The organism is Bacteroidales bacterium, from assembly GCA_031276035.1.
Lineage (GTDB): Bacteria > Bacteroidota > Bacteroidia > Bacteroidales > BM520 > RGIG7150.
In genome coordinates this window covers 1-113,978 of record JAISNV010000023.1, presented here as the reverse complement: position 1 = coordinate 113,978, position 113,978 = coordinate 1, and the positions used below count along the sequence as shown (strand labels likewise).

At 34.3% G+C, this 113,978-nt stretch carries 98 protein-coding genes, 1 tRNA gene, 1 pseudogene and 1 riboswitch; of the genes and pseudogenes, 51 read left to right on the top strand and 49 right to left on the bottom strand.

Translation table 11 applies throughout. From position 1 onward, the window contains the following. Positions 1–575: 575 nt before the first annotated feature. The 5 genes from LBP67_05850 (at position 576) to LBP67_05830 (ending at position 4,002) form a co-directional block, all read left to right on the top strand. The gene (locus tag LBP67_05850) at positions 576–1,400 is read left to right on the top strand and encodes an endonuclease VIII (protein ID MDR2084499.1); all 825 of its coding nucleotides are present in this window, start codon (positions 576–578) and stop codon (positions 1,398–1,400) included. Between the two features lie 74 nt (positions 1,401–1,474). Continuing rightward, positions 1,475–1,873 (top strand): bleomycin resistance family protein, encoded by a 399-nt coding sequence (locus tag LBP67_05845; protein MDR2084498.1) that lies wholly within the window; start codon positions 1,475–1,477, stop codon positions 1,871–1,873. Positions 1,874–1,916: 43 nt separating this feature from the next. Continuing rightward, positions 1,917–2,201: a zinc ribbon domain-containing protein gene (locus LBP67_05840; GenBank protein ID MDR2084497.1), complete on the top strand. Its 285-nt coding sequence runs from the start codon at positions 1,917–1,919 to the stop codon at positions 2,199–2,201. Between the two features lie 74 nt (positions 2,202–2,275). Further along, a complete protein-coding gene (locus LBP67_05835) occupies positions 2,276–3,490 on the top strand; it encodes a CotH kinase family protein (protein ID MDR2084496.1) in 1,215 nt (404 codons plus the stop codon). 29 nt (positions 3,491–3,519) lie between these two features. Next, the gene (locus tag LBP67_05830; protein MDR2084495.1) at positions 3,520–4,002 is read left to right on the top strand and encodes a DUF6265 family protein; all 483 of its coding nucleotides are present in this window, start codon (positions 3,520–3,522) and stop codon (positions 4,000–4,002) included. 6 nt (positions 4,003–4,008) lie between these two features. On the opposite strand, the gene LBP67_05825 is transcribed toward LBP67_05830, so the two are convergent. Beyond that, a complete protein-coding gene (locus LBP67_05825; GenBank protein ID MDR2084494.1) occupies positions 4,009–4,359 on the bottom strand; it encodes a hypothetical protein in 351 nt (116 codons plus the stop codon). 133 nt (positions 4,360–4,492) lie between these two features. Between LBP67_05825 and LBP67_05820 the strand changes: the two genes are divergently transcribed. The 6 genes from LBP67_05820 (at position 4,493) to LBP67_05795 (ending at position 9,856) form a co-directional block, all read left to right on the top strand. After that, positions 4,493–5,041, top strand: coding sequence for an NAD(P)H-dependent oxidoreductase (locus tag LBP67_05820; protein MDR2084493.1), 549 nt, complete (start codon positions 4,493–4,495; stop codon positions 5,039–5,041). A gap of 44 nt (positions 5,042–5,085) precedes the next feature. Further along, the gene (locus LBP67_05815; GenBank protein ID MDR2084492.1) at positions 5,086–6,474 is read left to right on the top strand and encodes an aldo/keto reductase; all 1,389 of its coding nucleotides are present in this window, start codon (positions 5,086–5,088) and stop codon (positions 6,472–6,474) included. A 4-nt stretch (positions 6,475–6,478) separates the two neighbouring features. Next, entirely contained in the window at positions 6,479–7,957 is a 1,479-nt protein-coding gene (locus tag LBP67_05810) for a 4Fe-4S binding protein (protein ID MDR2084491.1), read from the top strand. 21 nt (positions 7,958–7,978) lie between these two features. Then, positions 7,979–8,779 carry a hypothetical protein gene (locus tag LBP67_05805; protein MDR2084490.1) on the top strand — a complete coding sequence of 267 codons (801 nt, stop codon included), beginning with the start codon at positions 7,979–7,981 and terminating at the stop codon, positions 8,777–8,779. A gap of 142 nt (positions 8,780–8,921) precedes the next feature. Continuing rightward, entirely contained in the window at positions 8,922–9,428 is a 507-nt protein-coding gene (locus LBP67_05800; protein ID MDR2084489.1) for a flavodoxin, read from the top strand. A gap of 47 nt (positions 9,429–9,475) precedes the next feature. Beyond that, entirely contained in the window at positions 9,476–9,856 is a 381-nt protein-coding gene (locus LBP67_05795; GenBank protein ID MDR2084488.1) for a DUF2023 family protein, read from the top strand. Positions 9,857–9,971: 115 nt separating this feature from the next. On the opposite strand, the gene LBP67_05790 is transcribed toward LBP67_05795, so the two are convergent. Then, the gene (locus LBP67_05790; GenBank protein ID MDR2084487.1) at positions 9,972–11,963 is read right to left on the bottom strand and encodes a T9SS type A sorting domain-containing protein; all 1,992 of its coding nucleotides are present in this window, start codon (positions 11,961–11,963) and stop codon (positions 9,972–9,974) included. Between the two features lie 194 nt (positions 11,964–12,157). Next, positions 12,158–12,353, top strand: a riboswitch (cobalamin riboswitch). Between the two features lie 116 nt (positions 12,354–12,469). On the opposite strand from LBP67_05790, the gene nrdD reads away from it, so the two are divergent. From nrdD to LBP67_05725, 13 genes and pseudogenes are all read left to right on the top strand, one after another. Continuing rightward, complete coding sequence (nrdD, locus tag LBP67_05785; protein MDR2084486.1) at positions 12,470–14,560, top strand: anaerobic ribonucleoside-triphosphate reductase; 2,091 nt, start codon at positions 12,470–12,472, stop codon at positions 14,558–14,560. Next, complete coding sequence (gene nrdG, locus LBP67_05780; GenBank protein ID MDR2084485.1) at positions 14,538–15,005, top strand: anaerobic ribonucleoside-triphosphate reductase activating protein; 468 nt, start codon at positions 14,538–14,540, stop codon at positions 15,003–15,005. The genes nrdD and nrdG overlap by 23 nt, the downstream gene beginning before the upstream one ends. Before the next feature lie 10 nt (positions 15,006–15,015). Next, positions 15,016–15,567 carry a GNAT family N-acetyltransferase gene (locus LBP67_05775; protein ID MDR2084484.1) on the top strand — a complete coding sequence of 184 codons (552 nt, stop codon included), beginning with the start codon at positions 15,016–15,018 and terminating at the stop codon, positions 15,565–15,567. Beyond that, the gene (locus LBP67_05770) at positions 15,548–16,351 is read left to right on the top strand and encodes a class I SAM-dependent methyltransferase (GenBank protein MDR2084483.1); all 804 of its coding nucleotides are present in this window, start codon (positions 15,548–15,550) and stop codon (positions 16,349–16,351) included. The genes LBP67_05775 and LBP67_05770 overlap by 20 nt, the downstream gene beginning before the upstream one ends. A 76-nt stretch (positions 16,352–16,427) precedes the next feature. Beyond that, positions 16,428–17,129, top strand: coding sequence for a 4Fe-4S dicluster domain-containing protein (locus LBP67_05765; protein MDR2084482.1), 702 nt, complete (start codon positions 16,428–16,430; stop codon positions 17,127–17,129). Continuing rightward, the gene (locus LBP67_05760; protein MDR2084481.1) at positions 17,122–17,823 is read left to right on the top strand and encodes an alpha/beta hydrolase; all 702 of its coding nucleotides are present in this window, start codon (positions 17,122–17,124) and stop codon (positions 17,821–17,823) included. The genes LBP67_05765 and LBP67_05760 overlap by 8 nt, the downstream gene beginning before the upstream one ends. A 7-nt stretch (positions 17,824–17,830) precedes the next feature. After that, positions 17,831–18,430, top strand: coding sequence for a glutamine amidotransferase (locus LBP67_05755; protein MDR2084480.1), 600 nt, complete (start codon positions 17,831–17,833; stop codon positions 18,428–18,430). A 26-nt stretch (positions 18,431–18,456) separates the two neighbouring features. After that, positions 18,457–18,909, top strand: coding sequence for a GNAT family N-acetyltransferase (locus LBP67_05750; protein MDR2084479.1), 453 nt, complete (start codon positions 18,457–18,459; stop codon positions 18,907–18,909). A 29-nt stretch (positions 18,910–18,938) separates the two neighbouring features. Beyond that, on the top strand, positions 18,939–19,340 hold the full coding sequence (locus tag LBP67_05745) for a VOC family protein (GenBank protein ID MDR2084478.1): 402 nt from the start codon (positions 18,939–18,941) through the stop codon (positions 19,338–19,340). A gap of 5 nt (positions 19,341–19,345) precedes the next feature. Beyond that, on the top strand, positions 19,346–19,870 hold the full coding sequence (locus tag LBP67_05740; GenBank protein MDR2084477.1) for a GNAT family N-acetyltransferase: 525 nt from the start codon (positions 19,346–19,348) through the stop codon (positions 19,868–19,870). Between the two features lie 15 nt (positions 19,871–19,885). Continuing rightward, the gene (locus LBP67_05735) at positions 19,886–20,413 is read left to right on the top strand and encodes a GNAT family N-acetyltransferase (protein ID MDR2084476.1); all 528 of its coding nucleotides are present in this window, start codon (positions 19,886–19,888) and stop codon (positions 20,411–20,413) included. Between the two features lie 17 nt (positions 20,414–20,430). Next, a complete protein-coding gene (locus LBP67_05730) occupies positions 20,431–20,931 on the top strand; it encodes an ATP-binding protein (protein MDR2084475.1) in 501 nt (166 codons plus the stop codon). Positions 20,932–20,962: 31 nt separating this feature from the next. Then, a pseudogene (locus LBP67_05725) lies at positions 20,963–21,697 on the top strand (phage Gp37/Gp68 family protein). A 116-nt stretch (positions 21,698–21,813) separates the two neighbouring features. Here the strand turns inward: LBP67_05725 and LBP67_05720 are convergent. The 3 genes from LBP67_05720 to LBP67_05710 form a co-directional block, all read right to left on the bottom strand. After that, entirely contained in the window at positions 21,814–22,440 is a 627-nt protein-coding gene (locus LBP67_05720; protein ID MDR2084474.1) for a CatB-related O-acetyltransferase, read from the bottom strand. A 186-nt stretch (positions 22,441–22,626) separates the two neighbouring features. Continuing rightward, positions 22,627–23,292, bottom strand: coding sequence for a hypothetical protein (locus LBP67_05715; GenBank protein MDR2084473.1), 666 nt, complete (start codon positions 23,290–23,292; stop codon positions 22,627–22,629). Next, positions 23,289–26,306: an SAM-dependent methyltransferase gene (locus tag LBP67_05710; protein ID MDR2084472.1), complete on the bottom strand. Its 3,018-nt coding sequence runs from the start codon at positions 26,304–26,306 to the stop codon at positions 23,289–23,291. Before LBP67_05710 ends, LBP67_05715 begins: the two co-directional genes overlap by 4 nt. A 315-nt stretch (positions 26,307–26,621) precedes the next feature. On the opposite strand from LBP67_05710, the gene LBP67_05705 reads away from it, so the two are divergent. The 3 genes from LBP67_05705 to LBP67_05695 are packed head-to-tail and all read left to right on the top strand — an operon-like array spanning position 26,622 to position 28,896. Next, the gene (locus tag LBP67_05705; GenBank protein MDR2084471.1) at positions 26,622–27,413 is read left to right on the top strand and encodes a class I SAM-dependent methyltransferase; all 792 of its coding nucleotides are present in this window, start codon (positions 26,622–26,624) and stop codon (positions 27,411–27,413) included. Next, entirely contained in the window at positions 27,410–27,928 is a 519-nt protein-coding gene (locus LBP67_05700) for a GNAT family N-acetyltransferase (protein MDR2084470.1), read from the top strand. Before LBP67_05705 ends, LBP67_05700 begins: the two co-directional genes overlap by 4 nt. Positions 27,929–27,948: 20 nt before the next feature. Then, on the top strand, positions 27,949–28,896 hold the full coding sequence (locus LBP67_05695; protein ID MDR2084469.1) for an AraC family transcriptional regulator: 948 nt from the start codon (positions 27,949–27,951) through the stop codon (positions 28,894–28,896). A gap of 410 nt (positions 28,897–29,306) precedes the next feature. On the opposite strand, the gene LBP67_05690 is transcribed toward LBP67_05695, so the two are convergent. Together LBP67_05690 and LBP67_05685 are read right to left on the bottom strand one after the other, a co-directional pair. Beyond that, positions 29,307–30,443: an AraC family transcriptional regulator gene (locus tag LBP67_05690; protein ID MDR2084468.1), complete on the bottom strand. Its 1,137-nt coding sequence runs from the start codon at positions 30,441–30,443 to the stop codon at positions 29,307–29,309. Then, on the bottom strand, positions 30,440–31,630 hold the full coding sequence (locus LBP67_05685) for an AraC family transcriptional regulator (GenBank protein MDR2084467.1): 1,191 nt from the start codon (positions 31,628–31,630) through the stop codon (positions 30,440–30,442). Before LBP67_05685 ends, LBP67_05690 begins: the two co-directional genes overlap by 4 nt. 267 nt (positions 31,631–31,897) lie before the next feature. Between LBP67_05685 and LBP67_05680 the strand changes: the two genes are divergently transcribed. From LBP67_05680 to LBP67_05650, 7 genes are all read left to right on the top strand, one after another. Further along, positions 31,898–32,674 carry a hypothetical protein gene (locus tag LBP67_05680; GenBank protein ID MDR2084466.1) on the top strand — a complete coding sequence of 259 codons (777 nt, stop codon included), beginning with the start codon at positions 31,898–31,900 and terminating at the stop codon, positions 32,672–32,674. A gap of 243 nt (positions 32,675–32,917) precedes the next feature. Then, complete coding sequence (locus tag LBP67_05675; GenBank protein MDR2084465.1) at positions 32,918–34,132, top strand: DUF1254 domain-containing protein; 1,215 nt, start codon at positions 32,918–32,920, stop codon at positions 34,130–34,132. A gap of 54 nt (positions 34,133–34,186) precedes the next feature. Then, on the top strand, positions 34,187–35,560 hold the full coding sequence (locus LBP67_05670) for a DUF1214 domain-containing protein (GenBank protein ID MDR2084464.1): 1,374 nt from the start codon (positions 34,187–34,189) through the stop codon (positions 35,558–35,560). 31 nt (positions 35,561–35,591) lie between these two features. Continuing rightward, on the top strand, positions 35,592–36,878 hold the full coding sequence (locus LBP67_05665; protein ID MDR2084463.1) for an anaerobic sulfatase maturase: 1,287 nt from the start codon (positions 35,592–35,594) through the stop codon (positions 36,876–36,878). Between the two features lie 144 nt (positions 36,879–37,022). Then, a complete protein-coding gene (locus tag LBP67_05660; GenBank protein MDR2084462.1) occupies positions 37,023–37,775 on the top strand; it encodes a hypothetical protein in 753 nt (250 codons plus the stop codon). Positions 37,776–37,832: 57 nt separating this feature from the next. Next, positions 37,833–39,572 (top strand): arylsulfatase, encoded by a 1,740-nt coding sequence (locus LBP67_05655; protein ID MDR2084461.1) that lies wholly within the window; start codon positions 37,833–37,835, stop codon positions 39,570–39,572. Positions 39,573–39,703: 131 nt separating this feature from the next. Continuing rightward, a complete protein-coding gene (locus LBP67_05650) occupies positions 39,704–40,702 on the top strand; it encodes a haloacid dehalogenase-like hydrolase (GenBank protein MDR2084460.1) in 999 nt (332 codons plus the stop codon). 239 nt (positions 40,703–40,941) lie between these two features. On the opposite strand, the gene LBP67_05645 is transcribed toward LBP67_05650, so the two are convergent. From LBP67_05645 to LBP67_05630, 4 genes are all read right to left on the bottom strand, one after another. Beyond that, positions 40,942–41,406: a hypothetical protein gene (locus tag LBP67_05645; GenBank protein MDR2084459.1), complete on the bottom strand. Its 465-nt coding sequence runs from the start codon at positions 41,404–41,406 to the stop codon at positions 40,942–40,944. A 272-nt stretch (positions 41,407–41,678) separates the two neighbouring features. Then, positions 41,679–41,888 carry a hypothetical protein gene (locus LBP67_05640; protein ID MDR2084458.1) on the bottom strand — a complete coding sequence of 70 codons (210 nt, stop codon included), beginning with the start codon at positions 41,886–41,888 and terminating at the stop codon, positions 41,679–41,681. A gap of 243 nt (positions 41,889–42,131) precedes the next feature. Beyond that, positions 42,132–42,962, bottom strand: a complete 831-nt coding sequence (locus tag LBP67_05635) for a PorT family protein (GenBank protein MDR2084457.1) — start codon at positions 42,960–42,962, stop codon at positions 42,132–42,134. Beyond that, positions 42,931–44,418 (bottom strand): PKD domain-containing protein, encoded by a 1,488-nt coding sequence (locus LBP67_05630; GenBank protein MDR2084456.1) that lies wholly within the window; start codon positions 44,416–44,418, stop codon positions 42,931–42,933. The genes LBP67_05635 and LBP67_05630 overlap by 32 nt, the downstream gene beginning before the upstream one ends. A 699-nt stretch (positions 44,419–45,117) precedes the next feature. On the opposite strand from LBP67_05630, the gene LBP67_05625 reads away from it, so the two are divergent. After that, positions 45,118–46,356, top strand: coding sequence for a LytTR family transcriptional regulator DNA-binding domain-containing protein (locus tag LBP67_05625; GenBank protein ID MDR2084455.1), 1,239 nt, complete (start codon positions 45,118–45,120; stop codon positions 46,354–46,356). Positions 46,357–46,493: 137 nt separating this feature from the next. Here the strand turns inward: LBP67_05625 and LBP67_05620 are convergent. From LBP67_05620 to LBP67_05595, 6 genes are all read right to left on the bottom strand, one after another. Then, positions 46,494–46,580: transfer RNA gene (locus LBP67_05620), tRNA-Ser, on the bottom strand. A gap of 226 nt (positions 46,581–46,806) precedes the next feature. Next, entirely contained in the window at positions 46,807–47,367 is a 561-nt protein-coding gene (locus tag LBP67_05615; protein MDR2084454.1) for a DUF3109 family protein, read from the bottom strand. An 11-nt stretch (positions 47,368–47,378) separates the two neighbouring features. Beyond that, positions 47,379–48,647, bottom strand: coding sequence for an amidohydrolase (locus LBP67_05610; GenBank protein ID MDR2084453.1), 1,269 nt, complete (start codon positions 48,645–48,647; stop codon positions 47,379–47,381). Then, positions 48,647–49,393 (bottom strand): isoprenylcysteine carboxylmethyltransferase family protein, encoded by a 747-nt coding sequence (locus tag LBP67_05605; protein MDR2084452.1) that lies wholly within the window; start codon positions 49,391–49,393, stop codon positions 48,647–48,649. The genes LBP67_05610 and LBP67_05605 overlap by 1 nt, the downstream gene beginning before the upstream one ends. Position 49,394: 1 nt before the next feature. Further along, positions 49,395–51,863 (bottom strand): TonB-dependent receptor, encoded by a 2,469-nt coding sequence (locus LBP67_05600; protein ID MDR2084451.1) that lies wholly within the window; start codon positions 51,861–51,863, stop codon positions 49,395–49,397. After that, complete coding sequence (locus LBP67_05595) at positions 51,838–52,572, bottom strand: carboxypeptidase-like regulatory domain-containing protein (GenBank protein MDR2084450.1); 735 nt, start codon at positions 52,570–52,572, stop codon at positions 51,838–51,840. Before LBP67_05595 ends, LBP67_05600 begins: the two co-directional genes overlap by 26 nt. Positions 52,573–52,764: 192 nt before the next feature. Here LBP67_05595 and cysS point away from each other — a divergent pair, with 192 nt between their 5' ends. Beyond that, complete coding sequence (cysS, locus tag LBP67_05590; GenBank protein MDR2084449.1) at positions 52,765–54,234, top strand: cysteine--tRNA ligase; 1,470 nt, start codon at positions 52,765–52,767, stop codon at positions 54,232–54,234. A 1-nt stretch (position 54,235) separates the two neighbouring features. Next, positions 54,236–55,768 carry a (E)-4-hydroxy-3-methylbut-2-enyl-diphosphate synthase gene (gene ispG / locus LBP67_05585; protein ID MDR2084448.1) on the top strand — a complete coding sequence of 511 codons (1,533 nt, stop codon included), beginning with the start codon at positions 54,236–54,238 and terminating at the stop codon, positions 55,766–55,768. Between the two features lie 32 nt (positions 55,769–55,800). Here the strand turns inward: ispG and LBP67_05580 are convergent, their stop codons facing one another. The 14 genes from LBP67_05580 to LBP67_05515 all read right to left on the bottom strand — a co-directional run bounded on the left by LBP67_05580 (position 55,801) and on the right by LBP67_05515 (position 74,320). Beyond that, complete coding sequence (locus LBP67_05580) at positions 55,801–56,172, bottom strand: YraN family protein (protein MDR2084447.1); 372 nt, start codon at positions 56,170–56,172, stop codon at positions 55,801–55,803. A gap of 70 nt (positions 56,173–56,242) precedes the next feature. Continuing rightward, positions 56,243–59,128, bottom strand: a complete 2,886-nt coding sequence (locus LBP67_05575; GenBank protein MDR2084446.1) for a T9SS type A sorting domain-containing protein — start codon at positions 59,126–59,128, stop codon at positions 56,243–56,245. Positions 59,129–59,321: 193 nt separating this feature from the next. Further along, positions 59,322–61,067, bottom strand: a complete 1,746-nt coding sequence (locus LBP67_05570; protein ID MDR2084445.1) for a hypothetical protein — start codon at positions 61,065–61,067, stop codon at positions 59,322–59,324. A gap of 116 nt (positions 61,068–61,183) precedes the next feature. Then, positions 61,184–61,672, bottom strand: coding sequence for a heavy-metal-associated domain-containing protein (locus LBP67_05565; GenBank protein MDR2084444.1), 489 nt, complete (start codon positions 61,670–61,672; stop codon positions 61,184–61,186). Positions 61,673–61,760: 88 nt separating this feature from the next. Then, a complete protein-coding gene (locus LBP67_05560; GenBank protein MDR2084443.1) occupies positions 61,761–64,040 on the bottom strand; it encodes a TonB-dependent receptor in 2,280 nt (759 codons plus the stop codon). 184 nt (positions 64,041–64,224) lie between these two features. Further along, positions 64,225–64,779 carry a hypothetical protein gene (locus LBP67_05555; protein MDR2084442.1) on the bottom strand — a complete coding sequence of 185 codons (555 nt, stop codon included), beginning with the start codon at positions 64,777–64,779 and terminating at the stop codon, positions 64,225–64,227. Positions 64,780–64,872: 93 nt separating this feature from the next. Beyond that, a complete protein-coding gene (locus LBP67_05550) occupies positions 64,873–65,643 on the bottom strand; it encodes a hypothetical protein (GenBank protein MDR2084441.1) in 771 nt (256 codons plus the stop codon). A gap of 28 nt (positions 65,644–65,671) precedes the next feature. Next, positions 65,672–66,373, bottom strand: a complete 702-nt coding sequence (locus LBP67_05545) for a DNA alkylation repair protein (GenBank protein ID MDR2084440.1) — start codon at positions 66,371–66,373, stop codon at positions 65,672–65,674. Between the two features lie 173 nt (positions 66,374–66,546). Further along, a complete protein-coding gene (locus tag LBP67_05540) occupies positions 66,547–67,995 on the bottom strand; it encodes a DUF4097 domain-containing protein (protein MDR2084439.1) in 1,449 nt (482 codons plus the stop codon). A 61-nt stretch (positions 67,996–68,056) separates the two neighbouring features. Continuing rightward, positions 68,057–68,542: a hypothetical protein gene (locus LBP67_05535; GenBank protein MDR2084438.1), complete on the bottom strand. Its 486-nt coding sequence runs from the start codon at positions 68,540–68,542 to the stop codon at positions 68,057–68,059. Beyond that, entirely contained in the window at positions 68,539–69,087 is a 549-nt protein-coding gene (locus tag LBP67_05530) for a sigma-70 family RNA polymerase sigma factor (GenBank protein MDR2084437.1), read from the bottom strand. The genes LBP67_05535 and LBP67_05530 overlap by 4 nt, the downstream gene beginning before the upstream one ends. A gap of 271 nt (positions 69,088–69,358) precedes the next feature. Next, the gene (locus tag LBP67_05525; protein ID MDR2084436.1) at positions 69,359–69,979 is read right to left on the bottom strand and encodes a hypothetical protein; all 621 of its coding nucleotides are present in this window, start codon (positions 69,977–69,979) and stop codon (positions 69,359–69,361) included. Between the two features lie 45 nt (positions 69,980–70,024). Next, positions 70,025–72,631: a transglutaminase domain-containing protein gene (locus LBP67_05520; GenBank protein ID MDR2084435.1), complete on the bottom strand. Its 2,607-nt coding sequence runs from the start codon at positions 72,629–72,631 to the stop codon at positions 70,025–70,027. A gap of 87 nt (positions 72,632–72,718) precedes the next feature. After that, positions 72,719–74,320 carry an ATP-binding cassette domain-containing protein gene (locus LBP67_05515; GenBank protein ID MDR2084434.1) on the bottom strand — a complete coding sequence of 534 codons (1,602 nt, stop codon included), beginning with the start codon at positions 74,318–74,320 and terminating at the stop codon, positions 72,719–72,721. A gap of 386 nt (positions 74,321–74,706) precedes the next feature. On the opposite strand from LBP67_05515, the gene efp reads away from it, so the two are divergent. Then, positions 74,707–75,273 carry an elongation factor P gene (gene efp / locus LBP67_05510; protein ID MDR2084433.1) on the top strand — a complete coding sequence of 189 codons (567 nt, stop codon included), beginning with the start codon at positions 74,707–74,709 and terminating at the stop codon, positions 75,271–75,273. Positions 75,274–75,339: 66 nt separating this feature from the next. Continuing rightward, positions 75,340–76,275, top strand: a complete 936-nt coding sequence (locus LBP67_05505; protein ID MDR2084432.1) for a UDP-3-O-(3-hydroxymyristoyl)glucosamine N-acyltransferase — start codon at positions 75,340–75,342, stop codon at positions 76,273–76,275. 34 nt (positions 76,276–76,309) lie between these two features. On the opposite strand, the gene LBP67_05500 is transcribed toward LBP67_05505, so the two are convergent. Continuing rightward, complete coding sequence (locus LBP67_05500) at positions 76,310–76,867, bottom strand: 1-acyl-sn-glycerol-3-phosphate acyltransferase (GenBank protein ID MDR2084431.1); 558 nt, start codon at positions 76,865–76,867, stop codon at positions 76,310–76,312. Between the two features lie 237 nt (positions 76,868–77,104). Beyond that, the gene (locus LBP67_05495) at positions 77,105–78,238 is read right to left on the bottom strand and encodes a GNAT family N-acetyltransferase (protein ID MDR2084430.1); all 1,134 of its coding nucleotides are present in this window, start codon (positions 78,236–78,238) and stop codon (positions 77,105–77,107) included. Positions 78,239–78,630: 392 nt separating this feature from the next. Here LBP67_05495 and LBP67_05490 point away from each other — a divergent pair, with 392 nt between their 5' ends. Beyond that, positions 78,631–80,115: a T9SS type A sorting domain-containing protein gene (locus LBP67_05490; protein MDR2084429.1), complete on the top strand. Its 1,485-nt coding sequence runs from the start codon at positions 78,631–78,633 to the stop codon at positions 80,113–80,115. 84 nt (positions 80,116–80,199) lie between these two features. Here LBP67_05490 and LBP67_05485 read toward each other — a convergent pair whose 3' ends face one another. The 3 genes from LBP67_05485 to LBP67_05475 are packed head-to-tail and all read right to left on the bottom strand — an operon-like array spanning position 80,200 to position 83,753. Further along, entirely contained in the window at positions 80,200–81,588 is a 1,389-nt protein-coding gene (locus LBP67_05485; protein ID MDR2084428.1) for an aminopeptidase P family protein, read from the bottom strand. Positions 81,589–81,606: 18 nt separating this feature from the next. Then, positions 81,607–82,305, bottom strand: a complete 699-nt coding sequence (locus LBP67_05480; protein MDR2084427.1) for a response regulator transcription factor — start codon at positions 82,303–82,305, stop codon at positions 81,607–81,609. Positions 82,306–82,325: 20 nt separating this feature from the next. After that, positions 82,326–83,753: a HAMP domain-containing histidine kinase gene (locus LBP67_05475; protein ID MDR2084426.1), complete on the bottom strand. Its 1,428-nt coding sequence runs from the start codon at positions 83,751–83,753 to the stop codon at positions 82,326–82,328. Between the two features lie 237 nt (positions 83,754–83,990). Between LBP67_05475 and LBP67_05470 the strand changes: the two genes are divergently transcribed. From LBP67_05470 to LBP67_05430, 9 genes are all read left to right on the top strand, one after another. Continuing rightward, positions 83,991–84,830: a peptidylprolyl isomerase gene (locus LBP67_05470; GenBank protein ID MDR2084425.1), complete on the top strand. Its 840-nt coding sequence runs from the start codon at positions 83,991–83,993 to the stop codon at positions 84,828–84,830. A gap of 90 nt (positions 84,831–84,920) precedes the next feature. Further along, positions 84,921–85,748, top strand: a complete 828-nt coding sequence (locus LBP67_05465) for a peptidylprolyl isomerase (GenBank protein ID MDR2084424.1) — start codon at positions 84,921–84,923, stop codon at positions 85,746–85,748. 6 nt (positions 85,749–85,754) lie between these two features. Next, complete coding sequence (gene pheS / locus LBP67_05460; protein MDR2084423.1) at positions 85,755–86,783, top strand: phenylalanine--tRNA ligase subunit alpha; 1,029 nt, start codon at positions 85,755–85,757, stop codon at positions 86,781–86,783. 160 nt (positions 86,784–86,943) lie between these two features. Beyond that, positions 86,944–89,493: a glycoside hydrolase family 2 protein gene (locus LBP67_05455; GenBank protein MDR2084422.1), complete on the top strand. Its 2,550-nt coding sequence runs from the start codon at positions 86,944–86,946 to the stop codon at positions 89,491–89,493. Further along, positions 89,483–90,616 carry a hypothetical protein gene (locus LBP67_05450; GenBank protein ID MDR2084421.1) on the top strand — a complete coding sequence of 378 codons (1,134 nt, stop codon included), beginning with the start codon at positions 89,483–89,485 and terminating at the stop codon, positions 90,614–90,616. Before LBP67_05455 ends, LBP67_05450 begins: the two co-directional genes overlap by 11 nt. A 4-nt stretch (positions 90,617–90,620) precedes the next feature. Then, on the top strand, positions 90,621–91,727 hold the full coding sequence (locus LBP67_05445; protein MDR2084420.1) for a hypothetical protein: 1,107 nt from the start codon (positions 90,621–90,623) through the stop codon (positions 91,725–91,727). Between the two features lie 13 nt (positions 91,728–91,740). Continuing rightward, positions 91,741–92,205 carry a gliding motility lipoprotein GldH gene (locus LBP67_05440; protein ID MDR2084419.1) on the top strand — a complete coding sequence of 155 codons (465 nt, stop codon included), beginning with the start codon at positions 91,741–91,743 and terminating at the stop codon, positions 92,203–92,205. Positions 92,206–92,211: 6 nt separating this feature from the next. Next, positions 92,212–94,494: a transglycosylase domain-containing protein gene (locus LBP67_05435; GenBank protein MDR2084418.1), complete on the top strand. Its 2,283-nt coding sequence runs from the start codon at positions 92,212–92,214 to the stop codon at positions 94,492–94,494. Beyond that, a complete protein-coding gene (locus tag LBP67_05430; GenBank protein MDR2084417.1) occupies positions 94,481–96,466 on the top strand; it encodes an alpha amylase C-terminal domain-containing protein in 1,986 nt (661 codons plus the stop codon). The genes LBP67_05435 and LBP67_05430 overlap by 14 nt, the downstream gene beginning before the upstream one ends. Positions 96,467–96,505: 39 nt before the next feature. Here LBP67_05430 and LBP67_05425 read toward each other — a convergent pair whose 3' ends face one another. The 12 genes from LBP67_05425 to LBP67_05370 all read right to left on the bottom strand — a co-directional run bounded on the left by LBP67_05425 (position 96,506) and on the right by LBP67_05370 (position 111,866). Then, complete coding sequence (locus tag LBP67_05425) at positions 96,506–97,225, bottom strand: DUF2846 domain-containing protein (GenBank protein ID MDR2084416.1); 720 nt, start codon at positions 97,223–97,225, stop codon at positions 96,506–96,508. Between the two features lie 298 nt (positions 97,226–97,523). Then, positions 97,524–99,884 (bottom strand): cytochrome c biogenesis protein CcsA, encoded by a 2,361-nt coding sequence (gene ccsA, locus LBP67_05420; protein ID MDR2084415.1) that lies wholly within the window; start codon positions 99,882–99,884, stop codon positions 97,524–97,526. A gap of 114 nt (positions 99,885–99,998) precedes the next feature. Continuing rightward, entirely contained in the window at positions 99,999–101,402 is a 1,404-nt protein-coding gene (locus LBP67_05415; protein ID MDR2084414.1) for a hypothetical protein, read from the bottom strand. Between the two features lie 59 nt (positions 101,403–101,461). Continuing rightward, positions 101,462–102,583 (bottom strand): peptidase M75, encoded by a 1,122-nt coding sequence (locus LBP67_05410; GenBank protein ID MDR2084413.1) that lies wholly within the window; start codon positions 102,581–102,583, stop codon positions 101,462–101,464. Between the two features lie 155 nt (positions 102,584–102,738). Continuing rightward, positions 102,739–104,079, bottom strand: coding sequence for a hypothetical protein (locus LBP67_05405; protein ID MDR2084412.1), 1,341 nt, complete (start codon positions 104,077–104,079; stop codon positions 102,739–102,741). Between the two features lie 291 nt (positions 104,080–104,370). Next, the gene (locus LBP67_05400; protein ID MDR2084411.1) at positions 104,371–105,129 is read right to left on the bottom strand and encodes a TdeIII family type II restriction endonuclease; all 759 of its coding nucleotides are present in this window, start codon (positions 105,127–105,129) and stop codon (positions 104,371–104,373) included. A 30-nt stretch (positions 105,130–105,159) separates the two neighbouring features. Beyond that, entirely contained in the window at positions 105,160–106,752 is a 1,593-nt protein-coding gene (locus LBP67_05395) for a site-specific DNA-methyltransferase (GenBank protein ID MDR2084410.1), read from the bottom strand. A 223-nt stretch (positions 106,753–106,975) separates the two neighbouring features. Beyond that, on the bottom strand, positions 106,976–107,476 hold the full coding sequence (locus tag LBP67_05390; GenBank protein MDR2084409.1) for a GNAT family N-acetyltransferase: 501 nt from the start codon (positions 107,474–107,476) through the stop codon (positions 106,976–106,978). A gap of 313 nt (positions 107,477–107,789) precedes the next feature. Next, on the bottom strand, positions 107,790–108,359 hold the full coding sequence (locus LBP67_05385; protein ID MDR2084408.1) for a Crp/Fnr family transcriptional regulator: 570 nt from the start codon (positions 108,357–108,359) through the stop codon (positions 107,790–107,792). After that, positions 108,340–109,704 (bottom strand): MATE family efflux transporter, encoded by a 1,365-nt coding sequence (locus LBP67_05380; protein ID MDR2084407.1) that lies wholly within the window; start codon positions 109,702–109,704, stop codon positions 108,340–108,342. Before LBP67_05380 ends, LBP67_05385 begins: the two co-directional genes overlap by 20 nt. A 657-nt stretch (positions 109,705–110,361) precedes the next feature. After that, on the bottom strand, positions 110,362–111,078 hold the full coding sequence (locus LBP67_05375) for a hypothetical protein (protein ID MDR2084406.1): 717 nt from the start codon (positions 111,076–111,078) through the stop codon (positions 110,362–110,364). 293 nt (positions 111,079–111,371) lie between these two features. Then, positions 111,372–111,866 carry a hypothetical protein gene (locus LBP67_05370; protein ID MDR2084405.1) on the bottom strand — a complete coding sequence of 165 codons (495 nt, stop codon included), beginning with the start codon at positions 111,864–111,866 and terminating at the stop codon, positions 111,372–111,374. Positions 111,867–111,922: 56 nt separating this feature from the next. On the opposite strand from LBP67_05370, the gene LBP67_05365 reads away from it, so the two are divergent. Both LBP67_05365 and LBP67_05360 read left to right on the top strand, forming a co-directional pair. Continuing rightward, entirely contained in the window at positions 111,923–112,483 is a 561-nt protein-coding gene (locus LBP67_05365) for a hypothetical protein (GenBank protein MDR2084404.1), read from the top strand. Positions 112,484–112,501: 18 nt separating this feature from the next. After that, positions 112,502–112,645 (top strand): helix-turn-helix domain-containing protein, encoded by a 144-nt coding sequence (locus LBP67_05360; protein ID MDR2084403.1) that lies wholly within the window; start codon positions 112,502–112,504, stop codon positions 112,643–112,645. A 293-nt stretch (positions 112,646–112,938) separates the two neighbouring features. Here LBP67_05360 and LBP67_05355 read toward each other — a convergent pair whose 3' ends face one another. Further along, positions 112,939–113,559, bottom strand: coding sequence for a hypothetical protein (locus tag LBP67_05355; protein ID MDR2084402.1), 621 nt, complete (start codon positions 113,557–113,559; stop codon positions 112,939–112,941). Between the last annotated feature and the right edge of the window lie 419 nt (positions 113,560–113,978).

The window sequence follows — 113,978 nt, the reverse complement described above, 5'->3', positions numbered from 1 at the left end:
ACCATGTAAGGAATTTGCAGCAGGAGAATTCGGATTTGATTTATATAATTAAGAATCAGATTAAGGCTGCCAAGGATGATGGTGAGGAATAGGTCCGTGAGGGAATGTAACGGGAATCAATTTTACTGACTGATTTTACTTAAATAAACACATCGGTTTTTATTAATTAGGAATTTATATCGAAAATATTATTGGGAACAGGAATTTTAACAATTGATTTATTAAATCTTGATTATATTCTTGAGTGAATTATAATTATGTCCGCATTACTTGTTGTTATTAAAAAATATGTTATTATAATTTATGTACGGTTTTTTCAATTTGTAAAATAGTTGATGTTGATTTAGATAATATAAGTATTACCCCTAATCCAAATCAATGAAATAGCTTCGATACAGAGAATTACAACTAATTAAATATTATCCCCAAATATATTTTCTAAAAAATTAAATAAGTCTTTCAAAGTTTCTTGTACAAAAATTACTTAGTGAATATATAAATTACTTTTACTATCATTTCGAAAGAAGACAATTTCAATATATTTTAAATTCTTACCTTTGTAAAAATTTAAAAAGATGATAGAATTACCCGAAGCAATTAATTTATCAAGACAAATAAACGAAACTTTAGCAGGAAAAAGGATAGATCATGTTTTTAATGCTACCAAACCTCATAAGTTTGCTTTTTATAATGGCGATCCTTTGGAATACAATAAATTATTGGAAAAAAGGATTATTAAATCTGCAAAAGCTTTTGGAATGTTCGTAGATATATTTCTTGACGATAATACTATTCTTAATATAGGTGATGGAACTAATATAAAGTATGGTAGTCAAAAAGATGAAATTCCACCTAATTATCAGCTATTGATCGGTTTTAGTGATGATACTTTCTTAATTTTTACAATTGCTATGTACGGTTTTATAGGAGTTTATCCTGATGGAATCATTAATAATAAATATCATAAATTAAGTTTTGATAGTATTTCTCCTTTGGATGAATCATACGATATTAATATTTTTAATGAATTATTTCTTGAAGCAAAGAAAGATTATAGCGTAAAGGCACTGCTTGCTACAGAACAAAGAATTCCCGGTGTTGGAAATGGTGTTTTACAAGATATTTTATTCAATTCCAAAATCAATCCTAAAAGAAAAATATCTACTCTTACCGAGAATCAGAAGAACGATTTATTCAATTCATTAAAATCAACTTTAAAAGAGATGACTATAAAAGGAGGCCGTGACACTCAGACAGATCTTTTCGGAAAAAACGGAGGATACAAAACAATTCTGTCTTCTAAGACTTATAAAGAACCCTGTAAAGTTTGCGGGGTAAATATTGTCAAGGAATCTTATATGGGCGGAACAGTTTATTACTGTCCTGTCTGTCAGATTTAGTATAAAATGATTATTAAATCACAAAATTTAAACAAATTATCTATTTTTGTATATTAAATTTAAATGAAAATATTATGAATAAAACTTTAGAATATGAATCATTAACAGCAAATTTAGGAGTTGAAAACCTAGATGAAACCGTAAGATTTTATACCGAAATTTTAGAATTTAATCTTGTAATGAAAGCTCCTGAAACCGGAGAATTGCAGTGGGTTATGCTTTCAAACGGAAATGCGGTTATTATGTTTCAAGATATGGACAGTTTGAAGGTTGAATTTCCGAACATGTCATATAATCCTTCTAAATCTGCAATTACTTTTTATGTGAAAGTAAAAAATATGCATACACTTTATGAAAAACTAAAAGGTTCGGTTTATCTTCTTGGCGAATTACAAAGAACTTTTTACGGAGCGGATGAGTTTACAATTATGGACAATAACGGATATATTTTAACTATCACGGAAGATAAGTAGTGAAAGATTAAATGATTATGCCATAAACAAAAAAAATAATTATATGAATGAACATGTTTGTCAAAGTTGTGGAATGCCGATGAAAACGGAAGAAGATTTCGGCACTAATGCAGATCTTAGTATTAATGAAGATTATTGCCATTATTGCTTCAAAGATGGTAATTTTACCCATGATCTTACTATGGATGAAGTAATTGAACTTAATCTTCAATATTTGAATGAGTTTAATAAGGATTCTCCGAAAGAATTTACGGTTGAAGAAGCAAGAGGGGTAATGAAAGAATATTTTCCGACTTTAAAACGATGGAATAATTATTCTAAATCTTAAACTAAGATTATGTGTTTTATAAAAATCAATTAACGACTATTAATCAGACTAATAATGTTAATTAAAATAAAATAATGAAATCATTTAAAGCTATTCCTATTATTATTTTCGTTTCTCTTTTTACATCTTGTAAAGAACCTGTTAATAAAGAAATAAATCTTCCTGTAATGGAAATTGCCACTGAAAACGGAGCTCCGATTAATTCAAAAGAAACTTATATCAACGGATTTGTTGAAATAAGTATATTTAATAATGATAATGAGGAAATTATTGCTTCCGGAGATATGGAAATTAAAGGGAGAGGAAATAGTACTTGGACACAACCAAAAAAACCGTATAGAATAAAATTTAAAGATAAAAAATCCTTTTTTGGATTTCCAGAGAGTAAGCATTGGGTCTTATTAGCTAATTATATGGATAAAAGTATGTTAAGAAATGAAGTGGCTTTTGAGATGGGAAGAATAAGTGTTTTGGACTGGACCCCGAGAACACAATTTCTTGAAATTTATTTAAATGAGGAATATCAAGGAACATATCAGCTTACCGAGCAAATCAGAATAGATGAAAATAGAGTTAATATCACAGATGACGGATTTATTATTGAGGTTGATGTTATTGATAAAATAGGACAGGATGATGTTACATTTGAAACCGATAGAGTATTATTTTCAATTAAAGCTCCGGATGTGGAAGAAAATGATGAACGGTACAACTGGATAAAAAATCATATTATTTTTATAGAAAATATTCTATATAGTAATAATTTTCTTGATCCTGAAACAGGATATAAAAAATATATAGATATTGAATCTTTTGTCGATTGGTATTTGATTAATGAAATAGCCAAAAATCCCGATGCTGTTTTTACGTCGAGTTGTTATATGAATATTGTAGCTCCTGACGGTAAATTAAAAATGGGACCACTGTGGGATTTCGATACCGGATTCGGATGCGGATATTTTGATTATTATGATGCTACCCCAAATGATTTTTGGGTAAAAGGTTCCAAATGGATTAGTATTATGTTCCTCGACCCGGAGTTCGTTAATATGGTAAAAACCAGATTTGATTATTTTAAATCTAATAAAAATTTAATAATTAATTCATTATTAAGTAATGCTCTAACTATTCAGAGATCGGCGATATATAATGAACAAAAATGGAAGTATTTACAAGATAGTGAAGATTTTGAAATTATTTTATCCAAATATAATGACGAAGTAAAATATCTTGAGAATTGGATCAACCAAAGGTTCGACTGGTTGGAAAATGCATATAATGAGTTGTAATTTAAAATTATTCTTTGAGTATAAGTAATATGAAAAAATTTATTCTGAGTATTATTATAGTTTCCTTACTTGTTTGTTTCACTTCTTGTGGTAGCAAACAAAAAAATTCTGTTTCAAAAGTAGAATGGCTTATCGGAACCTGGATGTTTGAAGATGGTTTCGGCGGGGTTTCTTATGAATCATGGGAAAAAATCTCAAACAATGAATTGAAAGGCCGGAGTTATGTGCTGGCAGGAAATGATACTGTGGTTTTTGAAAACATAAATATAAAACAAGAAAATAATAATCTGTTTTATACGGCAAAAGTTACCGGACATAATGATGATATGCCAATAACTTTTCCTTTAAAATCAATTACTGAAGAAAAAATGGAATTCGAAAATCTGCAACACGATTTTCCGCAAATGATATCTTATCGCAAAATTAATAATGATTCGTTAGTTGCGGAAGTCTCAGGCATTCAGAATGGTGAGATAAGTGTTTTTGAATTACCGATGAGAAAAAGTAAATAAAGAAATTTATTCTTTCTTTTCCCAAATAACTTTTACAAAGCTGGAGTTTTCTTCAAAATTTACTCCTTCCAACTCTACATTTCCGGAAATTCCGGCAAGAGAACCTAATAGGTTACCGTCTTTGTCGTAAACATCAATAAGTTCATCTGTAATACATGCGGTTTTATCAAATAAATAAACATCTTTCTCTTGGAATAAATATTCACTTACTTTTGCACCGACGCAAGCATCCTTGCTAAACTCCTTAATTTTTTTCTCAATAGCTTTAGGCGTGCCGTCGGGAAATTCAACCTTTTCACAACTTGAAAATGTAAATAAAGCAGCTAATACAGTAAAAACAAAAATTAAATTTTTCATAATTATATATTTTAATTAATAACTATGAAACGATTTTGTATGAAAAAATATTTTTAAAATCACTTTCTATTTGTATATTTGCAAGGCTAATTTTAAATTTTATTAAACATATAAATAAGTTAAATAATTAATTATGAAAATAAAAACATTTTTATTGTTGTTAATAACAACGTGTTTAATTACTTATGCTAATGCACAAGAATCTAAAAAAGTTTTAATAGTGTACTTCTCTCATTCGGGAAATACAGAAGCGGTTGCTAATCATATTCAAAGAGTAACAAATGCAGATATTTTTGAGATTCAAACAGTTGAAGCTTATCCGCAGGAATATAAAAAATGTACGGAGCAAGCAAAAAAGGAAATTAACGAAGGTTATAAACCGGAGCTTAAAACAAAGATTGACAACATTGCGAGTTATGATATAATATTTGTAGGTTCTCCTAATTGGTGGAGTACAATCGCACCTCCGGTTTCTTCTTTTTTATCCGAATATGATTTATCCGGAAAAATTGTTGTTCCTTTCGTAACTCATGGAGGCGGGGATAAGGCAAATTGTTTTGATGATATGGAAAAACTTTGTTCGAAATCTACATTTAAAGAAGGAATTGCAATTCTCGGAACAAGAGTTGCCGGTATGCAAAAGGATGTTGAAGTATGGGCGAAAAAGATTATGACTGAATAGGGTCTAATAAGTGAATATGTTTATTTAAATCGGGAATAAAAAAAATGAAAAGTGATAAGAAAGGCATAAATCGACGGGAATTTCTAAAGGTTTTCGGCGGTGGAATTGCTACAACTGCGGCTTTAACTGCCTGCAACTTTAAGGATAAAAAATCTCAGAATAAAATTTACGATAAGACGGAAGTTCCTAAAGGACAAATGACTTATCGAACTAATCACAATTCAGGGGATAGAGTTTCTCTTCTGGGTTACGGCTGTATGCGCTGGCCTCTGATCACAAACGAAACCGGCGAAAGTGTTATAGATCAGGAAGCTGTAAATCAATTGGTAGATTATGCTATCGAACATGGTGTTAATTATTTTGATACAGCCCCGCGGTATGTAAGAGGAATGTCGGAAAAAGTTACAGGAATAGCACTTAGCCGTCATCCCCGTGATCAATATTTCCTGGCTACAAAAATGTCTAACCAGTCTAATGATGCTTATACACGTTCGCGTGAAGGTTCTATAGCAATTTATAGAAAATCTATGGAAGATTTGAGAACCGATTATTTTGATTATTATTTACTTCACTCTGTTGGTGGTGGCGGTATTGAAAATTTAAAAAGTCGGTTTTACGATAACGGAGTTTTAGATTTTCTTCTTGAAGAACGTGAAAAGGGAAAAATTCGTAATCTCGGCTGGTCATTCCATGGAGATATTGAAGTCTTTGATCACATGCTTACCTGTGGTGTGAAATGGGATTTTGCAATGATTCAGCTAAATTACTATGATTGGGGAAATCCGGCGGGTCAGAATTTCAATGCCGAACACCTCTATAGTGAACTTACAAAGCATAATATTCCGGTTATTGTTATGGAACCGTTACTTGGTGGCCGGCTTGCAAGATTAGGGTATCACCAATTGGAAACATTTAAGCAAATTCGTCCGGATGATTCTCCTGCAACTTGGGCTTTCAGATTTGCAGGTTCTCCGGAAAATATTTTGACGGTATTGAGCGGAATGGCTTATATGGAACACTTACAAGAAAATATCAGAACTTATTCTCCTTTAGAACCGCTTAACCCGCAGGAAGCGCAGGCTGTTTCACACGTAACTGAACTTATGCGGAATTCCGATTACATCCCGTGTACCGAATGTCAATATTGTATGCCTTGTCCTTACGGAATTGATATTCCGGCAACATTTACTCATTATAATAAATGTCTGACTGAAGGAAAAATTCCGAGAAACTCTGAGGATGAAAATTATCGCAAAGCTCGCCGTGCCTTTTTGATAGGCTACGACAGAAGTGTCCCTAAACTTAGACAAGCAAGTCATTGTATCGGCTGCCAGAAATGTCTTTCAGATTGTCCGCAACGAATTAAAATTCACGAAGAAATGTTTAGAATTGATCAATTTGTTGAGAAATTAAAAATTAACGGTAAAATTTAAAGTTATGTTAAGAAAGATAAGAATAATCGCGGCAATCATTTGCTTTGCACTGATAACATTATTATTTCTGGATTTTACTGGTACCCTGCATGCTTGGTTCGGTTGGCTTGCAAAAATCCAACTTGTTCCTGCTATCTTGGCGGTAAACATTGGAATTATAATCTTTTTGTTGTTATTTACTTTGCTTTTCGGTAGAGTTTATTGCTCGGTACTTTGCCCAATGGGCGTATTTCAAGATATTGTTTCTCGCGTCACAAATCGTAAAAAATATCGTTTCAAATATTTGCGCTCTATTAATTGGTTACGTTACGGGGTTCTCGCTTTATTTTGTATCGCCTTGATAGCAGGAGTAAGTGTAATCGTTTCGATTCTTGAACCATACAGCGCTTACGGACGCATTGCTTCAAATCTTTTTGCGCCGATTTACCTGGGAATAAACAATTTACTTGCATTTATTGCAAAAAGAATTAATAGTTATGCATTTTATTCAACAGATGTTTGGATAAAAAGTATTTCAACATTTATTGTTGCAATACTCACTTTTGTAATAATTGCTGTTTTAGCATGGAAAAACGGTAGGATTTATTGTAATACGATTTGCCCTGTAGGAACTTTCTTAGGATTGATCTCAAGATTTTCATTGTTCAAACCTCGTTTTAGTGAGTCGACCTGCAATAATTGCGGATTATGTGAAAGGACATGCAAAGCATCTTGTATAAATTCAAAAGACAGAAAAATAGATTATAGCAGGTGCGTTTCCTGTATGAATTGCATTGATAGCTGCAATAAAAAGTCATTAAAATATTCATTAAGGTTAAAAACCGAAAAAGTTTCTTCTACAGCAGCTAAAGAAACAGATAGCTCTCGTCGTAATTTTCTTTTCTGGACTGCGGCTTTTGCGGCAACATCGGCAATAAAAGCCCAAAGTACGAAGGTTGACGGCGGTTTGGCCATTATCGAAGATAAGAAAGTTCCTAACAGACTTACACAAGTTTGTCCGCCGGGAGCATCAAGTATAAAAAATTTATCCCAACATTGCACTGCTTGTCAATTGTGTGTTTCGGTTTGTCCGAATCAGATTTTACATCCTTCAAATGATTTGTCGAGATTTATGCAGCCTGAGATGAGATTCGAAAGAGGATTCTGCCGTCCGGAGTGTACGAAATGTTCGGAAGTTTGTCCTTCAGGAGCAATAAAACAAATTGATGTTTTTGAGAAATCTTCAACACAGATCGGGCATGCGGTATTTATCAAAGAAAATTGTGTTGTCCTGAGAGATAATTCGAGTTGTGGAAATTGTGCCCGACATTGTCCTGCAGGCGCAATATTTATGGTTACAATTAATGAAGAAGGCTATTCTTATGAATTGCCCGTTGTTGATACGGAAATTTGTATCGGTTGCGGTGCCTGCGAATATCATTGTCCGGCGCGCCCATTCAGTGCTATTTATGTTGAAGGCCATGAAAGACACAGAATAATATAAAAAGATTGAAGGAATTAAATTATGAAGTTTAAAAACATAATTTACTTACTATCAATATTCTTTGTTTCGTGTGATTCTATCCAAGAAACATATTATTTTATTTATTTCGATTCTTTTATTGCACACGGCGGCGGCGCAATAGAAGAGTTTACTTTGACCAATTCGCTGGAAGCAATGAACCTCTCTTATGAGAAAGGATGTAGGTTTCTTGAATTGGATATTATAACAACTTCCGACGGAAAATTTGTAGCAGCTCATGGTTGGGGGGATTTTAAAAACATGACAAATTATTATGAATTATCCGGAACTCCTTTGAGCGAAGATGTTTTTATGGCTCAAATCATTTATGATGGATTCTCCCCAATGAATATGGATATGATTAATAAATGGTTTGAAGATCATCCCGATGCAATATTGGTAACTGATAAAATAAATAATCCGAAACTTTTTGCAGAAGAATTTCTTTTTAAGGATAGATTAATTATGGAACTTTTTTCTTGGGAAGCCGTTGATATTGCAATAGAGGAAGGTATTAAACCGATGCTTAGCGAAAATTTGGTAATTTCCGTACCTGATATTTTAGATGATATACTTCAAAAAGAAATTGAATATGTAGCAATATCAAAAACATTTTTATTGGAGAATAGAGTGCTTTTGAAATCATTAAAAGATTGTGGAATAATGGTATATGTATATGGTCTGACAGAAAGATATGATGAAGTATATTTTTTAGAAAACGAAATGGACTATATTTATGGAATGTATATAGATGAAACAGATATTTTATATCATATCGATAGAATAATTGTAAAAAGAATCTGATAGATAGTTGGCCTCATAACTAATTGTGATTATTATTTATTTAAAATACCTACTTATTGGGATTGTTTGCCGTGAGTCAGGAACCGAACTTTGCAATAACAATTTAAATCAATAATTATTAATAATCATAATAAGAATTAGTATGAAAAAAATAGCGATTATCTACGGATCTTCAACCGGTAATACAGAAACCATAGCTCTTAATATTGCAGAGAAACTTTCCGGCGAGGATATTAAATTAATTGAGGTGTCAAAATTAAAAGCGAGTGATTTGGACGAATTTTCAAATCTGATTTTGGGAACATCTACTTGGGGTCTTGGCGAATTACAGGACGATTGGGATGTTGCAATTTCTTTACTTGAAAAAAGTAATCTTAATGGAAAAGTTATTGCCCTTTACGGATTAGGCGATGCGAGCTCTTATTCGGATACTTTTGTTGATGGTATGGGAATTATTTATGATACTATTAAAGACAAAGGTTGTAATGTTATTGGTGAAACTTCTACAGATGGTTACCAATTTGATTCTTCTAAAGCTGTTGTTGACGGCAAATTTATCGGTTTGGCTTTAGATGAAGATACTGAAAGTAATTTGACGGGAGCCAGGCTTGATAAATGGATTGCAAATATTCTTCCCTTATTCAAATAGTTAAAGTTAATATTAATTTAAATTGATTTTCGGGGAAATATTTTATAATGAAAGTTTTAGCCCATCATATCTACGAATATAAAAAAGGTTTGCGTAACTTGGTTCTACATACGTTGGACGCTTCTTTAAAACCGCTTGCAGAGCTTAAGTTGCAACAGCAAAACATTGATTATATAATAAGATATGTTACTCCCTCGAAAATCAATTTATTTTTTGGAAAACCCGAATGTGTTCGGGTTATTGATAAGATTGGAGATAAAAATTTGAATAAATTTACTCCTGAAGAAGATTTTATCCTCGGTACAATGCTGGGCTACGATAGATTACAGCAATGCCATCGATATCTTAAAAAGAAAGAACAAGAAAATGTTAAGATTGAGGAAGTTAATAATTTTGAAAATTTGAAGTTTAGAAATCCAGGTAAATAAGAACTAAAAAAAGGTTATATACTATCAATCCGAAATAAGAAGAGAGACCTTACAATTAAATTTGTTAAGATCTCTCTTTTTATATAAAAAACACTAATTAAATTCTATATAAAATTTAATTATTTGATTTTATTATCTTTCTTACAAAAACATTTGCTTCATTATGCACGGATAAGAAATATGTACCGGTTGGCATATTACCAATATTTATTGTGCAAGAATCATCGGAAGTTTTAATATTTTGTATAATCTTTCCATTCAAATCGGAGATGAAAATATCCTTTTCACCTTGCAATGCTGCATCAAATTTAATGTTAATAATCTTTGATGCCGGATTTGGATATATGATGATATTTTTATCATTATTAAAATCTTCTATGCCTACCGGATTAAAAATAAGTGTTGCTGTTGCCAACAACCAAAAATTAGGATCGAAATTTATTGATAAAATTGTCTTACCGTCAGGAATGCTATATACAAATTGCTGATTATTTTCATCTTGAAGAAATGGTACAATCTCATTTGAACCATCGCTATAATTAATTCTTAACTCGTATGTTACTTTAAATAAAGGAGTAATATTTGAAGCTGTAGTTGTTTGAGTGCTATTCAAAGTTAATTGACCTCCCGATTGATGCCATAAAATATTGAAAGTAGGATAACCTTCTCCATAAAACCATTGATCGAAGAAAGTTGTAAAATCCATATCCGAAAGTTCTTCAACAACGCCAATAAAATCGTCAATTACAGTGGCTTTGTCCTTAAAGCGTTCCTGGTAAGTTTGTAGAATATTGAAAAACAAATCATCATCATCGCCTAAATCATATCTTAACATATGTACAAGAATAGCACCCTTGTCATAAGTTAATGTAGCGTGGAAAATTCGGTTTTCATCATCAATCTGTTCAATAGGTACATAAACACTTCCTGTTTTTCCATAATTTATAACAGAATTAATTACATATTGTTTAAATTGTGTAAAAGCAGCTTGTCTTCCGTATTTATATTCATACCATAAATATTCGCCGTAAGAAGCAAATCCTTCATTAAGCCAAATATGTTGCCAAGAAGCACAAGTCACATTATCTCCAAACCATTGATGTACTAATTCATGAGCAATAATTCCGTCATAAAAATAACCTGTTGTCGTCATAGTTTGATGCTCCATTGCTCCGCCCATATATGCCAACGAGTGTCCGTATTTCTCGGAACTGAAAGGATATTCTCCAAAAATTTCAGAAAAATATTCAATCATTTCCGCTGTTTCATCAATTTCCGCTTTATTCTGATCCAGGCATTGAGTAGAATTATAAATATAATTTTGAATTAAGAGTTGCTCGCCCGTTTGAGGAATTTCCGCATAAATAGAATAATCCTGATATTCAGCTATTGCAATGGAAATTAGATAATAAGCTATCGGATAATTTGATTTCCATTCATAACGAGCTTTATTATTCGGTAAATCGACAACATCCGTCAGCAAACCGTTAGAAGCTACCATATTAGGTTTTGTAGTTGTAATAAAAACCCAACAAGAATCAGCCTTATCAGAAAGGACTTGCTTAACCGGAAACCAATGATAAGCATTGTTTGCCTCGGATAAAGTCCATGTGACATCAAAATTACCGTAGCGTTGATCTCTTTCTGTACTGATTCCGGAGAAAAAACCGCCAGAGCCGGTATATGCTCCGTGGTAAAATACTTGTACGTCGAATAAAGTATTTTGTGGCATATCAAGATCGATTACCATGCGTTTATAACTTTCATTTATAAAGCTTTTCTTGACGCCATCAATTAAAATACTATCAATAGTGTAGTCTTGATGGAGATACAGACATAAAGTATCCATAATAGGCCAAACAACTTCGGCTTTGATTGTAACATCGCCGGATAAAGCAACAGTATTATTTTCGGCATTGAGATTTAAAAAATACCATTTCACGTCATAAGCATTTTGATTATCAACCGGAAGAACATCAGGTGAAAGGTTCTCGCTTTTTTGTTTGGTTTCAAGATAATATCTGTATGGTTTTAATTCTTGTGCGAAAATAAAATTTGATATTAAAAAGGAAAAAGCTAATAAAATAATTGTAGATTTTGTTTTCATGTCGTATGAATTTATATGTTATCAAATATTTCTTTAATTATGATGACAAAATTAAATTTTTTTCTAAGAGTATGCAATTATATTCAATTATTTTTGAAAACTTCTTTTATTTATCTATTAAACAGATGAGTATAAAAAGATATTTTGTTAATAATTTATCAATTTAAAAACATTTTTAGGAAAGAATTATATATAATTTTGCGATTGATATCGGTTTCCTTAAATTGTTTTTAAGACAACCGGAATTAAAAGGGAATCCTGTGAGAATCAGGAGCTATTCCCGTAGCTGTAAGTTTTATTATGAATCTGCAAAATACCACTGATGTTTAATCGGGAAGGAGCAGAACTCAGAAACAAGTCAGAAGACCTGCCGATATCAAAAATCTGTAGCTTTCGGGTGAAAAAGCGTAAGATTATTTACTACTTCCAGAAGGTAAATTAGTAAATTCTATCCGGCTTCTCCTTGAGCTACATCATTTAAAAAAGAAAAAATAATCAATATATCTATGGAAACATATATCGTTAAAAGAGACGGCAAAAAAGAATTGTTCTCAATCGAAAAAATTCAAAATGCAATAGCTAAAGCATTTCTGTCTGTCGGAAGCTTTGCCACCCAAGATGTCATTACAAACATTTTAAGCAGAGTAAGTATAAAAGACGGTGTTACGGTTGAGGAAATTCAGAATCAGGTAGAAATTGCCCTGATGGCTGAAAGATATTACGCCGTTGCAAAATCATATATGCTTTATCGGCAAAAACATACGGAAGACCGTGAAGTAATGGATAAACTTAATTTCCTGATGGAGTATTGTGATGCTTCTAATGCAGCCTCAGGAAGTAAATATGATTCCAATGCGAATGTAGAAAATAAAAATATGGCAACATTAATCGGCGAACTTCCTAAGTCTAATTTTATTCGTTTGAATCGCCGGATGCTTACGGACAAGATTAAAGAAATGTATGGTAAAGAATTGTCCGACAAATATATTGATTTATTAAACAGACATTTTATTTATAAGAATGATGAAACAAGTTTGGCAAATTATTGCGCCAGCATAACAATGTATCCTTGGCTTATCGGCGGCACAACTTCAATAGGAGGAAATTCAAAAGCACCAACAAATCTGAAATCTTTTTGCGGCGGATTTGTTAATATGGTTTTTATGGTTTCCAGCATGTTGAGCGGTGCCTGCGCAACTCCAGAGTTTCTGATGTACATGAATTATTTTATAGGATTAGAATACGGAAAAAATTATTATTTGGATGTGGATAAGGTTGTCGATTTATCTGTAAAGCAGCGAACTTTGGATAAGATAATAACTGATTGTTTCGAACAAATAGTTTATTCTATCAACCAACCAACCGGTGCGCGTAACTTTCAGGCTGTATTCTGGAATATTTCTTATTACGACAGGTATTATTTCGAAAGTCTTTTTGAACATTTTGTCTTTCCGGATGACAGTAAACCTGATTGGGATTCGCTCAGCTGGTTGCAAAAACGTTTTATGAAATGGTTCAATAGAGAACGTACCCGTGCCGTTCTTACTTTCCCCGTTGAAACAATGGCTCTTCTTACCGAAAACGGTGATGTCAAGGATAAGGAATATGGAGATTTCACTGCTGAAATGTATTCCGAAGGCCATTCTTTCTTTACATACATGAGCGATAGTGCCGACTCACTAAGTAGTTGTTGCCGTTTGAGAAATGAAATCAGCGACAACGGGTTCAGTTATACTCTCGGTGCAGGCGGTGTTTCCACAGGATCTAAAAGTGTTCTTACAATCAATCTGAATCGTTGTATTCAATATGCTTCAAAAAGGGAAATGCACTATCAATTCTTTTTGGAAGAAGTTATTGATTTGGTACATAAAGTTCAGACAGCCTATAATGAGAATTTAAAGGAAATGTATAAAAAAGGAATGTTGCCTTTGTTTGATGCCGGTTATATCAATATAGGCCGTCAATATTTAACTATTGGTGTAAACGGACTTGTTGAAGCGGCTGAATTTCTCGGAATTGAAATCAATGATAATCCGGAATATGAACGGTTTACGGAAGAAATTCTCAGTACTGTTGAAAGATACAATAAGAAATACAGAGATAAAGATTTGATGTTTAATTGTGAGATGATTCCTGCCGAGAATGTAGGTGTTAAACATGCAAAATGGGATAAAAAAGACGGATATAAAGTGAATAGGGATTGTTATAACAGTTATTTTTATATTGTTGAGGATGAGAAATTAAATATTATTGATAAATTTCGTTTACATGGCGAGAAATATATCAAACATTTAACAGGCGGTTCGGCTTTGCATCTTAATCTACATGAACATTTATCTAAAGAACAATATAGACAATTATTGAAAGTTGCGGCAAAAGAAGGCTGTAATTATTTTACTTTCAATATTCCTAATACAGTTTGCAACGATTGCGGTCATATTACAAAACACAATTTGGAAGAATGTCCGGCCTGCGGTAGTCATAATTTAGATTACCTGACAAGAATTATCGGCTATTTGAAGCGCGTAAGCAATTTCTCACAATGCAGGCAGAAGGAAGCCTCTCGTCGTCATTATGCTACGGTTCATCAGTTATGATATAGTTTTCCAGGAAATTCCTGGTGAAGTCTCACTTGCGATAAATATTTCCAATTGTCCCAATATATGCGTCGGCTGCCATAGCCCGCATTTACAAGATGACATAGGAGAAGTATTAAATGAGCATGTTATCACCGAATTGATTCATCGGTACGGAAGTGCAGTAACTTGCGTATGTTTTATGGGTGGTGACGGAAATCCTGGTGAGATTGAACAACTCGCTCATTTTGTAAAACATTTCACAAACGGACAATTAAAAACCGCCTGGTATTCCGGAAAAATCTGTTTTCCGCCCGAATGTAATTATAACAATTTCGATTACATCAAATTAGGCCCTTACATTAAAGAATACGGCGCCTTGAATATCCCTACAACCAATCAAAAGTTTTATCAAATAGTTGATGAATGTATGGTTGATGTTACGGAAAGGTTTTGGAAGAATTGAGAATAAAAGAATGACATACATAGAAACAGAACGTTTATTATTACGGGATTGGAAAGAAAGTGATATACCTTCTTTTGCCGAAATGAATCGAAATCCCAAAGTAATGGAGTATTTCTTAAAACAGTTAACAAAAGAAGAATCCTTGGATTTTTACAATAGGATACAAGATGAATTTTACGAATATGGTTACGGCTTATATGCTGTTGAAAAGAAAGAAGACGGCTCATTTCTCGGATATACCGGATTCCATAATATCTTGTTTGACTTTGATTTTGCTCCGGGCATTGAAATCGGATGGCGACTAAGATATAAAGATTGGAATAATGGTTATGCTACTGAAGCGGCTAAAGCTTGTCTTTTGTACGCACGACATCTATCCTTTGATACGATATGGTCTTTTACATCATTGCTAAACAAAGCTTCTGAACAAGTGATGCAAAAGATAGGAATGAAAAAAGTAAAGGAATTTTTCCATCCGGTTGTGCCGAATGATCATCCTTTAAAACAGCATATTTTATATAAAATACAATTGAAAAACCAATATGATGATAAAAGATACTAAACCCTTATTATTCGAAAAAACTGATTGCAATATTTGGACTGACCCTTACATTCGGCAGCAGATGCTCAAAGAACATTTGAAGCCAACGTCTGACGGGGCCAGTCGAAAGCAGGAATCTATATTAAAAATCACAGATTTTGTGCTCAGTCAGTCTAAACCGGAAAACCGCCTCCTTGATCTGGGATGCGGTCCCGGGTTATATACCTCTTTATTCAAAGATAAAGGTTATGAAGTAACAGGAATTGATTTCAATAAGGCATCTATTGAGTATGCGATTGCTGAAAGGAAAGATATTCATTACATTCTGGGTGATTACATCAATGAGTATCCTTATGGGAAATTCGATACGGTAATCATGATTTACTGCGACTTGGGAACTCATTCCGATAATGACAGAGACAAACTGCTGAAAAACATCTATCAATCTTTGGAAGAAGGAGGAAGTTTTATATTCGATGTCTTTACTGACGATTTGATAAAAGATAAGCAGGAAGAACGGAATTGGGAGTATGCTTCTGCAGGCGGATTTTGGAATAAAGATGAATACTTGCTGCTAAGTCAAACATTTCATTATCATGGAAACAAAACATTTGCCTATCAATATAATCTGCTGTCGGAACTCGAAACCAAGCATTTTATTGTTTGGGACAGATATTACTCGGAAGAAGAAATTACTTTGGTCTTGAAGAATGCGGGTTTTCGAAAAGTAACTATACATAAGAATATCTTAAAAGATAATAATTTCACATCTAATAGCGAGATGTTTGTTGTTGCCCGAAAGTAAAATTTAAGGATAGGAAAACAGAAATCCATACTCCTGTGGAATAAATCCTTATCTTTGTATATCCAATAGCAGATATATGAGTTTACTTAACGAAACAGTTACTAACGAATTAAAACAACACGGAATAGAATTTATTTATTTTGTAGATATCTCCGGTTTGGCGGAAAAGCAGAATCGGGGATTTTCGTCTGCCGTATTATTTAGTGTTAAATGCACTCCCGAATACCTAAAAAGGGTCAATGATAATCCCAATTATGTGCCCGATATGGTTGCCCGTAACTATTTCGATGATGATGAACATTATTGCAAAGAAATGGAAATGTATCGCATATCCGACCTCTTATCCGAATTTATTGAGAAGAAAGGATATAGAGTTTATTCACTTTCGGAAGATAACCAGATAGCAACAAACAATTTTGAAGGCAATAAATCAATGCTCCCGTTAAAAACATTGGCTACTCATGCCGGACTGGGATGGATTGGAAAGAACAATCTTTTAGTAAATAAAGAATACGGTTGTTGTCTGAACTGGGGAGCAGTATTAACCGATATTCCGCTGGATACAACTTTAAGCGGCCTGCCGGTTGTTCAATGCGGCAATTGCAGTATTTGCTTAGATGTTTGCGAACCTAATGCTTTGAAAGGTACTGTTTGGAAATCAGGTATGGAACGCGAAGAAATGATAGAGGTGGAGAAATGCACAACCTGTTTGAAGTGTATGGTACATTGCCCATGGACGCAGCGATATATGAAGAAAGGACTGAATGCCAATGAATAGGCAAAATAAAATTAAAATAAACAATATTTCTGCTATACTGTATGGCTTCGCTTCGGATAAGTTATACTTGTATGTACACGGTAAACATTCCGGAAAAGAAGAAGCCGAACATTTTGCATACATAGCAGAAAAATCAGGTTATCAAGTTCTGAGCTTTGATTTACCTGAGCATGGAGAACGATTAAATGAATCATATCCGTGTACGGTTCAAAATGCCGTTTCCGACTTGAACGGAATTTATTCATTCGTTCAAGATAAATATAAAAGTATTTCGCTGTATGCTTGTAGTTTGGGAGCTTATTTCAGTTTGTCGGCTTATCAAAATATCATTTTAGACAAATGCCTTTTCCTTTCTCCTATTTTAGATATGGAGCAATTGATTCGGAATATGATGAAATGGGCAAATGTTTCAGAAGATGAATTGAAAGACAAAAGGGAAATTGCAACTTCTTTTGGCGAAACACTGTCTTGGGATTATTACCAATATGTTAGAAACCATCCGGTTAAAAAATGGAATAGTAAAACATTCATTTTATATGGAGAAAATGATAATCTGACAGATAAAAGTATTTTGGATTCGTTTGCAATTACGCATAATTGTGAAGTTGATATTATGGAAAATGGCGAACATTATTTCCACACAAAAGAACAATTGGATTATTTGAGAAATTGGTTAGAAAAAGTAATAAAATAAAAATAAGATGAATAAAAAAGAAGTAATTTTCGTACTCTTAAACGAGTTTGCCGATTGGGAAGGAGCTTATATTGCTACCTGTTTAAATTTGGGAGTAAAGCCCGGAAGTCCGGTCAGATACACAGTAAAGACAATGTCCGTAACAAAAGACCCCGTTGTTTCGATAGGCGGATTCAGGATATTACCCGACTATGACTTGAATGATATACCGGGTGATTTCGCCGGATTGATATTGATTGGCGGAATGCATTGGTTTTCGCCTGAAGCGGAAAAGATTATTCCGCTTGTTGAGAGAGCAATCAAGGAAAATAAATTGGTTGCCGGAATTTGTAACGCTTCGGTATTTCTTGGTGCGAACGGTTATCTTAACAATGTAAAGCATACAAGCAACGGATTGGATTATCTGAAACAGTTTGCCGGAGAGAAATATACAGGAGAAGCCGACTACGTCAACAAACAAGCCGTAAGAGACAGAAATATTGTTACCGCTAACGGAACTGCACCCTTGGATTTTTGTCGTGAGATTTTGTATGCTTTAGAGGCAGACACTCCTGAAATAATAGAAGAAAGTTACCAGTATTACACAAACGGTCTTTCTCCGAAATAATATACGGCAACAAGAAATTTATAATAATGAAAATAATATCAGTCAGAGAAAATCCCGAATACAAAGATGTTGCGGTAGATTATATCAGCAGTAAGTGGTCATCCGTTTCACGCATAATATATGATGACAGCATTACTCATAGTCTCACAGCATCAAGTCCGTTACCTCAATGGTATTTATTGGAGAAAGAAAATGAAATAATCGGTTGTGCAGGCTTAATAACAAACGATTTTATCAGTCGTATGGATTTATATCCGTGGATATGCGCCGTTTTCATTGATGAAAATCACAGAGGTAATGCATACGGTTCTCTTCTTTTGGATAAAGCAAAAGAAGACAGCTTGAAATCAGGTTTTAGTAATCTATACCTCAGTACAAGTCATATTGGTTATTATGAAAAATACGGATTCCGTTATATCGGACAAGGTTATCATCCTTGGGGAGAAGAATCGAGAATTTATCAGGCCGATTTATTATAATCAATGTTGAAAAACATAAACAAACTCACATGAAACTCAAAGACCTATCCATTACATTTCATACTGATAAAATAAAAGAGTGTATTGATTTTTACAGTAAATACTTCGGTGCAACCGTTGCCTTCGATGCCGATTGGTACGTTATGATTCGCCTCGAAAGTGATATACCGCTGTTTCTATCCTTTCAAGGGCACAATGGGGAAATGAATCGCCCTCAATTCGGCGGCGGCGTAACTCTCAACTTATCGGTTGAAGATGTAGATGTTTGTTACAACCAACTTAAACCATTGAATCTATCGTTTGTAGAAAAAATTACCGACCACGAGTGGGGCGATCGTGCTTTTAGCTTGCTCGATCCGATCGGCAATCTGGTTTATGTTTATTCTGAACGTCCTATAGCGGATAAATATAAAGATGCGGTAAAAAAATGAAACCAATGGAAACAGAACGGTTAATAATAAGGCCGATTAAACTTGATGACAAAACCGAGGTATTTGAGTACCGTTCGGATACGGAAGCAAATAAATATCAAGGCTGGATTCCTCAAACGGTTGAAGATGTTGAAACTTTTATAAAAAAGACTTCTTTTCGGATTAATGAACAGGGAACATGGTTTCAATACGTTATTCTTAGAAAAGATGACCAAAAAATAATCGGGGATATAGGTATTCATTTTTTTGATGCACAAAATAAACAAGTTGAAATCGGATGTACGTTGAATGGGAAATTTCAGCATGCGGGTTATGCTGCCGAAGCGATGAGGGAAGTTATTAACTATCTGTTCAAGGTATTGGAAAAGCACCGGATAATAGCTTCAATAGATCATGATAATGTAAGTTCCATCCGATTAGTAGAAAGACTTGGTTTCAGGAAAGAAGCCCACTTCGTTCGAAGTCTGTTTGTAAATGGGAAATGGGTTGACGATGTGATTTACGCTGTGTTGAATGAAAATTGGGAATGAAAGAAGGGATTTTTAATGGCAATAAACGCAAACGAAATCACAATAAAACCTCTTCAAAACGAAGATATTTCCTTATTTGAGAAATGGTTGGATAAAGAATATATCTACAAAAGGTTGTGTCCTGACGGAGAAGAACAAAGAGAAGCTTGGTCGGATGAGGTATCCAATAAAGACGGCAAATACGATTTCTTGAAGCATTTTATTGTTTATCACAACAACCGGAAAATTGGATATTGCCTCTTTGCCGATTGCTTTTTCTTGAAAGGTATTGAGGAAAAAGGACACGATTTTGAGTATTTGTACGGAGATGTTGCAGAAAAGAATCATACTTTTGAAATAGGATATCTGATTGGCGAAGAAGAGTATTTGAATAAAGGAATCAGCAAGATAGTAATACGGAAGTTAGAAGAATTAATCATTGAAACGGGCGGACGCGAAATAGCGGCTGACCCTTCCGAAGAAAATATTTTCTCGGTAAAAGCATTGTTAAGCAATGGATTTATAAAAAAGAGCGACGGCGATTATCGGAAAGTAATCACTTAAATTATAGAAAATTAAATATGAGAATAGCAGTAACAGGTTCACATTGTGTTGGAAAAACAACAATAGTTGAGGAGTTGCAAAAGTTGCTCCCTGATTACGAGTTCTACTCCGAACCTTATTATGAGCTGGAAGAGCGGGGCCATCTGTTTTCCGAAACACCAACGATTGACGATTATATCGAGCAGTTCGAGTATTCTATAAAACAAATATCGGCAAGTGGCAACAATGCCATTTTCGATCGCTGTCCTATCGATTTGTTTGCGTATATCCAAGGTGTCGGCGGATTGAGAGATATTCAGGCTTTCTATCAAATGCTTGAAGCCGTAATGCCTGAGATTGATTTACTCGTATTTGTTCCGATTGAGGAACCTGATAGAATACCATGCTCGGAATTGCCCGAACTCCGACAGGAAGTAAACGAAATTCTGCTCGAATTGATTGAAGAGTTAGGCATAGAGACAATCGAAGTTCACGGAGGTATATCGCAACGACTGAATCAAATAAGAGGTAAAATATGATGAAGACACAAACTCCTTTTGTTTCATGACAATGAACGCTATCGAATCAAAATCTAAGATATGGAATCTATGGCATGGCTGTCATAAGCTAAGTGCGGGTTGCCGGCATTGCTATGTTTACCGGGGCGATTTAAAACGGGGCATTGACAGCACTGTCGTTTTCAAAACTAAGTTGTTCGACCTGCCCGTACAAAGGAAACGCAACGGTGATTATAAGATTCCTTCGGGCACATTGGTTTATACTTGTTTTACTTCCGACTTCTTTCTGGAAGATGCTGATGTGTGGCGTAAAGAAGCATGGGAAATGATACGCCAACGGAGCGATTTGCGATTTATGATAATTACCAAACGTATCGACCGTCTGCAAAAGTCCTTACCCGATGATTGGGGCGACGGATATGATAATGTAACCATTTGTTGTACTGTTGAAACTCAAGATCGCGCCGATTACCGTTTGCCTATTTATAAAGAAGCTCCGATAAAACATAAAATTATTATTTGCGAACCGCTTTTGGAGCGAATAGATCTCAGTGGTTACGATATCGGTTCGTGGGCAGAACAAGTAGTTGCCGGAGGAGAGTCGGGCTATAATGCTCGTCCGTGCAACTTCGATTGGGTGATGGAATTGCATAACGTATGCATGCAACAAAACGTGTCTTTCTAGTTCAAACAAACAGGAAGCAAGTTCATTAAAGACGGAAAGTTATATAATATCAGTCGCCGGCTTCAGCATTCGCAAGCACGAAAGGCCGGAATTAATTTATAAAAAAGCCGTGAACTTAAACACACATTATCTTTATGGTTTATGTTTAAAGCTAAAATGAATTTGGTGTAGTAAATAAGCTTGAACAAGACGTTCAAGCTTTATCCTTAATTTATTAACTATACTTGCGACAATTCTGTAATATCGGCATTCATTATGAATGGGATAGACCTTCTGATTTTGTCTATAGACCAATCCCACCATTTCAGACTCTGTAGCTTCGAAATAGTTTCGTCATCGAAACGTTTGCGAATCTCTTTAGCCGGAACGCCGCCCATTATCGTATAAGGCGGAACATCTTTAGTAACAACGGCTCTTGCCCCTATGATGGCTCCGTCTCCAATATGAACACCCGCCATGATTACAGCATCAAAACCAATCCACACGTCATTCCCTATAACAATATCGCCTTTATTATCCCAGGCCTCCGCAACATCGGCCTTTTCCAATCCCCATTCATCATAAAAAAGAGGAAAAGTGTAAGTTGATAATGAATTTAAAGTATGATTTGCACTATTAAAAATGAACTTAACACCGCAGGCAATCGAGCAAAACTTACCGATAATCAAGCGGTCACGGTTTATAGGATAATGGTAAAGTACATTGTTTTTCTCGAACAAAGTCGGATTATCAACAAAATCGTTATAAACGGTGTAGTCCCCGACTATAATATTAGGATTGTCGATTACAGTATTCAGATAGATAGTTTGAGAATCCTTAATTCTCGGATATATTTTAGCATTCATTGTATTTAATTTATGGTTGAAAGATATATTTTATTTGTTCCGCGACGGATAGAGCCGCAGAAAAAGGATAGTAACAATTTGCTTACTCCTATCCCTTAATCACAAACCTCAGATACAATGTTGCCACTTCATAGGGTAAATGGTTATTTCCAAATAAATATAATATCGTAAAAATAAATTAGCCTGTCAGTTTTTAGTAAAATCGAACATTAAATGTTTGATAAAAGGAAAATTGTTATGGAAAGAAATATAGTATGAATCAAAATTCATAGAATTTAAATTTTGAGGCTGTAGGACTTCTGTTTTTCTATTCGAGTTACATAAACACATGTTTAGCATTGATACTATATTTTCAGTTTTACCCTGAAGTATATAACCAACCAAGCATCCATTCTGCGGATATTTCCCTGATAAATAATTGTCAATACCAGTTTCTATGTAACGTGCATGAAGGCTATTTGCTGAAATTTTGGATTTTCGTTTTGATTTATGAGAATCAACTTCAATTAAATTTTTCGCTTCTACAAAATAAGTGAGTTTAGAATTAGCTGCCCAACCACATAACCTAAAGTCAATTCTTGGAGCCTCCTTTGCAGATTTTGCCTTTTTTAGAATATCGCTTTTATAAAGTCGATATTCGGGCGTAATATCAATTCTCCAATTAATAGCTTGTTGAGAATTATCTATATAGTCAAATAAGATTGCTGATATGTACTCTTCTTCACAATCAATATTTACACTATCGCATGAGTTTACGAATGTATAGGCATCTATCAGTAGGTTCAAACACCTCCATTCAAACTCCTGCTTAAAAGAATTTATGATTGATACATTTAATGTTCCTTTACTCATATATCGCCTCCCATATTTGCAATTTCTATAGTCAGCGACAATGCATCATCAACAGCCTGTGAACGTGTCCAAAATCTTTTCTGATTAGGTTTTATTAAATATATCTTATTTGTATCATAATATTTGTATTGCTTTCTTACATATATGTTCTGTCCTTTTTCTTGCAATGAAAACTCATTTAACATTTTCAAGGCAGGAGATAATTCTTGTGCACTTTTGCTAAGAACAGTTTCTTGTTTACTATCAAAAGATATTATGACCAAATTAAGAGGGTCATTTAATTGAACATCGAAAATTACGGCATTAGCCTTGAATGATGAGTGCTGAAGAAAATCATTCAATTCATTGCATAGCATATCTGCATATGCTCTATTTTCAGTATCTAATGTTCGTTTAAAGCCTATTGAGTTTTCTCCTTGTTCAAATAAATCAAGGCTGAACTCTAATGTGTCTTGAATTAACACTTGTTCTTTAGTTGTCAATCCTATTACATTATATAATTCTATGTTTATTGCTTTTTCTGTTTGCTCAATAAAATTTTCATTTGGAAAATCTTTTTTCAATTCGAAAATTAACTGATCAAACAATGAGATAATAGTTTTCGAGTTTTGACTATTTGAAAAGAAAGAAGGAAGTTCGAGGTATTCCTTAAAAAAAATCTGCTCTCTCTCAATTCCCCATGAAGAAGAAGAAAGAAATAAATAATATGTAGCCAAATTTGAATTGATAAAAGTTACCAACATTTTTTTTACATCGTCAATATTCTTGTCATTCTTATTAATGATAAATGCACCACTCTTGCAATATGCTTTATAATCGACATAAGATGCTGTAACTTGTCTGTTTTTTTGTCCTTTCTTTAATATTACAAATGGGGGAATAAATAGAGAATCATTGATTTTTCTGTAATACTCATCGTTGGGTATTGCAAAATTATCAGAAGTGTAATATCTGCTAATCGCTTTGGTAATGATGATAGGTGTTGGCACAAAATCTTTATGATCGCTGTCTCCGTTTAATCCTGCACCAAAGATCCAATTATTTTGATTAAAGTAAGTACTTAAATCGGTTGTTGATTTAGAGTTATTCAAGTTTGTAATCAAACTAAAATCTTGTAAATTCCCCCACATCCCAACCTTCCAGATTTTTGTGTCAGGCTTTTGGCATTCATATCGAGGGAGATGCTTTATATCAGTACTATCTATGACTAAACCATCTATTACATTAGATTTTACATAGGTTTTGGGAGCACAATATTCTATCGTATCTGAAATATTTTCAGAAGTATTTTTCCTATAATAAACAATACTAATTGGAACTACCGCAGAATTAAAAAGTTGCCCTCCAAAATCCTTTTTGGCTTTACGGAAGATTGATAAATTGTAAATTTTCTCTACATATGTTTTATTAAATAACCATTTTCTAAATTCTTGATACTTTTTGTTTGTGTTGGTCAATACCTTAGTATTGAATATTAAAGCAATTTGCCCTTCATCATTTATAAATTGAATAGCCTTGTCTAAAAATGCAAGAACCTTCTCTTGTGCATATTTGCGGTTATCCAAGTATTTCTTAATAGGCAAATCAATTCCCTCTGTTCCAAATGGAGGATTACCAATTAGTAAATCAGCTTTGACAAATTTGTTTGTGTCTATTTCTCCTATAGTATCATTACACCACAAATTATTCCCTTGTTTATTTACAATAGAATCATCTTGTGGATTGTTTATTAAGTAAGGAAGAGTATATTCTTTCTTAATCCATAGAGTTTTGGGGTCTAACTGCTCTACTAATGCTAAATAAAGACTAAATGCAGCCACCTTGATTGCTAATGGATCTATTTCAATTCCATAAATATTATTTATTAAGATGTCTCTTAAATTTGTGAAAGATATATTTTCATTAGGATGTGCATTCTTCCATCTGCGAATAAGTCTTTTATATGCTTCAACTAAAAAAATACCTGACCCACACGCGGGATCGATTATTTTAACATTATATTCTTTTTTATCTTTAGAAGTGGGGAGTTTATCGTTTAAAATTAATTCTACCAAAGGATATGGGGTATAAAATTGTCCCTTAGCTTTTTTGGAAGTAAGTTCTCCAAGAAAGTTTTCATACACTTCACTCAACAACTCTATTTGAATAAAATTGAAATTAAAAATTCTCCATTCAAATAGTTTTGGATTATCTGAAATATCTCCATCTGTAAAACAAGCTTTAATTTTTTCCAAATGCTTTTCTGTAACAAATTGTTGTTCATTTTCTATTACAGGAAATACATTCCCATTAAAATGTGTCTGTAGTTCAGCAAATAGACGATATGTAGCATCGACATCTTCTAAAATATTAAAATAACTTTTTGCTCCTTGTTTAATTTTTTCATATAACCCTGCTTCTTGGGCTGCCCCTTTATCTTCAAGATACAAAATAAATAAAGAGCGCATCAATAATCCATGAATTATTTCTTTATTATTAATATCTTTATTTAAGAGTTCTGCTGTATTTACAAGACTTTTAACTAAGAATCGGTCTATTCGCCATTGTATGTTAACTTTTTCTCTAATGCCATAATCGCTAGTCCAAATTAAACCACAATCAACACCTATACGAGAAAAAATTTCAACTAAGATTTCTAAATTTACTTTATCCTCTTTTGTGCTACTAAAAATCTGATATAGACTTAATTCTTTATCATAGTCAGAATCAGGTTCTATGTATTTGGGTTTCTCGTAACAATTATAAATCCTAATCTCAGTGTCTGACACAACAAAAAGAAACATGATTTTTCGATAGTTCCATGCTTTGTGTTGAATTTCGGCAATTTGCTTTAAGGCATCAATATCGAATGCCTTAACTTCTTTAAATAAAATGGCGGGAAAATCTCCTGAGAAATAAACTTTATCTGCACCTATTCCTCCCAATTCCTGATATTCAGGATTAGAAATTGGTATTTCCGAACATTTGGCTAAATGCTCGTAACCTAGCTTCTTGTAGAAAAAATTTGTACTCATCTATTTTTATGTTACATAAAAAAACTTTATAGGCATATAATGCTTAATGTGCAAAAATACGAAAAAGAATATACTAAAAGTAAAAACTTTTAAGCATATTTCCGGAAAAATATATTACTTTTGCAGCCTATGTTAAAAACGAAGAAGGAGTCCGTGAAATAAATAACCTTTGACATTCCGTCAAGGTTATTTCCCCTAATATATACTCAGGCATTTTCTTGTCTGGGTTATTTCCGTATTTATATATTAAATAAAATCGAAATGTTTTTCTAAAACACTTTCAATTTTCAAATTTTAACTTTCAAATAAATAATCATGAGTAACAAAAATAAAACAACAGAACATAATACTATTCACGACTTCGATTTTAATCTTATCTGCGAATACTTCGCATTAGTTGAACGCCAGGGACCCGGTAGTCCCGAAACAACCGTCAAAGCATTGAGCTTTGTCGACAATCTGACCGAACAATCGCGCATTGCCGACATAGGTTGCGGTACTGGCGGACAAACTATGGTATTGGCTCAGAACGTTCCGGGCAAAATTACCGCTCTCGATTTGTTTCCCGATTTTATAAATATCTTTAATCGAAATGCGGAACAACTTGGTTTGCATGAGCGAGTAAAAGGCGTTGTAGGTTCAATGATAGACCCGCTTCCCTTCGAAAAAGAATCCATAGACCTCATTTGGTCGGAAGGCGCTATTTATAATATAGGTTTCGAGCGGGGTTTTAACGAATGGAAGCAATACTTGAAAACTGGCGGTTACATCGCAGCATCGGAAGCAACATGGTTTACAGACGAACGTCCTGATGAGATAACCGACTTTTGGATGGAAAATTATCCCGAGATAGATACAATTCCGAACAAAGTTGCCCAGATACAGAAAGCAGGATACATTCCTGTAGCTACTTTCATCATTCCTGAGAATTGTTGGACGGAATATTTCTTCGCTCCTTGCAGCAAAGTGCAAGAAGGTTTCCTAAAAAAATATGCAGGAAACAAAATGGCGGAAGATCTTATAGTGAACCAACGTCGTGAACAAGGTTTATACAATAAGTATAAAGAATTTTATGGCTATGTGTTCTATATAGCAAAGAAGCTATGAGTATAAATGCAATGTTCAGAGGGATTCGTCCCTCTGAATATTCCTTAATGGAAGACTTCATGTATGAAGCCATTTACCACCCCGACCCGACGAATCCTTATCCGAGAGAAGTAATCTACTACCCGCAAGTCAGGGTTTATTGGGATAACTGGGGCGCGGAAAAAGACGACCGCTGCTTGCTCGCCTTGCTTAATGACAAGCCTGTGGGTGCGGTTTGGATAAGGACATTTCGAGGAGAACCGAAAGGCTGCGGCTATATCGACAAACTTACACCCGAAATTGCAATTGCCATTTTCGAACAATACCGCAATCAAGGATTGGGTACTCGGATGATGAACAAAATGATAGCGTTGATGAAAGAGAAAGGCTATCGGCAGGTTTCTTTGAGCATCACCAAAGGAAATCCGGCTATTCGTTTATATGAACGGCTGGGTTTTAAGATAATTGATGAGAATGAAGAAGATTTTATTATGTTACTTCAACTTAGCAAGAATAGAACAATCTATTCCCCTTGATGGGTATATCTTTGTAAATTATGAATATACAAGAAAGAAGTCGAATAGAATACCGTTCACGAATCAATAGGGTAATGGATTACATAGATCAAAATCTTGACAACTCTTTAGAGCTGAAAGTAATTGCAGATATTGCCAATTTCTCACCTTTCCATTTTCATAGGATATTTACTTTTCTTATCGGCGAAACGCCCATTAACTACATTCAACGTCTGCGGGTGGAGAAAGCTGCTTGGAAACTGCGCGAAGAAAATCCCGCATCAATTACCGAAATAGCTTATGACTGTGGCTTCGGAAGCATTTCCTTATTCAGTCGAACCTTTAAAAAGTATTTCGGCATAACACCCAGCCAATTCAGTAAAGTCGATAAACCAGTTTATTCGCAGAACGGTAAGTTGTTTAGCAAGAATGGACAAATGCTTCGCAAGAATTTGAAAAGCGGTCTGAGCGAGAGTACCGACCTTTGCATCGTTAATTCAAATCAATTTTATTTTATGAAATCAAACATTGAAGTTAAAGAAATGCCTGAAATGAAGGCAGTGTATGTGCGCCACATCGGAGCGTTCAATAAAATTGGAGAAGCATATGGAAAGTTATTCAAATGGGCTTACCCTCGCGGACTTTACACACCGAATATCAGTAAAAGCGCATCGGTAATTCACGATGACCCTACCGTTACTGAGACGGAGAAAGTTCGTCAGAGTGCCTGTATCATTATCGAAGAAGATGTAAAAGTGGATGGCGAAATAGGCAAACTCACAATTCCGGGCGGAAAGTATGCAGTCGGACATTTCGAGCTTGGTTTTGCCGATTTTGAAAAAGCCTGGAACTCAATGTGCAACTGGTTTGTGGATAGCGGTTACCAGCAAGGCGACGGTTGTACATACGAACTCTATCACAACGATTACACCACTCATCCCGAGCAGAAACACATTGTGGATATCTGTATTCCGGTAAAACCGTTGTAGAACAACCTTAAGGGGGAAGTTTATATACCTTCCCCCTTTTTATATGGAGGTATTTTCTTTAAAAAAACTTATGCGGTAAGTTATGTAATACCGCATAAAGTTAACCCCTCAGCTTAGGGTGGCCCAAAAGAAATTCTACACACAGGCAAATGCACCCTTGCTTTTCAAAAATACAAAGGAGCAAATTTAAAAAGCACCCTTCCATTTTACCAAAAGCAAGGCTGCATTTTAGTAAATACAAAGGTCGATTTGGAGGAATGGAAGGGTGGAGTTGATTCTTTTCTAAGCGGAGAGGCAGGATTTTGAAACTTTTCCTCCATATATTTCATCTTTAACGAAGTAAATTTACTTTGTAAAACTCTTAAACATATATTTATAGCCTATCTTTGATTAACAAAACAACTACCCTGCTATCCGATTGTTTTACTTAATATTGATTTTTGGTTTTCATCTTTTTTTACACGTAGATAACTTCGATAACCACTGAATCCGGCCATTAATACCAACTCCAAACCACTGCTTTTAGAGTTTTCCGGTAATAATCGAAGATTGTCAAGTTCCTCCAATCTCCGGAGATTGATATAACGGCTAAAATTCATGCCGTATTCTTTATTTATGAATGCTGACACATAACTACGGTTAGTACACAAGTCGGCAGCAACATCAATAATTCTCAACTTGGAATTTTTGTATGGTTTTTTATTATATATATATTGTTCGAATCGTTTGCGGTTGAGTAGGCTTGTTTCGCTTTCGACTATTTCCCCTATAGGTGGGGCGGGGTCTATATCTATGATCACATAGTTACCCGATATAAGATTGTAACAGATAATTACATATTGAAATATCGGCAATAAAGCACCTATAATAGTAAGTGTAGAATTAAAAAAGATACTTTTATGAACGAAAAGCACACCAGATGCCAACGGAAGAGTTAATAATATAAGAAATACCAACATATAAAGCCAACCTACGGAGGTGCGGTATTCATCAGCTGAATAATTTACTACCTCACGACGATATACGCGTATACGGTAAAAACCGGCAATAGGGTATATTATATTGTATATGATAAATATTGGGACTGTGGAAGAAAAGAAACGTGAATACCACAGATAGCCGGGAGCATTTTCCCCACGGCTTTCTACAATATAATATTGCACCTCATAAGGTGTCAGAAGCGACCATACCCCCATAATAACCGCAAGTATAACAGGTACAATATAATGAATAGTATTAAACCTGCGTTTGTTTCCTGTTCCGGTAATAATAAACATAAAATGATATAACAATACCTGGTCTAACATCAGAGCCAGAAAGAAAAAAGTATTAAACCGTACAAATGCGTCATAATCCATTACATAGAGTATAATGCCAAACCAGCAGAAAAATGCCATTATGTAAGTGAATATCATCAATAGAGTAAGTTTTCGTGTAGAAATTCCGGTACTATTATGATAATATAATAACATGAATATAAGGCATACTAAAGCTGAGAACATGGGTGCGGAAAAAGCAATCGCCTGTATTATTTCAATGTTTATCATTTCTTTGTAAGCTCGTTAATTTTAGTCATATCATTTTCTCTGTAACGCTCCCGGCTCAGCACTCTGTAGTATTGCCTCAAATCATTAAATCCGGCTTTTGTAACATAAGTATTTACATTCTGATCTCTATTTGATGGAAGTGCGGCCAAACGTTTCATCTCCTTAAGCCGCCATTGATTTATATAAGCATTGAAATTCATGCCGTATTCTTCGTTTATAAACCCGGATATTTCACTGCGGTTCACATCAAAAACATCTACTAATTCGGTTATTCTGAAATCGGATCTGAGATATGGTTTTTCTTTTTGAAGATAAGCGTTAAATTTCTGTTGTGTTATTTTTCCGGAATGATGCCTGCGAGTGGGATGATCCGTTTTTTCTTTCTGTACTTGCCTATTTCTTACCTGGGAGGCTTCCGGGTAGATTAAATAAAGCATATATTTACGCCGTATAATATGATAAGTCAGTAAAATGTGCTGCGTAGCAATCCCGATAGCAGCAATAAATGTCCATACAGAAGTGAATATCACACTCCGTGGCGTAAACGTAGGAAGCATGGAAGAAAGCATTGACGCCACTGAAATGCCGACCAAGAAAAACACCCATTTTGCCGGTTTTCTTACCAAACTTTTGGGGGCACATGCTTTTTTGTAGTAACGAACAAGCAACAATATGATCATCGCATAATATATGATCCCGAATAAAGCCCGCAGTGCCGGTTTTGAAGTAAACAACTTTGTATATGTTTCATATCCGGCAGGGATCACAAGTCCTTTGCCGTTCACTATCTCAAGTTGTATATCGAACGGAACAAAAAATGACCACACTAACAACACAATCGTGAGGATAGCAGGTATAAGGTAATGCAGTAATGAAAAGCGATCTTTCTGCTCCAAATGGGTCAAGAAATAAATGATACGATAAAATAATACAGGTATTAATGTGAATGTAAGCATACAGGGAACATTCAAAAAAACGAAAACTTTCGGATAATACCCATAACAAAATGTAGTAAACCATCCTATTGCAGCTAATCCAAAATAAAATGCAACAATGCTCTTTAACTTTTTTTCTTCTAACGAAAGGCTATCACCAATAGAGAGGCTTATCATTATTCCGCAAGACAATGCCGAAAAAACAGGAATTAGTGTGGTTATGGCGTTTAGATATAATAAAAAACTACTCATGATACAAAAGTAAGATAAATATGTTAAATTTGACAAAGAAGGAGTTAAATTATTCTTTTTACGATTTGGCATATAAATTATTTTCTGTCATATAAAAAAGTAAATAAATTACGATTTGTCATATAATATTTTGACGATTCAACACTCCCTCTTTTGTGGCTTTTCTATAGTTTTGCAGAAAATATCAGAACTTTGAGAAACGTATCCAAAAAGCAATTCCGATTTTTTCGTAAGTAAAATCTTGTTAAACCATAATTAAAATCAATAATGAGAGTAACCGTAAAAGTAGCTTTAATTCTCCTGCTTAGTGTGATTGCGATTGGAAGTATATTCGCACAGCAGACAAATTTAGACGATGAAACTTTAAAAAAGGCCAATGACCCTTTAGCACAAAGCAAGGCAATCAACCTGCATAATTATATTGTTAATAATGTATATGGGCATTCAGGTGTAGGACAAAATATGCTGATGTTGCGTTATGGGCAGCCCATTGGGAGATTCCTTATACGGGGCACGCTACCTCTAATAACAAGCTGGGCGCCGGGAAGTAGTCCCAGATCAGGATTAGGAGACTTTAATCTGTTCGGAATCTGCACTTTTGATATGAATGGGATTAAAGTCGGATTTGGTCCCTTAATTACATTCCCGACAGGAACAAATGATTTATCTTCTAATAAATGGCAAGCCGGAGCTGCCGCCATGATTTTCTTCTCAAGGAATCCAATTCTTCAATCCGGAGCTTTGCTTCAATGGCAGGCATCATTTGCAGGTAAAAAATCAGTGGCCGATGTCAATATGTTGACCGTGCAATTATTCGGAATTCTACAACTAGGAAAGGGGACATATTTGCGCAGCACAGGTGTATGGTCATTCAATTTCGAAAACCAAAATTACAATATCCCGCTCGGATTAGGTATAGGCAAAGTTGTCATGGTGAAAAAAGTAGTTCTTAATATTTTTGTCGAACCTCAATTTTCGGTTTTGGCAAAAGGCGAAGGACAGACCAGATTTCAGACTTTTATTGGTGTTAATACACAATTTTAAACCGGAGTATAATACGGATATTTTTCATAAATCATACACAACCATAATTTAAACCATTATAATATGAAAAAGGTAATTTTAATACTTATTCTCCCTTGCCTGCTGAGTTCATGCAAACAAAGCACAAAAGTGCCGGGATCGAATATTACTTCGTCTCCGGATAGTGCACGTGTTATTACGAAAGAAGCCTGGATATACGGATATTCGATGTTTTATAACTACAAGAGCATTTATCATTATGCTATGGATAAGAATTCTCCGGACTATGCAGGTGGGTTCAACCGATTCAAGAATTATACGAAAATGTTTACCTACGAAGACACAACCATCGTATCCCCTAATAACGACACCCCATATTCATGGGGCATACTCGACCTTTCGGATGAACCTGTTATACTTGAAGTTCCGGCCATACCTGCCGATCGCTACTATGTGATGCAGCTGATAGATCTTTACACGTATAACTTTGCCTATGTCGGTTCCCGTTCCACGGGCAATGGAGCCGGCCGATATTTAATTGCAGGCCCCGATTGGAAAGGCAATAAACCCGCAGGCGTGGATTCCGTGTTCCGTTGTGAAACTAATCTGGTGTGTATATTAGGACGTACGGAGTTAAAGAACGAAAACGACATGCCAACGGTGGAAAAAATCCAAAAACAATATAATCTGATGCCGCTTCACGAATTTTCAGGGATACAAACTCCTACGCATAAATCGTATAAATTGCCATTGCCGGTGTGGAGCGAACCCGATTATATGAATGTATCTTTTATAAACATATTGAATATATTACTTCAATATACCTCAATGCACCCTTCGGAAAAAGAACTGAGATCGAGATTTGCCCGGATAGGTATTATTCCGGGACAACCGTTAGACACAACCCTATACTCTAAAGAAGTGCTGGAAGCTATCAGGGAAGGTATAAAAGATGGAAAAACAGCTTTGAAAGATAGTATTGCACATATCGAAAATTCGATGAACTTGTTTGGGACCAGAAGCGACCTCAGAAATGACTACCTCGCCAGAGCAACGGCAGCTGCCGTTGGAATATATGGCAATACAAAAGAAGAAGCCGTATATGTGGGCGGTTCAAACGATATAGATAATCACCCGCTGACAGGGGATAAGAAATACATACTGCATTTCACGAAAGGTCAAATACCTCATGTAGAGTATTTTTGGAGTATAACTATATACAATCTGCCCAACCGTTCACTGGTACAAAATCCTATTGATCGATACTCTATCGGGGATAGGTCTGAAGACCTGAAATACAATGCGGACGGAAGTCTCGATATCTATCTGCAATCCGTTTCACCCGGAAAGGCGAAAGAAGGAAACTGGCTGCCTGTTCCTGCACAAGGCCCCTTCAACTGCATAATCCGCTTATATGGGCCGGGAACGGATATTACGAACGGTACATGGCAACAGCCATTCCCAAAAGAAGTGAAATAAATACACAAATATAAAAAACAAGAATTACTATAAAAATTTAAATAAATAAAATATATGAATACCAGGATAAAACTATTGACATTCTTTATAATAAATTTAGTATTCATCTCTTGTGGTGGCCCGAAATCGGAATTGACACCGGAGCATGCCAAATCGTTAGCCAAGGAAGCATATATATATGCTTTTCCTGCGGTAGAACACAATAAAGCCATTTGGAAAATAGTGGGCGATAGTAAGAATGTCTGGAATACAATGTGGGTGGAAGCAAGGTTGTTTTCGCCGGCAGATACTACTGTCGTATCACCTAACAATGATACCTATTATTGCCCGGCTGTACTTGATATCCGTCATGAACCTGTGGTATTTTCTGTTCCGGAAATGAAAGACGGACGGGATTTTCTTATTCAGCTACTTGATATATTTACTAATTGTCCTGACTATATCAGCAAATTAGCTACCGGAGATGGCCCGGGTAATTACATGGTCGCCCGTTCGGATTGGGATGGTGAAACGCCTGCCGGTATTGATACAGTCATTAAGATACCTGCTACCGTAGTATTAGCCTTGGGACGTATACAAGTGTACGGACCTGAAGATGAGGAGGCATTAATGCTTGGAAGGCAATTCAGAATTACACCCTTAAGTTCATTTGCTCAGACACAAGCCCCTCCGGCAGATACACTCCAATGGACGGCAAAATCATATGATGCCAAAACAGGCGATGTAGAAGGATTTTTCAATATGTTTAATTACATAATACAGTATCAGATTTTGAACGAGTCTGACAAAAAATTAATGGATAAATATGAATCTATCGGATTGGGTGTGAGGGAAAAGTTCAGTAAAAGCGATTTTCCTGCTAAAATATGGAAGGCTATAGAAGAAGGGGCAGCCGAGGCAAAAGCTGAGATCAGGGCAAAAACAGATCATATAGGAAAAGAGGTCAATGGATGGCAATTTTCGCCCGAAAATGCCGGCAGATGGGGGACGGATTATCTTACCAATGCCGCCGCCGCGTGGAAATACATCTACGTGAATACTCCCGAAGAAGCCCTTTATCTTGTGGATGGGGTAGATATTTCCGGAGATAAGTTCAATGGATCTGCGAATAGTTATACCCTTAGCTTCAGGGAAGGCCAGCTTCCGCAGGCAAAATTTTTCTGGTCGCTGACTATATACGGACAGAAAGGATATTTAAAAGCAAATGATATAAACCGCTATGCTATTAACAGTTCTTCGGATGTAAAGTATGCCGGGGACGGTTCATTAACGATATATATCCGAAAAGATCATCCCGGGAAAGATAAAGAGTCCAACTGGTTACCGGCGCCAGATGAGGAATTCTATATGATATTGCGTATGTATGGACCCACCGAAGATGTTATCTCGGGGAGATGGCAGATCCCGGCGGTAGTGAAGGTAAATTGATACTTATTTTTAGAAAATATAAAAACGGAGAATGAGCATAACAGGCTTTACAGCAAAAGAGCCCATTTACAGAGGCCGGCCCCTGGTACGTATGCATGTCATGATAAAGGCAGCGGGGCCTGTCTGTAATCTTGGGTGTAGTTATTGTTATTATCTAAGCAAGGAGCAGCTGCTGAGTACGGAGAGCCATTGGCGGATTTCGGATGAGACTCTCGAGAATTTTATCAAACAATATATTGAACAGCAAAATGCAAAGCATATCGTATTCTCATGGCAGGGGGGAGAACCGACTCTTCTGGGTTTGGATTTTTTCAGAAAAGCAATTGCTCTTCAGAAAAAGTATGCGCCTTCCCATGTACGGTGTGAAAACGATTTGCAAACCAATGGAACTTTATTAGATGATGAATGGTGCCGCTTTTTGCATGATAATAACTTTCTGGTCGGGCTCAGTATAGACGGTCCGCAACACTTGCATGATAAATACAGAACCTACAAAGGAGGCAAAGGCTCATTCAAGCAAGTTCTCAATGCCTCAAAGTTACTTCGAAAACACAATGTTCGTTTCGCCACCTTAACCGTAGTAAATGATCTGAATTCCAAATATCCGTTGGAAGTATATCGTTTTTTGCGCGATGAGGTGCAAAGCAAACAAATGCAGTTTATCCCGATTGTGGAACCTAAAGACTTTGCCACTACTCCTCCGCAACATTGGAAGCCAAACGAAATGCCGGTAGAGAATTCACCGCATGCCGATCCCTCACATCCGGATTCTTTCATGGCGTCATGGTGTGTCAAAGCGGATGATTATGGTAATTTTCTGATTGATATTTTCGATGAATGGTATACACGCGATTTCGGGAAAATATATATCCCTTTTTTCGATAGCGCTGTAGAACAATGGATAGGGAAACCTTCGCCCTTATGTATTTTCTCGCCCATTTGTGGAAAAGGACTCGCTATGGAGCATGACGGCTCAATCTATGCCTGCGACCATTATGTATATCCTGAATATAAGATCGGTAATATAAACGAAGCTAAGTTGATAGATATGGCTCTTTCAAAAGAGCAAGAACATTTCGGCTATGCAAAAGACTTTTCCCTGCCGATAAAATGTCGTGAATGCCGTTATTTGTTTGCCTGCTCAGGAGAATGCCCTAAAAACCGGCTGTTAAGAACAACTCATGGTGAAAACGGATTAAATTATTTATGCCGTGGGTTATACAAATATTTTAACCATATCGACCCTTATATCAGAAAAATTGTTCACCGACTGGGATTTGAGATTGCTGATGATGTTCCGGAATTAGATCAGAATTAAGCAACGTTAATGTATTTTTTTAAGTAAGAAATTAAGAATCGAGTATGACGAAATAGTTTATAAAGCCGATAAAGTAGATAAAAGTTGATGATACTTTTCTCATGTAAACAAATTCGACTTTAAATTTAAAAAATAAAATAACGTATGAATATTAGTATAAAAGATAGTAATACGCCTGAAATAGAGTTAATGATTTCTGTTGATTGGGATCAAGTGCAAAATCATTATTCGGATTTATTGAAGAAATATGCTAAGCTTCCCGTCAAAGGTTTCAGACCGGGCAGCGCACCCCAGACGGCTATAGAGAAAATTTTTCATAAAGAGATTCGAAATGATATGATTTATTTATGCAGTCAGCAGTTATGTGGAAAGGCTTTGACCGATAGTGCCATTAGAGCCGGCTCTCCGATTTCGGTTAGCGATGCGGAAATGGTTCCGTATAAACGATTCTGCTTTAAAGCTAATTTCTTGAGAATGCCGGATTTTGAACTTCCCGACTATTCGAATCTCAACATTACATCGGAAAAACAGGAAGAAAAGCTGACTGAGGTCTCCGAAAAATTATTGGCCCATACCCAATTGGATGTTCATGATGATTTTATTGAAAGAGAATTGGTTTTCTCTGATACGGAGGAGGGCATAGCCGAAGATTCATCCCGGGAAAATGCAAAAAACAGAGTGAAATTATTGCTGATATTGAAAAGAATAGCCGAAGTAGATCATATTGAAATAGACGAACAGGATGTGGATGCCCGTGTCGAGGAAATTGCAAAAGAGAATGATATACCAGTTCGGGAATTGAAAGATTATCTTATAAAAACGGGGGGGCTTTCCCGTCTCCGCGATTTTTTGTTAGCAGAATACGTGATGGATTATATCATTGAAATTAATTCTTGATATTGAGATCTTACACTATAAATAACAAATTAGTTTAACGTAATTAAAATTAAAACAATGGGTTTAAAAAGTAAATTAAAAACAGCTGTCAAAGTAACGATGGTGGGAGCCGTCCTTGCAACAGGGACGCTTATTCCGCAAAAAGCGGCTGCTCAAAAAAAAGCAGAAAGTAACAAACCAAACATTCTGGTCATCTTCGGTGATGACATAGGCACAACGAACATTAGTGCCTATAGCGGCGGAATCATGGGGTATGAAACCCCTAATATTGACCGTCTGGCGAAGGAGGGCCTGAAGTTTCAGCACTATTATGGAGAACAATCCTGTACGGCCGGACGAGCCGCATTCATTACAGGTCAACACGGTATTCGCACCGGGCTTACAAAAGTAGGTTATCCGGGGGCAAATATGGGTATTAGTCAGGAAGACCCGACGATCGGTACTTTTATGAAAAGTCTGGGTTATGTGACCGGGCAATTCGGGAAGAACCATCTTGGAGACCGCAATGAATCTTTGCCGACAGTGAATGGATTTGATGAATTTTTCGGTAACCTTTACCACCTGAATGCAGAAGAGGAGCCGGAGTTGCCTGATTATCCAAAGGATCCTGAATACTTGAAAAAATACGGCCCGCGTGGTGTATTGGACTGCAAAGCGTCTGATACGGATGATGCTACGGTTGACCCACGTTTCGGAAGAATTGGTAAACAGACCATTAAAGATACCGGTCCTTTGACCAAAAAAAGAATGGAAACGATAGACGATGAAACTTCAGCCCGTGCCATTGAATTCATTCAACGCAATGCGAGTGACGGACAACCTTTCTTCTGCTGGTTTAATTCAACCCGTATGCATCTGCGAACACACGTGAGAGATGAACACCGCGGCCAGTATCAATATGGAGACAGTGAGTATATTGATGGGATGATTGAACATGACATTACAATCGGAGAGATACTAAAGGCGCTCGATGATCTGGGAATAGCTGAAAATACGATCGTGATTTACACGACAGATAATGGCCCGCATATGAATACATGGCCTGATGGAGCTATGACCCCATTCCGTTCCGAAAAGAATACCAACTGGGAAGGTGCTTTCCGGGTACCTTGTATTATTCGCTGGCCCGGCCATATAGAAGCAGGTGCCGTGACTAATGAACTGATGTCCCATAATGATTGGGCTCCTACACTATGTACATGGGCAGGAGAGTCAAACATTATAGACAAATGTCTTAACGGATATAATTATAATGGTAAAACCTATAAAGTACACCTCGACGGATACGATCAGTCCGAGTTCCTGACCACCTTTAAAGGCTCTGCTACCAATAATAATAGTGTAAAAAGTAATCGTGATAATTTTATCTATACCGATGACGATGGTCTTTTGGTAGCATATAGGAAAGGTCATATGAAATACGTATATGCAGAACAGCGTGTTCAGGGTACCATGGCAGTATGGTCAGAACCTTTTACAGAACTGCGCCTTCAAAAAACATTTAACCTGATGCAGGATCCGTTCGAAAGAGCTGATATCACTTCAAACACTTATTGGGATTGGTGTCTTAATCAAATAGGTGGTGTTTACGGTGCAACACAGGATGTTTTTGTTTTCATTGAATCATTCAAAGAATATCCTCCTCGTTCATTTCCTCCCAGTTTCGTTCCTACAACCATTATGGAACAGGCAAAAACCGTGATTAAAGCAAAAAAAGGGCTTGATTATTATGAAAATGCAAAAAGGATGATGCCGCAAACACAAGATGAGAAACAGGAAAAGCCTAAGAAAAAATAGATAAAGTAGGATAAAAATTTATATATTATTAAACAAATGCTATGAAACGAGTATGAGAAGAGTAATCATGAAAACAGATGATTATTCTTTTCATGCTAATTTCATATAACCTTAAAAAAAATATAAACCGCATGAAAAAAATAACAGTAATATTTGTTTTGCTATCGTATGCAATTATTTTTATGGGTTGTGATTCCCAAACCTTTAATATCAGAAAAGATGTACATACAGATCCTTTGCCATCTTGGAATCAAACTATTACAAAGCAAACGATTATTGATTATGTCACAAAAGTAACCAAAGAAGGAACTGCCGACTTCATTCCCGAAGAAGACCGTGTTGCTACTTTCGACAATGATGGAACTTTATGGGCGGAACATCCATTGGTTCAAATGGAATTTATGTTTTATCAAATAGCCCAGCTTTTAAAGAAAAAACCGGAATTGGCAAATTCTCAACCTTTTAAGGCAGTTGCCGAAAAAGATGAAGATTACCTGAGGAGCATGAACAGAGAAGAACTTGGTATATTGATGAATGCTTCGCAAACAAATCGGACATCAGCGGAATATGAAAAAGAAGTAAAAGATTTTTTCACTTCTTTCCGGTACCCCGGTCGCAATTGCAGTCTCAGTCAGATACGTTATCAACCTCAGTTGGAATTGATCAAGTATTTACAAGATCATAAATTTAAAGTATTCATCTGTTCCGGTGGTTCTACGGATTTTGTACGTGTAATTTCAAAGGATTTTTACAATATTGAACCTGAAAATGTGATTGGTTCAAGTAATAAATATAGTTACATCGATAGTGCCGGAATTAATGATTTATATATTACCGATGAATTAATTTCTTTTAATGATAAACAAGCCAAACCGGCCAATATCTTGTCACACATAGGCAAACGTCCGGTTTTAGCCTGTGGAAATGTAGGCGGCGGCGGTGATGTATATATGCTTCGCTATTCGCAGGGGAGTAAATACCCGAATTTGCAGCTTATAGTAAATCACAATGACAAAGAGCGGGAATACGAATATGAAGAGAATCCGGATGTTTCTTTATCCATGGCCGACGAATACCAATGGCTGGTAATTGATATGATTGATGACTGGAAAGTGATTTTTGTAAAATAGATTTTACATATTCAACCTATCATTTCTCCTGATTTTTTAAACTGTAAATAATTTTTCCCTTTTCTATTTTCCAGGTTATTCCCTATCTTAGAACGAGCTAAGTTAACGCATACTGAACAGTTTTAAATAATAAACTGATTTAAACTTTTTGTACTTGTTAAGTACAATTTGAGAAGAAAATAAGATTAAAATGAAAGGAGGAATTAAACTCGCTTGTAGATAGGTAATGAATTATATGTTTAATTTACGGGATAAATTACGTATATTTCTTCACTTCTTCCGCTTCTGTAACTTGTTGTCCCAAAAGAATGGTATTCTTCATAGGATATTATACTTCCATCATCGCTTAATTCCAAACAAGCAGAACTTAAATGATTGTCGTATTGGTAACGAGTTATACTGTCATTACTCGTGCTTTCAATCCTTACAAATACTTTTTCATCATCGGAGATATTTAGAGTTTTTCTTTCTATGTCCAAACTGCTGTTGGAATATTTCCTGTAAACTTCGTAACCGCCAATGTAATATCTTTCTTCTCTTATGTTATCTTTTATTACAACTTTTCTTGTCCAGTTGCCTTGGGAATGCATCTTCAAAATGTTTCCCAGGCCGTCATATTCATATAACTGTGTGTAATTCTGCATGGCATTGCTCGCAGTATTAGGGCAAGCTATATTGTTAGTAAAGTCATTGTAATCGGGCATGTTTAGCGCTGATAATTCCCGTCCCGTTGCTTTTATTAACCTGTACAAAGAATCATACTCATAGTTAGAGGTTGGTGCAATTACACTGTTATTAAAGTAAAATGTTTGCAGGGCATCATCTTTTTGCTGGGTAATGTTTCCTTCGTTAGTTTATATCCTGCAATATTATCATTGCCGTTGTTTCTTGTGGTTAACAGTCTTATTAGTCTAAATGTATTTTTATCGTAATACAAATGGGTTAAGGTGTTATTGCCGTAATATACTTTCTCTCTTTATAATCTGGAGTTGTATTCTATATTGCTTATATAATTATAAGTAGTGGAACCGCTTGTTTTTTCTACGAAGTTTAATAATCCGCCTCTGTCATAAGCGTGATAAATTATTGTGTTATCAGGGGTACGTTCGGATATTATTAGATTCAATGCGTTGTACTGCCTTATGGTAACAAAGCTTTCCGGCTGCATTGCTATAGTTTTTCCCAATTTATAGTATTTTGATAGTCTGTTGTAAACTGGAGAATTTGTTTGATAATAATAGGGATAGTGTGAGGGTTATTCGAAGGGAGGTGAATATGGGTTTGAGAAGATGGTGGAAAATGGTGTGAGGAGGTTGGGGAAATAAAAAAACTGCAAGTTGCTATGTGTAACTTTGCAATTACCAGCAACCTGTAGTTTTTAATAAAAATTTTAGTCACATTCTTTACACAATCTGTTTTTCTTTGATTGTTATTTTTTGTTACTATTAATTTTATAGAAAATCCCTAAGGTTAAACTATAATAATTAGTTTTATAAGATATATTCTCATATCCCGAAGTGAAAAACTCTTCATGCTCTGTAGACGACCAAATATATCCGTAGGAAGTTAAAACGTCTGTAGTAATAATAAAACCTTGTGCGAAAGATGCGTTAAATGAGATTCCTAATCCCATTGGAAATTCATATCCTATGCCTATTCCCGCATTAAGCAACAACTCGTATGCAGTTGGGGCTGTGTTAATTTCCACATCAAAATCTAATAAATGTTGATATGTTATTCCATCTTTAATAGAAGTTCCTGTTAATTCCCCGCTTCGCTTTATATCTACATCATTATCTTGTATCATAAAATTGAGACACAAGCCGGTTTTTGCATAAAATTTCAAATTTTTCCATATTGAAAACGATGAAGAAAGTAACGCAGGAACTTGAATAGAATGGTATAACGTGCTTGACGGCATAAAAGGTACTCTTTCATTCCATCCTACATTTGCATGTTTTAGTGTACTCACCACAAGAGCAGGTAATTTAGTTGATGAATAAGACAATCCGCTTTCGATGGCAAAATTGTCATGAAAATAGTAGGAAAATTGAAAGCCTGCTTGCGGTGAAAAGTCATTTTGTCCAAGAATAATATACCTATAGTTTTGAGATATAGAATTGAGTTCTTGTTTAACTCCGGCATTAACACCAACTGTCCAAGTATTTTTTTGGGCAGATAATTGGGAGCTTAGAAATAGAATTAACAGTAGCAATAAAGATGCTTTGTTAATGTAATTGAAGTGCGGGGTTTTGTTCATATAGTTGTCCATTTGATGTTGATTTTATTTTCCATTTTGATTTTACTCCTTGATTTCTTACGCTGTAATTCTTTCCAACGCCATAATCATAAGTAATACTTTTAGTGTTAGTTTTTGAGTATCCGTTCGGATAAAGCACATTAGAAACGGTACAAGTATAAACGACACCGTTTAGCTTTTTATAATCATAAATAGTTCCTTCAAAAGACACCCACAAATAGGCTGCCTTTTCTTGTGCCCACTTACCATTAGATTTTTGTTTTTCATGTACGCTTTTTACAATAATTCGGTGGAATGGCCAAAAGTGACGTAAATTAAAAGTATGTTTTAAACGATACCCAGGTGCAATATTATAATAATATTCAGTTTCTTTATCACTGTGTTTGCAACTAGAACCGGTTCCTGTAACATAAACTGTTATTTCATCTTTCGCTACACAACCATCAGGAAAAGTTAATGTAACCTCAACAGTATATTCGTTATCTACGTTAAAAGTATGTGTAGGAGATGCAACATTGTATGTCTTTGCTCCTCCATCATAAATCTTCCATAAATAAGAACTCGGTGTCAGATTATTACAATGTGCAAAATTTACATTAAATTTATATTCACCTGGGTTAATACACACATTATGAATTGCAGCTGTACCACAGGTGTTAATATTAACTATTCTTTCAGCTTCTGCAACATAATTACTTCCATCTATAGTAGAAACTGTACAGGTAACCAAATAACTACCTGGGGCATCATACGTATGCTTTGCGACAAGACTTGTTATATTACTGGTTCCATCTCCAAAGTCCCAGGTAAAAACCTCAAACCAATTAATACCTTGTGGCAGAGATGTTGGGTCAACAAAAAATTCACATTCACCACAAGGAAGGCTATTATCAACATTAACATAAAAATCGAAAGTTAACGTAGATGGACCTACTATTATACCAGGGGCTATTTGATTTGCAAAAGCTATAAATTCACAAATTGCTTTATAAGAACCTTCTTCTTCGCCATAAGTGTTCCAATAGCTGTGTACAAGAGCCAGATTCTGAAAATTCTCATTAGGAATCATCAAACTATGTTCTCTACCATATAAAAATATATGATTTCCTATTATTACTTCTGCATTAGGTGAAAGCACTGCCCTTTGAAAGTCAGAAACGATATGATGTTTATCTGGATTCTCACTGTCTGAATATCCTTCTCGTGTATTCTCCATGGTCAAAATCGTTTTTTCAATTTCTGAATATAGAGAATTAAAGTTAAGAATATCTCCAAAAACAAGCAAAGTTGGATTGTTGCTTAGATTGTTTGAGTTTTCATATTTTGAACTGCTAAGTACAGATACGTCTACAGCATTAGAGTAATAAATCAATGTATCATATACTGCAATTAAGTCCTCTGCAGAGTTAAATTTTAATATTCCATTATTCTTTTCAATATTAAACGAATTTATCACTCGTGTAAATTCTTGAACAATTGACTCATTCTTAAAACTATCAATTAGGTGACTGTCATAAAATTGCAATGATGTTGTTTTTTCAGATATAGTAGTTTCTTCACTTTCTTTTTCACAAGAAGTTAAAATAAGCATCGTGGTTATAGCAATACAAGTTAAAATAAAGAATACTAAAAGAAATTTTTTCATAAATATTATTATTTAGTTAACGATTAATTTATTGAGTGTATTGTGATAATTAGCAATATAATATATGCTAAAATACGAACTCTACTTCCTTTGTCGACATATTGCTAAACTCGACAAAGGTAAATCAACCCAAGTTGTTTTTACATAGATACCAAATATCATGTAACAAATCAATATTATTAGTAAGTAACATCTGATTAAGCTTTACCCATAATTTTATTAATATTATTCATCATTCATTTGCATATACCTGATAACTGGTAAATAACAAACCCTCAAACTCAAATTGTTCTGTGATTTTGTTTCTTGTTACCAATTGTCCAGATATATTTAATAATAAATAACAATTTTTTTTCATAAACTTTTTACTTAATTTAAGTTAGGTTAATAGTTTTCGTTATAAAAATAAGCAATAAACAAATACAAAAACATGTCAAATCATGATATGACGTAAATATGACGAAATATAATTTGGGGTAATAAAAAAGTTTTAACTTTGTAAAAAAAACTATGCAACAGAATAAAAAGAAAAGCATCTTAATTATTATTGCGCACATCCTTTTTTGGTTAGGAATATGTTACTTCTTTTCTCATTATTCATATTTAAGACCTGTCGCATTTGGAGCAATATATAAGGAACTTTTATGTGTTCTTTTTATTGTTATTATGGTATATTTCAATTATTTCTATTTAATACCTAAATTCTTTCAAAAGGGAAAATTAATTATTTATTTGCTTTTGGCAATACTAACGGTTTTGTTAGCTAGCTTGGGAGAATATTTTTTACTTAAACCGCATATATCATGGTTTTATGCTAATTCTTTTACTCCGGATGAGATTAATGGCGCATTAAGAACCGCATTTGGTTTAATCTATATGCGTGACCTTTGTTTCTTAATGTTTTTCTTTACACTCAGACTATATAATGAATTGTTTAACAAAATTATACGCGAAAAACTGTCGTTAGCGAAAGAAATACATCATATCTCTATTGTTTCACCTAAAAGCGGAAGTATCTATACTGTTATGTTAGATGATATTATTTATATCTCGCAAAAAGGGAACTATTCAACTTTTCATTTATCTAATGGTAATACACGTGAGCAATATTCTTCATTAACAAATATTGAACGAACATTTCCTGATAATACCTGTTTGAGAATTAACAAGAACAATTTAGTAATTACTTTACACATATTAAGTTATGACGAATCTTCTGTTGTAATGAATTTGAAAGTAAAAGGCAGAAACATTACTTTAGATATTTCGCCAAAATATCTAGAAAATATTTTGGAAAGATTAAATAAAGTTTTTAATTCCAAACCAATTGCCGGTAAAGAAACAAAGAGAAAACTGGCAAAAATAGGTGGAGTAACAACACCGACTAAGGACGAAAATGATGATAAGAGGGGGATTAACGACGGAGTAACTCAAATCAAGAATGACCTAAAAACTACCGATTATACAATTAACATTAAAAAATCGAATGAAGAAACACAAGACATAATAGAAAATATTGAGTTGAGTCAAAGTTCAAAATTAATACTTATGTTTATAAAAAACTATTATAAAAATCCTGAAAATACCAATAAGTCTTGTAGAGTGCCGGCAATAGGAAAAGGTGTAAATCTTGCTGAGCGTACAGTTGAAACTCACATTAAGATTTTAAAGGAAAATAATTTAATTGAATATAAAGGAGCTTCACGAAATGGAGGCTACTTTGTTGTTGAAAAAAACTATTCGATGTAATATAATCTTTAGTTCTTCGAAAGGAGGATGTTTTTTGCGACACTCCAGCCCCCTAAAAACAGAAACGTCCAATCTCACATTTATGGGTGTAAAATTAGGCGTGATTAGGTTAATTTATTGATAACCAATCATAGAAGCGGAGAGACAGGGATTCGAACCCTGGGTTCACTTACGTGAACAACGGTTTTCGAGACCGCCCCGATCGACCACTCCGGCATCTCTCCATGTAAAATTTGAGTGCAAAGATAATTTTATTAATTGATAATTGATAAAATTTTTATGAAATTGAATGATGGAAACATTAATGTAAGATGAATTGTGTAAATCAAAAAGAATTTTGTTTAATGAAAGATATTTCACTAAATAATCCGAAATAAATACATTATTGTAAAATCTAAAACAGATGTTGTTATCGGCTAAAAATCGGATAACTGAAAAACTAATTGTCAATTAATCATTATCAACTAATCCGCAAAGTTTATCGTACCATTCCTCCCCGAATCGGCGAATGAGCGGTTCTTTTAAGAATTTATACAGTTTCAATCCCTTTATTTTGCCGCAAGAAACTGCGTCTTTGCAAATATTCCATTGGTCGTAATTGACGGCAATGGTATCATTATATTGCTTTAATCGAATCGGATATAAATGACATGAAATAGGTTTGTTAAAGGGAATCTTTCCTTCTTTAAAAGCTGTTTCAATACTACATTTTACAATTCCGTTATCGTAATAAATAAAAGCACAGGCGCCGTCTTCAATCAATGTTGTTACAAATTCACCTTCCAAACCGTAATCGAAAATGCCCTGAAGTTTTATTGCCTCAATTCCTTCTTTTGTCATATACGGCAGAATACTATCAATATAATCTTCAATAAAAGATATTTCATTTTCTTCAAGAGGTGCTCCAACTTCGCCGTCGATACAGCATTGACCTTTGCATTTTGATAAATCGCAACAAAACTCAACAGTTTTAATATCGTCGGAAATTAAACAATCGTCTATGGCAAACATATATTTACGTGTTAGTTGTTTTTATTGAAGAAAAGTTTTCCGGCCATTACTTTTCCCATGTGTAAGATTTCTTCTTCGCCTTCAACATATTTGTTTTCCATAAGTACTTTTCCGTTGCAGATTACCGTATCAACATTGTTTCCGTTTGCAGCATAAACCAAATTGGAAATGAAGTTAAAATTCGGAGTGAAAGCCGTAGAATTTAAATCAATTATTGTCAGATCCGCGAGATAACCTTCTTTTATTCGGCCGATATTTTGTCTGAGGATTATTCCGCCGTTTACGGTAGCGCATTTAAACATTTCTTTTGCCGGCATTGCTGTAGGATCTTCTCTCCACGCTTTTCCAATCAATGAAGCGACTTTCATGGCCTCAATCATGTCTAAATTATTAGAAGAGGAACATCCGTCGGTACCCAATCCCACAGTAATTCCAGCATCCCTCATTTCATTATATTTAAAACGAAATCCGGAAGCTAATTTCAAGTTTGAATTAGGATTGTGGACAACTTTAACATCATAATCGGCAAGCATTTGAATTTCTTCATCATCAAGCCAAAGACAATGCGCAATAATTAGTCGCGGCGACAGGAGTCCGAGGCTTTTTAAATATCTAATCGGACTCATTCCGTGTTTTTTTACACAATTATTATATTCCGTCATTGTTTCGGCAGCATGAATATGTATCAGCAAATCATTTTCCTCCGAAAAATTTCTTATCCAATTAAATATATCTTTTGAAACTGTGTAAATGGCGTGCGGGCCGAGTGTAAATGTTATTCGTTTATTATAGTCAGCGTATTTTTCAAAAGCATTATAAACGGGATTTACAACATCATTCAAAGATTGTGAGTTCACGGGATCTAAAATTAAGGAAGCTACAGCTGCCCGCAAACCGCTTTCTTCGATAGCTTTTACCGTAACATCCAGATGCCAATATTGGTCGTTAAAGCAGGTTGTTCCCGATTTAATCATTTCGAGACAGGCCAACTTAGTACCCCAATAAACCATTTCATCTGTTAGTTTTGCTTCGTATGGCCAGATTTTTTCATTAAGCCATTTTTCCAAAGGCATATCATCGCCCCAACCTCTGAAAATAGTCATCGTAGAATGAGTATGACAATTAACCAGTCCGGCAATCACAGCTTTATTTGTACCGTCGATAATCTTATCGGGATTTACATTATCAATATTTTTATCAATTCGTTTAATAATATTTCCTTCAATATAAATATCAATAGGTTCTTCTTTAAAAGAAATATTTTTAATTAAAATGCTCATTATGATCTTCCTTCCTCATTTAATAAATTTGTGTTGTGTCTTAATAGACTTAGTATAGCGGCAATTATTACCGAAGCTCCGGCTACATAAACGGAGATTCTGCAAAAATTCAATTCTTTAAAAACAATTAAATATCTTAATAAATCTATAAACATGAAACTCAATGCCATTGCCATTACAGATGAGTATTCTCTTCTGATAATAGTTTTAAAAGAAAGCGGGACATCGGATTTTTTAAATTTTCTGAAATCGGGAATAAAGGCGGGAGTTTTACTTGCCCAATCGGTAAATTCTTTTCCGAATTTCTTTGTTAAGAATTGTTCTTCGGCAAACATAATTCTTTCATAATAAATAAAAAAGAGTAGTGATACTACTACAATTAGAAAGATATTTGCAGTGAAAATCAATAAGCCCAACCACATTAAATAATTGGCAAGATATAAAGGATGTCTAACAATTGAATAAATCCCGGATGTATTCAAAGATTCGGCAACCTGCTCTTTACGGTTTCTTCCGGAAGTACCTTTGGGAGTTGTTCCAACAGTAACGGCTCTTATTATTTCGCCGATAAAACTTACCGAAATAGAGATTATTGTTAAGGTAAGGTAATATTTTGAATTGAAAATATTGGTATTTCCTGAGAGAAACATTGCAGGTATTGCAATTAAACATAATGCAACAGGTATGTAACCGCGATATCTGAAAAAGAAATTACCTGTTTTTTCGAAAGAGTCAATTAGCGCCATTTTAATATTTAACAGTTAATTTGATATTAGGCATAATAGGAGTCAGATAATCGGGCACTCCATATGTATTTCCGTTAATATCAGTTATCCAAGTATAAGATATTTTATTTCGTATATCTAATATATTTAAAACTTCCACCACAAGAGAAATGTCGGAGAAGTTATTTAAGAAATTCCATTTTGATTTTGTCATATCACTTACAATCTGCCAGCCGAATCCGATGTCAACTCTTTTATACGAAGTATATCTATAAACATTCTTTTGAGTAAAAGGCTCTTCATCCGGAGGATATATAGGCAATCCCGAACCAAACATTAGATTAAGTTGAAGTTTAAATTTCGGATAGTTCGGAATATAGTCTTGCAGAAATATTGAAAAATTGATAAGCTGGTCGCTCGGACGAAGATAATACTTCCCGCCTTCTAATTTTTCTTTTGTATTCATAATAGACAAACTTACCCAAGAATCAACGCCTTTGACTAACTCTCCGCTTAACTTCATATCAATACCCGTAGCGTAACCTTTGGTAACATATTCCGGATGATATTGAATTAATACATTATCAATAGTGTATGGGATTTGATCGTAAAGATATTTATAATAAACTTCGGTTACAAATTTGAATGGCCGTTTCCAGATCTGAAAATTCCAATCGGCACCCGCAACAAAATGAATAGATTTCTGTGATTTGATATCGGTATGTAAAACACCGTATTTATCCAGCATTTCTTTATATCCCGGCGGTTGCAGATAATATCCGGTTGAAAACCTAAATAAAATATCTTGTTTCCAGTTTGACGGATACATAGAAAATGTAAGTCGGGGACTGACAGTAAGTTCATTATTTACGTCTAAATACGAAGCTCTTACTCCGTAAGTGAGACTATAATCGATTGTCTTTCCATAGAACTTCCAAGAATCTTGTATATATGCTGATACTCTATTTAGCTGTAAAGTGTTTTCAGCCTTAACGCTTGAATATAATTGAAGTATGTTTGTAGGTTGAGAAGAAGGGTCAACATAACCGAGTGAATCCGGAATTTTAGGAATATTATAACCGGCGGAATCAATCAATTTCCATTCATCAATTATATCGTAAACGTTTTCATGGCGATATTGAACTCCCCATTGGAGAAAATGATTTCCTAATTGGGAGCTACCTTTGACATCGGCCGTGTATATTCCCGACTGATAATAATTTCTTGCATGATTTATATAAACACCCGTTCCTATCGGAGTAACAGTCTGGTCGTCTGAATCGTCACTTATTTGTACATCCGATAAATAATAATCATTAAAGACGTCATAACGTTCACTTTCAACACTCTGATAAGCAGAAACAATAAATGAGATTTTTGTATTATTATTCGGATTGAAGTTAAAGCTTAAAGCGCCCATCCCATTATTAAACTTATCTATTTCATAACCTTCCATATATATTAAAAGAGAAAGAATGTCTCTTTCATTTTTAGTTACATTACCCCAGGTTGTTTCTCTGGTTTCAGGGATGAATTTATATACATTCCTTGAATAATTTCCTAGGAGAGATACATTGAATTTCTTACTGAAAGTATAAGTTAAGATGGCTTGAACATCTGTGAAAGAGGGTTTGTATTGACCTTTAGTATCCATAGCTCCAAGTAAGTAGGAGTTGGTTTTCTGCCTGAATCCCACAAGATAGGTAAAGTTGTTGATTTTATCTTCGACATGAAGAGAAGCGGATAACAAACTTATGGAGCCAGAGGCGTGAAATTCGGTTGGGGTTCTATAAATGATATCTAAAACCGAAGACATCTTGTCTCCGTATCTTGCTTCAAAGCCGCCGGCAGAAAATGAAAGAGAAGAAACAAGGTCAGGATTAACAAAACTTAAACCCTCATGTTGTCCCGTACGGGTTAAGTAAGGACGAAATATCTCAATACCATTGACATATATAATGTTTTCGTCGTAATTACCGCCGCGTACGGAATATTGCGAACTAAGTTCATTAGCGGAAGCAACACCCGGAAGAGTTTTTAATAATGCACTTATATCACCTGAAGCATTGGGTATCATTTGTGCCATTTTAGCATCGATACGATCAAAAGTTGTGCTTCTAACATCTGTATCTTCAATAGTTATACCTTGAATATCTGTTGTACTGCTTGTAAGTTTAATATTTATTCTTTTTCTTTCATTATTCTTTACTGAAAAAGTAAAAGAATAGTTTTCATATCCCATAAAAGAAGCAATAGCAGTTATAGTAGAATCGGCTTTAACAATTAACTCATAATATCCTGCATTGTCGGAAGTTGTTCCTGTTTTACCGTCTCCCAGAACTATATTTACAAATTCTAAAGGAGAACCGTTGCTATCGGTGATTTTACCGAAAATTGTTCCTGTTTGGGCGAAGGAATTAATTCCGAAGAGTGTTAAACAACAAAAGATAAAAATATTAAGAAAGTTATTCTTTTTCAATCCATTCATCATAATCCCAGCGTTTTGCATCTGTTTCTTTTTGTCGATTAATTTCTTCAATTAACTGTTTATCACGTTTAAACTTACCTTCTTTCCATGCTTTAATAAATTTTGCCCAAGCAAAAGGATTGCCGAGATTACTTGTTGGAATACCTCCGGCGGTGTACAATTTATTGGTAACATTATTTACATAGTGTCTGTAATTTACTCTTGCATCAGGATCTCTATTAATTCTTGAACTTGCGGCCTCTTTCAATTTAGCTAATTCAATATTTTTCATGGCTATAGTAATCTCGTCGTCAGGAATATCAAGATTTACAAAAACCTCTTTAAACTCCTCCCACGTAGGCCACGGATATATAACGGATTCGCCGAGATAAATAGTATCTGAAGTCATTAATTGAATTAAGGAATATCTTTTTTCAGTAATCGTATCGGGAATAATAAAAGTTACCGGTTTGTAACCAACAGCTGTAAATTGAATTGTATCCGATTTTTGTGCAACGAAAGAAAAGAATCCGTAGTAATCGGCTGATGTTCCCTTGATTTTGTCGCTGTCGCTCTCTACAATTATTATATGTGCAAACGGTACGGGATTCAAACTGTCTGATGTTAGAATGACACCTGAGAATTGTACTAAGTTTTCATCGACATTTTGAGAGAATATTTTTACCGATGAAAAGAATATAAGTAAAGAAATTATTGCACATCGCCATTTCATGCTGCAAAGATAATTTATTAATTGACAACTCGCAGTTGAGAAATGACAATTATGAAAAATTAATAATTATATATTATTGAAAATCCAATAGAAAACTTGGTGTTGGAATCACAAAAAATCGGCACAAAATTCTTAACCTTCAATTTTCAACTCTCAACTAATAAAACTATCTTTGCACAAAAATATTCAACAATGAATCAAGACCTTTATATTTATAACTCTCTTTCGGGTGAAAAGGAAAAGTTTGAACCTATTACTCCGCCTTTTGTAGGAATGTATGTATGCGGTCCGACGGTTTATAGCGACAGCCATCTCGGACATGCTCGTCCGGCAATAACTTTCGACCTTGTGTTTAGATATCTCCAGCACCTCGGTTATAAAGTAAGATATGTTAGAAATATAACAGACGTCGGGCATCTTGAGAATGATGCCGATGAAGGAGAAGATAAAATTTCGAAACGTGCAAGGCTCGAACAACTTGAGCCAATGGAAGTGGCTCAACATTACATGAATGAATATCATCATGATATGCATTTGCTTAACGTTCTCGATCCTTCTATAGAACCGCAAGCTTCCGGTCATATCATTGAACAAATCGAAATGATCAAAAAAATTCTTGATGCGGGTTATGCGTATATTTCAAACGGGTCTGTTTATTTTGATGTTCCAAAATATAATACGGACCATCATTACGGAATTCTTTCGGGTAGAAAATTGGAAGATATGCTTGTGAATACCCGTAAGTTGGATGGTCAGGACGAAAAACGTAATCCTGCTGATTTCGCTTTATGGAAGAAAGCTTCTCCGGAACATATTATGCGTTGGGAATCGCCCTGGAGTATCGGTTTTCCGGGTTGGCATGCCGAATGTTCTGCAATGGGATGTAAATATTTAGGGACTACTTTTGATATTCACGGCGGCGGTATGGATTTGAAATTCCCTCATCATGAATCTGAAATTGCCCAAGCGGTTGCTGCTTTCGGAATTCAGCCGGTGAAATATTGGATGCACAATAATATGATTACCATTAACGGACAAAAGATGGGAAAATCATTAGGTAATTTCATTAATCTTAGTGCCTTCTTTTCAGGAAATCATCCGTTACTTTCACAAGCGTACTCGCCGATGACAATCCGTTTTTTCATTCTGCAAGCTCATTATCGTTCGGAACTTGATTTTTCAAATGAAGCTCTCATCGCAGCTGAAAAAGGAATGAAACGCTTATTTTCTGCAATTAAAGCTCTTAGCAGAATTAAACCATCAAATGTTTCTGAATTTAATGTCGAAGAGTTTGAAAAAAACTGTTATGATGCTTTGAATGATGATTTTAATACTCCTGTTTTGATGGCAAATCTTTTTGAAACCGTAAAGGCAATTAATTCGATTGCTGACGGAAAAATGAAGATTACTGAAATTGACCTCACGAGATTAAGGAAGCTTATAAATACTTTTGTTTTGGATATTCTCGGATTAATTGATGAGGAACAAACAGGTGCCAATAGCAAAACTTTGAATGATCTTATGAATCTGATTCTTGAATTGAGGGCAAAATCACGTCAAGAAAAAGATTGGGCAACTTCAGATAAAATTCGCGATGCCTTAAATGAAGCGAATGTTATTGTTAAGGATGGCAAAGACGGCACAACATGGGAGTTAGAATAATATGCCCGAATTTGTTAAAATAGGGAATCTGTATCTTGGAAAAGATTTTCCGGTACGGATACAATCAATGCTTAATACCGATACCTCGAATACGGCGGCTTGTGTTAAGCAGTCTATAGAACTTGCTGAAGCCGGTTGTGAAATGATAAGGCTATCGACAAGGAATATTAAGGATGCCGAAAATCTTTATAATATCAAAAATGAACTCTACAAACGAAATATTGAAATTCCTATAATTGCGGATATTCATTTTAATCCGGTTATTGCTGAAACTGCTGCCAAGATAGCAGATAAAATCAGAATTAATCCGGGAAATTATATCGATAAAAATCTCTCAAAGGAAATTTTTACTGAAAGAGATAATGAAATTGCTCTTGGGAAAGCTACGGAAGCTTTATTCCGGTTGACTGAGATTTGTAAAAATAATAATACTGTTATTCGTGTCGGTAGCAACCAGGGTTCACTTTCTGAAAGAATTGTTTACCGATTCGGTGATACGGCGAAAGGAATGGTTGAGTCTGTAAAAGAGTTTATTGAAATTTTTAGAAAACTTGATTTTGATAATTTGGTTATTTCATTAAAATCAAGTAATCCATTAATAATGATTGAAGCGAACCGGCTTTTTGTTGAAGAAATGACTAAGCAGGATAAATATTTTCCGATTCATCTTGGTGTTACCGAAGCAGGCTCGGGAATGGACGGAAGAGTGAAATCGGCAATTGGAATTGGAACATTATTGAGTGAAGGAATCGGTGATACAATTAGAGTTTCTTTATCGGAAAATCCCGTTAATGAAATTGCTCCGGCAAAAGAAATAGTAAATTACAGTCCGAAACGATTGAAATCTTTTGCTTCTTTCGAGATGACATCCGAAAACAGAAATCCGAAATCAAAACTACAACACCCAAAACAGACAAACAATCTCGAAAGAATAAAAATTAAAAACTCTACTGAAAAATTTACTATTGTCGGAAAAGATATTACTGAGGAAGAAATTGATGAAAGGGTGATAGTTATAGATATTTCAAATAGAAGTTTAGAAGAATCGTGTAATATTTTAAATGATGCTTTCTCTGAAAAAATAAGAGTTCCGGTAATAGTCAGATATTTAAAATCGGAATATTCTGTAATAGATGTAAGCATCGATTTAGGATACTTATTGTTAAATTATCCTGTTTCGGGCATTGTAACAAATGTTGATGAAGAACTTCTTGCGGATATTTTACAGACAACAAAATTAAGATTGTCAAAACCGGAATATATTAGTTGTCCTACTTGTGCTCGAACGGAGTACGATTTAGTAAGTGTTTTGGAGGATATAAAAGGAAAAACCAAACATTTGAAAAATATCAGTATTGCAGTTATGGGCTGTGTTGTCAACGGTCCCGGCGAAATGCGGGGTGCCGATATCGGAGTATTGGGTTGCGGTAAAGGTAAGGTTGTGCTTTTTATTAATGGCAAACGAGTAGGAGAGCCTTTCCGAGCAGAGGAAGCAGGAGAAAGACTTATAAAAGAATTAAGAATTAGGAATTAAGAATTAAGAATTTTTCCCTTAAAATTAATCTGTTATCGTCTTATGCAATAAAAAGCATTTGGAATATGTTCAAGTTCATATTCATCTTTCTTTTTTTTGATGATAATTATATCGAAACGAACGTCTAAAATGATATTTTTCCGTCTGACATAATTGTTTGCACAAAATGTGATTTTTCTTTGTTTTTCTTTATCTACTAATCTTCTGATATCAAAAAGTTTATTGGAATCGTGAGTTTTTACTTCTATGAAGATAATATTCTCGCTATTTGTGCAAATGATATCTATTTCGTATTTCTCGTTTCTCCAATTCTGTTCTATAATTGTATAACCAAGAGATTTTATATAGTCTGCGGCAAGCTGCTCGCCGTATTTACCTAATTCATGTTGACTGTTTGTATACATAAAAAGAAAGCCGTTTCTTACATATTGAAGAAACGGCAAACAAATTACTGTTTTTAAGAGATTTGAATAATTAATATTTTATAACCTTCTGAGTTATAGAATTATTATTTTTAGAATTAATTTTGATTAGATACATTCCTTTCGGAAATTTATTAAGATTGATTAATTTTTCTGAAGTTGTAATAAGTTTTCTACCATCTAAGCCATATACCGTAACGTTATCAAATTCCCCTTCAATATTAATAATTCCGGTAGTTGGATTGGGATAGATTGTATATTGATTTTCAGTGTCGATAGTAGTAATACCTTCTATTTCATCACCAAGGCAGAATTGTGCTTTTTCCGATTCTTGTTGAACATTGTAATATGCAGAAACTTGATAACAAGCATCGTCGCTTACAAATGAAGTTGTATCGGTGTAATTGTGCAGAGCTGTTAAATAATCATTGCCAATCCAGTCTTGGCCTAACAAACTTTCACCGTCACGATAAACTTTATATCCCATAAGCCTTTCTTTAGCAACAGGTTCATTACTACCTATAAGATTAGCTTTTATACCGTGAGAGTAAAATAATTCGAATTCGGTAAGAGTTCCCCAAGTCTGGCCGCCATCTTCAGAATATAAATTAGAACGTCCTTCATAGGCGTATATTACTTCATCTTCCGACCAAACAAGAAGAGGTCTTACACAAACACCGAGCGGAATTTCGCCTTCTGAATGAGAAACAACTTCAATACCAAAATACAGATCTTTATCTATATCTTTAGTTATAAAGATTGGTTCAGCCAAATCGAAAGTGTTCCACGCATTTAGTTCATAAGAATCAATTTCTTGATCCACAACCCTTTCAGTTCCTAAAAATACTGCTAATTTGAGTTGAGAGGGTGAATATACCGCATCAGTCAAAAGAGCGGAGATTGAATTTAAATAATAGTAATCGTATCCTTTTAAGTCGTCGGCTTCGAATTTATTTGCAGCTATGAAAGGCACGCCTTCATTTCCTATTCCGTCATAAAGATAATCGTTTTCAAGGTAAGATAGAGTTGCCAATTTACCGGGGTCTGCCCAATTAACGTGAACGGTACCGTCTTGAGATTTATGTGCGGTAACACGGAGCGGAACTTCAATAACTAATGCATCTTCCGGTGAATATACATTAATATTATCTAATGACCAAAGAAGACTTTCACCCATAGAGTTGTGGCCGTATCCGGTAATTTTTACGCGAGTTATTTTGCCTGCTGCAAATTCTGTAATATTATAGTTGTGATATGTAAATGATCCGGATTCACCCAATAACGGACTGAATTCGTCAACGAATTGCCATTGGGTTCCATCATATATTTCAATTTTTAGTTTATCATTGGCATTGTTATATTGGGCCTGTGAAAGATAAATATTAAAAGATAGGAATAGCTGAGTTGTTTCGGTTGCATCAATAAAAGCCGAAGAAAGTGTTTGGTTATATGTGCCGGAAGGAGAGAAATAGTTTATACATGGTGCTGAAATACCGTCATATTCGGAAAGTGCCCAATTAAATTCCGATTGAGATGATATAGTCCAGAAATTAGTAGCAAAATCCAAAGAGTTAAATTCATCCAAGAAAGGAACAGTAATTATTCCCGAATTAATTGTTACTTCATTTGTAGATAAAGATTCGTTTGTTTGATTCCACACGGCCTTAACAGAATAAATGTAGGAACCGTTATCAGTAACATTATCGGTATAGGATGTAGATAATATAACTGAGGAATTGATTTTGGTTCCGTTACGATAGATGTTGTAGCCGGTTAAGATATTTCCCGGATCACTCTTTGCTGCTGTCCATGTTAAATTTATTTGTCTATATGTGTCTTCGGTTGCCGTTAAATTTCTCGGAGGATAATAACCGCTGATATTATGTTCAACGTCTACAACCCAACCATCAACATTAGAACTAAATCCGACAATTCTTGTTCCATCTGCAGAAATATCCATCGGACATTGTAATTGTGCACTTTCTGCTCCCGTAACGCCGGCAGCAACTAAATATTCATTAAGATTAATCATACCCATTTTTTCAGTATAGATAAAACCTTCTCTATCTAAACCCATAGTAATTTGGTTATATCCGATAGCAATACCATTATCTGATACCGATGTTGCATAAGCACTTCGTGCAGATTCTTTTTTCCCGATAATTATAAGGTTATCTTCCTGTACATCGTAAACCGCCGCTAAGCCGCCTATTATTAAACCAACATATTTGCCATTCGGACTTACTCCAAAAGCTTCGCCGCCTTCAACAATCCCGTTGTTTGTAATTATTGTCAATGCACCATTGATCCATACAGCAGGTAATCTTGAATAATAAGGAGCTATCCAACCTGCAACAACTACTCCGTCTGCAGACATTCCTTGAACCCTGCCGCCTTGTCCGATCATTTCAATTTCTAATGCTTGCGGATTGGAGTTAGTCCATACAGTTGGTTCTAAAATCCAGGAGGGATAATACATTGATCCTCCTATAATAGTACCGTCGGCAGAAATAGCTTCAGCCATACTTCCCATTGTAGGATCTATTTGTTGTAATAATTCAGGTTTTACTCCAAGACCTGTCCATTGTCCGTTATAGCAATATCCTGCAGAGAAGAGATTTTGAATATTTCCTTCCCAATCTTCATAAGTTATTTCCGGATCATAAAATTGTCCTACAATCGTTCCGTTATTTGAAACAGCATTTGCGGAACATCCGCCCTCAGGTGCTATCATTACTGAACCGTTGTCCTCTGTCCATAATATTGCGTAACTGTTATACATTTGATAACCTGTAACATATTCACCATTTGGAGAGACAGACATTACATTAATGGTACTTCCTAAATTATGAATTTTGCCGCTTTTTTCGTTTTTTTGAGCATTTAAAGACAATATGCTTAAAGCGGATAGAGTTAAAAGTAAAATTGTTTTCTTCATTTTTATTTTTATTTAGTTTTTAGTTTAAAATTTTTCCGCAAAACTATTTAATATTTTTAAATACATAAGATTTTAAGACTGATAAATAGAGAAACAAAATAGAAACAAATCGAGTTTTTTAATAAAAATAAAGGAAACAATTTTATATATAATTATCTGATTATATGGATAAATAATAATGTTTTAAGGCAATTTACGAATAATTGGCAAAAAAAGTTGATAAAGGCATATCAGAATGTGTCAGATTTAGTTTCTTTCTTAATCTGGTGCGGGCAACCCTAACACTATCTGGCCCTAAATTAGTTATGCTTGCGATTTCTTTTGTATTTAAATTCAACTTTATCAAAGCACATAATCGTCTCTCCGATAAAGTTAAGTCAGGAAAATCATTCAACAGTTTATCATAGAAATTCTGATGTATTTTAATAAAACCATAATCAAAGTCGCTCCAAGAACTGCTTGCTTTAAGATGTCTTAATTTTTTTGTAATTTGTTTTAGATTATGTTTGTTTTCTTCATTTTTATCAATATCAGTAATAATCTTAATGATTTCTTCGACAACCTCATTTTTTTGTAATTGAAGCATTACCTTTGTGGTTAACTCTTTGTTCCTTAATTCAAGTTGATCTTTTAATGCAGCTTCCGATTCTTTTTTATTTTTAAGAATGATTTTATTTCTACTAAATAATAGTAATACTATAATTACGCCCATTAATGATGAAATTGTGAGTATAATAAGTCTGTTTTTCTCTTTGCTGTATTCCGCTTGAAGTATATAATTATCAATTTCTGCTCGCATCAATTCTTGTTTTTTCTCATAGTCAAATATCATTTGGCTTGTTTTGGAAACGTTTTTAATATTATTTATACTGTCGTTTAGAATTATATATTCATTAAGTACATCAATGCACTCCTCGTATTTTCCGGCTTGCTTTAAGATATTAGCCTTGATAAAAAGTCCGTTACATTTTAAGGATAAAGCTGAGGTGCTGTCAATAACCTTGTCAATATAATATAAAGCAGAATCGGTTTCTCTCATTTGAGAATACAAAGCCGCAATTTTTATAACGCATAGTGCGTATGTATCGGGATTACTTAACGCATTTTCCACAGAAATACCTTTATGTAAATAATCTAATGCCGTATCAATGTCTCCTTTTTGCGAATATGAATTACCTATCATATAAAGTAATGTCATTTCATCTTTATTTGTATTTACGGATTTTTTTGCATTATTAAAATATATTAAGGCGGAGTCTGTTTTATTTTCCCGGGAATATAGAACACCAATATTGAGGTTTATTAAAAAATCATGTTGTTTCGTTAATTTTTCTTCTTTCAGTAAGGGTTTAAGCAATGTTATACCTTTTTCCGGATTATCAATATCGGCATAAATACCAGCAAAATTATTAACAACAATAACTTTATATCTGAAAATATTTAAGCTGTCGTTAATTTCCATTGCCTTATGAATATGTTCCAAAGCTTGCGGAAGCATGGAAATTCTGTGATAATAGGCACTAAGTGCCAAATGAATTCTTAGCATTAGTATTGACTTATCTTCATTATCCTCCAAATCATATACTCTCGAATATGCATTAGTTAAGTATTCAATACTTGTGCTGTAATTATCAATATTCAAATAATATGCTGAAAGAAAATAGTCACTGATAGTAATACCGTATTGAAAATTATTTTTTTCAGATAGCATCATCAATTCTTCTGCCAATGGCTTAATCATGTTGTATTCACGCAAATCCATCAGAACATTACAAACATATATCAATGATTCTATTTTAGAGAAGTCGTCGTTACTATTGTTGTCTATTATGAACTGGAGGCTGTCCGGTAATGTCTGGTAATTATTTTGAGAATAAATCTTAGCGGAAACACTTAGTAATATGCAAAAAATATAAATATATGGTTTGAAAAACTTCATTAGCATCCATTTTTATTTTACAAAAATAGTATAATTTCTCTTTTTATAATATTAAAATAAAAAAAATGCCCCTGATATTTATCAGAGGCATTTTCCCGAAACGAAGTATAAAGATTTTATTGTTTTGGTTGTTTCTCAGCAGGTGTTTTTTCTGATTCTGCCGAATGTTTTTTCTGACAAGAGGATGCGCAGGGTTTAACCGGAACAATTTCTCCACCCATATCTAATGCCTGAACTTCTTTTAATAAAGTAGCTTCATTAGTTTTCTTTGGGTCATAAGCAATTGTAACGGATTTGCTGGCAACATCAGCTTTTACGTCTTTTACACCTTTAGCGTACGACATTTGTTTTTCAACTTTATTCTTACAATTATCGCAATGAATATCAGCTTTAATTAAAACCAGATTTTCTCCTTCTTTTGCTTTGATGTCTTTAGAATAAGTTAAACAATTTTCAGATGCATTAGCTTTGGAGCAACAGCTTTTTGCTTCGGTTTGTTTTTCATTTTTGCTTGCGGGAGCTTTTTCCGCATCATTAACTTGCGCATTTAAATTTAAAGCAGCGAAAACAAATAAAGCTGCTAATAAAGAACTTAATTTTTTCATAATTTAAAAATTTATTGGTTAATATTTTTTGAGTTACAAATTGAAAATTAATGAAGGAAGGAATCACAATAACATTTCACTTACCTCCTTAATCTATATTTATTCTGAACCCGACATAAGCCATAATTCCATGTATTGGTCCCCAAACTCTTGAAGAATCAAAATATTCGGAAAAAGGATTATCTGCACCTATAATCGGATTTTTCTGTTTATAGTTAGTGAGATTTTCACCACCGGCGTAAATACTCCAATTTTTGAAATTCTTTGTAATTTGCGCATTTAGAATTACATACATCGGAGATTTATCTGTTAATTCATCAGCCCAGTCAGGAACAACAGAACTACCTGTAGTATAATCTGGGACAGGTAATCTTTGATCGCCGTTGAATTGAGCAGTGAAGTCGAAGCGCCATTTATTCATACGTGTTCCGTAGGATAAGTTGATCAAACCTTTGTATCTATTTACCATAGGTTTTCTTTCAAGGCCTTTATTCATTTCGGTCACTTTTACATCTTGATATCTAAATGCTAAAACTAAATCCAATCCGTTTATCAATTCATAATTAACTTCAATTTGAAAAACATTAGAATATGATTTTCCGTCGAGATTATAGAAATAAACAAATCTGTAATCCTGATCCATATCTGTAATTATCTGGTTGACAAAATCGGAACGATAGGCTTCGGCATTAATAACAAGTTCTCTGTCATTAATAGTGAAATATCGAGTATAATTTATTCCGTAATTCCAGGCTTTTTCCATATTAAGATCTCCAAGAATATAAATTTGCTTTGAACTTGCCAGCAGGAAAGTATTCTCTGAAACAACTCTCGGGGTTCTATATCCCATTCCGGCAGACGCTCTTATGATATTTTTGTCGTTGATGCTATATCTTAAGTGTAATCGGGGTGTAACAAAGAAGCCGTATTGATTATGATAATCACCGCGAATTCCGGCAATAATTGTCGGAAATTTCTCTTTATTAAAAGTGTATTGAAAATATGCACCGGGCACAATTTCCGTAGTTTTCATGATAGTATCGTTTAAAGACACTCCACCATAAGGAGAAACAGGAGCATTTTCAACGGTATTGATATTCAGATCTTCAATATAATTATCGTAAGCGAAACTTAATCCGGTTGAAAACGAATGTTCGGGATTATTAGCAAAAACACCTTGAAATACTGTGTTTACATAAACACTGGTTTGTGTAGCATCATATTTGTTTAATCCGAAAAATGATTTTTGCTCATGATATGAAGCTGTGGATTTCAAAGCGATATTGAAATTGTTGTTTGCAAATTCATGACCGCCTTTTAGTAAACCTTCCAATCGTTTTGTCTTTATATCAATTCCGTATAAACCGGTTTTATCTTCCGTATTATAATAATCTACTTGACCGCCGCGACGATCTTCATAAAGACCTTTTATATTGAACATAAGCATGCTTCCGGCATTAATCCTATATTTCCATTTATTCATCACATTAAATTGTGTGACCATTGGGTCGTCTATGAATCCGTCGCCGTTATTATCATGACCGTGAGATCTGTTTTCGGCGTGAAGCAAGATATTTGTAGAAAGTTTATCAGTAATTTTAAATCTTGCGACAACATTACCTTCATACTTTATTGCACTGTTAATTAAGCCGTTTACTATGAGCCTTTCACCTTCATCAGGATCTTTGGTTTGAGTATTGATTTGTCCGGCTAAAGATGAGAACCCATCTAAAACAGCGGCGGAACCTTTTGAAATTGAGATTGATTTCATCCATGTTCCGGGAATATAAGATAAACCGTAAGGTTGAGCCAATCCGTAAAGATTGGGAACATTTTCGGTCATAAGTTGAGTGTAAGTTCCGGATAATCCAAGCAATTGAATTTGCTTTGCTCCTGTAACCGCATCGCTGTAATGTACATCAACAGAAGCGTTTGTTTCAAAGCTTTCGCCAAGATTACAACACGCGGCTTTACACAGTTCGGTGCCCGTAATTTCAATAACGGTCATAGGTTCAAGTCGTGAAATATGTGCTCCGGGAGCACGGCTCACAACTTCAAAGGTTTGTAATTCTTTATTCATCGACAAAACTATTTCCAGATCTTTTTGTTTCTTTTCAACAGAAATAGTATCATTGTCGTAACCAACATAGCTTATTACTAGTAATTTATGCTCCTTTGTCGGTCTTTCTATTGTAAATTTCCCATCAATATCTGTTGCTGTTCCGATGGTAGTGTTTACCCAATAAACATTTACTCCCGGAATGGGGTTTTCTGTTTGGTCTGCTTTTTCATAAACAGTACCGGTAACTGTTTGACCGATAAGATAAACGGGGAAAATTAAACTTATTATTATTAATATTTTTTTCATACGAATATAATTTGAATTGTTTATTGTTATTAATTGTCGTATGAGCCAAGCGTAGCTAACTCATGATTTTAATTTTATTTATTGAAATTAAATTGTCTTAATGAAGACCAATAAAATTAATCATCAAATGCTATGATAATCATTTGAAAAAATATTATTGAATATTAGTATACCAATAATATTATTAACAATAATAATTGTGAGGAATCTTTGGGCAATGGAAAAGATATACGGATTCTATACCGGTAAAAAGAACCGGTTGTTCATCGGGGTATAGAAATTTGGTTAGGTGTATATCTTTATAAAAATGGGGATTATTAAAAATAATTTCACAAAAGTAATTGTTTTTCAGTAAAACAAATTCTTTTTCCAAATCGAAAGTCGGAGATTGTGAAATGTTATTTTTATCAAGAATTAAATCGAATTCATTGACTTCGCAAGTTATCGGTGAAAAAGAAACATCATCGAAAGGTTCGTTATTGTTGACACATGTATAATGTGAATGACTACAATTATGATTTTCTTCTTGAGTTTCGCAGCAACCGTTTTCGTGTTGATGTCCGCAGCATGAATCTTCTATTGTCTCGTGATGATCACAAGAAATTTGTTTTGCGTTGAAAACTATTTCCGTTTCATCAGCAATAAGACAATGATGTATAAATATATGTATCCCCGATGAGAATACAAGTAATAATACTATAATTGTAAATGATAATATTTTATGAAAAAACTTTTTCATCGCTGCAAAGATAATAAATAGTTGAGAATTGAAAGTTGATAATTGAATTTATTTAAGAGGTTCTACAATGTATTTATTATAAAAAGGCAATTATTAATTAAAATATTCCATTATATCCATATCATCAGCATATATTCCGTAAATGTAATCCATCTCATTGTCGAGAAAATATTTTTCATCATACTCCATATAGGAGAAGAACATATAAGTTTTTATCTTTTGTTCTTTTAGTTTTTTTAAAAGGTCTCTATTTTTTAATAAATATGTTCTTGAGACAGCAAAATATTTAATATTTTTGTCAGAAAATATTTTCTCAATATCAGTGTCTGGTTTCATTAACCAGCTGCTAATCATCGGTTCAATACCTATCTCAATGGCAGTATCAATTGCTTGCCATGAAAATAATTCCATAATTAATCTATCTTTATAATCAAAATATTTATATAATAATGCCGGTTTATTTATTTTATCTGTTATTAGTATAGCATCGTTATGGGTTTTAAACCATTTATTTATCATATCCATATTCATAGGAGTATATTTTCCATAAATTTTTCTAGACATAAATTCTTCCTCAGTTAACGGAGTATCGTTAATTTCGGGATATCCTGTAAAATTTTTAAAATCACTCCATGTATGTGCGGCAACTAATTTATTGTCAGAAGTTAATAATAAATCTAATTCAAACAACCTGCACCCTTTCTCATAAGAGAGATTCATTGCTTCCAAGGAATTTGTATATAAATATCCATCAATTGCACCTCCTGCATGAGCTATGATAACATCATTAATAGGTTTTTTATTACAAGAAGTAAGGATAATTAATATTATAACAATTATAAATAATTTTTCGTTTTTTTGCATAAGATTTATTGTTGCACAAAAATAATAGTTATTTTCGTTTTAATTTTTTCAATTTCTCTTTTGTCTCTTTATCAACTCTAAATGATTCATTAATTTTTTGAATACTCTTATTGTGAGTAAAATCATCCATATTATTATTCTGTAAGAATTTCAAAGTCTTCTCCGGAAATTTTATGTAAAATTCGGCAACTGTCCAAGCGACTCCCATTTTAACATAATAACCTTCATGATTAATGTTATTAAGCCATTGTAGAGACCTGTCAATGTATTGTTCGTTTACGAAATATGCTAAAATGCTAACGACCGCAAAACGTATTTCAAACTCTTTATCCGAAGTTAAATATTTTTGAATGAAATTCCACATTAACTCCTGATTTTCTTTTTTATCGGCGAATTTGAATGTACCGCAAACCGTATCACATGTAGCCCAATTGTTGATTCTCGGAACATAAGCATCAAGCAAAGCAAGTCGTTCGGTGGGATCAATATTAACATAACCGATAACATATCCGATAAGATTTAATTCCTCAACATATTCGGGTTTAGTTTTATCATTCAAAAGCTCCCGCCATTCATCATTGTTTTTCACAATTTCCTTTGCCATCTTTCTAAGTTGCGGAATACGTACACCAATGAAATTATGCCCGCCGGGAACTAAATTCTTATGGAAATCGCGATATTCTTCATCAGCATATTGAAACAGCTTTTCTCTTAATTCAAGAATTGTCATATTTTAATTTTTGTAATCTGCAAATATAAGATATTTGAGTTAAAGCTAAAACCTAAACACTATGCACAGCAAGTATCAAACAAAAAAACACGCAAGCTTTTCAGTACTTGCGTGTTACAATATGGTATGATAAAAAAAAATAATAGCTATGGACTAACCATAGAAATTTATGTTTATTTGCCTAAGACAATATTTCCGTGTTGGTTTCTTACCGTAACTTTACTGGCAGTCTTACCGTTTTTGCCAAAAACAGTACGTATTGCGGTATCATTATAATCTTTTGTTTTTTCGTAATAATCACCGGTAGTTTTATCAATTCCGTCTAATTTAATTGAACCGAAAGATGTTCTTAAATCGGCAGCAAAAGAATGATTTTGATTTAATCCCAGACGAACAGTACCGAAAGAAGCATTTACATTAATTTCCGAAAAATTTTGTGCAACATCATCAACTCTTAAACCCCCATGACTAATATTGGAACAGTTTAAATAATTATTTAATTTATTAATCTTAATATCAGTAAATTGAGAATTAATGTTAGTATTGGTAATTTCATTAAAAGAGGTGCTGGAATGTTGAATTTTAAGATTGAGATCTTCGGCTTTATTATTAATTATTAATTTAGAAAATTGAATATCGGCAGCTAATTTATTAACGTTGTTAAACGTACATTTTCCGCAATGCTTGGCTTGTAAATTCAAATATTTAGTAATTTCGTTTATTTCAATATCTCCGAATGAAGAATTAATATTATTGTTATCGCCATTAAGTTTATTAATATATATATTTCCGAAAGAAATGTCGATTTTTATATTATTTTTAACATCACCCAGATAAATATTTCCGTATTTAGTTTTCAAATCCATAAATACAGAACTCGGAACTTTTACAACATAATCAACAGTATAATTTGAATCATCCTGATTTTTATTTTTGCTGCAAAATTTTGTCTTGGCTTCTACCATCGTTTGCTTTCCGTTTGATGATTGATTGAAAACCACATCAATACAATCGATAAGTTCATAAGCCTTAGATTCTGTTTTTGCTTCACCTTGAACAGTAATGTCGAAATAAATTTCGTTTTTATCCCATTCAATTATTTCTATTTTCCCGAAAGAATTGTCTATGCTTAATTTGCAATTATCACTTACTTTATAATTTTGTGATATCTGTTTTTTTGCCGAAGCTGATTTGGAAAATATGTTGGTTTTTTTATTTATACGTGTTGAAACATCTTCGAGAGCCTTTATGTCTGCCATTGCGATTTCCGGAATTTGAATGTCGGGAATCTGAATAGAAAAATTTTGTTCGTCAATTTTTACATTGGGAATCTTTATGGTAATATCTTCATACTCAAAATTAGGTATCTCAATACATTTTTCCGGAATATGAAAGTTAAACTCCGAAGTATTTACATTAATCTCTGGAAGAGTATAAGTAGAAATGGGATTCTCCAAATCAATTTTAGGTACGGAAATATTAAATTCATAGCCGTCGAAATTTATTTCAGGAATTGTAATTTGATGACTAATAGTATTATTATTCTGGTCTTCATTATTTTCTTGTGAGAAAGAAATTAAACTGAAACAAAGTGTTGTGATAATTAAGATGAATTTTTTCATTTTTATTTTAATTTAATGATTGATACTGTGTTAATTTAATTTATTTTGAGTTCAAATTGTTTTATTCTGTAACGTTAAGTGAATGATGTAAGCGTCTTACTGATTCTATGCTATTGATATAAACTTTGGCGGTACTTGCAATAAGCACTTCATTGGGAATATTTTCCATACCGTTAATTATGTCTGTGCCGCTTTGAATTTTTTCTATTTCTTCTTCGATAGTTGCGCGTGTATTTTCATCATAAGTATTTAAAATAGGTTCAAGTTGCTGTATTTCTTTATCCAATTCCGACTGATAATACATTTTTACGTTTGCAAATTCTGCATTTGTTTGCTCAGCTTGCGAATAATTTGTTGTAACTAAAGGAATTAAAAGTAATAAAACCATTGCTGCAGCAATTGAAGTTCTCAGCAAATACATTTTTTGCTTTTTCTTTATCGAATGGTGTTTTTGAAGTTTTTGTTCAAATCTTTGAATATGACCTTCAGAAGGTTTTTCCGTATTGAAAGAACTTTTATTTTCCGAAATTAATTTATCTATATTCATGCTATATCCTCTTTTAGAATTGTTATTAATTTACTTTTTGCTCTTACAAACTGTGATCTCACTGTTGATGCGGCGATATCCAATTTTTTTGCTATATCATTAAAATCCATGTCTTCAATGATATGTAAATTTAAAACTAAACGATATCCGTCGGGAAGTTTGTTAATTGCATTATTAACATCGTCAATATTATATATAATTTCGTTATCATCTTCATTGTAATTATTTAAATATTTGTCGATGTTTTCTATTTCACTGAATGATGAGAAGATTTCATTTTTTGATTTTCTATATATATCTATCGAATGATTTACTGCTATTTTCTTTATAAAATTTCCCAATTCTTTTTGTCCGCCCGAAAACTTATGTAAATTATCGAAAGCTTTTATAAACGAATCTTGCATAATTTCCTCCGCAACAAAAGAATTTGATATGATACGAAGGCAACTGTTGTAAACATCGGTGCTGTATATTGAATAGATTTCCATCATAGCAGGTTGATTTTTTTTCTTGGCTTTCTTCAATAAATCGTCAAATGTATTCATCAAAATTATTTAAGATTCGTTAGTATAACGTAAAAAAAGTGAAAGTGCTGCATGAGCTAATGTAAAAGTTTGAGAATGAAAGAATATTGAAATATTTTTGAGTTCAAAATCACGATTTGTTATCTTTTTTTTGAATCAAATGAAAAACGCAATCAAATAAATCAGTTAGAATAATAAATTTCTGATTTTACTCAAGGCAAGATTATCATTTTATTTTTCCGTCCTTTTTGTATTTACCGATTATTTATCGTGTTTTCAACATTCATACGTTTCAATTATCTATTATTCCGATTATATAAATATGTTGTGAAGTCGCAATCATATTCGGATTACTTCCGTCTTCGCCTTCGGGAATGGAAACGCCGTATTTATCATAATATTGAATCCAGAAATCATGAATCTCGCCTGTGTCATTATTTCTGAACGACATAGATATCGGTTCAAATAAATGTTCGCCATTATTAAGAATAAAGTTTTTCTGAATCAGTTCGCTGCAATAAAGTCCTTCTCCCAAGACCTGAAAAGTGAAATTATACGGCCCCCCTATATGTTTCAAGATTCTATTAATGGCGTCCGGAATGGTGTATTGATATTCTTCTTTTAATCTTCCCACTACTGTTATATCTCCATTCTCAATAAATTCTTTCAAAGTGCTTTTTACAACACCTTTGTCAGGTTCGGCTTCAAGAACAAAAATATCATCTTCTATATATACAACTCCAACGTGGGAGAAATTTAAATTTTCCAGTCTTTGCGTGGATGAAACAATTGCTTTTTCGAAATCGCTGCCTTTCCCTACTTGGAACAGAAAATCGCCGGTTTGCAGATTGATCTCTTGCGCAAGAGAAAGTCGGCAAATAAATATGAATAATAGTATATGTATTTTCTTCATTTCAGTGGATGGAATGACAAGTTTCCGAAATTAACAGATTAATATTTACAAACTCTTGTAAATCAACTCTCCCGTGCCGATTCGGTAACCTTCTGTTTTGAAAATCAACTTTCCTTCGGGAGTGATTATGTAAACCAGCGGATAATTATCCCTGAACTCTTGTTCGGTTGTTGTTAGAATATTATTCATCCAGTTCGAATTTTCGTCGTATATAAAAATAGATTGTTTGGGAAGATTCCAGTTTGAAGGTTTGAAATCGGCGGTACGCTTTTCTGTTGGTATTACAAAAAGCATCGTACCGTTCCATTGTTCAAACGGATTTTTGTATGCAATAATATCTTTAAACAAGTGCTTTGTAGGTTCGCGATTAGGATCTATAAAACAAACAACGGCATTTTTATTACCAATCAATTCCTTAACCGTTATGTCGCTATCCGGTAAGTTCAAAACATAATTCATATCAATCGTTCCGTAAAATTCCGAACGCGGAATAAGTTTACGAAGCTCTACATCTTTAACTATAGTTTTGTTAGCTGGGATATTGAAAAATTCCAGTTTGGAAAGAACCGTTCCGTCACTGTATCGATTTCCTGTTGAAAGTATATAATATCCGCTTTCTAAATCTAAAACAACCGGTGAATGTGTTATACGCTCGTCGTTTTCATAATCTGAAGTTACAAAGTCGCCGTTTTCAAATTTTGCAATAGTATAATGTATCCAATATTCGGGTTTTATATGTTCGTTGTTTCCATAAACTAAAATTAATTTGCCATTAGGTTTCGGAGTTCTTTCTTCTTCAAAAGAAATAATATTCCAGATTCCGTTCTCAAAAACATATAATTGATTTGTTGCCGTATCAATGTAAGCAGGAATATCTAAAGATCTGCAAACGGCAATAAAGAAAATATTACGCGAGTGTTTATCTGAATATCTCAACTCAAAAACTCCGCGCGGGGAAATAGGACAATTAAAATAATTACCTTCATTGTCGATAGTAATGTTTTCTTTTATCCAATTGATAATTGCTTCGGAAGTAATTTCTTCTCCTTTAAAAATATTTTGAAACTCATTTGCCAAGTAATTTCTCCACGGACGAATCATTTCATTGGAAATTCTTGCCGGCAGGATACCTTTTAAATAAACATCCGAATTGTATTTATTTTTATTATAGTAGGTAATATGTTGTTGAATCGTATTTGCTTCAGCATCTCTCAAATCTTTATCAGACAAAGCATTAATAAATTCATATAAGTATAATCCGTCAATTTTATTTGAATTATTTCTGATGAATTTTTCTATTTCTGCGTAATTACCTTCACTTTTCTCAATGAAATGCCATATTTGTTCCTGAGTAAGATTTTCGTTTTGAATGTTAACTTGTTCTTTTGTCGGAAATGTTGCCAGATAAGCATTACGAATAGAATCCTCATATTGTAAACGTTTGTTGTTCAGAATGGTTTTTTCTTCGCTGACAATATGTTTCTTCTTCAATCCTGCCGGTGGTACCATTTCGAGATATTCGGAGTATTCGCCGCCTTCACTTCTTGTTAGTGCGATTACTATATTATCATTTTCCCTTACATCAAATTTTTGGTAATTGTATTTGTCATCTTTATTTGCCCAGATTAGCAAATCGCCATAACCGGTTGTAAGAGAAGCTTCTCCTTGCGGGTTAGTGTTAATTGTAGCAATCGGATAATATTCCGCATAATTATAAAGTTTGAATTTAACTTTTGCATTTTCAACAGGATTACCGTTTTCATCAATAACTTTAACCTTGATGTTTTTAGTATCAGTATAATTATCATGCATATTGATACGCGAAAAAAGATTGGTTTTATGAGTTACCTCATCATTGCCGGTATATTTTCCGAAAGCATTCGAATGAACCATCATAGTTCTTGTGGCGGGCAATGCAAACCAACCCATATTCAGTTCCGCATCAGGTTCGCAAGCTCCGAGAAAATACCATTCTCCGTCAACCCAAACTTCCACCCAGGCATGATTGTCATCTGTGTGTGCCCAACGAGGAGTGTAGCATTGACGGGCAGGAATACCTACAGCGCGCAATGCGGTAACGGTAAATGTAGATTCTTCGCCGCATCTTCCGAAAGCAGTCTTAATTGTTGCCAAAGGCCCCGAGGTTCTGCTGTCGGAAGGTCTGTAAGTAACTTTCTCGTGACACCAGTGGTTAACTTCAAGGGCTGCATCATACATCGACATGTCTTTAATTCTGTTTTTCAATTCATCGAAAATTACCATTCTTGCCGTATCAAGATTTTCATTGTTTACTCTGTAAACCAGTACAAAATGTCTGAAAACATCTTCCGGAATACTTTCTCCCCAATGAAAAAAATCTTTAGCCTTAAAAGCATATTTCACCTGATTTAGAAAGAATTCCCCATTATAATCCGCCAGATCGCTAAAAGGCATATATGCATAAAGAAATTCGAGCGCTTCACTTTCTTGCAGGTCAGCAGTTTTCATTATAGAAAATAATTCTTCAGAGCGATTTGACGCAAGTTCTTTACGTTTCAAAAAATCATCTTGAACTGTTTTGCGATATTCATTATCAGTGATAAAATGTTTATTATCAGTGCAACTTGTGATTATTAAAGCTAATAAAGTGAATAAGAAAGTTATTTTTCTCATGGTTTGAAAAAATTAAAATTTAATTACAAAGATATATAATAATTAAAAATTAGGAGTTAAGAATTAAGTGTAGTAAAAAACGGATATCTAACAAATAATAATTTCCTTATTAATACCTACTTCATCTAAAAAATATTCATCGTGAGAAATTATAAGAATTGTACCGCTGTAAGATTTTAATGTTGAAGTAATGATTTCCAAACTATTGATATCTAAATTATTGGTTGGCTCGTCGAGCGCAATCATATCCGGAAAGGAATTATTTATCTCCATACAGCAAAACAGCAGCTTCATCTTTTCGCCGCCGCTTAATGTTTTGCATTTTTTGTCCCAGAAATTTTGAGTAAAAAGAAAATGAGTTAAAATTGATTTTATTTCAGGTTCGGAATAATTCTGAGAATTGTATTTCTCCGCCTGTTCATAAACAGTTAGTTCATTATCAATTATCGAATATTCTTGATCTATATAAATTTTACTGAAATAATTTCTTTGAATATTTCCTTCCGTAGGCTGAAGTTCGCCGAAAATGAGTTTTATCAGAGTCGATTTTCCGGAACCGTTATCACCGCTTATATTTATTCTATCACCACTGTATATCTGAAAATTGAGTCGGTCTTTCCATAACATTCTTTTATCGTAAGAAAAATTAATATTTATAGCATTTATAAGTAATTTTCCTTTGTGCAATTGGGCGTCTTCTACATTTAATTTTATATTTTTTGATGCTAATGATGAAGATTTCTTTTGAAGTTCTTTTATATCATTAGAAAGGTTATTAATTTTTTCGTTATGAGAATCTTTTAATTTACCCGTACTTTTCTCTGCCTCAGATTGCAGGTTATTTAAAACAATTCTCGGAATTCCTTTATTTGCATTACTTTTCTTTGCCGTAGCGCTACGTTTTTGTTGACGTTCCAAAGTTTCACGTGCAATTTTCTTAGCTTTGCGTAATTCCTTTTCTTTTTCTTCAACCTGCTTTTGTAAAATTGCCGTATTTTGTGCTTTGACGGTTTTGTAAAACTCATAATTTCCGCCGTAAGAAATAATTCCATCGGGGGTGAACTCCAATGTCGTATCAATTAGGTTCAGTAGATTGCGGTCATGGCTTACAATAATCATGCTTGCTTTACTCGATTTGATAAAATCATAAAGCATTTTTCTACTTTCTTTATCAAGATGATTTGTGGGTTCATCCATCAAAATAATATCAGGTTTATGGATATTAATTCCGGCGAGAAAAACTTTGGTCTTTTCGCCACCGCTTAAACTTCCCATTTTCCTATTAATATCTAAATTTGTTAAGCCCCAATAATCAAGAGCCTTTTCAATTTTTTCTTCAATATCCCAATTATCTTCGACAATATGATATAAATCGAGGTCGGTACTACCGAGCAGAATGCTTTTGAGGGCATTTAAAATATGTTGTACATTTAAAGCGAAAGAAATATCATGATCATTGTATTGACTGAAATGTTGTGGCAAATAATAAATTTTACCCGTTGAAACAATGTTTCCGCTGTTTGGCATTAAGTTTCCGGCAATTATTTTAAGTAAAGTCGATTTTCCTATTCCGTTATTACCGATTAAAGAAATTTTCTCTCCTTGTGCAACAGAAAGATTAATATTTTTAAAAAGAATGTCTTTATTGGGATGACAGTATGATAAGTTATTTATTGTTAGTAAGCTCATTTTGTGAAAATTATGAATTAATAAATTAAGAATTGAAAAAAGATTCATATCTTTATTTCAAATCCCTTTGGGGGGATCTTTTATCTCAACTATAGTTTATTCATTAATTTTCATAAGAGTAACATTTATTTGAATTGCAAAAGTAATAAAATTAATTGATGTTGGATAATTTGCAGATGATAATTATTTAAATCCAACAAATTTATAAAAATTACATAATCCGCAAGTTTCCTTATTTGCCTTTCTTTTCTTTTCATCTTTGTACTTTTTGTAATTTCATGCTTTTAGTCTTAGTAATTTCATTTCCTTTTTCAAAAAATGTCCGCCGCAATTGGTAATTTTCAATTAATATATTATCTTTGCGCTCGAATTTTAAAAAACTGTATATGGCTACAACAGCAGATTTTAGAAACGGTTTATGTATTGAATTTAATGGAGATTTGTATACTATTGTTGAATTTCAGCATGTAAAACCGGGAAAAGGTCCGGCTTTCGTAAGAACAAAATTAAAAAACTTAAAAACAGGAAGAGTTATTCCGAATACTTTTACAGCTGGTGTTAAAATAGATATTGCAAGAGTTGAGAGACGTCAATACCAATATTCATATAAAGATGATCTCGGATATCATTTTATAAACCAAGAGACATGGGAAGATACTGTTATTGAGGAGGATATGATACCTACACCGCAATTCTTATTGGAAGGACAAACGGTTGAGATAGTTTTTCATGCTGATACTGAAACTCCTTTAACTTGCGACCTTCCTCCTTTTGTTGAACTTAGAATTACTTACACAGAACCGGGCGAAAGAGGCAATACCGCAACTAATACTATGAAAGATGCAACTCTTGAAACCGGCGCAATTGTAAAAATTCCGCTTTTCATTAATACCGGAGAAAAAATAAAAGTTGATACTCGTACCGGAGAATATTCCGAGAGAGTTAAAGAATAAATTAAGTTTTCTAAATTTGTTTACAGTTTAAATAATTTGTTGATTTTTTCACAAATACATTAGAGCATGAAATTTACTACCAATATTACTCTTGAAACAATTTTGGAAATTACCGGCGCAAAACCAAAGGGAAATCTTAATGTTGAAATATTAGGATTGAACGAGGTGCATATGGTTGAAAAAGGCGATATCTCTTTTGTTGACCATCCGAAATATTATAGCAAAATATTAAATTCAAAAGCGGATATAATTTTAATTAATACTGAAGATGTTGAGGTTCCTGAAGGAAAACTTTTATTAATTTCCGATGATCCTTTTGCTGCTTTTGTTCGATTGATTAAGCATTTTAAACCTTTTGTTTCTTCCGATACAAATGTTAGTGATACCGCTAAAATTGGTAAAGGTTCTGTAATTCAGCCGAATTGTTTTGTCGGAAATAATGTTGTAATAGGCGAGGGCTGCATCATTCATTCTAATGTATCCATATATGATGATGTTGTTATAGGTAATAATGTTATCATTCAGTCGGGTTCTATTATAGGAGGTGATGCGTTTTATTTTCAAAAGAAAAACGGTAAATACAGAAAATTTGAGACTTGCGGAAATGTTATTATCGAAGATGATGTTGAAATAGGCGCTTTGTGTACAATAGACAAAGGTGTTACCGGTGATACGAGAATAGGTCAAGGTACAAAATTTGATAATCATGTGCAAGTCGGTCATGATACCGTAATCGGAAAAAACTGTCTTATAGGTTGCCATTGTTCAATTGCCGGAGTAGCAATTATTGAAGATGATGTTATTGTTTGGTCTAAATCCGCAATAAACAAAGATCTTGTAATTGGTAAAGGAGCCGTTATATTGGCTACATCGGCGGTGGATAAGTCGGTTGCGCCCGGACAAGTTGTTTTTGGCGTTCCTGCTATTGATGCACACAAAAAATGGAGAGAGTTGGCCGCATTAAGAAATCTTCCTGATATTCTGAAAAAACTGGATAATTAATTTTTAAGTTTTTTGTTCCGATTTTTTTTCTTTTTTATACTCGTTCTTTTATGTGTAATCCCCGTACACCGTCGTAATAGGGTAGAATCTTTTTCATATCGGTGTTAAAATCTTGCGTCGGATAAATTTTTTCAACAACTGTAGCTTTACGTTTCTTATAGTCGATATAAGAAATTAAGATAGGGACATCAGCTTTCAGAGCTATTCTGTGAAATCCGCTTTTCCATCTCGATACTTTTTTTCTGGTACCTTCGGGAGTTATGATAACCCAAAGTTGGGTATTATTGTTTAAAGCTTCAACAGCATCATCAACATGGGTATTTACATGTCCCCGATTGATAGGAATTCCTCCTAATTTCTTTAAAATCTTTCCTATTATTGGCCATGAGAAAGCTTCTTTTTTTATGAAGAACACACATTTTCGATTGTATTTACAAACAACCATCTTTCCTACTACAAAATCCCAGATGCTTGTATGCGGAACCATTATCAGTACAGCTTTTTCTACAGAATCAAAACCGTGTAGATTTTCGGTATCCCAGCCGAATAACATGAGAAAAAAACTTGATAATTTGCTTCCGAACTTACTCACAAAATGAATATAATTTTTACCGCGCAAATATACGAAGATTTTAGGAAAATTATATGTTATGGAATATAGTGATGAGTAATTAAGTACAAAAACGAGATTGAAATAAAAAGAATAAAATGAATCAGTGTGTAAAAACCTGAGATATTAAAAAATATAAATTATAAGTATTTTAATCTGAAACTGTCAAAACCTGGAATTTGTAATTTCCGAATTATTATTCTGCTTAAAATAATATTTTTAGTCAGAAGATAATTTCTTTATAAACACACGTCTTCTTTTGTGTGAATAATGCTCAAAACTTTTCCATTGTGAAGATACTTTAATATTGGTTTCAAGTTCCGGATTACTTTCGGCATGTCTGAATCCGTTTTTATTATATTTGGGAATTAAATCCGCAAACAGCATGGCACTTACACCTTTGTTTTGATAATCGGGATGTACGGCAATTAGACAAAAGTCAATGACATCATTTTTACGCAATGCATGTAAAAGATAAAACCAACCAAAAGGAAAAAGTCTGCCTTTTGCTTTTTGTAAAGCTTTAGTTAGATTTGGAATTGTGATGCCGAAAGATATTAACTGATCATTTTCATCAACAATTAAGCAAATTGTATCTAAACGCAGAAAGCTCAGATACAATTTTATATAGAAGTTTATTTGCTTTTTGTTCAGTTCAGAATATTGATATAAATCTTTGTAACAAACATTAATCAAATCAAACAACTTATAACCGTATCTTTGAGATAAATCTTTCAAATCTTTCGGTTTGGCATAAGAAAGTTTATACCTTTCTCTTGCAATATTGGCAGCCTGCAGAAATTTTCCGGGAACAGCTTCAGGAATGGTTATATAGTATTCTTTCCAATCAATTTCCTTGATAAAGCCATATTTTTCAAGATGTTCTGGATAATACGGAAAGTTGTATAAACCTACAAGAGTTCCGGGTTTATCAAAACCTTCAACCAACATTCCTTCCGGATCAAAATCAGTAAATCCCATAGGGCCTTGCAGGTATTCCATCCCTTTAGATTTTGCCCATTTGGTTACGGCATCCAATAAAGCTTTAGAAACGTCATAATCATTAATAAATTCAATCCATCCGAAACGGGCATATTTACTTTGCCAGATTTCATTTGCCACAGGATTAATAATGCCCATTATTCTACCGACAATTTTTCCATCTTTGTAGGCAAGAAAAATTTTTGTATCACAAAACTCAAAAGCAGGATTTTTCTTTTTTGATAAGTTTGTTTTGTCGTCGATAAACAATTTTGGAATCGCGTACTTATCATTTATATATAAATTAATACCAAACCAAATGAATTTCTTCAGATCTTTCGAAGTTAATACTTCATGAATGCTAACATTCATTCTTTATTTATTATATAATTAATATATTAAGAAATTGAAAAAGAGTTGAATTATTATAATTCCGCTCAAAATCGTAAATTTATTTTTATAAAAAAAGCAAATTACGAAAGGGCGCAAAGATAGTAAAAAAAATTATTCGTAATATAACAGTAAAAGAATTTTTGATGCGTCGAATTCTTTGTCCGAAAAGGATTTTATATTTTATTAAATATTCAAAAAATCAGTGAGTTTTAATTTTCAATTTTTTTTTATAACAATTATTCGAATGAATATAAACACTATCTTTGCAAATATAAAATTTAAATACTTAAACTATGAAAAATTCTTTGACACTTTTAATGGTATTGTTAATTATTATTGGGTTCAATGCAGAGGCCCAAACATTTACACCAATGAAACCATTTGAAACCTTTCAGAAGAAAAAATCACTTTCGGAAAAGGTTAATGACAAAACATTAAGCCATTCAAACTTATTAATTGTTAAATCCGGTGCAAATAAAATGGTTATTTCCGAAGACTGGTGGGAACCGGATACTATTTGGATCTATTATTTTGATTATGGATATTTTGAATATATTAACTCAAGGGAGGTTTATACTTATAATGATAACGGATATTTATCTGTTCGCACCATACAAAATCAGGAAAACGATGAATGGGTAACACAACAAATGTTTTCTTTTACTTATGATAGTAAGAATAACATTTTGACGGAGTTGATGCAGTATTATTATGATAACGTATTGTATAATTCTACTTTTATTACATATACTTATAATCATAACAATGATATATTAACTGCTTTAGATCAAGAATGGAGCAATAATCAATGGGTTAATGATTCTTATTTAGTTATTACTTATGATAATAATAATAATTTATTGTCGGAGACTTATCAAGAATGGACAGGTAATAGTTGGGAAAACATTGAGCAAATTGTTAATACGTATGATAATTCCAACAATTTATTAACGGAAAAGTCTCAATATTGGGATGAAGGCGTTTGGATTAACGGAGAAATGTATTCTTATACTTACGATAATAAAAATAATATTTTATCATCTTTATACCAGGAATGGGATGGTAGTGAATGGGAAAATTGGGAATATGCTTTTGCTGAATATGATCAAAATAACAATATAGTTTTAGTTATATTTCAAGAATGGAACGGAGATGAATGGGAAAATTATGAGCGGACGTTACTTACTTATGATAATAACAAAAATATGTTGACCGAACTTTATGAAGTATGGTGGAATAACGGATGGATTAAAGACATGTTATATTCATATACTTATGATCAAAATAATAATATGATTAATGAATTAACTCAAGCGTGGGATAATGAATGGGTTAATATTCATAGATATGTTCATACATATCAAAACAATAATTTAATATCCAGTTTATATCAAGATTGGGGAAATAATAATTGGATAGACGGAGACAAAACTAATTTTTCTTATGATGAAAATAATAATCCTATTTTTGGCGATTTTTGGCGATGGATTGACCAACAGTGGGATATTGCTAATGGCGAGATATATTTATATTATAATAATGGGAAAAGCGAATTATCAAGATATTGCCATAAAATAGAAATATCTTACACCAAAGCTTCTAATCCGTTCGGTATTGATGATGTAATTACATCTAAAAAAGATATTTCCTTTTATCCGAATCCAGCAACAAATGAAATAAACATTTCTACTAACGATTGTGAAATTGAATCTGTTTCTATTTTTAATCTTACAGGAAAAAAGATAATGCAAACAAATGTTTCGAAGATAAATATCGAAAACCTTCCGTCGGGAATGTATATTTTACATGTTACAACAGATAAGGGCGTTATAACCGATAAGATTATAAAACAATAAAAAAACAAGGGTAAAGATGTAAAATTCTTACGTCTTTACCCTTCAAAATAAATTTAAAATAAAGGGTTAATTAAAACTCTTCGATTATTGTTTAGCAATCGCTTCAACCTCTTCCACAGTCTTAGGTATAGGTTTGCCTAAAACTTTATGTCCGTCGGGAGTTACAAGAACATTATCTTCGATTCTTATTCCACCGAAATCAAGGTATTTTTCAACTTCATCGTAATTGATGAACTCTTTGCATAAACCTTCGCCTTTCCATTTATCGAATAGGGCAGGAATAAAGTAACAACCCGGTTCAACAGTAAAAACATGTCCTGGCTTCAATTCTTTGCCCATACGTAAAGACCTGATACCAGTAATAGAACTACGTTTGTGTTTTTCATCATAACCAACCAAATCTTCTCCGAAGCCTTCCATGTCGTGAACATCCATTCCCAATTGATGGCCCAGTCCGTGCGGCATGAAAAATCCGCCTGCACCTGCCATTACAGCATCCTGAACATTACCTTTAATCATACTCAAGCCTTTGAGATGTTCCAACAAAATACTGACGGCGGCAATATGATTTTCAACGTTTGAATGTCCCGGTTTAATATTTTCAATTCCTTTCATGTTTGCGGCGAGGACAGCTTCATAGATAGCTTTTTGTCTGTTGTTGAATTTTCCGCCAACAGGCGTAGAGCGTGTAATATCACTATCGTACAAAGTATCTGTTTCGGCTCCGGCATCAACAACAAGCATTCTGCCTTCTTTCAGCAAATTATGATGTTCATGATTATGAAGAATTTGTCCGTTAATGGAAAGAATTACAGGAAAAGAAACACTTCCGCCGTATTTTAAGGCAATTCCTTCAATAGTTCCGGCAATTTCATGCTCGTAAATACCGGGCTTTGCCATCTTCATTGCGGTAACGTGCATTTCATAAGCAACATTCACTGCTCTTTCAATTTCTACAATTTCAATATCTTCCTTAATTTCCCTCAAGGAGATAACGGCTTTAATAAGTTCAAGAGAAACATATTTGTTAATAACCGTATGATTTATTCCGAGTAGGTTTTCGAGCTCAATGAAATGCTCTCCTCTATAAGCAGGAAGGAAATTTATTTTCCTTCCTTGCTTGATAACTTTATCAAGATACGGTTTTAACTCGGTATATTCTTTAGTTTTTGTAACTCCGACTTTTGAGGCATTATCCTTTAAAGTCGGTTGCGGACCCATCCAAATGATATCATCCAAAGTAAGTTCGTTACCGAAGATAATATGTTCATTAGAGTCGATATCAATAATTCCGGCGAGACCTTGCAAGTTTATTCCGAAAAAATAGGAAAAATTACTGTCTTGACGCCATTTATAAGTATTACTTGGATAATTGAAAGCAACTTCGTTGTTACCGAGAATCAAAATTATTCCCGAAGAAACTTTTTGTTGCAAATTGTTTCTTCGGCGGATATAAACAGACTTGTCAAACATCTTCAATATTTTAAATTATTATTCGGTTGCATCAACAAGTTTAAATCCTATACCGTGAACATTCATGATAGAAATGTTAGGATCGCCGCTGAGATACTTTCTAAGTTTAGCTACATAAACATCCATGCTACGGGCATTAAAATAACTGTCGTCAAGCCAAATTTTCTTCAGAGCGAAACTTCTGTCCAAAATATCATTTTTACTGATACATAAGAGTTTTAAAAGATCTGATTCGCGGGAAGTTAATTTTTGGACATTACCTTCAAATTCCAAAGTTTGTTTTGTATAATCGAAAGTGTATTTTCCGATTTTGAAAATATTACTGCTTGTGGCTCCGTAAGGATTACAACGACGGGATATTGCTTCGATTTTCATAAGCAATTCGTCCATGCTAAAAGGTTTTGTGAGATAATCATCAGCACCTATTTCGTAACCTAAGCGTTTATCTTCTTCCATTGCTTTCGCAGTAAGGAATAGAATAGGAATTTTAGAGTCGGTAGCTCTAATTTCTTTTGCCAAGGTGAAACCGTCTTTTACCGGCATCATCACATCCAAAACCAAAAAATCGAAATGTTCGTTTTTGTATGCGTTCAATGCTTCCTCACCATTAACGTATAGTTTTGCAGGATAGCCTTTTGCTTCCATGTAAGATTGAAGAATACTTCCTAAATTGGGATCGTCTTCTGCTAATAAGATTTTTAATGGTTCAATTTCCATAGTAGTATAATTTTTGGGGTTTATTTTATCGGTAAATAGACAAAAAATGTTGAGCCTTTACCCAACTCACTTTCAACACTTACAGTTCCGTTATGGGCGGTTACGATAGATTGAACGTAACTCAAACCAAGTCCGAAACCTTTGAAATTATGAACGTTACCCGAAGGAACTCTGTACAATTTTTCAAAAATCTTCTTTTGATCAGGTTTTGAAATACCTATTCCGTTATCTTTAACGGCTATTGTCAAAAGATTATTTGTAACTTTGGTTATAATTTTTATCTCCGGTTTCTTGGGAGAATATTTGTTTGCATTGTCAAGAAGATTTGAGATCAGATTTGTGAAATGCATCTTATCCGCATAAATAGTTGTAGGTTGCGAAGTTAAATCAAGAGAAATAATTCCGTCTTTGATTTCTATTTGCATTTCAAACTTTTGTGCAACATCGGAAATAATCTCATTGGCATTAATATACTCTTTCTTAAGTTTCAGTTTTCCTTTATCCATTGTTGCGGTTGTGAGGATTTTCTCAGCCATCAATCCCAATCGATTATTTTCTTCACGAATAATATTAATATATTGATTCATTAGAACAGGATGTTTCTGAATTACAGGATCGCTCAAAGCTTCTCCGGCCAATGCAACAGTCGATATCGGGGTTTTAAACTCATGAGTCATGTTATTGATGAAATCATTCTCAATTTCAGCTAACTTTCTTTGTTTATAAAGAAGTCTGAAAACCGCAATAAACGCAACGGAAGTTATTATCAGCAAACATAAACTGAATAATGCCATAGGTAATATTTGGTCAACGATATTCCTGATTTGATTTGGGAAATAGACTAAAAGATAAGCAGGATTTTTTCTCGTATCCGATGAAAACAACTCGACCCTTTGTGCGTTTTTTATGAAGTCTTCCTTGTCAATAACATTCTTTGTGAAAAACAAAGTATCTCTAAGCGGATGATAGACAGCGTATTGATAATCGCCAGGAAGGTTTCTCAGATTAAAAGAAATAACTATCAAAGAATCTAAAGTATTAGAATCTATTCTTTCTTCAATTAATCTGTTCTGTGTTTGTTTGTATAAATTTTCAAGATAATCGTCGATTAAAATGGATTTCTTGATAAAGAATCCTAATTTGTCAATATCATCATCTTCAACGGTACATTTATTTGCAAATGAATTGAAATCATCGGATTGATTATTTTCTGTTTTTTGATATTCTAAGAGAAAATTCGAGGTTTCGGTTCTGTCCAAATTCCACACAACATCAAACATTGATACGAAAACCTCTCTACGAAATTCTTTTGTCTCTATTTTGAATGTTGTAATTATCCAATAACATTGCACTCCAATCGTTAATATGATTGAAACCACAAGTACTATCGCCCAGAGTTTTATCGTTAAATTTTTCATTTGAGATACAAAGGTAGAATATTTTAACATTTCAAATAGGCTTTTAACATTTTTTGTGGTGACCCATAATTTTTTAACTAAAAATTAGTATAAAATTCCTATCTTTGCAAGTTAACTTAGTTGTGGTATATTCCTATGAAAATAGGACTTGTCAAAAGTATTTTTAATATCAAAAAATCAAACATAAACAAAATAATTATTATGTATATTTATTCGTTTGTTTACTTTGCGATATAATATTAAAATTTAGTCTATAAAAAACAAGATATGAAAAATTTATTTTTAGTAATGATTACAATATTTAGTGTAATGGCAACATCTTGCCAAACAAAAAAACAAAACAAAACACAAGGTGATGTAATAATACATACCGAATACGGAGACATGGTGGTAAAATTGTATGATGAAACCCCGATACATAAAGCGAATTTTTTAAAATTAGCGGAAGAAGGATTTTATAATGATCTTTTGTTTCATAGAGTTATCAATACATTTATGATTCAGGGCGGTGATCCTGAATCAAAAAATGCGGATCCATCGAAACAATTGGGTTCCGGCGGTCCTGGTTATACTCTTGAAGCTGAATTTCGTCCTCAATATTATCATAAAAAAGGCGCTCTTTCCGCTGCTCGTCAGGGAGATCAAATGAATCCCGAGAAACGCTCATCCGGTTCGCAATTCTATATTGTGCAAGGAAACGTTTTCAGTAATGACCAAATCGAACAAATAGAAGAAAGCAGAAAAAATTCGAAAATGCAGGAAGTTTTCGTCAATTTTATACAAGCCCCTGAAAATACTCATTACCTTGAACTACTTCAAGCCGCCCAAATGAATCAGGATCAGGATGCATACATGAATGTAATTGTTGAAATTGAACCCAAACTTGATGCTATGCTTGAGGAAGACGGCAGCTGGAAATTAACTCCCGAACAGATTAATACCTATACTACAATCGGTGGAACTCCTCATCTTGATAATAATTATACTGTGTTCGGTGAAGTTATTGAAGGACTCGATGTTATTGATAAAATAGCTGCTGTGGAAACACAACAGGGTGACCGTCCAAAGAAGGATGTAAAAATGACAATGGAGGTTATAAAGAAATAATGAAACCAATACGATGGAAATAATCTTAATAAGAAAAATTAAGACTTAATTTAGTATTTTCCATCAATCCCAAAATAAAACAAACAAAATATGAAAAAACTTTTTTTGATGGCTATTGCTGTATTTATTATAATTGCGGCAAAAGGTCAGACCAAGCAACAAGGCGATGTTATTATTCATACGGATTATGGCGATATAGTTGTGATATTATATGACGAAACTCCTATCCATAAAGCTAACTTTTTGAAATTAGCGGAAGAAGGATTTTATAATGACCTTCTTTTCCATAGAGTTATAAAGGATTTTATGATTCAAGGCGGTGATCCCGACTCAAGAAATGCAGGTCCTGCAAAGTCTTTAGGTTCCGGCGGTCCGGGATATACACTCGAAGCCGAAATCTTACCTCAATATTATCATAAAAAAGGTGCTCTTTCCGCTGCCCGTCAAGGCGATCAGGTAAATCCTGAGAAACGCTCCTCAGGCTCACAATTCTATATTGTGCAAGGTGTTCTTTACGATAAAAGTAAAGTTAATCAAATGCAGGAAGGCAAGAGACAAGGTAAAATGCAAGATGTTTATAATAAATTTCTTCAGGATCCTGCAAATGCTAAGTATGCCGAGCAGCTTGCCGCAGCTCAACAAGCTCAGGATCAGAATGCATATATGAATGTTATTAGACAGATTGAACCTAAACTTGATGCTATACTTGAGAAAGATGACAGTTGGAAATTAACTCCTGAGCAAATCGAAGCTTATACTACTGTCGGTGGAACTCCGCATCTTGACAATAATTACACTGTTTTCGGAGAAGTTATTGAAGGCCTTGACGTTATTGATAAAATAGCTGCTGTAAAAACTCTTTCTTTCGACCGTCCGCAGGAAGACGTGAAAATGAGGATTGAGATTATAAAGAAATAATAATATATGAGAGATAAAATCGAAAAACTTCAATCGGAAATTGAAGATTATATTTTAAGTACCGGTAAGGATATTTCAGATCTTACCGAATACTTTAAACAAAGATATCTTAGTAAAAAGGGTGAAATACAAATGCTGTTTAACGACTTCAGAAATGTTAGCCCCGAAGAAAAAAAAGAATTAGGGCAACGTTTGAATGAGTTGAAATATCTTGCGCAGGAAAGACTTAAGTTTTTTGAAGAAGAAATAAAAAAGGCTTCTTTTCAAAAAGAAAGTTCAATTAATGATATGACAAGGAATATTGAACTTATGGGTAATGGTTCAAGGCATCCGTTGTCTATTGTTCGCAATGAAATTATAGATATCTTTTCCAAAATAGGTTTTTCGATCGCTGAAGGTCCGGAAATCGAAGACGATTGGCATTTGTTTACGGCATTGAACTTTCCGCCGGAACATCCTGCCCGGGATATGCAAGATACTTTCTTCATTGATAAGGATATTGCTTTGCGTACTCATACTTCTTCTGTCCAAATCAGATATATGGAAACAAACAAAATGCCGGTACGAACACTTTTTCCAGGAAGAGTTTTCCGTAATGAAGCTATTTCCGCACGTGCCCATTGTATCTTTCATCAAGTTGAAGGACTTTATATCGACAAAAATGTTTCTTTCAAAGATCTTAAACAAATTTTGATGTATTTTGCCGAAGAATTGTTCGGGAAGGAAACTAAAATAAGATTGAGACCTTCTTATTTCCCGTTTACCGAACCCTCGGCTGAGATGGATATTTCTTGCAACATTTGCGGCGGTAAAGGTTGTAATATCTGTAAACATACAGGTTGGGTGGAAATACTTGGTTGCGGAATGGTAGATCCCAACGTTTTGGAAAATTGTAATATAAATCCTAACGAATACTCAGGTTATGCTTTCGGAATGGGAATCGAACGTATTACAATGTTGAAATATCAAGTTAATGATATAAGATTGTATTTTGATAATGACACAAGGTTTTTAAGTCAATTCGAAAGAGCCTGATAATCCGATTGAAAATAATTTCAAACGATAAAATACTTTATGAATAGTTAACCGGCTCGACAATTAACTGTTTTCATGAAAACTCATATTATTTGAAATAATAACTGTGAAACCGAAGTTCGGTATCCGAAACTTTTGAATCTTTGAAAAACAAATAAATATGAACATGCCAATTTCCGGAAGATATATTAGTAACTCTATTCTGTTTACTGCTTTATTTGTATTGTTTGGGATAGTTTTTTTCTCATGTGATAATAAAAAACCCGCTAAGGAAATAATATTTTTTAATGAAGCTTGGGAATTTGTTTATGATGACAAAAATTTTACTGCTAATGTGCCCGGTTGTATTCATCTTGATTTGATGAAACACAATATTATTGAAGATCCGTTTTATCGTGATAATGAAAAAGAAGTTCAATGGGTTTCGGAAAGAAATTGGATTTATAAAAAATCGTTTGATAAAAAAGATATTCCAATTGCCGATAATGTTAAACTTGTTTTTGAAGGACTTGATACTTACGCGAATGTTTATATTAACGGAGAATTGATAAAGTGCGAAGATTCTGAGTTTTCTGCTTTCAATATGTTTAGAGAATGGAAATATGATTTTCCTGAAAATATTAAAGATACGGATAATGAATTATTAATCGAATTTTTTCAACCGGCGGAAATTGACGGAAAAAAAGCGGCTCAATTAGATTATCAACTTCCCGACGAAAGAGCTTTTACACGTAAAGCCCCATATCAATCGGGTTGGGATTGGGGACCGGTTTTGATTACAAGCGGAATTTGGAAACCGGTTTATTTTGAAGCTTGGAATAACATCAAAATAAACACTTTCCAAGTCTATACGGAATCTGTCGAAGATAATAAAGCTATCCTAAAATTAATAACCGAGCTCCAATCGGATTTATCCGAAAGGGTTGATGTTAATATTTTTATTAACGATAAAAAAATAACTTCAAGCAAAAAAAATATTTTGGAAGGAAATAATGTCATCGAATTTTTTGCTGAAATTGAAAATCCGAAACTTTGGTGGCCAAACGGATTGGGAGAACAAAATATGTACGAAATAAAAATAATGATTGGAGATTCAGATTATTATGATGTTGCTGAGCAGAAAATAGGGATTCGTACAATTGAACTTGTTACAGACAAAGATGAAATAGGCTCGAAATTCGAGTTTCATGTTAATGGAATTCCCGTTTTTATGAAAGGTGCGAATTATATTCCGTCTGAAAGTTTTCCTGTTAATAGAAGTAAAGAAAGTCATTACAAACTTATTGAAGATTGTAAAAATTCGAATTTTAACATGTTGCGCATTTGGGGCGGCGGTATTTATGAAGATGATGAGTTTTACGATTCCTGCGACGAACTCGGAATTTTAATTTGGCAAGATTTTATCTTTGCTTGCGCTCTTTATCCAGGTGATGAAGAATTTCAGAAGAATGTCGAAATCGAAGCAAAAGAACAGATTCTTCGTTTGAGAAATCATCCGTGTATTGCTTTGTGGTGTGGAAATAATGAAGTAAAAAACGGCTGGGAAGATTGGGGTTGGCAAAACGATTACACTCCTGCCCAACGTGAGGAAATTTACTTAGCTTATGAAACACTTTTTCATAAAATATTAGCAGAAGCGGTTAAACAATACGATCCGAAAATTTCCTATCATTCTTCTTCTCCTTTGTGGGGTTGGGGGCATAAAGAATGCTGTACCGAAGGAGATTCACACTACTGGGGTGTTTGGTGGGGCGAACTGCCTTTCGAAATATGGAAAGAAAAAACAGGCAGGTTTATGTCGGAATTCGGATTCCAATCATATCCCGATTTTTCATCGGTAAAAAAATTCACCGTCGAAGAAGATTGGAATATAAATTCTCAGGTGATGAGAAATCATCAGAAACACGGAAGGGGAATTGAAATCATTACCAATTATATGGAAAAGTATTTCGGTGTACCTGAAAAATTTGAAGATTATCTTTATGTTAGTCAGTTGTTGCAAGCATACGGTGTAGGTGATGCTTTGGAAACTCACAGAATCAGAACGCCGCATTGTATGGGAACCTTATATTGGCAAATCAACGATTGCTGGCCGGTGGCTTCATGGAGTAGTATAGATTATTACGGCAATAAAAAAGCATTGTATTATACTGCGAAAAATATATTTGAGGAAATCATTCTTGCAAGCGAAATGCAATCGGATACGCTTGCTGTTTATTTGGTTTCCGATTTACTCGAAGATATTAACGGACAACTTGTAATTGAAGTTGTAGATTTTTTCGGAAATGTTTTAAGAAAAGATATTGTTAATTATGTTACAGCCGCAAGTAATACTTCATCAAGAGTTTGTTATTATCCTATCCGTAGAGATTTTACGGCTAAAGCTGATGAACTATTTGTTCTGTTGAGTTTTACAGGTGACAATCAGGATGTCAAATTAACAAAAGTGCAATATCTTACCTATCCTAAAAACTTAAAATTGCCAGAATCCGAAATTAATCTTTCGATTCAAAAAACAAAAAATGGATATACCATAAACGTCAAAAGTGGCGTTTTATCTAAGAATATTTATATTAGTTCTTCGGAAAACGGTGAATTTTCAGATAATTATTTTGATCTTCTGCCGAATTCAGAGAAAATTATTACCTTTACTCCCGAAAATAATATAGAGCCTATTTTTAAAATTAAGTCATATTCAGATGCTTTTTAGCGAAGTTCAAGGCAACGATTATATAAAACGCAAATTAATACACATGATTGATGATAAAAGAATCAGTCATGCGTTACTTTTTAATGGGCCGGAAGGTTCCGCTAAGTTACAGCTTGCTTTAGCTTTTGCAACTTACTTAAATTGTAAAAATAGAAATAACGGCGATGCTTGCGGTAAATGCCCTTCATGTACACAAATCTCAAAATTAGCTTATCCCGATCTTCATTTCATATTTCCTGTCGGAAATTCAAAACTGAAAAAAGTGAAAGAACCGATGAGTGTTGATTTTATGGATGAATGGCGAAGTTTTGTTGAAACCTGGAATGGTCTGGGAACTTTTTATGATTGGACAAATGAAATCAGAATCGAATCGGGACAGGCAATTATAAATACAAACGATTGTAATGGAATCATTAAAACATTGAATTACACTTCTTATGATTCGAATTACAAAATAATGGTTCTTTGGATGGCGGAAACTATCTTTCATGCGGCGGCTCCGAAGATTTTAAAAATTTTGGAAGAACCGCCTGAAAATACTTTGTTTCTCATTATTACTGAAAATAAAGATGCCATTCTCGACACTATTATTTCGAGAGTACAAGTTGTAAATATTCCTGAATATACCAATGAAGATGTTAGAAATATTTTGGTAAATAATTACGAAATAGATATAAATGAGGCTTATAAAATTTCCGAGAGCACAGATGGAAATGCGTCTTTGGCTATAAAAACAGCTCTTTCTCCTGAAGATCCGCTTATGTCTTTTGATTTATTTATCCAATGGATGCGTATATGCTTGCGTCCTAATATGATGGAAATAATTCCTTTTGCGGAAGAAATTTCCAAAAACGGTCGCGAATCTTGTGTTATGTTCTTAAAGAATTCTCTGACATATTTGCGACAAGCTTTGTTTTATAATGAAACAAACGAATTTTTAATACCTGTTAACGGAGAAAATGAACTAACTTTTACTAAATTTGCAAAATTTGTTCGTTGCGATAATATTGCAATATTTGATAATTATATAGAAAATGCAATAAGTCACATAAAAAGAAACGGCTTTATTCCGCTGATAATGCTTAATTTGACCGTTTCATTATGTAGAGCTTTTAAACAATAAAACCATGGAAAACAACAATATAGAAAACGATTTTTTATCAAGAGGCTTTGTAAAAGAACCGGCGGCTCAACAAGAAGCATGTAACTGTTATAAAAATACATGTGCAAAATTGAGCGTTTTCGACTGGCTGGAGGATACTCCCGAAGCTCAAAGTGAAAAGAAACTTGATATCTACGAAGTACGGTTTAAAAATACCAGCAAAGGATTTTACAGAACTTCCGACGATTTGAAATTAAAAGTAGGTGATATTATCGCAGTGGAAGCAACTCCCGGTCATGATATAGGAATTGTGGCAGCTACCGGAATGGTTGCCAAGTTTCAGTTATATAAAAAAGGTTATACCGAAGATTCCGAATACATCAAAAAGATTTACAGGAAGATTCGATATAATGATATGGAAAAATGGATTTCCGCCGTGAAACGCGAAAAAGAAACAATGATGAAAACAAAAGAGATCATTGAATCTTTAAATCTGGATATGAAGTTAAATGATGTTGAGTATCAGGGAGACGGTACTAAAGCAACATTTTATTATACTGCCGAAGACCGTGTTGACTTTCGCGAATTGATAAAGATTTTAGCCGAAACGTTTAAAATTCGTATAGAAATGAAACAAATAGGCATTAGACAGGAAGCCAGCAGATTGGGCGGCGTAGGCTCTTGCGGAAGAGAACTGTGCTGCGCAACTTGGATAACAAAATTTTGTTCAGTTACCACATCAAGCGCACGTGTACAACAACTTACATTAAATCCTGTAAAACTTGCCGGTCAGTGCGGTAAACTAAAATGCTGCTTGAACTTCGAATATGATACTTATATCGATGCATTGAAAGAATTTCCTGATAACAATATTGTCTTACAAACCGAAGCCGGTAACGCGTCTTATGTAAAAAGTGATGTTTTCAGAAAATTCATGTGGTATTCTTACGACAATTCCAAAGATAATTCCATTATGGCTATTCCGATAGATCAGGTAAAAGAAATAATCGGAATGAATAAAAAAGGAAAAAAACCTGCTAATCTTGAAGATTTTGCGTTCCAAAAAGAACAAAGACTTGAAATTGATGAGGGAATTGTTACTCCGGATGATTTAACTCGTTTCGATGATTAATTCAATTTAAATAATGAAAAACAGCAAAATATATATCTTCATTTTTCTGATAGCAATCTGTTTATCGGCGTGCAATAAAAAGTATGTAACTGATAAATATTATTCTATTCCGAAGGAAGGCTGGAGTTATTTTGATACTTTGGATTATCAGTTTAGTATTGATGATACTGACGCTATTTATTCTGTTTTTCTGAATGTTATACATAATGATGATTACAAATACAGAAATTTATTTTTGTTTATGCATCGCCTTAATCCCGATTCGTCTTTGTTTTGTGATACGGTTCAATTGATACTCAGTACTCCGGAAGGAACACTTCTGGGTAAAGGAATAGGCGAAACTAAGGAAGCGAAATTCCTGTTGGGCAATAATATAAAATTTCCTGAGCAAGGTAATTATTCGTTACAACTCATTCACGGTATGAGGGATGAGTATATTTTCGGCATAGAAAAAGTGGGCTTTATTATTTCTAAATAGTTTTCGATGGCAAATAAAAATCAGAAGAAAAAGGAAAAAGAAAATAAAAACCGGTTAAAAAGGTTTATCCTTTGGTTTTGGGGGATATTTTTGTTTTTAGTTTTGATTGTTGTTTTAGTTTTTGTTTTGATTTGGAATGGAAAATTAGGATTTATGCCTTCATTTGAAGAATTGGAAAATCCGAAAACCAATCTTGCCTCCGAAATTATTTCTTGCGACGGAGTTATAATTGGAAAGTATTTTTATGAGAACCGTACTAATGTTTCTTTTGCCGAATTGTCTCCAGAGTTAGTTAACGCTCTGATTGCTACTGAAGATGCTCGTTTTTACGAACATTCGGGAATTGATTTCCGTTCTTTGGGACGCGTAGCTTTCGGAATCCTTACTTTTAATAAAAAGGGAGGAGGAAGTACAATAACCCAGCAGTTGGCAAAAAATCTTTTTCCACGCGAAAAACAAAGTAAACTGAATATCGCTCTAATTAAGTTTAAAGAGTGGGTTGTTGCTGTAAAACTTGAGAGAAATTACAGCAAAGAGGAAATTATGGCAATGTATTTCAACACAGTGTTTTTTGGAAATAATGCTTTCGGAATTAAAGCCGCTTCCAATGTTTATTTTGATAAAGACCCGATTTATCTTAATGCGGATGAAGCTGCACTTTTGGTTGGAATGTTGAAAGCACCATCATATTATAACCCTAGAAATCATTATGATCGGGCTGTTGCAAGAAGAAATATCGTTTTGAAACAAATGAACAAATATGATTATTTGACAAACGAGATTTATGATTCTCTAACACAGGTTCCGATAAATATGAGTCATTTTAGAAGAATTGATCATACAACAGGATTGGCAAAACATTTTAGAGAGCTTATCAGGAAGCAAATGACGGCTTGGTGTAAAACACATCTTAAGGAAGACGGCAGTTCGTATAATTTATATTCCGACGGGCTAAAGATTTATGTTACAATAGATTCGCGTTATCAGAAATATGCTGAAGAAGCCGTAGAAGAATATTTAGGCGGCGTTTTGCAACCGGAATTTTTTAAACATTGGAAAGGACATAAGTATGCACCTTTTGTTTTTAATGATAATGTTGCTGCCAAAGAAGTTCAGGGTTTGTTGAATACGGCGATGAAAAGAAGCGAACGTTACCGAATGATGAAACAAGACGGTGCATCGCAGGATTCGATTATAAAAGCATTTAATACTCCGTATAAAATGACTGTTTTTTCTTGGAAAGGAGATATAGATACTATTATGACTCCGATGGACTCGATTCGTTATTACAAGTTTTTCTTGAGAACGGGATTAATGTCTGTAGAACCGTCAACAGGTTATGTGAAAGCTTATGCATGCGGTCCGGATTATAATCATTTTCAGTACGATAATGTAACTCAAATGCAACGGCAAGTTGGTTCTACTTTTAAACCTTTTGTTTATACGCTTGCAATGCAGGAAGGAAACATGTCGCCGTGCAGCAGAGTACCTAATGTTCAGGTTAGCATTCCTCTTGAAGACGGAACATTCTGGGAGCCGCGAAACGATTCAAAAGATAAACTTGGCGAAGAAGTTACATTAAAGTGGGCGTTGGCAAACTCTAATAACTGGATAACAGGACATTTAATAAAACGATATGGTCCGGAACCGGTAATACAAATGACAAGGAAAATGGGTGTGAAGTCGGAAATTCCTCCTTATTTTGCAATTTCTTTAGGAACAGCGGATTTATCACTATACGAAATGGTGGGTGCTATGAATACTTTTGCCAATAAAGGAGTTTATATCGAACCTATTTTCATTTTAAAAATTACAGATAGAAACGGAAACTTAATAGAATCATTTGTTCCGAACAAAGAGGAAGCTGTTGATGAAGAAACCGCTTATCTTATGATTGAACTTATGAAAGGCGTTGTTGAATCGGGAACCGGTGTGAGGTTAATAAACCGGTACGCACTTACAAATCCGATCGCCGGCAAAACCGGAACTACACAAAATAATTCGGACGGCTGGTTTATGGGATTAACACCGAATCTTGTAACAGGAGTTTGGACGGGCTGCGAAGACAGAGCAGCGCATTTCAGAACTTTGGCACTCGGACAAGGTGCAAATACCGCCTTGCCTATTTGGGCTATTTATATGAAAAAATTATACGCCGATCCGAAAATAAATTTATATAAAGGAGACTTTGAGAAACCATTAAAACCGCTTTCTGTTGAGGTGGATTGCGATAAATATGATAAGCAAAATCAGAATGAAGACTTCTTCGACTTCGATGACGAATTTTAAAATCGTTGAAAACGACCCTTATCTTTCAGATTATCAAAAACAATTTTCTGAAAGGTTCTCTGCTTATGATTTGAAAGAAAAAGAATTGATAAAAGATGTAGATTCTTTAAATGATTTTGCTAACGGATATTTATTTTTCGGCTGTCATAAAACTTCTGAAAAATGGATTTTTAGGGAATGGGCACCTAATGCTACGGAAATTTTTTTGGTAGGAGAACACTCAGGCTGGCGCGTTTTACCTGAATTTGCTTTCAGAAAAATGGGCGATTATTGGGAATTGCAGGTCGAAATAGAAGTTTTGCAACACGGATATCTTTACAGGTTATTAATCAGATGGGATGGCGGTGAAGGTGAAAGAATTCCGGCTTGGGCTACACGGGTAGTTCAAGATGAAGCAACGAAAGTTTTTAATGCACAGATTTGGAATCCTAAGAAAGAATATAAATGGAAATACTCTCAGCCTGAGAGCGAACATTTTTATCCGATAATTTATGAAGCACACGTAGGTATGGCACAAGAAATACCGAAAGTAAATTCGTTTACCGATTTTAAAGATAATGTTCTTCCCAGAATTGTTGCCGGCGGTTATAACACTATTCAACTTATGGCAATTCAAGAACATCCGTATTACGGCTCTTTCGGATATCATGTTTCGAGTTTTTTTGCAGTTTCATCGCGTTTCGGAACGCCGGAGGAGTTGAAGGAGTTGATTGATACGGCTCATGAACACGGATTGAAAGTTATTATGGATTTGGTTCATTCTCATGCTGTAAAAAATGAAATTGAAGGACTTGCCAGATATGACGGAACAGAGTATCAATTTTTTCATTGCGGCAACAAAGGAAATCATCCTGCCTGGGACTCTAAATGTTTTGATTACGGTAAAAATGAGGTTCTTCATTTCCTTTTATCGAACTGTAAATTTTGGTTGCAAGAATATAAATTCGATGGGTTTCGTTTCGATGGAATAACAAGCATGCTTTACGAACATCACGGATTAGATAAAAATTTCACTTCATATAATCAATATTTCGATGGCTCAGTAGATATTAATGCTTGTGTGTATCTGATGCTTGCAAATAAACTGATACATCAGGTTAATTTTGATGCGATAACAATTGCGGAAGAAATGAGCGGTATGCCCGGACTTGCCGCAGAGATTGATGATGGCGGTTTCGGATTTGATTATAGGCTTGCAATGGGTGTTCCCGATTATTGGATAAAATTGGTTAAAGAAGTTAAAGACGAACTTTGGGATGTAAGTAATATATATTACGAACTTACAAACCATCGTGCCGATGAGAAAACAATTTCATATTTGGAATCTCATGATCAAGCTATTGTCGGAGATAAAACCATGATATTCCGTTTGATAGATAAATATATGTATAATTCGATGTCAATCAGCAGTAAGAATTTTATTGTTGATAGGGGAATCGCTTTACATAAGATAATGAGATTAATTACAATAGCGACCGCCGGAGCAGGATACTTAAATTTTATGGGCAATGAATTCGGCCATCCGGAATGGATAGATTTTCCCAGACAAGGTAATAAATGGTCGTACCAATACGCACGCAGACAATGGTCGCTGGTCGATAACAAAAGTTTAAGATACTATATGCTTGCCGACTTTGACACGACTATGATAAATATGGTTATTGAGAAAAATATTTTTAAAGAAAATTTTCCGTATAAAATTTACGAACATTGTAAAGATCAGGTTTTGGCATTTGTTCGTAACGAAATTTTATTTGTCTTCAATTTCAATCCCAATAAATCATTCGAAGATTATAAATTCAACACAGCACCCGGGAAATATAAAGTTATATTAAATACCGATAATATTGATTTTAATGGTTTCGGCAGGATAGATGAAAATATCTATCATTTTACCCAAGCCAAAGGCAGTAAGAATTTCATAAGTTTATATTTACCCGCGAGAACGGGAATCGTGCTTGTTAAAAAGTAGTAAGAGGTTATAGTTATTAACTACATTTATATATGTACACTATTGAATGGGTATAGATTTAATTTCTAACTTTCCAACAGAGCTATCAACAAGTTCAATTTTGGGATGACCAACGAATGCACCCATTGTAATACTACATCGGATATAATATTCTTTTCCGAACTGGATGTTGATGGGTAATTCGGCTTTTGCCTCTGTTCTTGCCCATAAAGTATTTCTTCCTTCTTCTCTAATAATGATTGTTTCCCTCCATTTATTTTTTACCCTGCATATTACATTATCGCCCAAATACAAATCATAGCCAACTAAAGCACCTGCACCTCCTTGTCTATAAATATGCAGTACTGCATATTCATCACTAATTGATGTATCTTTGGAACTTTCCGTACTTATGAAAGTTTCTATATTGTCAATTCGTAAAATATCGGCTTTAATCCTGTGACAAGAACTTCCAAGCGCACTCGGCGTATTATGTTCAGTTAATTTAATAGCATTTCCGCCAATTTTTCTTGCCTCATCTGTTGCTAAAGCAAGCACAGATTCAAACTCACAATTTACAGTTAATCCTGATTCGCCAATTTTTAAATTTCCCAAAATTTCTGCATTTGAAGGTGCCGCATCATCAACACCAAAAACAACAATTGGTTCTGTAGAATTTAATTTGTCATAAGTTTTACTTATACTTGTTGATACTTTCGGTGAACAGGAACTAATTATTAGGGCACAGATACCGAATAAAATAAAAATGTTTTTTCTCATATTTTAAAATATTATTATTAATAAAAAATCTAAAAACAAAGATAAGAATTAATTTAAATTCTCATTTTTTTATCTTGGTTATTTGTTATTTTTTATAAATACTATAATATTACGAGAAAATGAAGGAAAAGAAAAATGATTTCATTTTGAATTATCCTAAGAAATCATTTCTGGAATGGAATTATGCTGATTATAAAGCGTATAAAGAATTAGTTAGTATTGACAACAAGCAATATTGAACTCTATACCTAAGATTTGAGAGGCAAAGTCTGTCTTTAGACCATTCAACTCAATCTCATCAACATGTTATTTTCATCTTTCTATATTTCAAATATGCCCATAAAGGAAGCGCTACAAAGATTACTAAAATTACTCCGATAATTAACATTACATTCATTCCCATATCACCACCATAGCTGTGCATACCGCCTAAAATATAATTCACTCCGAAATAAGTCATTAACACAACCAACAAAGCTGATAAACTGTAAAAATGAAAGAAGAACGGACGGTTAAAAAGCGGGAGACTTTTATTATGAATAGGTAACGCATAAATTATCATGGTTATAAGTGCCCAAGTTTCTTTGGGATCCCACGACCAATATGTGCCCCAACTCACTTCTGCCCAAATTGCTCCTACAAAAATTCCTGCGGCCAGTAAGAAAAGTGCGGGGTAAAGTAAAATTCTGCTGAAAACCGATAACTGAAGCATTCTATGATTTACATTAGCAATATTGTTTTGCTTTGAACTGATAACAGATATAAATGACGCTATCGCATTAAAAGCGATAAATGCAAAAAGGGTGTATGAAATCATAATAAGTGAAACGTGAATGCTCAGGAGAGGTGAAATCAATACAGGCTGCAATTGAGTAATTTGCGGATTGGCAGAACCCATCATAGAAACAAGCAATACCAAAGCCGAGAAAATAAACCCGAAAGGAATAGACAAAAACATTTTTTTACGGAAAATGATAGCAAGCAACATTATGCAGATTGACAAAAACTGCAATGTTTCGAATCCGTTGCCAAGCGGAATCCTTCCGCTGATATATCCTCGCAGACTTATCATCAATAAAATTACCAACCCGTTTATTATCAGAATAATGTTTAATATCTGGGATATTATTTTATCTTTTCGATTGATATTGTTTTTATTTTCTCTTCTGAAAAAATATATCAAAGCAAAAATTCCGATAAACAAATTAATGAAAGCGATAGGCTTAACAACATTGCAGGAATTGTAAACCCTTTCTGCCGAAACTTTTTGCGGAGAAAGTAATAGTTTACCTGCTGACCTTCTCTGAAAAATAGATAGTTTTTCCAAAGTATGATTTAAATCGTGCCAACTTTCTTCTTGCGCATATTCTTTCAATAAGGAAAAGCTTCCCTGAATGAGTAAACGTTTGTTTTCCGGAATATTTACAGGTATATCGTCGGAAGGACTGTACCAGATCAATTCTCCTTCCGAAATGTTTTGCGGAAATACTTTCAATAGTGTTTCCATTTGAAGCATAAAGATCAACTGAATCTTTTCATCGGCAGCAATAAAATCTTTTGCCCCTTCAACATCTTCACCTATTCGAATCCTTTGGAGCGGTGTTGCAAGTTTATAAATCTTTCCGTCAATAAAGAAATCGGAAAAAGATGCATATTTACTTTCTAAGTCTAAATACTGTTGAACGGCTTTGTTTTTAACCTTGATAACAGGCTCGTCTTTCCATTCGTTAGGGAAAAATAACCATCCCGCTAAGACTTGTTCCGGCGATAAAGATTGGTAAGAAGACTTTCCATAGAGTTTTTGAGTAAAATCTTTAGCAAAAGTTTGCATCGGACAAATTCTATCGCGATACAGAATTTGGATTTCACCTAATTTCTTTGCACTTTCTTCCGGAATTGTTTTCGGTTGGGCGATGCCTGCCGTGATTGAACCGAATATCAGTAATAAAACCGTTGCCGATTGTTTTAATGCCGGATGATTTAATAATTTTCTGAATGTTGTTCCGGGAACGAAGAAATATCCTATCATCGAAATAAACAGTAAAAAATAACCGGTATATGTAACAGGAAGTCCGTATTTGTCTGATTTTATCATCAATGTAGAACCTTGCATATCCCTGTCGTAAGAAGCCTGATAAAAACGATAACCCTTATTTGAAAAAACTTTATTCATTGAAACCATTCCTTCGATTGTTTCTCCATTATTCTCAATTTTTATTTTACTGATATAATCATAAGGAGCTTGTGTGCCCGGATAATATTCTACTTCAAACTTGGAAAGTGTAATATCGAAAGGAAGTTTGTGCAAACTGTTATTTTTCTTGCTAATGAAAGAATTTTCTGATTTCCCTTCCCGTAAATGTATTTTTCCTTCTAAAGAAGTTGTGAAAGTGAGAAAGGCGCCGGTTAGTATAACAATAAATGAAAGATGTAGTAAAAATGTAACAGGGCGTTTATACATTTTTCTTTTCAGAATAAAAAGCAGTCCGCAGGCAACAATAATAAACCAGATTCCGACAAACCACCAAGATCCGTAAATATTTGACGATACAAACGGCGTTCCTTTAACTTTTTCCACGAAAGTTGCCACCGCCAAGATTATCAGCATGATAATTAAGAAGCCGAATGAGAAAATTTTTGATAAGGATGATTTGTTCATATTTCTGAATTATTTTAATATGGCATAATAAAAAACTCAAAATTAACAAAATAAATGGTTCTAAATCCGATATATATGTTAATTCTGAGTTTTTATTATATATATTTACCGATTTTATATAGATTCGAGGAATCTCACAAGATTCCCTCTTTCCTCTTTGCTGAGGTTACGGAACTTCTCGCGACTTTGTTCTGCGTCGCCGAAATGCCACAAAATAGCTTCTTGGTAATTGCGTGCCCTGAGGTCGTGTAACATATCGGTATGACCGGCACAAATATAAGATAAACCTCTACCCCAAAGTGGAGTAGTACGGCACATTTTACGTAAACCGGGTTCCTCCATTCCAAGATCATGTTTTAACATATCAGTATAAGGCCAAATCTTTTGGTTTGAAAAACCGGAAATATACTCACAAGTTCCTGTAGTCCAAGTAGGTTTATGACAAGCAGTACATCCGATTTCGTAAAATATTTCTTTACCTGCTTGTACATCCTCATCATCTAAATCTCGAGCTGCAGGAACGGCCAATCCGCGATGCCATATCATGAAATCATCAAATTCTGCCATAGTCATTTCAGTTTCTTGAAAACCGCCGGCAAATCCCGTAGTGTCCAAGCCGAGTTCAGCCATTTTTTCTATCCATGCTTTTGTAGCGTACAAATAATTTCTATCGGGACGTGTTACGTTGGTTATATTCCACAGGGCGTTAGAGCCGGGACCGTTTTGCAAGGTTCCGCGGGTACAGCCGTAAGTATAACGGCCGGGATGTTCGCTTCCGTCGGCTTCCTTAATCATAGCGCCAAGTTCTCCGACACAGTAACCACGGGCAACTTGTGTATTACGTTCCGCAATCAGATCGTCGTCGGTAATAGCATCCAACAAACCTGTTCCGTAGATACCTATAGTTCCCTCAATACTAACCTGATAATTATCGGGAACCGGAAGTAAAATAGCTTCCCTGTCAATTGTAACAGTTGGGTAAATCAAGCTGTAAGGCTCTCCGTCCGGAAAAACATTTCCATATTGGTCGGTATATGAATTCCATGTGATATGTATTCCCGATTCATCAACAGGTGGTTTATAAGGAGAAACGGCTCTTGTTTGCAACATTCCGGTAAAACTTTCGCATATTTTACCGTCGGGAGTATGTATCATCACTAAATAACCGTTACCGTATTCTTCCGAATTAAAGGTATTAACTCTTTTAGAACGTCCGTATCCCGGATGACAGGTTATACAAGAAGAGCGTATATATACCGGACCTAATCCGGAAAAAGGAGTTCCTTCGCCCGTTACGTAGTTGTTTTCAAACATTTTTTCACCACGCTTGAAAGCCGCTAAGTCTTTAATAGCCGGGGCAGGTTGCTCGTATGCCAAACTGGTTCTATTGAATGCGGTTCCGTTGATACCGCCTGAATAATATTCTTCGGAAAGTTCGGTAGGAGTTTCTCCACCGCAAGCAACAAACAAAGAACACAAGACAGATACGCCAATAATAAATAAAAGATGTTTTTTCATAATAATATTTAATTTGAACAGCAAAACTTGCTGTGAATTTGGTTTTTGTTAAGAAATAATTATTCTATTACATCATAGATTAAAGAGAGTTGATCCATCAACGCATTACATGCATCCATAGCATCTTCTATTGCTTTAGCGCTGGCCGGATTGTTAAGTTGATTTCTAAAAGGAGCCGGAATCGCCTGAATTGCATTTATGGCATCATCGATAGCGGCTAAAATATCGGTATCCAATTTAGTATTTTTACTTTTTACATACTCACTTAAAGATTTACCGGTTCTGGATCCTTCCATTCCGCCTAAATATGAATTTTCAATACTTACTATATTATCGGTAAAATCAGTTAATGAATTCCAGCTGTACCAAGACTCAACGCGAAGAACATTTCCGGTTTCGTACGGATCTGCGATTTTTTCATTACCAACTTCATCTGCAATGGTTTCACAACCTCCGATGATTTCGTAAACAGCTTGTTGCGGCGTTTTGAAACGACTACCGGCAGAGCCTGCATTAAGCATTTCATAACCGAAATTAGATGAAACTTCAAGTTCGGCATCATCTAAAATTCTTTTTTTAGCACTTGATAAATTTTGATTCCAAGCTGCTTCCAGAAGAATACAATCTTCCATTAAAACTTCAGAAACAGCAACTAAATAGATTAATTCGTTTTCAGTTATTTTAGAAACTGCTTTTGACTGACCGTCTTCAAAAAGAACATATTCAATGGCGTGGAAACCGATAAGGTTAACTCCGTAATAATCACGAACAAAAGCGGCGTCAACATTAGTCATATCGCCTGCGAGTTGTTGGTCAAGTGTATTTTTATCAAGAGGCCAAGAATCAATACGAGGATCCAAAGCATAATATTCGGCAGGGCCATATAGGAAAGCTTCCGATTGTTCCCAGTATTTACGAGCGTCAATCCATTTTTCAGCAGCAACTTGTACTTTGGCATCAGTTGGTGAATTTTGTAAATCTTCGCATAACTCTAATAATTCAATAGCTTTATCGGCAAGTAAACCGTAGGTTTTAATAACAGTATTATTGGTGTAAGCATCTAAGATTTCTAACATCTCAGCATCATCACCGTCGCCGCTGTTACCTCTTTCGCAAGAAAATAAACTAACTAAAGCAAAACAAGCCATAGCTACTAACATTAAATTTTTTAATTTTTTCATAAGAATATAATTTTAATCATTTATTTTTCAGTTAATCGTCATATGTAGCCGACAAAAAGTATTTATTCTTTTTAGTTGAGTTATCTGTGTCGGATTCATATTATAATTTTGTTTTGTGATTAATTAATGTGATTTTAGATTCGAATAGTGTTTAATTATTTATTAAACATTCCCGTGTACATAACTCCCAAAGAAATAGTGTTTTCGTTATTGTATGGACTATTAAATATTCTCGAAGAAAATTCCGCTTTAATCACTATCTGCGGAAGCGGATAATAGTTTATTCCTGCGGAAGCAATATGACGCTCAAAGCGGGCATCTGACAAGATTCCTTCTACGGTATTGAACATAGAATGATAATATCCGAAATGTCCGAAAATATAGAATTTTTGTTCTTCAAGTTTCGGAAAGAAAGAAAAAATGTCGTAGCCCGCCTCAACGAAGTAACACATAGCACCCGAAGCCACATTTGTACGCGGCGAAGGTGAATTTGACGACATATTTTTATTTTTTCTGGATATTTCGAACGAATCCCATAAATGTCCGTAAACAAATGTTCCGCGTGCAATAACATTATTGTAATTGTAAGTTGCATCTAAACTGCCTATCAGCACATCACCGTAAATCTCCTCATATCTGTTTTTCAGACTGTTTTTAGCACTAAGGCCGTAATATCCGCTAAGACCGATTCTTAATCCTTCAACAGCTCTGTAATCCACACGGAAAGCTCCGGCATAAGAATTCGCGATTTTAAACTCATAAGGAGAAACGGCTCCGTCTTTTATCCAACCTCTATCACTGAAACGTTCGGCGTCTAATCCTGCAAGAAACATTGCATTATAACTCCACTTACCTGCATTTCCCCATAAACTTATTCCATATTCATGCCAGGTAACGGGAAGAATTGAAGTTTCCTCTTCAGGACGAAGAACTGTAAAATATTCTATAGGCATGTGGTATTGGTTTGTAATTCCGATAGGTACAATAATATGACCCATACGAATATTGATGTATTTGTTGAAACTCTTTTGAATCCAGAATTGCTCTAAAACTATTTCTCCGCCTTTTTCTACCTCTTGTTCATATTCTCCAAATTCCTCATCTTCAATTTCAATAGTAGATCCGGTACCGCCATGTTCAAATTCTATTTCAGTAGAAACACTCCAACCTTTACCGAAATTATAGGAAATGCTAAATACAACATGCGGTAAATCAAATTGTCCGCGACTCGGCACGGAAGTATAATTTTCCGGATATTTATAACGGTTAAAGTCGTCACTATAGAAAAAACGATGTGTTGTAGCTTCTCCGTAACCGCCGATTTGTAATTTGCTGGTTTTAGCATTCTCCTTTTGTACTTCATCGGTATAAACCGTATGTTCCCATTTTTTTGCTGAATTAGTAGAGTCTTTTTTTACTTCTTCCGAATTGAAGTTGGCATATACGATAGGAATACACATCAACAAACAGATAATCACGGAGTATAATTTTTTCATTTTGCGAATTTATTTTGATTTAACAAAAATTATAATTAACGCGCAAAAGTAGAAATTATGCAAATTTTAACATATCCCTATAAATGGGGATTTAAGAGAAGAGGTAGTAATAATAAATAGGGATGATATAAATTTATTGTAGAATTTCGGATAAAGTGTTTACCGGTTGGCGGTTTATCATGATACAGAGAGCTAAAATATTCCCACCTGCAAAAAACTTTCAAATTCAAACGAAAGTTTCTGCGGATAAACACCCCGCATTATGATAAACCGTCTATTGTAAATTGCTCATCAATTTTTGTTGTTGTTGAACTTGTCGAAATAATTGTCTATTTCAGGTTTTAACTCAAAACCAACCCGTTCAAAAACATCTAACAATTGACTGTAAGCTCCTTCTCCGCCTAAAAAATCCCAAAATTCTTCTGCAACTTTTAGCTCTTGTCCTAAATCGAGCATTCCGGCCATAGTCCAACGGGAATATGGCTTTGGAGCATAAGGGTTATATGGAATTGCTATAAGTGTATTAACTGATATTTCCGGATTTGCAGCAATAACACAGGCTGTCCATTCAAGCAGTGTTCTCTTGAATTCTTTAAAACCTCCCTTATTGGGTTTGGCGGTTTGTATGTCGAATAAGTATAAATCGCCATTCTCAGACTCCAACCAAACATCAACTTTTGTAGGCTTTACGGTTCGGAAACTACCTGTTTGACAGACTTCCTTTATGTGTTTAATTTCTTCGAGTTTATTCGGACGGGAATTGCCTGAGGTGAGATCGTCCATAATATTTTGAATGATTCGTTGTGCCGACTCGCTAATCTGTGTACCGGCCGTAGCTTGTGATCTAGCAATTTTAAATTTAGTTGCAGCCAATGCCAAAGCAACCGGCTCAAAAATACTTGTTCCAAAATTCGTATTCAATGAATGAATAAAAGAAAACAAGGCCATTCTGTCTTTCCCTAACAGTCTTGTATGAAAAGGCATAACGGCAGGTTCCGGATTGTAATTTTGAAACTTATGTTTGAGGCTATTTTTTAAAACAAATTCAATTTGCTGAATTTGGGTTTCTTAAGTGCCATTTTATTTTTCTTTTTCTTTTAAGTGAAATATTATTTCAGAATATGCTGTTTTATCTTTTTCTGTTCTATTTAATACAGGTCGTGTAAATTGATTTACTATTTTCATTTCCGCGTTTTCAGCAATTGTCGGATACATATTGTATTTGTCGTTTGCAACTAAAAAAATGTCATAATCATCAACGAGATATTTTTTACAATTATTCAATACGTCAGTAATTCCCTGTATATAGCTTAGTTGAGCTTCTTTTTTGCTTCCTTTATATAAAGGGCCTATTTCCATTTCATCTTTTCTTTCAAATCCGAATAAATCATAAGCATAAGCATGTTGTTCGTGATAATCAATCAATCCGACATAAGGTGGAGAAGAAAATATACCTTTTATTTTTTGCTTTTCAAGTAAACCTCCAAATTCAGGGTTTATTTTCTTTACTTCTTCTAAAATATTTATTTCACGACTATCGCCTGTTAAACATAATTGATATGTGGCTGTTCGTAGCTCATCAAATTGTAGTAGTCGTTTTACCGTATCTTTTGAATAACTTTTCCACCATTTTAAAATGGAAAATAATGGTTTGCAAATTTTTCCATGTTTGCTGCAATAATAAGTCGTTGTAATAGGTTCAACTAAAGTTGCCAGATCGGCATGAGTTGTAGCTCTACAACTTCTGATTGTGCGACTTAGAATTATACTGATTATTTTTTTTGTTTGGTTATTTTGAATTTCTTTTATCCTCTCGAAAACAAATTCAATTTCTTCTCTGATATGTTGAGAATACCATTTATCAAGAAAAGTATCCGACTTCTCTTGTTTTAGTTTGATATTGTATTGCTCAACCAACTGCTGAAAAATGGGTAAAAATTCTTGTTCTTTTTCCAATCCGTATTTTTTCCCGTCAATTAATTTGTTCCGTACCTGATATTTGTATTCCGGTACGGGAAAGTATTCGGTATTAAATAAATTTAGTTCTTGCAATAATTTATCCTCAAACTCAACAGCATTGGAGTCTTTAATAAACTTTTGCAGTGATTTTGTTATTCGTTTTAATTCATTTTGTATGTCTGCAATATCATATTTTTCGGTTTTTGAATTACCAATCAATGTATTGAATACGGAAATATCAATTCCGATAGCATGCATGCCTAATTCCGATGATTGAACCATCGTAGTTCCGCTGCCCGAAAACGGATCGAGAATAATATCTCCTTCTTGAAAATATGTTTCGGTTTTAAATTTATCTGTATGATTATCTAAAAAATATTCAACCAATTGAGGAATAAACTTGCCTTTGTAAGGGTGAAGTCTATGAACATGCTTTGTGGTTTCAGTTTCCTTATATTGCTCAAAAGAAAGTGCCCAATTCAAATCTTCTCCTAACTTTTCTTTAAATACGGTTTCTCTTGATTGATTATATGAGTTGTAGTAATCATAAAGGTCTTTTTGAGAAATTAGAGTAGAACCGTTTTCTTCAAATTTCTTTACTCTTCCGTATTGAATCAGATATGAGATATTGGATATTGTAACATCACGTCCAACGAAATTAGTAGCCCATTCACTTGCTTCTTTAATGGATAACAATTTGTCGTTTGAGATCATATCTGTATATTTTTCCGGTTGCAAAAATAATCAAATTAATTGTTGTATATATTTATATTTGACAATTTTGTTTGAATGTCGTTTTTGTATTATTTGCTGTTCATAACAATTTGATGTAACAATAGTTACACAAATTGTTCCTCGGGAGATGAACGCCCGAATTTCCGTAATCTTTTCGCGAAACCACACTCGCATTACGCAAAACCATTTGTTACTCATCGTATTATTCTTTCAATTTCACATAAATTAATTCATCCGAAAACTCGCCATTCTTATACAAAGCTTTCTTTAATCTTGCTTCCTGCTCAAATCCTGCCTTCTCCAATACTCGTTGTGAACCCTTATTTGTATAAAACGGACGAGCAAAAATTCTTACGATATCAAAAGTTTTAAATCCGTAATTAACAATTTCCTCTATCGCTTTCGGCATAATACCGTTTCCCCAATATTTTTCCGACAACCAGTAACCTATTTCGGCACTCTTTTCATGAATGTCAGATTGCGGAAAAATACCAATAGAGCCGACTGCTTCATTATTTATTTCAATTGCGAAAACTCTTTGCGGACTATCGTTCAATACGGAATTGATAAATGCCTCAGCGTCTGTTTCGTCATAAGGATATGGAAATTGATTCGTCAACCATTTGGCGACGTTATAGTTATTTGCATGCCTGACGACACTTTCAATATCTGATATTTTCCAAGCCCTCAGTTTATAATTCATATTTTTCAATTTTATCTGTAATTCGTTGCTGTTTTATCAAATTGTTTCCCAAAATTACAATAATTCCCATAAAAATCTGAAAATACCCATTCGCAAACACAAAATTAATTAGCAAAACTAGACTTTTCTATGTAAGTTGATTTTTCTGCCTAACAAAACGCCGATGGTTTTTTAAAGATTTTTCTATCTAAACATCGAAGAGCACATTGTTAAGCAGCATATAACGCTCCTTGTATCTTTTGTATTGTGAAATGGTAAAAAATTTTTGTTTATTTCTTGTATTTTTTTTTGTTAGAGTTGTATTATGATAATTTTATAATTCTATTTTTGCACGGATACGACTGAGTGATTGAGGAGTTACGCCTATAAACCCCGCTATTTCTTTGAGCGGAACATGCTGAAATATTTCGGGCATTTTTTTCATAAAAGCCAAATAACGTTTTTCGGCTTTGGGATAGGAAATATTTACGAGTTGGTCATCAGTGCTTAGAATTGTATCAACATAAAGTTGGTGGAGCCAGATGTTGAAAGTAGGCGAAGTTTCCGATAATTTTTGTATTGTACTCTTTTTCATTTCAATAACCACACTGTCGCTTGACGAAGATATTGTTAATCGTGACGGCAGATTTCGAATATGTCCCCAAGATGAAAAAACCGCTTCGCCGGAAACGGCAAACCATAAAGTATAATCTTCGCCGTCGCGTCCGATATGTGCCCGCCAAACGCCTTTATTTATAAAATATATAGAGTCGTCTATTTTTCCCTCTTCGATAACAACACTTCCTTTTGGAAAATGAAGCGTGCGTAAAGTTTGCCGAAGTAATAGCTCTTCGCTTTCGGCTAATGGGTGATGCTCGTTTATTTTACTTATTAATTTTTCCACTGGTACTGAATTTATCTTTGAGAAGCAAAGTTACAATAATTAACGTTGTAACAAAATCACCTGCTCCGACTGAAAGCCATATTCCCGCAACTCCGAACATTTTAGGCAGCGTAAAGAAAAAAATTACAGGTAATATTCCACGCAAAACAGTCAGGCTTATTGCTCGTTTTACTCGTTCGATACTTGAATAATAACCGATTGCAATTACATTGATTCCGAAGAAAACGTAATCCAACGCAAACAAGGGTAATCCCGAATGAGCGTACTGATATGCATTGCCGGTTTTGTCGGGCAAAAACATGGATATAATAGTGTCGGCAAAGCAAGAAAACAGAACCGTAATAAACAATCCGAAAACCAAAGCATAAACGAGCGATAATTTGGCAACCTTGTTGGAACGTTCTATTTGTCCGCAACCGTAATTATAACTTATGATGGGTTGTGCGGCTTGTATCATTGCATTGAAAACCATAAATATAACAGGAAAAAGATAACAAATAATGCTGTATGAAGCAACCCCGTCGGCTCCTAAATAGTGCATAAAAACGTAATTTCCTGTGATTGCCATAACGGCTAAGGTCATTTCGCTTAAACAAGACGAAATTCCGAGTTTTATCATATACCAGGCATTCCGCAAAGTCAAACGTATGCTGTTCACGCTCATTTTGAGTCTGGCGAATCTAACCGCTATTTTGGGGTTCAGAAGATAAACGAACAGAAGTATTGCACTTACTACTCCGCCTATGTCGGTGGCAATAGCAGCTCCGAATAATCCCCATTTGAAAACGAAAATAAAAACATAATCAAGTATGATATTTATTACTGTACTTGTAAGCATTGCCCACATTGCATAATTGGGATTTGTTTGACGAACGAAAAAAGGTAAAGAAATCGTGAAAACGGTAATCGGCAGTGCAATGGCATACCAAAACAGATATTCGCCGGCCATTTCTTTCAGATAATCGTTTGCCCCGAACAAAACTGCTGTTTGCGTTGGAAATATTGTAACCAATAAGGCTATGATAAGAGCAACTATAAAAAGTGTAACGGTTGATTGTGTTACGTTGATATTGGCTACTTTGGATTTTTCCCGTGAAAGATTGAGTGATACCAAAATTCCTCCGCCCATACCGAACATTAATCCGATTCCAGCAACAATCATAAACAGCGGAGCAGCAATATTGACGGCGGCTAATGCGTCGCTTCCCAATCCGCGACCAACGAAAATTCCATCGACAACGGTAAAAAGGGCTGTCGAAATCATTCCGAGCATTGCAGGAAAAAATTGTTTGGCAAATAGTTTACCAATTGGTAATGTTTTGAAATCGAGACTGTCTCTTAGCATATCATTCCATTTTAAAAACGACTGCAAAGGTAGGACTTCTATTTTCGAAAGCACTTAACAATTGGTAATAAATGAAAAATAGAGGGATTTATTTTTCGAGTTTGGGGAGAATGGTTTTTGGAAGGTGAGAGGGATTGTTGTTAACGGTTGACGGCTTGGCGAAGTATGAGAGAATATGAATGTTCCTGTGGGCTGGATTCAAGTTTATACCAAAGTTTCTCACATCCCACATTACGCCAAGCTGCATGTTGGCGGTTGCTTTACTGCTTATTTCTTCATTGTCGTTTTCTATATGTAGAAAACCGATTTGTAAAAGTACAATTTTTCTTTAAACAATTATGAACTCGGATAGGAAAATACTTGGTAGGGTTGTGAAAATATCTTTCTCGGATTGAATAATATAATTCTCGGACAAAAAAATTACAAACTCGGACATTAAAATATTAAACCCGTATGCAAGAATATCAATCTCGGATAAAAAAATACAATCCCCTTTGGGAAAATTACAAATGCAGATAGGCAAATTGCAAAATCGGATAGAAAAATTACAAGTGCGGATAATGGAATATCAAAAGCGGACGGAAGAATGTAACTTATAACATAAATAAGCCTTGCGAAGCAAGGCTTATTTATGTTATCGGTTTCGAGTTTTATGCTCTATCTCGGGCGAGAAAACTCTAATTTGCTTACTTGTTTGAATTGGGGCGAAGTGGCTCCGAATACGGATTTGACATATTTCTTTACTTCTAAAGCTGTATTGACCATACCCGATTTTTCGGCGTACATAACATTGTCGCGTGAAATCATTGAATTGCTATACACGGTATAGGTCTCGATTACAATTAAATTTGTTGACCGAAGTTTTTCGACATACTGATTTAATGTGTCGATACGCAATTCTTCTTCGTTTGGTGCGTAACTCGGCTCTAAGGCAATCAAATCAAGGAGTTTAGAGAAATTCTCGACTAAACTGTCGTAGCTTTGCTGTGAGGTTGAGATTGTTTTTTTGTCTTCGTCTTCGCTTGGTTTTGCACTTGTGCGACCGCCTTGTATTTTTTTGTTTATGCTTTTGGCATCAGCGACCGTTTCATAGGACGCATCGGTAACATCTAATGCGTTGATAAGTCGGGTTGCTGTTGGTTTGAGTGTCGAAAACACAATTTTACGTTCGTTTACTGCCAAATCGTAAGTGTTTTTTTCTCGTGTAACTTCGTTAAGCGCAGTGCGGGATTGCTGAAGCAATTCATTTAATGCAGTAATTGTGATTGATTGTTTGCTCGGATTGTAGGCGGTTCCGTAAGCCGTGCAAAATGAAATTTCGGTTTCAAAGTTTGCAACATTTTTTGCGTGTCCTTTTTCTGAATGTGAACTCATAGGCTGTTATTTTAGATTTAATGAACGGATAAAATTAACGAAATATTTTGATAAGGGGAAATTTAAAAATATTTTCATTGTAATTATGCTTTCAGGCGAGCTTTCTGTTTGGTGTTTTGTTTTGGGAAGGGGCAATGTCGGACGAAACAAGCATTCCGATTCGTGTCCATATTATGATAAAAAGTTTATCATAATAATTTTTCGGGACTTTAAGCTGATAAGCGTGGCCTGCCGATTGACTTCGTTGTAGAGGGTTTGTATGGGCAATGATACTGCTGACGGATTGACGGCATCTAACTGCCGGCCATGAGCATATTGTTTTTTTTGATAAGATACGGCATCCAATTGCTCAAAAAGGAAGAACTGATAACCGAACCAAGCCCTGTGCGTATAAATCCGATAATGCAAAGCGCCTGAAAAAAGTGAGGGAATGGTACTTTTTCAGTAGTGTATAATACCAATGATACATAAAGAATGGCATAACCTATTCCTCTAAATATAGACAAAGAATAGAGCATTTCGATATTTATGCGTGGGTCAATGATAAAGTAAAAGAGCATCTGATAAGCTACCAAGCACATAAAACCGATAAAGATAACCGTTTTATATCGGACTTTGCGAACGGCAAGTGTGTACCAAGAAAAAATGCTTCCTGTTATAATTCCTGCTAAAACCAAGCAATTAAGCGAAATTGCGTTTAAACTGTCGTAGTGCATTATGCCGTATATGAATGTGTTTTCGATAGTGCTTGAAGTACCCAGCAAGAGCATTAAAGCTAATGTCAGCACCAGTCCGCCGTTGAAATTATCCCCGACGGTCGGATTTTGGGTATATTTCGGTAGGAATGAGCGGAGAAACTGACGTTGAAATAGATATGGTTCAACAAAAAGCGGTAAAAAACAAATTATTAATCATATTTCCCGGTCAGATTGTTTCTTTACAAAAAGTCAGTCCCGATTTTTCTTTTTTATACATAAAATTGTCATCCAAATTTATGAGCGAAATTCTGTTTCGCTTTCCGCCTGCTTTTGTGGGGTATATTAAAGAAAATAACACGCATGAATATGGCGAATTAGAATTCGATAAATTTTACCGACATTGCTTTTGTTCTTTGAAACTGTATTACGGGGACGAAGAAAATCTTTTTCGCAGAGAAATAATCATGAATACGCTACGTAATTTTTTCTTGGACGTTTACGATAAAATAAAAAGACACGAATCGCTGGAACATTCTTCCCGCTCGCGTAAGACGGAGATAATGGAACGATTTTGCAGTTTGGTATTGAAACATTTCAAAACCATCAGAGAAGTTTCATTTTATGCCGATAAACTTCATATTACGCCTAAATATCTTTCAGCAATATTGAAAGAATTGGATATGGATAAACGTTCCGCAAAAGAGTAGATTGACAGTTGTACGGTTGTGGAAATTAAACTTCTGCTGAAATCAACCGAACTTTCGATTCAAGAAATAAGCAATGAACTTAATTTTCCCAATCCATCGTTTTTTTGTAAATATTTTAAGAGCCGTGTAGGCATGTCGCCCAAAGAATATCGAGAGTGTTGAGAAATTAATCAATATGCCATTCAACAAATTGGCAATAAACTGAATTTTTCGTTCTCAACGTTTTTGGGGAAATTCTTCAAGCGTATTGCTGTAATTTCATCGAGGGACAATAAAGGATATAATCAGTTATTTAGCGCACTATCGCTCGCCAAAGTTACCGCCAATGGTGCGGCGGCTTGGCGAAGTGCGGGGTAAAGATAAACTTTTCTACGAAGAAAGCAACTTTTTATTTGCAACTCGCTTTCCTACAACGCAATGCCAAGCTTTTGCCCAACTGCTTGTTAGAGGCAGTTTTATGTACTTCTTATCATTTCATTTATTTCCAAATTGTTTTCCAACGCAGGTATCATGATAAGTGTTTTAAATTGACCAAGAGCATCGCCATACCTTAAGCATAATTGTTTGTCTAAAGAGTCAATAGGATTATCTCCCATCTGTATTTGAAATTCTATTGGTACTTTTTGATTGACATCATTTAATAAAGGGAAATCAAATTCCTGTAAAAATTCTTTATTGTGAAGAATCTTATTTCTCAATGCAATCAATTCTTTAAGCGTTTTAAATGAGGTGTTATCTTCATTTAACATATACTTCCCATTAGAAATAATACTTGGAGCCATAAGTAGTTTTTTACTGAACGGCAAGCCAATATATGCTTCAGCATATTTTTTATAATCTTCATGTCCAAAATGGTTTACGCAATAATTTGTCAATAAAAAATTTAGCGAAAATTCCAAAGTACTAGCGCAAAGAGTGAAAAAACCGAAATGTAAATATTTTGTATCCTTATCATTTTTAATATCTAAATATGCTTCTCGCAATTTTTGGTAATATGCCTCCGTTCCATTCCAAAGAATATAGCTCTTATCTCCTCCATCAACACAAATAATTAATCGACCTAAAAAATTTCCCATTGTATTCTATTGTTTATTATCTGTCATTTCTAAAAATTGTCTACACACGCCCGGCGGCTTGGCGAAGTGCGGGGTAGCAATTGTTTGCGCGGGTGAGTCAGCGTGAAAATCCGCAAGGATTTTCTGCGGGCGACACCCCGCATTACGCCAAACCGCTTGTGCTTGTTGCACAACTGCAAAGATAAGCATTTTTCAACAGTACTTGTATCTGTTTTTTGTATCTTTGTACCAAACAGTTACGATATGCAAGACAAGAAAGATTTTACTCCTAAGTTATTTTATTCATTGAGTTTGGATAATTTGGTTCCTACCGATGATTTTTACCGCAATCTGAATAAATCCATTGATTTGCGGTTTCTCTACCAACAGACAAAGAAGTATTACGGAACCGAAGGTCAAGAAAGCATTGATCCGGTAGT

Excerpts from the sequence above, each read along its gene's own strand:
- LBP67_05850 (MDR2084499.1), top strand. The coding sequence starts at position 576 with ATGATAGAATTACCCGAAGCAATTAATTTATCAAGACAAATAAACGAA.
- LBP67_05845 (MDR2084498.1), top strand. The coding sequence starts at position 1,475 with ATGAATAAAACTTTAGAATATGAATCATTAACAGCAAATTTAGGAGTT.
- LBP67_05840 (MDR2084497.1), top strand. The coding sequence starts at position 1,917 with ATGAATGAACATGTTTGTCAAAGTTGTGGAATGCCGATGAAAACGGAA.
- LBP67_05835 (MDR2084496.1), top strand. The coding sequence starts at position 2,276 with ATGAAATCATTTAAAGCTATTCCTATTATTATTTTCGTTTCTCTTTTT.
- LBP67_05830 (MDR2084495.1), top strand. The coding sequence starts at position 3,520 with ATGAAAAAATTTATTCTGAGTATTATTATAGTTTCCTTACTTGTTTGT.
- LBP67_05825 (MDR2084494.1), bottom strand. The coding sequence starts at position 4,359 with ATGAAAAATTTAATTTTTGTTTTTACTGTATTAGCTGCTTTATTTACA.
- LBP67_05820 (MDR2084493.1), top strand. The coding sequence starts at position 4,493 with ATGAAAATAAAAACATTTTTATTGTTGTTAATAACAACGTGTTTAATT.
- LBP67_05815 (MDR2084492.1), top strand. The coding sequence starts at position 5,086 with ATGAAAAGTGATAAGAAAGGCATAAATCGACGGGAATTTCTAAAGGTT.
- LBP67_05810 (MDR2084491.1), top strand. The coding sequence starts at position 6,479 with ATGTTAAGAAAGATAAGAATAATCGCGGCAATCATTTGCTTTGCACTG.
- LBP67_05805 (MDR2084490.1), top strand. The coding sequence starts at position 7,979 with ATGAAGTTTAAAAACATAATTTACTTACTATCAATATTCTTTGTTTCG.
- LBP67_05800 (MDR2084489.1), top strand. The coding sequence starts at position 8,922 with ATGAAAAAAATAGCGATTATCTACGGATCTTCAACCGGTAATACAGAA.
- LBP67_05795 (MDR2084488.1), top strand. The coding sequence starts at position 9,476 with ATGAAAGTTTTAGCCCATCATATCTACGAATATAAAAAAGGTTTGCGT.
- LBP67_05790 (MDR2084487.1), bottom strand. The coding sequence starts at position 11,963 with ATGAAAACAAAATCTACAATTATTTTATTAGCTTTTTCCTTTTTAATA.
- nrdD (MDR2084486.1), top strand. The coding sequence starts at position 12,470 with ATGGAAACATATATCGTTAAAAGAGACGGCAAAAAAGAATTGTTCTCA.
- nrdG (MDR2084485.1), top strand. The coding sequence starts at position 14,538 with ATGCTACGGTTCATCAGTTATGATATAGTTTTCCAGGAAATTCCTGGT.
- LBP67_05775 (MDR2084484.1), top strand. The coding sequence starts at position 15,016 with ATGACATACATAGAAACAGAACGTTTATTATTACGGGATTGGAAAGAA.
- LBP67_05770 (MDR2084483.1), top strand. The coding sequence starts at position 15,548 with ATGATGATAAAAGATACTAAACCCTTATTATTCGAAAAAACTGATTGC.
- LBP67_05765 (MDR2084482.1), top strand. The coding sequence starts at position 16,428 with ATGAGTTTACTTAACGAAACAGTTACTAACGAATTAAAACAACACGGA.
- LBP67_05760 (MDR2084481.1), top strand. The coding sequence starts at position 17,122 with ATGAATAGGCAAAATAAAATTAAAATAAACAATATTTCTGCTATACTG.
- LBP67_05755 (MDR2084480.1), top strand. The coding sequence starts at position 17,831 with ATGAATAAAAAAGAAGTAATTTTCGTACTCTTAAACGAGTTTGCCGAT.
- LBP67_05750 (MDR2084479.1), top strand. The coding sequence starts at position 18,457 with ATGAAAATAATATCAGTCAGAGAAAATCCCGAATACAAAGATGTTGCG.
- LBP67_05745 (MDR2084478.1), top strand. The coding sequence starts at position 18,939 with ATGAAACTCAAAGACCTATCCATTACATTTCATACTGATAAAATAAAA.
- LBP67_05740 (MDR2084477.1), top strand. The coding sequence starts at position 19,346 with ATGGAAACAGAACGGTTAATAATAAGGCCGATTAAACTTGATGACAAA.
- LBP67_05735 (MDR2084476.1), top strand. The coding sequence starts at position 19,886 with ATGGCAATAAACGCAAACGAAATCACAATAAAACCTCTTCAAAACGAA.
- LBP67_05730 (MDR2084475.1), top strand. The coding sequence starts at position 20,431 with ATGAGAATAGCAGTAACAGGTTCACATTGTGTTGGAAAAACAACAATA.
- LBP67_05720 (MDR2084474.1), bottom strand. The coding sequence starts at position 22,440 with ATGAATGCTAAAATATATCCGAGAATTAAGGATTCTCAAACTATCTAT.
- LBP67_05715 (MDR2084473.1), bottom strand. The coding sequence starts at position 23,292 with ATGAGTAAAGGAACATTAAATGTATCAATCATAAATTCTTTTAAGCAG.
- LBP67_05710 (MDR2084472.1), bottom strand. The coding sequence starts at position 26,306 with ATGAGTACAAATTTTTTCTACAAGAAGCTAGGTTACGAGCATTTAGCC.
- LBP67_05705 (MDR2084471.1), top strand. The coding sequence starts at position 26,622 with ATGAGTAACAAAAATAAAACAACAGAACATAATACTATTCACGACTTC.
- LBP67_05700 (MDR2084470.1), top strand. The coding sequence starts at position 27,410 with ATGAGTATAAATGCAATGTTCAGAGGGATTCGTCCCTCTGAATATTCC.
- LBP67_05695 (MDR2084469.1), top strand. The coding sequence starts at position 27,949 with ATGAATATACAAGAAAGAAGTCGAATAGAATACCGTTCACGAATCAAT.
- LBP67_05690 (MDR2084468.1), bottom strand. The coding sequence starts at position 30,443 with ATGATAAACATTGAAATAATACAGGCGATTGCTTTTTCCGCACCCATG.
- LBP67_05685 (MDR2084467.1), bottom strand. The coding sequence starts at position 31,630 with ATGAGTAGTTTTTTATTATATCTAAACGCCATAACCACACTAATTCCT.
- LBP67_05680 (MDR2084466.1), top strand. The coding sequence starts at position 31,898 with ATGAGAGTAACCGTAAAAGTAGCTTTAATTCTCCTGCTTAGTGTGATT.
- LBP67_05675 (MDR2084465.1), top strand. The coding sequence starts at position 32,918 with ATGGATAAGAATTCTCCGGACTATGCAGGTGGGTTCAACCGATTCAAG.
- LBP67_05670 (MDR2084464.1), top strand. The coding sequence starts at position 34,187 with ATGAATACCAGGATAAAACTATTGACATTCTTTATAATAAATTTAGTA.
- LBP67_05665 (MDR2084463.1), top strand. The coding sequence starts at position 35,592 with ATGAGCATAACAGGCTTTACAGCAAAAGAGCCCATTTACAGAGGCCGG.
- LBP67_05660 (MDR2084462.1), top strand. The coding sequence starts at position 37,023 with ATGAATATTAGTATAAAAGATAGTAATACGCCTGAAATAGAGTTAATG.
- LBP67_05655 (MDR2084461.1), top strand. The coding sequence starts at position 37,833 with ATGGGTTTAAAAAGTAAATTAAAAACAGCTGTCAAAGTAACGATGGTG.
- LBP67_05650 (MDR2084460.1), top strand. The coding sequence starts at position 39,704 with ATGAAAAAAATAACAGTAATATTTGTTTTGCTATCGTATGCAATTATT.
- LBP67_05645 (MDR2084459.1), bottom strand. The coding sequence starts at position 41,406 with ATGCCCGATTACAATGACTTTACTAACAATATAGCTTGCCCTAATACT.
- LBP67_05635 (MDR2084457.1), bottom strand. The coding sequence starts at position 42,962 with ATGAACAAAACCCCGCACTTCAATTACATTAACAAAGCATCTTTATTG.
- LBP67_05625 (MDR2084455.1), top strand. The coding sequence starts at position 45,118 with ATGCAACAGAATAAAAAGAAAAGCATCTTAATTATTATTGCGCACATC.
- LBP67_05615 (MDR2084454.1), bottom strand. The coding sequence starts at position 47,367 with ATGTTTGCCATAGACGATTGTTTAATTTCCGACGATATTAAAACTGTT.
- LBP67_05610 (MDR2084453.1), bottom strand. The coding sequence starts at position 48,647 with ATGAGCATTTTAATTAAAAATATTTCTTTTAAAGAAGAACCTATTGAT.
- LBP67_05605 (MDR2084452.1), bottom strand. The coding sequence starts at position 49,393 with ATGGCGCTAATTGACTCTTTCGAAAAAACAGGTAATTTCTTTTTCAGA.
- LBP67_05600 (MDR2084451.1), bottom strand. The coding sequence starts at position 51,863 with ATGATGAATGGATTGAAAAAGAATAACTTTCTTAATATTTTTATCTTT.
- LBP67_05595 (MDR2084450.1), bottom strand. The coding sequence starts at position 52,572 with ATGAAATGGCGATGTGCAATAATTTCTTTACTTATATTCTTTTCATCG.
- cysS (MDR2084449.1), top strand. The coding sequence starts at position 52,765 with ATGAATCAAGACCTTTATATTTATAACTCTCTTTCGGGTGAAAAGGAA.
- ispG (MDR2084448.1), top strand. The coding sequence starts at position 54,236 with ATGCCCGAATTTGTTAAAATAGGGAATCTGTATCTTGGAAAAGATTTT.
- LBP67_05580 (MDR2084447.1), bottom strand. The coding sequence starts at position 56,172 with ATGTATACAAACAGTCAACATGAATTAGGTAAATACGGCGAGCAGCTT.
- LBP67_05575 (MDR2084446.1), bottom strand. The coding sequence starts at position 59,128 with ATGAAGAAAACAATTTTACTTTTAACTCTATCCGCTTTAAGCATATTG.
- LBP67_05570 (MDR2084445.1), bottom strand. The coding sequence starts at position 61,067 with ATGAAGTTTTTCAAACCATATATTTATATTTTTTGCATATTACTAAGT.
- LBP67_05565 (MDR2084444.1), bottom strand. The coding sequence starts at position 61,672 with ATGAAAAAATTAAGTTCTTTATTAGCAGCTTTATTTGTTTTCGCTGCT.
- LBP67_05560 (MDR2084443.1), bottom strand. The coding sequence starts at position 64,040 with ATGAAAAAAATATTAATAATAATAAGTTTAATTTTCCCCGTTTATCTT.
- LBP67_05555 (MDR2084442.1), bottom strand. The coding sequence starts at position 64,779 with ATGAAAAAGTTTTTTCATAAAATATTATCATTTACAATTATAGTATTA.
- LBP67_05550 (MDR2084441.1), bottom strand. The coding sequence starts at position 65,643 with ATGCAAAAAAACGAAAAATTATTTATAATTGTTATAATATTAATTATC.
- LBP67_05545 (MDR2084440.1), bottom strand. The coding sequence starts at position 66,373 with ATGACAATTCTTGAATTAAGAGAAAAGCTGTTTCAATATGCTGATGAA.
- LBP67_05540 (MDR2084439.1), bottom strand. The coding sequence starts at position 67,995 with ATGAAAAAATTCATCTTAATTATCACAACACTTTGTTTCAGTTTAATT.
- LBP67_05535 (MDR2084438.1), bottom strand. The coding sequence starts at position 68,542 with ATGAATATAGATAAATTAATTTCGGAAAATAAAAGTTCTTTCAATACG.
- LBP67_05530 (MDR2084437.1), bottom strand. The coding sequence starts at position 69,087 with ATGAATACATTTGACGATTTATTGAAGAAAGCCAAGAAAAAAAATCAA.
- LBP67_05525 (MDR2084436.1), bottom strand. The coding sequence starts at position 69,979 with ATGAAGAAAATACATATACTATTATTCATATTTATTTGCCGACTTTCT.
- LBP67_05520 (MDR2084435.1), bottom strand. The coding sequence starts at position 72,631 with ATGAGAAAAATAACTTTCTTATTCACTTTATTAGCTTTAATAATCACA.
- LBP67_05515 (MDR2084434.1), bottom strand. The coding sequence starts at position 74,320 with ATGAGCTTACTAACAATAAATAACTTATCATACTGTCATCCCAATAAA.
- efp (MDR2084433.1), top strand. The coding sequence starts at position 74,707 with ATGGCTACAACAGCAGATTTTAGAAACGGTTTATGTATTGAATTTAAT.
- LBP67_05505 (MDR2084432.1), top strand. The coding sequence starts at position 75,340 with ATGAAATTTACTACCAATATTACTCTTGAAACAATTTTGGAAATTACC.
- LBP67_05495 (MDR2084430.1), bottom strand. The coding sequence starts at position 78,238 with ATGAATGTTAGCATTCATGAAGTATTAACTTCGAAAGATCTGAAGAAA.
- LBP67_05490 (MDR2084429.1), top strand. The coding sequence starts at position 78,631 with ATGAAACCATTTGAAACCTTTCAGAAGAAAAAATCACTTTCGGAAAAG.
- LBP67_05485 (MDR2084428.1), bottom strand. The coding sequence starts at position 81,588 with ATGTTTGACAAGTCTGTTTATATCCGCCGAAGAAACAATTTGCAACAA.
- LBP67_05480 (MDR2084427.1), bottom strand. The coding sequence starts at position 82,305 with ATGGAAATTGAACCATTAAAAATCTTATTAGCAGAAGACGATCCCAAT.
- LBP67_05475 (MDR2084426.1), bottom strand. The coding sequence starts at position 83,753 with ATGTTAAAATATTCTACCTTTGTATCTCAAATGAAAAATTTAACGATA.
- LBP67_05470 (MDR2084425.1), top strand. The coding sequence starts at position 83,991 with ATGAAAAATTTATTTTTAGTAATGATTACAATATTTAGTGTAATGGCA.
- LBP67_05465 (MDR2084424.1), top strand. The coding sequence starts at position 84,921 with ATGAAAAAACTTTTTTTGATGGCTATTGCTGTATTTATTATAATTGCG.
- pheS (MDR2084423.1), top strand. The coding sequence starts at position 85,755 with ATGAGAGATAAAATCGAAAAACTTCAATCGGAAATTGAAGATTATATT.
- LBP67_05455 (MDR2084422.1), top strand. The coding sequence starts at position 86,944 with ATGAACATGCCAATTTCCGGAAGATATATTAGTAACTCTATTCTGTTT.
- LBP67_05450 (MDR2084421.1), top strand. The coding sequence starts at position 89,483 with ATGCTTTTTAGCGAAGTTCAAGGCAACGATTATATAAAACGCAAATTA.
- LBP67_05445 (MDR2084420.1), top strand. The coding sequence starts at position 90,621 with ATGGAAAACAACAATATAGAAAACGATTTTTTATCAAGAGGCTTTGTA.
- LBP67_05440 (MDR2084419.1), top strand. The coding sequence starts at position 91,741 with ATGAAAAACAGCAAAATATATATCTTCATTTTTCTGATAGCAATCTGT.
- LBP67_05435 (MDR2084418.1), top strand. The coding sequence starts at position 92,212 with ATGGCAAATAAAAATCAGAAGAAAAAGGAAAAAGAAAATAAAAACCGG.
- LBP67_05430 (MDR2084417.1), top strand. The coding sequence starts at position 94,481 with ATGACGAATTTTAAAATCGTTGAAAACGACCCTTATCTTTCAGATTAT.
- LBP67_05425 (MDR2084416.1), bottom strand. The coding sequence starts at position 97,225 with ATGAGAAAAAACATTTTTATTTTATTCGGTATCTGTGCCCTAATAATT.
- ccsA (MDR2084415.1), bottom strand. The coding sequence starts at position 99,884 with ATGAACAAATCATCCTTATCAAAAATTTTCTCATTCGGCTTCTTAATT.
- LBP67_05415 (MDR2084414.1), bottom strand. The coding sequence starts at position 101,402 with ATGAAAAAACATCTTTTATTTATTATTGGCGTATCTGTCTTGTGTTCT.
- LBP67_05410 (MDR2084413.1), bottom strand. The coding sequence starts at position 102,583 with ATGAAAAAATTAAAAAATTTAATGTTAGTAGCTATGGCTTGTTTTGCT.
- LBP67_05405 (MDR2084412.1), bottom strand. The coding sequence starts at position 104,079 with ATGAAAAAATTATACTCCGTGATTATCTGTTTGTTGATGTGTATTCCT.
- LBP67_05395 (MDR2084410.1), bottom strand. The coding sequence starts at position 106,752 with ATGATCTCAAACGACAAATTGTTATCCATTAAAGAAGCAAGTGAATGG.
- LBP67_05390 (MDR2084409.1), bottom strand. The coding sequence starts at position 107,476 with ATGAATTATAAACTGAGGGCTTGGAAAATATCAGATATTGAAAGTGTC.
- LBP67_05380 (MDR2084407.1), bottom strand. The coding sequence starts at position 109,704 with ATGCTAAGAGACAGTCTCGATTTCAAAACATTACCAATTGGTAAACTA.
- LBP67_05375 (MDR2084406.1), bottom strand. The coding sequence starts at position 111,078 with ATGAGTTCACATTCAGAAAAAGGACACGCAAAAAATGTTGCAAACTTT.
- LBP67_05365 (MDR2084404.1), top strand. The coding sequence starts at position 111,923 with ATGAGCGGAGAAACTGACGTTGAAATAGATATGGTTCAACAAAAAGCG.
- LBP67_05355 (MDR2084402.1), bottom strand. The coding sequence starts at position 113,559 with ATGGGAAATTTTTTAGGTCGATTAATTATTTGTGTTGATGGAGGAGAT.